The organism is Goodfellowiella coeruleoviolacea (genome assembly GCF_024171785.1).
Taxonomy (GTDB): Bacteria; Actinomycetota; Actinomycetes; order Mycobacteriales; family Pseudonocardiaceae; genus Goodfellowiella; species Goodfellowiella coeruleoviolacea.
Map to the genome: position 1 here is coordinate 113,277 of NZ_JAMTCK010000003.1, position 113,374 is coordinate 226,650.

The following is a 113,374-nucleotide window of genomic DNA, read 5'->3' on the forward strand; positions in this document are numbered from 1 at the left end:
GACGGCGTGAGCACCGCGAGGCAGCTCCGGGCGTGCGCCCTGGCGAGGCCGGGAACCACCAGCAACGCCACCAGCAGGCCGGCCAGTGCCTGGCCCAGCCCCAGTCCCACCGCCGAGGGCCAGTCGGTGACCGCGATGCCGAGCAGCCGCAGCGGGGCGTCGGCGGGCAGCAGCCACCACAGCGGGGCAGCCACCACCGAGCCGACCGCCGCCCCGCACGCGAACAGGGCGAGCAGCCCGACCGGCACCCCGACCGCCACGTGCACGGCCAGCCACCGGATGTCCCGCCAGGTCGCCGGCGCGGTCACCAGCTGACGCGGGCCCGTGCCCGGCAGCGGCGCGGCCGCCACGACCGGGGCGCCCACCAGCCGGCCGGCCCGCCGGTGGTGCCACGCCACCCACCGGCGCAGCCAGGCCAGTGCCGTGGGCAGCAGGAACACGCCGACGCCGAGCACGCACAGCAGCGCCAGCACCACGAGCAGCGGCAGCATCACCAGGCTGGCGAGCGCGGTCAGCAGTCCGACCAGCAGATACGTCGCGCCGCCACTCAGCTCCGTCCACCGTTTCCGCACCAGGATCCCTTTCTCAGGTGTTCAGTGCGGTTCACCCTGCCGGGCCGGAGCTGACCGGGCACTACAGCTGGCTGCCCTGTTCTCCCGCCAGCTGGCGGCAGTGCGCCGACCGGGCGGTGTCAGGTCAGCCGGCCTCGGCCAGTGCGGTGGTGCCGGCCAGCCCGGTGATCCGGCCACCGCGGGCGCCGAGGGCGCGCAGCGCGGCCAGGGCGTCCGGCGCGGTCAGGTCGATGCGGGCCGGGGTGTGCTCGGCGGACCGCTGAGCGTCCAGCCGCTGCCGGCCCAGGTGCCCGGCGGTGATGGTCTTGGCCAGTGAGCCGGTGGAGGCCAGTGATCCCCGGGCCGCGCCGAGCCGGCCCAGTGCCTCGTCCACGGCGGCGAGCAGCGCGCTCCGGTTGCCCTCGCACATGGCGGTCACCAGTTCCGGGTGGCTGCCGGCCACCCTGGTCCCGTCCTGGAACGACCCGGCGGCCAGGGCCAGGGCGAGCGGTCCGGCCTCGGCGCCGACCGCGGCCAGCACCGCGGCCAGCACGTGCGGCAGGTGCGACACGTGCGCGACGGCCCGGTCGTGCTCGTCGGCGGTGGTGGGCACCACGTGCGCCCCCGCGGCCAGGGCCAGCTCCACCACCTCGCGGAACACGTCCAGGTCAACAGCGGGGTCACCACCGGCGGCGCCGGCAGCCGGCTGGTCCGGCACGGTGACCACCCAGGCGGCGTCCTGGAACAGGGTGGCCGAACCGGCCGCCCAGCCCGAGGTGGCCACCCCCGCCATCGGGTGGCCGCCGACGTAGCGGGCCTCCGGCACCAGCCGGCGGACCGCCGCGGCCACCGGCGCCTTCACGCTGACCACGTCGGTGAGCCGGCAGGTCGGGGCGGTCGCGGCCACCTGGCGCAGCACCTCGGCCACGGCCGGCAGCGGCACGGCCAGCACCACCAGGGCGTCCTGGTCGGCGGCCCGGCGCAGCGCCCCGGCCAGATCGGTGGTGACCGGGTACCCCTCGGCCGACGCCGCTGCCGCGTCCTGCGCGGAGGCGGTCGCGCCCCACACCGTTCGACCGGCCGCCGCCGCGGCGCGCAGCACCGATCCACCTATCAAGCCCGACCCGAGCACACACACGTCACCCACCCGTCCCATCCTGCCCGGTGCCCGGTGGTGTGCCCGGTGGTGGTCCGCCTGCCCGGCGGCCACGGCGGGCGGTTGCTGGCACATCAGGACACCGCTGGCACCGCGCTGGTCTCCCAGGCGAACCCGTCCGGGTCGGTGCACGGCTCGGTGGCGCCGCCGAGCGCGATCCGGTGCGAGCCGGTGCCGTCGGGGGAGACGCCGACGTCCTTGGCCAGGGCCCGCCGCCGGTAGAGGGCCAGCTTGACCGCGCCCGACCCGGGGGCGAACTCGACGTACATGCGGCCGAAGCTCTTCGCCACGGTGAGGCCCCGGCTCAGGTAGAACTGCTTGCTCGCGGCCACGTCGGCGACGCCGAGCAGGAGCACCACGTCGTCGATCTGCCGGGACGCCGGGCGGGTGTCCTTCTTCGCCGAGGTCGCGACCTTCCAGATGGTCCCGTCCGGGGCCTGCACGACCGCGCCGTAGCCCCACAGCGACTTCGTGGCGGGCTTGAGCGAGGTCGCCCCGGCGTCGAGAGCCGCGTTGACCAGGGCGTTGACATCGGCCGGCTGGGCCACGGTCAGGGAGAGGACGAACCCGAGGAAGCCGCTGCTCGGTTCCTGCGCGGCCCGCAGGCGCAGCTGGGTGTCCAACCCGAAGGCGGTGGTGTAGAAGCGCTCGGCGGCGGTGGGGTCGGCGACTTCGAGGGTGATGGTGTCAACGGAGTTCATGGCGCTAACGCTATGTTCAGCCCGCTGACCTGCGCTTCTTGATTCCTGACCACGTTCGGGCGGGCCGTGCGCCGGTGTTGGCCGAGCCGACCACCGGTGCTCGGTCGGCGCGCGCTGAGCCCGCTGCGCACGCGGTGCTCACCCGGTGCGATCCCGGGCGGGGTGCGCGCGAACGGGCGCGGGCCCGGCGCCAGTCGGCACCGGGCCCGCGTTTCGCTGGCGACCGGGCCGGGGCCCGGTTCGCCCGTCCTACCGCAGCACCAGGCTGTGGTAGTAGGTCGAGGCGATCTGGGTGATACCGCCCGCCTTGACCTCGGCCGGCACGTCCATCTGGCCCTGTCCGTTGTAGTTCCAGACGATCACCTTGCCGTCCTTGAGCACGATGTTGTGGTACTGGCCGGTGGCGATGGCGGTGACCCCGGACTGCGCGATGGCCGGCACGTCCGTCTGGTAGTAGCCGTTCCAGCCCCAGGCGATGACCTTGCCGTCCTTGAGCGCCAGGTTGTGCTGGCCGGCCGTGGCAATGGCGTCCACTCCGGACAGTGCCTCCGCTGGCACGTCGGTCTGGCCGTGCTTGTTCCAGCCCCAGGCGATCACCTTGCCGTCCTTGAGGGCCAGGACGTGGCCGAGGCCGGCGGCGATGGCGTCCACCCCGGACTTGGCCTCCTCGGGCACGTCCAGCGCGCCCAGGTCGTTCCAGCCCCAGGCGATGACCTCACCGGTGTCCTTGAGCGCCACGCTGTAGTCCTGGTTGGCCGCGATCGCGACCACCCCGGACTTGGCCTCCTCCGGCACGGTGGTCAGGCCGCTGTACTCACCCCAGGCGATCACCTGGCCGTCCTTGAGCGCCAGGTTGTGGTAGGTGCCCGCGGCGATCGCGTCGACCCCGTCCCACGCGGCCACCGGCACCATGAGCAGCCGGCTGCTCAGCTCGGGGATGCCCCAGACGATGACCTGGCCGTCCTTGAGCGCGAGGTTGTGCTTGAAGCCGGCGGAGATCGCGTCCACCCCGGACTTGGCCTCCTCGGGCACGGGAACCCGCAGGGACACCTCGTCCTTGCCCCAGGTGAGCACCTCACCGACCGCGGCGGGGACCTCGGCTGCGGCGGGATCGGCGCTGGCCGGGCTCGCGCCGAACACGACGAGCGAACCGACCAGCGACGCCGCCAGGGCTGGCAAACCCGTGGCACGCAACACCTTCGTCAAGTGCTTACTCCCAACGATCGGACCGTGAACCAGGTGTGCGGGCCCCGTTGCCCGCACACCGGCGACGCTAGTGATCACCCCTGACAAAACCGGCACACGTGCCGAACCGTCCGGCGTCCCCGGCCGGTTCCGCGGCTACCCCGCCACGGCCTCGGCCGGCTGGAACCCGGCGACGCGCCCGTCGCGCAGCTCCAGGTGCGAACCCACGAACCGGGCCCGCATCCGGCGGTCGTGGGTGACCACCACCAGCGCACCCCGGTAGTGGGTCAGCGCCTCCTCCAGTTCCTCGACCAGCGCGGGGGAGAGGTGGTTGGTGGGCTCGTCCAGCACCAGCAGGTCCACCGGCTCGCTCACCAGCCGCGCCAGCTCGATCCGCCGCCGCTGCCCGTAGGAGAGTTCCCCCACGCGCAGCCGCAGCTCGGCCGGGCTGAACAGGCCGAGCGAGAGCAGCTCCGCGACGTGCTCGTCCGGGTGGCCCGGCCGCCCCAGCGCGAACGCCTGCGGCACGGTCAGCCCGGCCGGCCACGGCACCTGCTCCTGACGCAGGTGCCCGACCCGCCCGTTGACCCGCACCGAGCCGCTGTCCGGGGCCAGCTCACCGGTCAGCACCCGGACGAGCGTGGTCTTGCCGGCACCGTTGGGGCCGGTCACCAGCAGCCGCTGGCCACCGAGGACGCGCAGCGCCGGCACGTGCAGCCGGTCGCCGACCCGCACGTCCGCGAGTTCGGCCAGCACGTGCACCGTGTCCACAGTGGACTGTTGTTCCGCCGCCCCGGTCTCCGCCGTGGTGCGCGGCCGGGCGGTGAAGACGAGCGGGTCGGGCGGTGGCGCGACCGGGTTGTCGGTCAGCCGCTCGACCCGTTCCTTGGCGTTGCGGATCCGGCTCATCGCGCCGTGGCCGCGACCCCGGGCCCGGAACGGGCCGGCGGCGAACACGGCCAGCGGCAGCTTGCGCGGGATCGCGTCCAGCCGCGCCACGTTGGCCTGGACCAGTCGCTGGTTGCGGGCCAGGTCGGCGCGCCACTCCTCGTACTCCCGCAACCGCCGGCGGCGCTCGGCCGCCTTGGCCGCGAGGTAGCCGTCGTAGCCGTTGCCGTAACGGGTCACCGTGCCAGCGTCAACCTCCAGGATCGTGGTGGTGAGGTGTTCCAGGAACACCCGGTCGTGGGTCACGGCGATCACCGTGCCGGTGTGCTCGCGCAGGTGCGCCTCCAACCAGGCCACGGCCTGGTCGTCCAGGTCGTTGGTGGGCTCGTCCAGCAGCAGCAGTTCCGGGGCGGAGGCCAGCGTGGCGGCCAGCGCCAGCCGGGACCGCTCGCCACCGGACAGCGTGCCCAGGGCGCGGTCCCGCGCCAGCCCGGGCAGGCCGAGCCCGTGCAGTGCCGTGTCCACCCGGGCGTCGGCCTGGTAGCCGCCCCGGGCCTCGTAGCGTTCGACCAGTGCGGCGTAGTCGGCCAGCGCCCGGCCCAGCGCCGGGCCGGTGGCCGCGCGCAGGCCGGTTTCTGCTTGCCGCAGCTGGGTTTCCAGCTCCCGCAGGTCGGCGAGGGCGAGGTCGACGGCGTCCTGGACGGTGGCCTCGGGCGGCAGGTCCAGCGTCTGCGGCAGGTACCCGGTTCCGCCGGGCGCCACCACGGTCAGCTCGCCGTTGTCCGCGCGTTCGCGGCCAGCCAGCAGTCTGACCAAAGTGGACTTCCCGGAACCGTTGTCCCCGACGACGCCGACCTTCTCGCCCGGCTTGACCGTGAAGGAGACCTGGTTGAGCACGATGTGATCGTCGTAGCGCTTGGTGATGTCGTGGACGGCCAGTTGCGCGGTGGCGCGCACAGCGGTCCCCCTGTTCTCGGCCATCCGGCCGGTCGGAGCGACGGTGTGGACACGTCCAGCCGTGCGCGCGGCAGCCGGCGGCGAGCGCTGTGCACAGCAGGGCGCTGGGCACGGGAAAGCGCTGTCTCGGCTCAGGAAGGGGGGTGGCGCACGGATGGTGGCGGCGACGGCGGAGCGGGGCTCAACGCGGTCACGCGCCCGACGATCAACGGAACAATGTACCCATCGCCGATCACCGTAGCGGGCAAGTGGTTGTGTTGGCAAGTGCTTTGCCGGGTGCCGGGCGGCCTATCGTCGGTGCCATGGCTGACGAGTTGTTCGAGCACCCGCGGCTGGCCGCGGTCTACGACGCGCTGGACGGCGACCGCGACGACCTCGACGAGTACGCGGCGATCGCCGACGAGCTGGACGCGCGCCGCGTGCTGGACGTCGGCTGCGGCACCGGCGAGTTCGCGCTGCTGCTCGCCGGCCGCGGCCTTGAGGTGACCGGTGTCGACCCGGCCGGCGCCTCGCTCGACGTGGCCCGCGCCAAGCCGAACGCCGACCGGGTGCGGTGGATCCACGGCGACGCGACCGCGTTGCCCCCGCTGCGCGTCGACCTCGCCACGATGACCGGCAACGTGGCCCAGGCGATCGTGGACCCGGCGGACTGGGCGGCCACCCTGCACGGCGTGCACGACGCGCTGCGGCCGGGCGGACACCTGGTGTTCGAGACCCGCGACCCGGCCCGGCGCGCCTGGCAGGACTGGACCCGCGCGAAGACGTTCCGCACCGCCGAGGTTCCCGGCGTCGGCGTGGTCGAGGGCTGGGTCGACCTGCTCGACGTGCGCGGGCCGCTGGTGACGTTCCGGTCGACCCGGGTGTTCACCTCGGACGGTCAGGTGCTGACCTCGGACTCGACCCTGCGCTTCCGCGAGCGCGACGAGGTCGAGGCCGACCTGGCCGCGTGCGGGTTCGCCGTCGACGACATCCGCGACGCGCCCGACCGCCCCGGCCTGGAGTTCGTGTTCCTCGCGTCCCGGGTGGAGTGACCACGCCCGGTCGCGGGTGCTGGCCTGGTCAGGTGCCAGCGGGCGGCCAGAGCACGTCGGAGCTGCTGAGCCCGGTGGTGCCGGGGCTGCGCCACACCCCGGGCTGGGCGGCGACCCCGCGCACGGCGTCGGTGGCGGCCAGGTAGTGGTGGCCTGGCTCGGGGCGGGCGGTGGTGGGGCCGCACTCGGCGACCTGTCGCACCGCGGTGAACGCGGTCTGGCAGTGCAGCAGCGTGTCCCGCAGCCGCTCGCCGGTGGTGACGTCCAGGAGCCACACGTGCACGGCCAGCTCCGGCACGGGTTCGAGCGCGGTGACCCGCACCAGGAAGTGCAGGCCGTCCGGGGTCGAACTGATGCACGGATCGAGCAGGACCGGCCCCTTGGGCGCCGCGCTCCGGCACTGCTGCACCCCGGGCAGCACCGTGCCCTGGGCGGGGTCGGCGAGCGGCACCACCCGGCTGGCCGAGGACGGCGGCTGCTCGGGCGCTGGTCGCTGGGACGACGCAACGGGCTCCTGGCCGGCGGCGGCCGGCTCCGAGCCGGATGTCCACTGTGGACGGACGAGCAGTGCCGCGACCGCGATCACCACCGCCGCGGCCGCGCCCAGCAGCACGCCAACCCGTGCCGGGGTGCGCCCGCGCCGGGCCGGACCAACCGGTGCGGAACCGGCAACCGGCCGGACGTCGGCGACGGGTTCGGCAGGCGCGACCGGTTCGGCAGGCACGACGGGTTCGGCAGGCACGACGGGTTCGGCAGGCACGACCGGTTCGGCAGCGGCGGCTTCCCGGGCCGGGCCGGCGGACGTGGCACCACCAGCGGTTCCGGACGCGGTTTCGGCAGCGGTTCCGGGATCGGGTTCGGAAGTTCTGGACGTGGGTTCGGAAGCGGGTTCGCGCGGCGCCAGGGCACGGCTGTGCGCGGCTGACTGGTAGCGGTGCAGCATCTCCCGCACCAGTTCGCGGGCCTCCCACCGCCGGCTGGCCGGGCTGGCCTGCTCCGGATTGGCCTTGGCGTAGGACACGCAGGCCCGCACAAAGGCTTCCGCCACCTCCAGCGTGGGGAGTTTCCTGCCGGTGGCGGCGTTGCGCAGCGAGGTGTCGGAGTAGCGCCGAGCGGCCTGGGCGGTCTCGTGGGCCAGTGTCTCGTAGGACGGGTCGCCAGCCTGTTCCCGAAGCTCGCGCAGATAGCTGGCGAACCGGCCCTCCGGGCTGTCGGGTTCGGGAATCGGGTTCGACTGCCGTCCACTTCTGGGCCTGGTCACCATGCGTTCCCCGGTCGCGCTCGATCAGAAGATGATTGGTCAATCCGGCGTTTGCTGGCTCATTGTTCATCCACCGTCCCACTCTGGCCACGCCCTGTCATCGACATGACCAGAAAGGACCAGTCCAGATGGAGTGGGAAGTCAGCGACCTACCGGAGACGGCCATCGGCGTCGTCGGCGACTTCATGATGGGCGTGGCGCGGGATGCCGCGTCCAGCGTGCTGACCGAACTGGTCGCCCAGCGGCTGGGCGGCAGCGGCCAGGGGCGGGAAGCCCTGGAACTGCTGCGCCAGCAGCCGGACAGCCCGGACCGGCGCCAGTACGCGGCCAGCGTGCTCGCCTCGGCGCTGCAGGACGCCGAGTTCGCCGCGCGCCTGCGTCAACTCGTGTCCGGGTGGGGCGCGGCCGCCCCTCGGCAGGCGTACACGGCGTCCGCCGGGGTCAGGGGCGACCGCAACACCGTGGTCGGACGGGACATCACGCACCGGAAGAGCACCAGCTTCGGCGGTATCGGCGTGACCGTCGTCGCGGTGGTGGCGTTGTTGTTGGGCGTGGGCGGCGGCGCTGCCGTGACCAACTACTGGCTGGGCTCGTCGGAAGCGGCGCAGGGCGGTGGCAACGCGGGAACGCCGACCAGAGCGGGTTCCGGTAGCCCGGCGACGCACAGCCTGGCGCCCGCGTCCTCGGCCCGAGGCGTTCCGGTGGTGGCGGCGATCAGTCCGGACGCCGGCCCCGGCGGCACCGTGGCCACGTTCAGCGCCAACGGGTTCCAGCCCGGCGAGCAGGTGCGGGTGATCTGGAACCCGGGCAGCGGAGGAGAGGTGACGCTGCGGGACATCACCGCGGACCCGGCCGGTGCCGTCGCGGTCGAGGTGGCGATTCCCAAGGATCCGTACTACGTCAACCCCGACGATTCCGTCGAGGTGCGTGCCAACGGACTGACCAGTGAGAAAACCGTGAACACCTATTTCCGGTTCACCGAGCCGGTGCGCAACTGACCCGGAACGGTCGCCGACCGGCCATCGTGCGGAAAGCCGGGGAGCCGGCGGCGGACGGGCCTGGCCAGTTCCGCTGACCAGGGGTGTCGAGGCCGATGCGGTCGGTACATTGCGCTCGTGGCTGAGGGCGAGGGGCGGCTGATCGCGGGGCGCTACCAGTTGCGGCAATGGCTTGGTGGCGGCGGCATGGGCGTGGTGTGGAGGGCCGAGGACCAGCTGCTCAAGCGGGAGGTGGCGATCAAGGAGGTCCGGTCGCGCGGTGGCGGCGGCGCCCCGGACTGGGAACAGGTCACCCGCGCGAAGCGCGAGGCGCTGGCCTCGGCCCGGCTGCGGCACCCCGGCATCATCACCGTGCACGACGTGGTCACCCACGACGGGCTGCCCTGGATCGTGATGGAGCTGTTGGCGGGGCCGCCGCTGGCCGACGTGCTGTACGAGGACGGGCCGATGGCGGAGGACCGCGCCGCGCGGATCGGCCTCGCCGTGCTCGACGCGCTGGATGCCGCCCACCGGCAGGGCATCCTGCACCGCGACGTCAAACCCGGCAACATCATGTTCGACGGTGACCGGGTCGTGCTCACCGATTTCGGCATCGCCGTGATGGACGACGCCAGTGCCCTCACCGGAACCAACCAGCTGATCGGCGCGCCCGAGTACATCGCCCCGGAACGCATCTCCGGGCAGTCCGCCTCTCCGGCCTCCGACCTGTGGGCGCTCGGGGTGACGATCTACAAGATGCTGGTCGGGCGCTCCCCGTTCCAGCGCACCGACACGGCGGCCACGCTGGCCGCGGTGCTCGCGCACGATCCCGAGCCGCCGCCGAACGCCGACCGGTTGTGGCCGGTCATCAAGGGCCTGCTGGCCCGGGACCCGGCCGACCGGCTCACCGCCGAGGACGTCCGCGCCATGCTGACCGAGGCACTGACCGAGCTGCCGCCGAGCACCGCGGACCGCCTGGTGAGACCAGGTGAGCGCCTGGTCAGCGCGGAGCCGTCCGGGCTGGTCGGGCGTGCGGCGCCGCCCCCGGTCGCGCCGTCGGACCCCACCGACCCGAGCTACGAGCTGACCCGACCGGCGGGCCGGCGTGGGTTGCCCGTTGTGGTGGGCCTGGCCGCCGCCCTGGTCGTGGTCGCCGTGGTGGTGCTGTGGCTGACCGCACCGCTGCGGGGGGCGACGAACCAGGCCACCGACCAGAACCCCGGCCAGCGGACGTCAGGGGCACCGACCACGCCACCCAGCATGGCATCCAGCACGACATCCACCGGGGCATCGACCGGGGCGGAGCTGGCCGGGCCGCCCCTCACGCCGTACCGGGAACCCGGCTACGCCATCAGCGTGCCGGCGGACTGGACCCGCAGCGCGTCCGAACAGGGCACGCTCAGCGATGTGGTCTGGACGGCCAAGCCAACCGACCCGCGGGCCGCGGTGCTGACCGTGCAGGTCCAACGCGACGGGGGCCGGGCGGGCAGCACCGCGCTCGCCTACCTCGCCGACCGGGACCAGGGGGAGAGCGCGAATCGGGACAACGTCGACTACCAGCGCGTCGGTCTGCGCGAACTCGCGCCGACGGGCAGCGGGGGCAGCGCGGCCGAACTGGAGTACACCTACGCCGACCGCACCGGAGAACACCGGTTCCGCTACCAGATCCGGGCGGTGGTGACCGGCTCCGGAACCCTGTACGCGCTCACCTTCTCGCTCCACGTCCGCGACAACGCCCAGACCCTGGAGGCACAGTGGCAGGCGGCGCAACCGGTGCTGGCTCGGATCCGGGACAGCTTCCAGCTGACAGCCTGACCGTTTCCGCTGGCGGCGAGCTGCGCGGCGGGAACGGGGACCGGTCCCGGGGAGCGTCCCTAGCCTCGGGTGGCGTGAGGGACGGGAAGTCGTCGGCACCACCGGGGGGCGGGTCGAGGCGCGCCACCGACCCCAGCGGGACCGGGCAGCGGGCTGGCTGGCGCGGTGGTGTGCCGTTCGTGCTGTTCGCGCTGGTGACCGTGGCGGCGCTGGTTGGCGCGCTCACCGCGGCCACCAACCAGCTCGCCGCCGCCCAGTTCGCCACGACTGGCCACTGGGTGTTCAACTCCGCGCTCCAGACGGTGTTCCACGTCGACGGCGCGACCACCAACATCGACGCGCGCGCCGCCGTGCCCGGTGATCCCGGCAGCCAGGTGGTGCAGGGCGACAACAGCGGGTACGTGGTCGGCGGCAGCCAGATCACCGAGTTCGACAAAGCTGGCCTCGCGCCGCAGCGGACGATGACCCCGCCCGCGGCCGAGGTGCCGCTGGGCATCGAGGTCGTTGGCGGGCCGTACCTGGTGTACCGGAACGCGGGCAAGATCGTGCGGCTCGGCGACCCGCCGGCCACGGTGTCCGCGGGCGGCCCGGTCAGCGACCCGGTGGCCACCGAGGACGGCACGCTGTGGCTGCACCGCACCGGGGTGGGCGTGATCTGCACGCTGCCCAGGGACGCGGACAGCGTGTCGGCGTGCCCGGTGTCCGTGCCCGGCGACCACGCCGGGGCGCTGGCCCTGGTCGGCGACCGGCCCACCTTCGTGGACCTGTTCGCCGGCACGCTGCACCCGATCGCCGGGGACCAGCTGGGCGCGGGTGTGCCGATCGGCGTTCCGCTCTCGCCGAACTCGCGCCTCGCCGCCAACGACGTGGCCGGGCGGGTGGTCATCCTCGACCCGGCCCGGCACAGCATCGTGCTGGCCGACACCGCGAACCCGCCGGCCCCGCCGGTGACCGTGGCGCTGCCCGGCGGCGACTACGACGGCCCGCTGTCCACCGGTTCGGCGGTCGTCCTCGTCGACCGGCGGAACGGCAGCGTGCTGACGTTCGGCGCGGACGGCACCAGGAAGGACGAGAAGCCGATCCGGCGGCAGCCCGGAGAGCGGCAGCCCGGCCCACAGCGGCAGCCCGGACAGCAGCAGCCCGGACAACCCCGGCTCAGCCGCGGCGAGGACGACCGGGTGTACGTGGAGGACGCCGAGGGCACGCAGGTGTTGGTGGTGGCCGAGGACGGCAGCGTCCGGGACGTCCCGGTGCTCGGCACGCCCGAGGTGCCGGCCCCGCAACCCGACGAGCGGACCGACCAGCGCCAGGACCAGTCGGTCGCGCTGCCCGCCGACCAGCCCGGGGCTCAGCCGGGAAACCAGCGGGCAGGGCCGCCGCGCACCGACCAGCGTGCTCCGGTCACCCCGCCGCGCACCGCCGCCCAGCCGCCGCCCGCCCAGCCGCCACCCACACCGCGGCCACCCGCCCAGAAACCGCCGGAGCAGCCACCCACCCAGCCACCGAGTCCGCCGGGCGCGCCGACCGAGGTGTCGGCCTCGGCCGGGGACGGGTCGGCCACGGTGACCTGGGCGCCGGCCCCGAACAACCGGGCGCCGATCACCGCCTACCGGGTGTCCTGGCAGGCCAGCAACGGCCGGACCGGCGAGATCACCGTGGCCGGCACCGCGCGTCGGGCGACCGTCACCGGCCTGGCCAACGGCGTGCGCCACACGCTCACCGTGGCGGCGACCAACCGGGTCGGCACCGGCCCAGGCGCGTCGGCCGACCCGGTGACCCCGACCGCCCCGGTCTCCCCGGCCGACGCACCGACCAACCTGAAGGCCACGTACGACGTGGACGACCGGCCGACCCGCGACGTCCAGCTGAGCTGGCGGCAGCCCGCGCTCAACGGCGGCACGCTGGTGCACTACGAGGTCACCGGCACCGGCCTGGGCACCCGCCAGGTGACCGGAACGCAGACCGTGTACCCGCAGCTGGAGGCGGCTCGCGTGTACACCTTCACGGTGCGCGCGGTGACCAGGACGCCGGACGGGCAGCTCCGCACCGGCGAGTCCGCGTCGCTGACGGTCAAGGACGAGCAGCCGGCGACCCCCACCGCCACGGTCGCGATCAGCCGGGGGCGGGACGGCGAGACCGACAACTGCCATCCGCCGCAGTGCTCGTTCATCAACGCGGCCATCACCGGCCTGGAGCCCAACACCCGCTATGCCATCAGGCTCAGCTCCACCAGCAACACCAACGTCCGGACCGAGCACTTCACCACCAACGCGAGCGGTTCGGCCAACTACAACCAGCTCAACTACGACGTGCCAGGGGAAACCGTGTGGATCGCGGTGCGCACGCCCGACGGCTGGGTCGAGTCCAACAAGATCTACTGGGAGCGCCAATGAGCGGGGAAACCGCGTCCGTGTCCGCCAGCGAGGTCTACCAGCGGATCGCGGCCAACGTGCAGCGCGTGGTGCGGGGCAAGCCGCGGCTGGTGCGGCTGGCGGTGGCGGCGCTGCTCAGCGAGGGACACCTGCTGATCGAGGACGTGCCCGGGCTGGGCAAGACCACGCTGGCGCGCTGCCTGGCGCGCAGTGTCGGCGGCAGCTGGAGCCGCATCCAGTTCACCCCCGACCTGCTGCCCGGGGACATCACCGGGGTGCAGGTGTACCGGCAGTCGGAGGAGCGGTTCACCTTCCAGCCCGGTGGCATCTTCGCCAACGTCGTGGTCGCCGACGAGATCAACCGGGGCACCCCCAAGACGCAGTCGGCGCTGCTGGAGGTGATGTCCGAGCGGACCGTCACCGTTGACGCGGTCCGGCACGAGGTGCCCAGGCCGTTCCTGGTGATCGCCACGCAGAACCCGATCGAGATGGAGGGCACCTACCGGCTGCCCGAGGCCCAGCTCGACCGGTTCACCATGCGGCTGCGGGTCGGCTACCCGGACCTGGCCACCGAGGTCATGGTGATCATGGGGGACTGCGCCAACGTCAGCCCCGACGACCTGCCCGCGGTGGTGGACATCCCGACCCTGCAGGCCGCGGTGGCCCAGGTGCGCGCCATCCGGATCGTGCCGGCCGTGGTGGAGTACGCGGCCAGCCTGGCCCAGGCCACCCGCCAGCACGTGGACCTGCGCTACGGCGCCAGCCCGCGCGGCAGCATCGCGCTGGTGCGGGCGGCGCAGGCGGTGGCGGCCACGCACGGCCGGGACTACGTCACCCCCGACGACATCAAGGAGGTGGCGCACCCGGTGTTGGAGCACCGGGTGATCCTCACCCCGGACGCCGAGCTGAACCAGCGCCGTCCCGACGTGGTCATCGACCAGATCCTCGCCAAGGTCCCGGCGCCGGTGCTGAGCGCGGAAGGGCGCTGACCATGCGGTTGACCAGGCGCGGGTGCGCCGTGCTCGGCGCCTCGACCGTGCTGTGCGGGATCGGCCAGCTGGCCGGGTACCCGCTGTTCCTCGCCCTGGGGGCGGCCGGTGTCGGCGCGGTGGCCGCCGCGCTGGCGGTGACCGGCAGCCGGCCCCGGGTGAGCGTGGTCCGGGAGGTGTACCCGGACCGGGTCGAGCGGGGCCGACCGGCCTCGCTCACCCTGCGGGTGCGCAACCCGGGCACCCGCAGGCAGGCCGCGTTCACCGCGGTCGACCGGGTGGGCACCGGGCAGCTGGTGGTGGCGGTGCGCTCGCTCGCGCCCGGCGCCGAGGTCCCGTACCTCAACGAGCTGCCCACCGGGCGGCGGGGCCGGCACCAGATCGGTCCGCTCACCCTCAGCCGCACCGACGCGCTCGGTCTCGGCGAGAGCCGACTGTCCATTGGCGACACCGCCGTGCTGTGGGTGTACCCGCGCACCCACCCGGTGCGCGCGCTGGCCGGCGGCCGTCCCCGGCACCACCACGAGGGCGTGACCACCGTCGCGTCCCCGCGCGGCTCGCTGGACCTGCGGGAGGTGCGCGAGTACGTGCCCGGCGACGAGGTGCGGCACCTGCACTGGAAGGCCACGGCGCGGACCGGGACGCTGATGATCCGCGACTACGTCGACCCGAACCAGCCGCGGTTCACCGCGCTGCTGGACAACCGGCCGGACGGCCGAGGACCGGAGCGGTTCGAGGACGCCGTGGAGATCGCGGCGTCGCTGCTGGTCGCGGCGGCCAAGGCGGACCACCGCTGTCGCCTGGTCACCGCCAGCGGCGTGGACGTCGCCACCGCGCCCGGTGCTGTCTCGGCGCGGCTGCTGCTGGACGAGCTGTGCGTGCTGGACCGGGCGGACGACCAGGGGCTGCCCCTGGTGCCGGCGGCGCTGTCGCTGGCCGGCGGCGGCCAGCTGGTGGTGGTCACCTCGGCGGTGTCGGCGGCGGACAGCGCCGCGCTCGCGGCGACCCGAACCCGGTTCACCGATCTCGTGGTGGTCGTCCTCGGGGCGGACGCGGCGGCGCTGGCGGTGCCCGGGGCCAGGGTGCTGCCGGCCCGGGACGCGGCCGACGCCGCCCGGCGCTGGCACGAGGTGGTCACCGCATGAGGGAGCGCGTCCTCGTCGGCTGTGCGCTGCTCGCCGCGGCCATCCCGGGGCTGCTGTTCGCCCCGGTGTTCGGGTGGCGGGCACTGGTGGCGCCGATCGCGGTGGTGCTCGTCGGCTGCTACCTGGTGGTGGAGCTGTGCGTCCGGTTCCCGCCGCTGCGGCCGTGGCGCCCGCTGCTCGCGCTGGTGGTCGGCCTGCTCGGGGTGGCCGAGGTGGAACTGCGCGACACCACGCTGGGCGGGCTGCCGACCGGGGCCACGCTGCGGGCGCTCGGCGCGGGCGTGACCCAGTCCTGGCAGCTCGCGTTGCAGTCCACCTGGCCGGTGCGCCCCGACGCCGAGGTGCTGCTGTTCGTCCCGCTGGTCGTGCTGGTCACGGCCGTGCTGGGGATCGAGGCGCTGCGCTGGCCGGCGGTGGCCGCGCTGCCCGGGGTGGCGGCACTGGGGCTCAGCCAGGTGTTCACCGCCGTGACCGGACCGGTGGCGACCGCGGTCGGACTCGGCTGCGCGGTGGTCGTCGCCGGGCTGCTCGTGGCGTCCCGACCGCGACCGGGCCAGCCCCAACCGAACCAGCCCCAACCGAACCAGCCCCAACCGAACCAGCCCCAACCGTCCCGGCGGGCAGCGGCGGGTGCCCCGGCGGCACGCGGCCGGGGCGCGGCCGCGGTGCTGGCGCTGCCCACCGCGGTCGTGGCGGTGATCGCCGCGGTCGCCGTCACGACCGTCACCCAGGGGCGGCAGCCGGCGTACTCGGTGCACCAGGACTACGCGGCGCCGGCGCCGCTGCCCCGGGCGGTCAGCCCGCTGGCCGAGCTGGCGGCGCGGCTGGAGAACCCGGATGTCCCGGTGTTCAGCTACACCGGCGCCGGCCGGGCCGACCGCTGGCGCCTGGTCGTGCTCACCGACTTCACCGGGGTCACCTGGACGCCGCCCGACCGGTACCGCAGGCTCGGCGCCCAGGTCGGCCCGCAGCCGGTGGTCACCGTGCCGACCGCGCCGCGCTCGGCCCGGCTCACCCTGCTGCCCGGCCTCGGCGACGGGCCCTGGCTGCCCAGCCAGGCCATGCCGGCCTCGGTCACCGGTGCCGCGCCGCTGATCGAACCGGCGTCCGGCGTGCTGCTGCTGCCGGACCGGCCCGGCCCGGCGGACTACGGGCTGAGCTGGTGGGAACCCGAGGTCGACCAGGCCGCGCTGGCCGGGGCCGCGGTGGACCCGGGCGCGGTGTCCGAGGGCGGCCTCGGGGTGGTCCCGCCCGGCATCGCCGAGCTGGCGCGCACCGCCACCGGTGGGAAGCGCCCGTCGTTCGAGTCGGCGCTGGTGCTGGAGCAGTACCTGAGCCAGAACTACAAGGTGGCCACCGGCGCGAACCTGCCCACCGGCAGCGCCTGGCCGCAACTGCGCGAGTTCCTGCTGACCAGCAAGCGGGGCACCAGCGAGCAGTTCGCCGCCGCCTACGTGGCGCTGGCACGCGTCGTGGGCATCCCGGCCCGGCTCGCGGTCGGCTACCGCGCGCCGCGGAACTCGGCCGGCGACCCGGTGGTGGTGCACAACCGCGATGCCCTGGCCTGGCCGGAGGTGGCGGTCGCCGGGGTCGGCTGGGTTCCGCTCGACCCGACCGGCACGGCGGCCGGCGCCGGCGCGGCGGCCACCAGCCTCGGCGCGGTGACCGCGCAGCTGCGCGCCGCACTGCCGCCACCGGACCCGAGCAACCCGGCACCGCCCGAACCCGCCGTGCCCGACGAGGCGGCTCCCGTCCCCGGCCCGCCGTTCCCGGTGCTGCCGGTCCTGCTCGGCGGGCTCGCCGTGGTCGTGCTGGCGCTGGTGGGAATCCCGCTGCTGAAGGCGGTCCGCACGGTGCGCCGCCGTCGGCGGCCGGGCCCCCGGGGCGTGGTGGCGGCCTGGCTGGAGGCCAGGGACCTGCTGCGCGCGCACGGTGCCCGGATCACCCCCGGGATGACCGTGCGCGACCTGGCCACCGCGGTGGCCCCGACCGCCGGACAGTCCGTTGTGGACGGTCTGCTGCGACTGGCCGGCCGGGTGGACACCGCGCTGTGGTCGGGCGCGGGCGCGAGTGCCGCGACCGTGAACGAGGCGTGGGCGGCCGTCCGGGACATCCGGCGCGGTCTGGCCGCCCGCCCGAGGCTCGCCCGGCTGCGCGCGGTGTTCGACCCGAGGGGTCTGTTCCGGCGATGAGGCAGCTCGCTCGGGGACCGGTCGCCACCGTGCACGCCGCGGTGGTCGGCGGCCAACCCGTCGCGCTGAAGGTCTTTCCCGCCCGGTTCGACCGGCGGACCCTGGCCGCGGTCGAGCGGGACCGGGCCAGGCTGGCGGCGGTGGCGGCGTCCGCGCCGATCCTGCCGGTGGACGGCGTCGGCCTGTGCGAGGGGCGCCACGCCCTGCGGATGGAGCTGTGCCCGGAGTCGCTGTCGGCCCGGGTGCGGCGGACCGGCGCGCTCGCCGCGCCCGACGTGGTGGTGTTGGGCCACGCGCTGGCGCGAGCGCTGTGCGCCGCCCACCGGGTGGGCGTGCTGCACGGCGGCGTCAGCCCGGACAACGTGCTGTTCCGCGCCTCGGGCGAGCCGGTGCTCGCCGACTTCGGCGTGCCGCTGCGCGAGGCGTTCCCGCGTGACCCGCTGCACGCCATCGAGTGCGTGCCGCCGGAGACGTTGCGCACCGGTGTGGTGACCGCGCACACCGACCTGTACGGGCTGGGCGCGGTGCTGCACTTCGCGTTGACCGGTCAGTCCCCGCACCCCGGCCGGCTCGGCGAACAGCCGGGCGACCGGGTGCTGCGGGTGTTGGGCAGCCCGGTGCCCGCGATCAGCCGCGCCGACGTCCCAGTTGAACTGTCCACAGTGGTCGCCCGCCTGCTCGCCGCCGATCCGGACCACCGGCCGGGCGATGCCGCGTGGGTGGTGGACCGGCTGGCCGGCATGCTGCCGCGTCCCCGGATCGGCCCGCCGGCCGCTCCCGCGGCACCCGATGCCCCGGTGGCCGGTGCGGTGTCCGCTGAGTCCGACGCGCCCACCGGGCCGGTGCCCCGGCCCCGGCCCCGCCGCCTGCTGCTGGCTGGCGCGGTGGCACTGGCCGGTCTGCTGACCGCGGCGGTGTTCGGGGTCGCCCTGCGCGGCCGACCCCCGCTGCCGGGACCGCCACCGCCCTCCCCGGCCGCCACCGGGCCCGCACTGGAGTTGGCCGAGCCCAGTGACCTCGGCGACCACGTGGTGCTGAGCTGGACGGGCGGGGACGGCCTCGACTTCGTGGTGGTGGTCGTGGGCGACGGCGAGCCGAGCCGCTACCTGATCGCGCAGCGCAACCGCACCATGCGGGTTTCGGTCGAACCGGGCCGGAAGTACTGCTTCCAGGTTCGCGCCACGGACAGCGACCGGGTGTACCTGTCCCAGCCCAGGGGTGTGCGCGGCGCGGTCTGCCCGACCAGCCCGCGAACCGGTCCCGCCGACCAGGGAGGTTGATGTGCAGCCGGAGTTCAGGTACGAGGACGGGAAGTGGCTGCCCAAGGGCCACGGCAGCCTGGCCAACGGGGTGCCCCGGTCGGTTGCCGGCGCGGTGTCCGCGTTGGCGCTGAGTGGTGGCTACTCGGTCCGCCCGCGCGAGGGCCGCGTTGTCTACTTCGGACGGAACCGGCCCGAGGTGCACGTGTGCATCGGCGAGGACGACCGGCAGGTCAGCCGGCAGCAGGGAGTGCTGACCTACCAGCGGGGGCACTGGTGGCTCAGCAACACCGGGCGGCGCCCCATCCGGGTGCGCCGGTCCCAGTGGCTGTTCGCCAACGACGCGGCCATCCCCCTGGCCAACGGGTTCACCCCGCTGTTCGTCCCGGGTTCCGGTGACCGCGAGCACCTGCTGGAGGTGTACGTCACCGGGCCCGACGGCAGCCAGCCGCTGAGCCGGCACGACGCGGAGACCGAAGTGCCCCGGCCGCACCGGCTCACCCCCGAGGAGCGGCTGATCCTCATCGTGCTCGGCCAGCGCTACCTGCTGCACGAGCCCAACGCCAAACCACTGACCTGGCAGCAGGCAGCCGAACAGCTCGCCGAACTGCGACCGGCCGCCGGCTGGACCAAGCGCAAGGTCGAGCACCGGGTCGCCGCCGTCCGGGACCGGCTCTCCCGCTCGGGGGTGCCCGGCCTGACCCGCGAGGAGGTCGGCGAGCCGGTCGGCAACTCCCTCAACGACAACCTGATCAAGGAACTCGTCCGCTCGACCACCCTGGTGCCCCCGGACCTCGCCGCCCTCGACCCGCGCTGACGGGGAACGCCGGACCGGGATCGGCGTTCCCCGCGCGGGGTGGCGGGCGGCGCGTGGCCGTCGCGTCAGCCGCCGATGTCCGAGTGCTCGGCGGCGTCGACGATCGCGGTGGCGTCCTCGGGCAGCAGGTGGCCGGCGGCCACCGACTCCTGCGCCGCCGCGCGCACCTTGGTCACGTAGTCCGCGTGCGTCGGGTACAGCTGGCTGAGCACCGGTTCGGCCGTGCGCGGGATCGCCGGGTCGGACGGGTCACCCGAGTTGTGCCGGTCCCACGGGTCGGCGTCGCCGTTCCACGGGTCGCGCGCGCCGTACAGGCCGCAGAACACGCCACTGCCGCTGGTGCTGCGCGCGCCGGTGAGCGTGCGCGTGGGCACGGCCACGTCGGGCAGGCGGATGCCGCCGAGGGCCAGGCCGGTGCTCGGGTCGCGCAGGTCGGGGACCAGCACCCGCCCGCTCGCCGGCGCGGCCCCGCCCTGGGCCCACCTGGTCAGGTGGCGCAGTGCGGCGTTCATCGAGTGGTGGCCGGGACCGTCGTTGTACGGGGCCGAACCGGCGGCGCAGTCCGGTTGCGGCGCGGCGGCGCCGACCGACTTCTTCAGCGTGGGGTCACCGAGGTCGAAGGCCCACTGGTCGCCGTGCGCGGTGCCGGCCAGCTCCCAGTGCACGACCCGGTCGGTGTCCGGCTGCCTGGCGGCGGACGCGAGCGGCACGTCGGTCTCGGTGAGCACGACGAACGTGGGCGTGGACAGGTCGGTCCGGATCCGCGACGGGTTGGGCATCAGCAGCGTGTCCAGCAGGTCGCCGCTGATGGGCGCGCCCACGGCGCTGTTGCTGTGGATCAGGAAGCCGTCGTAGACGTTGGCCACCGGGTGGACGGCGTTGACGTAGGTCGTCATGAAGCCGGCCGACTGGGACTCGCCGTCGGCGAGCAGCGTCCTGACCCGCAGCCCGCCCAACGGGTCCGGCCCGTTCGGGCCGCGCAGTGCCTGCCCGGCCTGGGAGAAGATGTCGTAGGAGTAGGCGTCGCCGGGGTGGACCAACCGGTCGTAGCGCGCCGGGTCCCAGCCGCGCAGGCCGGCGATGTCACCGAGCCCGCCGTTGACGCCGACCTCCTGCGCGGACACGCCGACCCAGGCGTAGCCGCCGCGCAGCAGCTCCTCCCGGGTGAACCAGTAGTCCGGGGAGAGGTCGAGCTGCCCGCTGACGTTGAGCCACTCCACGACCACGGTGCCGTTGAACTTCGCGGGGTCGGTGGGCCGGCGCACCAGGAGCCGACTCCGGTAGTCGGCGCTGCCGAGCGCGCGCACGGCCCAGTGGCCGGACGAGGTCCAGATGCCGGCCTTGGCGTAGGAAGTGGCACTGCCCTCGAAGAAGTACTCGCTCTCGGTGTACCCGAACGAGGCGAGGTTCTCGGCGGCGGCCAGGAACGGGAAGCCGTGCGTGCCGGCGGGCGGGACGCTGGTCGTCGGACTCGCCGCGGCGGCCTGGGCGGCTGGTGGGGCACTGACCGCGGCGGCGGCGAGCACCGCCGCCAGCACCGCGGCGGCGACCGGCCGCCGGGGAGACCGGGTGGGTGTGCGCACGGGGTCACCTCCGGGAGAGGGGTTGGGTGACCCAGTGTCGCCGTTGGTGACCGCGGTGTGATCGGCGAAACCACGGGTGTCCGGGACGGTGGCCGGTGGGTGCCGCGCGACCGGCCGCCCCAGGGCCGCCACGCGGATCCTCGTCTCCTTCTCCCCGTCGACTCAGGTGAGGGCGAGGACCCAGCCCGGTTTGGACGATCGCGCAAAACGATCGGGTCAGACGTTCGCATGACTCGATCGAGCAACCGGGTCGGTAGGGTGCCGCGCATGGGAAATCGCGAGGACCTGTTCGAGGCCGCCAAGCAGTGCCTGCGCGAGAAGGGCTACGACCGCACCAGCGTGCGCGACATCGCCACCGCGGCGGACGTGAGCACGGCCGCGATCGGCTACCATTACGGCTCCCGGGAGGCCCTGCTCAGCCAGGCGCTGTTCGCGCTCCTCGACGAGTGGGGGGACAGCCTCGGCCGCGCCCTCGCCGCCAAGCCCGGCGACGACGAGGTGCGCGGCTTCGCGCGCATGTGGGACGGGCTCGTCGAGCAGTTCGCCGCGCACCCGGACCTGTGGCTGGCCACGGTGGAGCTGTTCCTGCAGGCCCAGCGGCAGCCCGAGCTGCGCGCCCGGCTGAGCGCCGGCACCGAGCAGGGGCGGCGCGGCATGGCCGCGATCCTGCGCGGCGTGCCCGAGGACGAGGTCGCCGAGCGGGACACCCGCACGCTCGGCATGGTGCAGATGGCGCTGATGTCCGGCGTGATGATCCAGAGCCTCAGCGATCCGGCGAACGCCCCCACCGCGGCCGAGGTCCTGACCGGACTGCGGGCGCTGACGAAGTACGTGCGACCCGACTGACCGGCCACTGTGACCGCGCGGCCGAGACCTCAGGCGGGCAGCCTCGTGTCGACGACGAAGCTGATCTCGACGACCTGGCCGGGCAGGGTCAGTTCGGTGACGCCCACGACCGTGCTGGTCGGGCGGTGGTCGCCGAAGTAGCGCAGGTTGCCCTCGGCCGTCGCCGCGGCGTGCCGCCCCAGGTCCACCACGTACAGGGTCTGTGCGACGACCTGGTTGCGGGTGGCACCGTAGTGGTCCAGCACCTTGTCCATGTTGGCGTGGGTCTGCGCGAGCTGGGCGGCGAAGTCGCCCGCGTGGCGGAACTCGCCCGCCTCGTCGAACGCGAGCTGTCCGGAGACGTGGATCAGCTCGCCGGACCTGATCGCCTGCGAGTAGCCGAAGTCGCTCTCGGCCGGCACGTCGTGGTTGAAGACATCAACGGTGGTCACGGTGTTCGCCCTTCCGGTCCGCTCTCTTGTGGTTACTCGGGAACTGTAGGAGAGTGATCGCTGACCTGGAAGAACGCACTTTTTGGTGACTGGGGAACCTGATGGTGACCAAACAACTGCTCAAGGGCCTGCCCGAGGACGCTGACCTGCGGCGTGCGGACTCCCTGGCGCGGGAGATCTTCTCGGACGTCGCCAACAAGTGGGCGCTGCTGATCATCGAGGCGCTCGGCGAGCACACCCTGCGCTTCAGCGAGCTGCGGACCGAGGTCGAGGGCATCAGCCACAAGATGCTCACCCAGAACCTGCGCATGCTGGAGCGCAACGGCCTGGTCGACCGGAAGGTGCACCCCACCGTGCCGCCGAGGGTCGAGTACACCCTCACCGAGCCGGGCCGGGCCCTGCGCGCCGCGGTCGACGTCATCTGCGACTGGACCCACCAGCACCTCGGACACATCGAGCGGGCACGCGGCCGTTTCGACGCCTGACGGGCCCGCCCGACACCCTCACGCGGTGCGGTCGTGCGGGCCTGGCCCTGACGGGTGAAACGCGCGTGATTCGTTCCGCCTTCGAAGTCGTGGACGACCAGGATTCTGTTCTGCTGCCACCAGGTCAGCGGAACAGGGGGCGTTTCGTGTCTGGCACATGCGAATTGCGCGCGCAACTGACGCTGCGGTTGGAAATCCTGCCGGCGGGCAGGTGGCGGCCGTGACGTCATTGGGTGAGGTCATCGCCAGGCTTCGCGCTGCCACAGACCTGTTGCGGCCCGGCGAGCTGACCGAGGTGGCCGAGCGACTCGGTGCCGACGTCCTACCGGTGCTCGGGCAGTTGGCGCAGGAGAGCAACCGTTCGGAACTGGCCGAGGCGTTCGCGCTGCTCGCGCCGGTGCCAGACCGGTTGAGCACGGTGGCCGCCCTGTTCGACGAGGTGATCAACCGCGTCGAGGGCTACATCCAACGCCAGGGCGGAACCGGCACAGTGGACCCGCCCGCCCCGCAGGGCACCGCCGATGGTTCTCTGACCAGTCCAGAGTCCATCCTTGCGGCTCAGCGGCGCAGCGCTGATCGAGAGTTGATAGCTGAGGCCCTTCGCAACGGGTTGAAGATCTCTCCCGAACGGGTCCTGTACATCGGACGAGATCAGACCGGGCGAATCATCTGGCTGGAGGAAGGAGATGACCGAGCAGGCGCCCAGCACATCCTGAGAGCGAAGCGGCGTGAAGAGTTTGCGGTAAACGGAATCGCACCCGAAGATGTCCTTGATCTGGTGTGGCGCGCGGTAACCGGGGGAAAGCCTGTTGGAATTGCGGGGCGAGGAGCCGTGGTCTTTGCGGTCAGCTATCGAGGGGAAGATAAGTTGATCGCTGTGGGTGTTGGCGGCAATGGCTTCATCACGACGGCATACCCTAAGACGGACAGAAGAAAGTTGAAACCACTATGAGGGATGTCAAGGCAGAACAACTTGTCCTCACTTTGGCGGTCGAATGGTATGAGGGCCCGTTTTGGGTGCTGGGTGGGGGGGATGAAGTCAGTGGCCCCTACGACACTGAAGACATTCGTGATTTTGTTGCACTGAGTCCCGAACTGCTCGCGGAAATTGGCGAGTGGAACGAGTTCTACCAGGCCACCTACAATGATGACGATCCAGCTAATTCCGGTATTACTGAGCCAGCAGAGGCGCGCAAGTTTGATGAACGCGGGCGTGTGCTGGCGCACAAGCTCAGGGCGGAGATTCCGGACGTCATCAAGGTGAGGTACCAGCCGGTTTCGGGACCTCTTGAGACGATTGTCAATTAGCTGGCCCAGGTTCACCTGAGGAGAGCGGTGCGGCCCCCAACCAGCACGACGTGGTTGGGGGCCACCGCGACGAACAGCGCTCAGCTCAGGATTTCGGTGACCGAGGCGGGGCCGGCCAGGCCGACGTCGGGGTTGATGGTGTCGTCGGCCTCGACCAGTTCCGGGCGGACCTCGTGGGGTTGGATCTTGCCGGAGCGGATGTCCTCGGCCCAGTGGCAGGCCACCCGGTGGCCGGGGATGATCTCGCGCAGCGCCGGCCGCTCGGTGTCGCAGCGCGTTTCCTGACGCCACGGGCAGCGGGTGCGGAAGCGGCAGCCGGCCGGCGGGGCCGCGGGTGAGGGCAGGTCGCCGGCCAGCAGGATGCGCTCCCGCCGGTCCTCCACCACCGGGTCGGGCACGGGGACGGCGGACAGCAGCGCCCTGGTGTACGGGTGCAGCGGCTCGGCGTACAGCTCGTCCGAGCCGGCCTCCTCGACCAGGCCGCCCAGGTACATCACGCCGACCCGGTCGGAGATGTGCCGGACCACGGCCAGGTCGTGGGCGATCACCAGGTAGGTGAGGCCGTACTCCTCCTGCAGGTCCTCCAGCAGGTTCACCACCTGCGCCTGCACGGACACGTCCAGCGCGGACACGGGTTCGTCGGCCACGATCAGGTCGGGCCGCAGCGCCAGGGCGCGGGCGATGCCGATGCGCTGGCGCTGACCGCCGGAGAACTCGTGCGGGTACTTGCGCAGCGCGCTGGTGGGCAGGCCCACCGAGGACAGCAGTTCGCGCAGGCGCTTTCCGGTGGCCTCGCGGCCCTTGTCCAGATCGTGCGCGCGCAACCCCTCGACCAGGATGGACTCCACGGACTGGCGCGGGTCCAAACTGGACATCGGGTCCTGGAAGACCATCTGCAGCCGGCGGCGCATCCGGCGCAGGTTCTCGCCGCGCAGGGTGGACAGGTCGGTGCCGTCGAAGACGACCCGGCCGGCGGTGGGCTCGACCAGGCGCAGCATGCCCCGGCCCAGGGTGGACTTGCCGCAGCCGGACTCGCCGACCAGGCCGTAGGTCTCGCCCCGGCGGATGCTGAGGTCGACGCCGTCCACGGCGTAGACGTAGCCGACGGTGCGGTCCAGGATCACGCCCCGCTTGATCGGGAAGTGGACCTTGACGCCCTCGACCGACACCAGGATGTCGTTGTCCACAGTGGACGTCTGGGTGGTTGGTTCGGTAGCCGCGGTCATACCCGCAGGTCCTCCTTTGCCGCCGCGTCGGCCGCCGGCTCGACCGGGTTGTGGCAGCGCAGCAGCCGGCCCTCGTGCCACTCCTCGGCCGGGGTCTGGCCGCGGCACACGTCCAGGGCGTTGGCGCAGCGCGGGGCGAACGCGCAGGCGTGGTCCCACGGGATGTTGTCGGCCACCGACCCGGGGATCGGCACCAGCTTCTGGCCCCTGGCCGCGTCCAGCCGGGGGATCGAGGCGAGCAGGCCGTGGGTGTAGGGGTGGCGCGGCTCGACGAACAGCTCGTGGCGCTGCGCGCGCTCCACGATCCGGCCGCCGTAGAGCACGTTCACCTGGTCGCACAGGCCGGCCACCACGCCGAGGTCGTGCGTGATCATGATCAGCGCGGTGCCGGTGTCCCGCACGAGTTCCTTGAGCAGGGCCAGGATCTGCGCCTGGATGGTCACGTCCAGCGCGGTGGTGGGCTCGTCGGCGATCAGCAGCCGCGGCCGGCAGGCCAACGCCATGGCGATCAGCGCGCGCTGGCGCATGCCGCCGGAGAGCTGGTGCGGGTACTCGGACAGCCGCCGGGTGGGGTCGGGGATGCCGACCTTGTTCAGCAGGTCGGTGGCCTCGGCCATGGCCTGCTTGCGCGGCATGCCCCGGTGCCGCTCCAGCACCTCGGTGACCTGCAGGCCGATCGAGATCACCGGGTTCAGCGAGGACAGCGGGTCCTGGAAGACCATGCCCAGGTCGCGGCCGCGCCGGTCGCGCATGTCCCGGTCGGACAGCCGCAGCAGCTCGGTGCCCTCGAAGGTCACCGACCCGCTCACCTTGGCGCCGCGCTTGGGCAGCAGCCCCATGATGGCCAGCGAGGTGACCGACTTGCCGCAGCCGGACTCGCCGACCAGGCCGACCGTCTGGCCGGGTTCCACCTCGAAACTCACCCCGTCCACCGCGGTGAACACGGGTTCGCCCCTGCGGTGGAAGCTGACGGTGAGGTCACGAACTTCGAGCAACGCCATAGCGGTTCACCGCCGGTTCTTGGGGTCGAGGGCGTCGCGCAGCGACTCGCCGATCAGGGTGAAGCCCAGGGCCACCACGATGATGCAGCCGGCCGGCCAGAACGACAGCGCCGGGTGGCTGTCGATGACCTGCTGCGAACCACCGAGCATCTGCCCCCACTCCGGCACGGAGTCGTCGGGGTTGCCCAGGCCGAGGAAGGACAGGGCCGCCGCGTCGATGATGGACGTGGCCAGCACCAGGGTGGCCTGCACGATCACCGGGCCCAGCGAGTTGGGCAGCATGTGCCGGAACACGATCGCGCCCGGCCTGACGCCCAGCGAGCGGGCGGCCAGCACGTGGTCGCTGCCGCGCTGGGCGAGCATGCTGCCGCGCAGCAGCCGGGCGAAGATCGGGATCTGCACGATCGCCACCGCGATGATCACGGTGAACTGGCTGGGCCGGGCGAACAGCGCGCTGATCGACACGGCCAGCAGCAGGCTGGGCACGGACAGCATCACGTCCACCGCCCGCATCACCACCGAGTCGACCCAGCCGCCCAGCGCGCCGGCCAGCGTGCCCAGCACCAGGCCGCCGGCCAGGCCGATCAGCGTGGCGAACACGCCGACCATCAGGGTCTGCTGCGAGCCGACCAGCAGCCGGGACAGGAAGTCCCGGCCCTGCGGGTCGCCGCCGAGCGGGTGGCCCGGCTGGGCCGGCGGGATCTCGTTGCGCGCCTTGACCACCTGGTCGGCCAAATCGCGCGCGGCCGGGTCGTGCGGGGCCAGCCACGGCGAGATCAGCGCGACCGCCACGAACAGCACGGTGATCACCGCGCCGACCAGGAACGCCGGGTTGCGCCGCAGCCGTCGCCACGCGCTGGCGGCCAGGCTCACCCCGCTGTCCTCGGGCTTGTCCACAGTGGACTCGGCGAGCGCGTCGATGCGCTGCTTCTTGGTTCCGGTCACCTCGACGCCCTCCTCACCGGGTCCGGATGCGCGGGTCGATCAGCGCGTAGGACACGTCGACGAGCAGGTTGACCAGCACGTAGACCATGGCCGCGATGATGATGAGCAGTTGCAGCACCGGGTAGTCCCGCCGTTCGAAGCCGATCGCCAGCGCCTCGCCGACGCCGGGGTAGCCGAAGACCCGCTCGGTGAGCACCGCGCCGGCCAGCAGCGCGCCGGTCTGCAGGCCGATGGTGGTGACCACCGGCAGCATGGCGTTGCGCAGCACGTGCCGACGCCGCACCACCGGCGTGGTCAGCCCCTTGGACTCGGCGGTGCGCACGTAGTCCTCGTCGAGCACGTCGAGCACGGCGGCGCGGGTGATCCGGAAGATCACCGCGAACGGGATGGTGGCCAGCGCCATGGCCGGCAGGATCAGGTGCAGCAACGCGTCCAGGGCCGCGTCCCACTCCTGGGTCATGATCCCGTCCAGCACGAAGAACCCGGTGACCCGGGTGGCGTCGATGCCGCTGGTCTGCCGGCCGGCCGAGGGCAGCCAGCCCAGCTGCACGGCGAACAGGTACTTCAGCAGGAAGGCCAGGAAGAACACGGGCACCGCGACGCCGATCAGCGACCCGATCACGCTGAGGTTGTCGAACCAGCCGCCCCGCCGCCTGGCCGCCAGGTAGCCCAGGGGGATGCCCAGCAGCACGGCGATGATGATGGCCAGCACGCTCAGTTCGATCGTGGCCGGGAAGCGCTGGGAGAACACCTCCATGGCGGTGCTGCCCGGCGCCACCCCGGTGGAGTTGCCGAAGTCGCCGGACAGCGCCCGACCGAGGAACCGGAAGTACTGCACGAAGATCGGCTGGTCCAGCCCGAGTTGCGCGGTGAGCGCGCGCCGCGACTCCTCGGTGGCGCGCTCGCCGAGGAGGGCCGAGACCGGCCCACCCGGCAGCGAGCGCAGCCACGCGAACAGCAGCAGCGACAGCACCAGGATCACCACGACGAGCTGGAGCAGCCGTCGTACCACGTAGCGGAGCACGTACTTGTCCCGTTGTCTTGGTTGTCGGCCTAGCCCTTGCTGACCGGCGCGAACTTCTCGTCGGTCAGCGGGCTGGGCACCACGCCCTTGACCTTGCTGTTGAACACCAGGGCCGGCGGGGAGTGCGAGATCGGCACGGCCGGCAGGTACTCGGACATGATCCGCTTGTTGATGTCCTTGTACATCTCGATGCGCCTGGCCTTGTCCGGCTCGATCGAGGCGGCGTGCAGGTCGTCGCTCAGCTGCTGGCCCCAGGGCGAGGCGCCGGTGTTGATCCGGTTGGTGGGGCTGCCGAAGAACTGGCCGAGGAAGTTGTCGGCCACGTTGTAGTCACCGGTCCAGCCGAACAGGAACAGGTCGGTCTTGCCCTGGTCGAGGTCCTCGATGTAGCCGCCGTTCCACGGCTTGGTGACGGCGTTGCACTTCACGCCGATCTTGTCCAGGTCGGCCGCGATCGCGCCGTAGAGGTCCTTGGGGTTGGGCATGTAGGGCCGGGTGACCTCGCTGGGCCAGTAGCAGTTCAGCTGGAGGTTGCTGACGCCCGCCTCGGCCAGCAGCGCCTTGGCCTTCTCGGGGTCGTAGGTGTACTTCTGCACGTCCGGGGTGTAACCGTCCACGGTGTCCGGCAGGAACTCGTCGGCGACCTTGGCGTTCTCCGGCAGCTGGGACTTGACCAGCTTCTCCCGGTCGATGCCGTACATGATCGCCTGGCGCACCCGCAGGTCGCGCAGGGCCGCGTTGTTGCGCTGGTTCAGGCCGACGTAGAACAGGTTGAACGCGGGCCGCACGGCCACGTTGAAGCCGTCCTTCTCCAGCTGGGCCCAGTCGGCCGGCGCCGGGAAGTCGTAGCCGTCGATGTCGCCGGACTGCAGCGCCTGCTTGCGCGCGGTCTCGTCCGGGATGATCTTGAAGATCAGCTTGTCCAGCTTGGCCTTCTCGCCCGCGTAGTCGTTGTAGCGCTCCAGCTCAACGGTGTTGTTCGCGGTGTCGTACTTGACGAACTTGAACGGGCCGGTGCCGGTCGGGTACTTGGTGGCGTACTCCGGGAAGGCGAAGCTGTCGCCCTGCGCCTGCACGTTGTTGGCGTCGTACTTCTGCAGCGCGGTCGGGCTCTGCATGGAGAACGACGGCAGGCCGAGCACGTCGGGGAACTTCGAGGTGGTGTCGGTCAGCTCGACCACCGCGGTCTTGGCGTCCTTGACCGTGCAGGACTTGAACAGCGAGGGCTTGGCCCCGTCGGAGAAGCCGCCGAAGTTGTCGGTCCAGTACTGGGAGACCGCCTCGGACTGGCCGGCGCCGGTCTGGCTGTACCAGCGGTTGAAGTTGAAGCACACGGCCTCGGCGTTGAAGTCGGTGCCGTCGTGGAACTTCACGCCCTCGCGCAGGCTGAACGTCCAGGTCTTGCCGTCGGGGCTCTGCTCCCACCTCTCGGCCAGCCTGGGCTCGGCCTCGGCCGTGCCCGGCTTGAACCCGACCAGGCCCTCGAAGATCTGCCGGGAGATCCGGAACGTCTCGCCGTCGGTGGCGTAGAAGGGGTCGAACAGCTTGGGCGCGCCGGCCGCGCCGAAGGTCAGCGTCCCGCCGACCGCGCCGGAACCGGAGTTGTCGGTGCCGCGCTGCGACTGGGCGCACGCCGACAGCGACAACGAGACCACGCCGACCAAGCCGAGTATGACGGCCCGTCGGCGCTGGGTCGTTCGGGAGTGGACCATCACGAACCCCTCAGTTGTCTGGATCTCACGTTGTGGTCAGCGACCATAACGGGTCGCCACTACCCCTACCGAGGTAAGCACCATCACAATCCGGCTACGCGCCGTACCGGTAACGGGTGAAAGGTACGCGGTCGTTAACCACGGGTGAAACCCCTGTCCGCCGAAAGTGCTACTTCTACGCTGTACGGACGACTACTCCAGTGCAACGAACTTGGTCCGCTGTCCAAGGGGGGAGCCGATGGACACAGGGCTTGAGTTCGGGATTCTCGGGCCGCTTCTGGTGCTGCGCAACGGAAAGCCGCTGCTCGTCCGGGCCGGGCGGCAGCGCGCGCTGCTCGCCTCACTGCTGCTGCGGCCGAATGGAGTCGTCTCGGTGGACGAATTGGTCCAACGGGTGTGGGACGATCAGCCGCCCGCCAAAGTGCGCAACACCGTGCAAACATATGTGATGCGACTGCGTCAGACTTTGGGGTCGACGTCTGTCATTCACACCGCGCCCGATGGTTATCGGTTGGCTGCCGAGCCGAACACGGTTGACCTGCTGCGATTTGAAAAACTCGTGGTGACCGGCAGCCGCGAGTTCGACACCGGCAACCTGGCCGCCGCCTCGACCGCGTTCGCCTCGGCCCTGGCGCTGTGGCGCGGTCCGGCACTGGCCGACATCCCCTCCGAGGTGCTGCACCGGGAGGAGGCGCCCCGGCTGGCCGAACGCCGGCTGCACGTGCTGGAGCGGCGGATCGACGCGGACCTGGCGCTGGGCCGGCACGCCGAGCTGATCGCCGAACTGACCGCGCTGACCGGCGAACACCCGCTGCGCGAGCGGTTCTGGGCGCAGCTGATGACCGCGCTGCACGGCGCCGGCCGGCAGGCCGACGCGCTGGCCGCCTACCACCGCATCGCCACCCGGCTGCGCGACGAGCTGGGCATCGACCCCGGCGAGGAACTGCGCGGGCTGCGCGACCGGCTGGCCCAGTCCGACCCGGTGCCGCCGGTCACGACACCGCGCCGGACCGGCTGGAACAACCAGGTCGTGCCGTCCCAGCTGCCGTCCGACATCGCCGACTTCGTCGGACGCGATGAGGTCGTCGACCTGATCGACGGGCTGTTGCGCGCCAAGGCCGGGGTGCCCGTGGTGACCGTGGCCGGGCCGCCCGGCGTGGGCAAGACCGCGCTGGCCGTGCACGTGGCCCGCGGCCTGCGCGAGGTGTTCCCGGACGGTCAGCTGTACGTGAACCTGCGCGGCTACGCCCTGGGCCCGCCGCTGAGCACCGCCGAGGTGCTGTCCCGGTTCCTGCGCGCGCTCGGCGTGCCACCCGAGGCCGTGCCGCTGGAGGCGGACGAGCAGGAGGCGCTGTACCGGTCGCTGCTGTCCGGGCACCGGGTGCTGGTGGTGCTGGACAACGCGGCCACCGCCGAGCAGATCCGGCCGCTGCTGCCCGGTGAACCCGGCTGCGCCGTGCTGGTGACCAGCCGGGACACCCTGCGCGGCCTGGCGGTCAGCCACACCGCGGCCAACGTGCGGCTGGGCGTGCTCAACCCGTGCGAGGCCTACCAGCTGCTGGCCAACATGCTGGACCCGAGGCTGGTCGCCGCCGAACAGGCCGCGCTCGACGAGCTGGCCGCGCTGTGCACCCACCTGCCGCTGGCCCTGCGCATCGCCGCGGCCAACCTGGCCGACCGCCAGGACGTCACCGCCGCCCAGTACGTGACCGAGCTGCGCGCCGGCAACCGACTGGCCGCGCTGTCCGTGGACGGCGACCCCAGGGCCGCGGTGCGCGCCGCGTTCGACCTGTCCTACGCGGCCCTGCACCCCGACCTGGCCCAGCTGTTCCGGCTGCTCAGCCTGATCCCGGGGGCCGAGTTCACCGCCGAGACCGCCGCCGCGCTGGACGCCCTGCCGGTGGCTGAGGCCCAGCGCCGGCTCACCCGGCTGGCCACCGCCAACCTGATCGACACGCCCGCGCCGGGCCGCTACGAGCTGCACGACCTGTTGCGGGAGTACGCCGCCGAGCGACTGGCCGCCGAGGACGACGCCGATCGGCCCACCCGCTCGTTCCGCCGGCTGGTCGACTTCAGCGTGCGCAGCGTGGACAACGCCGTGGTGGCCATGACCAGCACACTGCTGCGGCTGCCCCGGCCCGCGCCGCTGCCCGGCGTGACCGCGATGTCCTTCGCCACCAGCGGCGAGGCCCTGGACTGGCTGGACGCCGAGCGCAGCGGGCTGGTGGCCGTGGTGGAGCAGGCCGCGGACACCGACACGAACACCGGCACCGGCACCGACACGAACACGAACACCGACACCGGTCCCGGGTTGGGCGCGTGGCACCTGGCCGACGGGCTGCGCGGCTACTTCTACGCGCGCGGCACCACCGTGGAGTGGCTGGCCGCGGGCAACGCCGGACTGCGCGCGGCCACGGCCGCCGGTGACGTGGCCGGCCAGGCGGCCATGTGGAACACCCTGGGCACGCTGTTCTGGTGCATCGGCCGGCACCGCGAGGCGCTGGAGCACTACCGCACCGCCGTGCCCCTGCTGGAGCAGGGCACCGAGGCGGCGGAGCGCACCCCCACCCAGCCGGTCCGGCCCGCCGGCCAGGTCGCGGTGCCCGGCCAGGTCGAGCGCGACAGCCACTGGGAGGCGCTGGCCGCCACCCTGTCCAACATCGGCAGCGTGCACATCGACCTGGGCGAGCTGGAGCACGCCGTGCACCACCTGGAGCGCGCGCTGGCGATCACCAGGCGGATCGGCGCGGTGCAGCGGGAGGCCATCGCCCTGACCAACCTGGGCGGCGCCTACCTGCAGCTGGCCGAACTGGGGCAGGCGGTGTCGTGCTTCGAGCAGTCCATGGAGCTGGGCATGCGCAGCGGCGCGTGGATGACCCAGGCCAACGGCGTGCGCGGGCTGGCCGAGGCCTACGCCGAACTGGGCCAGCCGCACCGGGCGGCCGAGCACCAGCTGCGCGCCCGCCAGCTCTACCGGCTGGTCGGCGCGCGCAGCTTCGAGCACGCCACGTTCGAGGGCACCGCCGCGGTCAAGACCACCCTGCGCCGCTACGCCGAGGCGATCGCCGACGCGACCGAGGCCGTGGCCCAGTGCCAGGAGCTGGACAACCTCAAGGGCGAGTGCGACGGCCGCAACCAGCTCGGCTTCGCGCTGCGCGGCGCCGTCCGCTACGCCGAGGCCGCCGAGCACCACCGGACCGCGCTGCGCATCGGCGGCGAGACCAGCTACCCGTGGGGCGTGTGCATGGCCCTGCGCGGCCTGGCCGAGGTCAACCACGCGCTGGGCAACCGCGAGGACGCGTGGCGCGACGCCAAGCGCGCGCTGGGCGTGACCCGCGACTACGGCCTGCGGCTGGCCGAGGCGTCGGTGCTGCTGGTGCTGGGCCGGGTGCTGCTGGACTCCGGTGACGTGGCTGGCGCGCTGCACCACGCCGACCAGGTGATGCGGCTGACCGAGCGCACCGGGCAGCGCATCGCCAGGGCGCACGCCCTGGTGCTGCTCGCCGCGGCCCGGTCGGCCCGGGCCGGCGCCGGGGGCACCGGCACCGAACACTCCACAGTGGACGGTGCTGGCCCGGCAGAGGCGGACCTGCTGCGCCGGGCCCTGCGGATCTTCACCGAGGCGGGCCTGCCGGACGCGGCCGACGTGCGCGCCCTGCTCGGCCCGGACCGGTAGCGCGGCGGTGCGGCCCCGGCCGTGCTCAGCGGCGCGGCCCCGGCCAGGCCGCCAGGGCCAGCTCGGCGACCTCGGCCAGCTCCGCCGCTGACGCGCCGTCGCGGGCGCGCTGCGACATGCCCTGCACGACCGTGGCGACGTAGTGGGCCAGGGCGCGGGGGTTGACGTCGGCGGGCAGCTCGCCGTCCTGGCGCGCCCGCTCCAGGCGTTCCTGGAGCACGCCCAGGTTGGTGTTGCGCAGCTCGCGCAGGAAGTCCGCCACCTCGGCGTCCTGCGGGCCGGTGTTGGTGGCGGCGGTGATGATCAGGCAGCCGCCCGGGTGGGCGGGGTCGGCGTAGTTGGCGGCCGCCTCCCGCAGGATGCGGGCGATCGCCCGGTGGGCGGTGGGTTCCTCGGCCAGGGCGACACCGACGAACCCGGCGTTGGGGGAGCGCGCGTAGTCGGCCACCACTTCGCGGAACAGGGACCGCTTGTCGCCGAAGGCCGCGTACAGGCTGCCCGGCCGGATCCCCATCGCCTCGGTCAGCTCGCCGATGGAGGTGGCGGCGTAGCCGCGCTCCCAGAACAGCCGGGTGGCCGCCGCCAGCGCCGCGCCCCGGTCGAACGTGCGCGGCCGGCCGCGCCTGCCAGCTGTCTCGGTCACCCCGCAATTTTAGAGCGAACACTCAACAAGTTGTGCTACGGTCCTTTCTTGAGTGATCGACCAACAAATGGAGGGTGATCGACATGGGTGCACTGGACGGCAAGGTCGCGCTGGTGACCGGCGGCAGCCGGGGGATCGGCCGGGCCATCACCGAACGGCTGGCCCGGGACGGTGCCGTGGTCGCGGTCGCGTACGCCCGGGACCGGGCCGCGGCGGACGAGGTCGTCACGCGGGTGCGGGACACCGGCGGCCGGGCCTTCGCGATCCAGGCGGAGTTGGGCGTGCCCGGGGACGCCGCCCGGCTCTGGGCGGCCTTCGACGCGCAGGTCGAGGCGCACGCGCCCGGCGGCGGCGTCGACATCATCGTCAACAACGCGGGCATCGGCTGCGACCGCGACCTGGCCTCGCTCACCGAGGCCGAGTTCGACCAGGTCTTCGCGGTGAACGTGCGCGCGCCGTTCTTCATCGTCCAGCACGGGCTGAAGCGGCTGCGCGACGGCGGGCGGATCATCAACATCTCCAGCGGCGCCGCCCGCCTCGCCATGCCGAACGGCATCGCCTACGGCTCCACCAAGGGCGCGCTGGACACCTTCACCCTCAACCTCGCCAAGGAGCTGGGCGCGCGGGGCATCACCGCCAACTCGGTGGCCCCCGGGATCATCGACACCGACATCAACGCCGGGTGGCTGCGCGACAACCCGGAGGCGCAGGCCAACGCGGGCGCGCTGGCCGCGCTCGGCCGGGTCGGCCAGCCCGAGGACGTGGCCGACATCGTGGCGTTCCTCGCCTCGGACGACGCGCGCTGGGTGACCGGTCGGGTGGTCGACGCGACCGGTGGCTCGGGGCTGTGACCGCCCGGGCGGGGGCGTGGCTCGGGGGCGTTGCCGAGCCCGCCGCCGGCCACCGCTCGTGACCGGTCCCGGTGCGCGATCGCCGGCATCGACCGCTGAGCCGCCGGGCCCGGGACTGACCCCGGGTCACCCCGTGGACAGGTCTGTATACACGCGAATACAGTCGTGCGCGAAACGGGCGACCCGGGCGGTCCAGGGCAGTGGAGAAGGGGCAGACGTGACGGACTTCGACGTGATCGTGGTGGGTGGCGGCAACGCCGGGTTCTGCGCGGCCGAGTCGGCCGCCGAGCACGGCGCCCGGGTGCTGCTGTTGGAGAAGGCCCCCGAGGCGGAGGCCGGCGGCAACTCCTACTACACCGCCGGCGCGTTCCGCGTCGCGTTCGAGTCCGTCGCCGAGTTCCGCGACCTGCTCGACCCGGACACCACCGACCGGCTGGACCGCACCGTGGTGCCGGCCTACCCGGCGAGCGCGTTCGAGGCGGACATGCGGCGGGTCACCGACGACCGCTGCGACCCGGTGCTGACCCGGGTGCTCGTCTCCCGCTCCGCCGACACCGTGCGCTGGCTGGCCGGCAACGGCATCCGGTGGCGGCTGATGTACGAGCGGCAGGCCTACGAGTCCAACGGGTCGTGGGTGTTCTTCGGCGGCCTGTTCCTGGGCACCGTGGACGGCGGCAAGGGCCTGATCGCCCAGCACACCCGGGCCGCGCGGGACGCGGGCGTGCGGATCCGCTACGGCGCCGAGGTGGTCGGGCTGGAGCTGGCCGACCCGGCGGTGCGCGGCGTGCGCTACCGGACGGCCGACGGCACCGAACACGTGGTCACGGCCGGCGCGCTGGTGCTCACCGCCGGCGGCTTCGAGGCCGACCCGGACCGCCGCGAGCGCTACCTCGGCCCCGGCTGGGGCCAGGCCTACGTGCGCGGCTGCGCCACCAACACCGGTGAGGTGCTGGACCTGGCGCTGGCCGCGGGCGCGGCCCGGCACGGCGACTGGTCCTCGTGCCACAGCGTGGCCTGGGACGCCGGCGCGGACCGGGCGGCCGGCAACCGGGAGCTGACCAACCAGCTCACCCGGCAGAGCTACCCCATCGGCATCGTGGTCAACGAGAACGGCCAGCGGTTCCTGGACGAGGGCGCGGACTTCCGCAACTACACCTACGCCAAGTACGGCCGGGAGATCCTGCGCCAGCCGAACGGGCGGGCGTTCCAGCTGTTCGACGCCAAGACCCGGCCGCTGCTGCGCACCGAGGAGTACGACTCCCGGCCGATCAGCGAGGCCGTCGCGGACAGCCTGCCGGAGCTGGCCGCCAAGCTCGGCATCGACCCGGACGGTCTGGTTCGGACGGTCACCGAGTTCAACGGCTCCATTGTGGACGTTCCGTTCGACCCGGCGGTCAAGGACGGCCGCGCGGCCCGGGTGGACCCGCCCAAGTCCAACTGGGCGCAGGCCCTGGACACCCCGCCCTACTACGGCTACGCCGTGGGCTGCGGCATCACCTTCACCTTCGGCGGGGTGCGCATCGACGAGTCGGCCGCGGTGCTCGACGAGAGCGGTACGCGCATCGCCGGCCTGTACGCGGCCGGCGAGCTGGCCGGCGGGCTGTTCTCCGGCAACTACCCGGGTGGCACCGGGCTGACCGCGGGCGCGGTGTTCGGCCGGCTCGCCGGCGAGCACGCCGCCAGGCACGCGCGCGCGTCGGCGTGAGCGACAGCTAACCGCGCGCCGCGGGTGAACGGCGGTCACCGCGGGGCCTGATGCCCAGGGCGGTGACCGCGACGAGGGCGGTGGCACGTGCGACGAGTACGCGCTCACCGACATGGGCCGCGACCTGCTCCCGGTCGTCCTCGGCCTGGCGCCGGCCGCCGACCGCCACCTGATCCGCCACACCAGCCCCCGGCCCGGTTCCACCCGGGCGCGCGGCGCCGGGCGACTGGAGTGCATACGACGGTATGCTGAGGCGTTCGCACCTGACCCGGTCAGGTGAACGGCGCCGTTCGGCGGACCCTTGCCCGGCGGACGGTGGTTCGGCAGACCGTGGAGGCGGGGAATCGGTGCAGGCCGAGGTCTATGACCGGTTGCGGGCGGAGATCGTCGCCGGCGAGTTCGACGCGGGCGCGCCCCTGCTGGAGCTGGTGCTGGCCGAGCGCTACGGCACCAGCCGCACCCCGGTCCGGGAGGCGCTGCGCCGGCTGGAGCAGGACGGCCTGGTCGAGCGCGGGGAGCGGGGCATGCGGGTGCGCACCCGCAGCCCCGAGGAGATCCTGGAGATCTACGAGGTGCGCATCGCGCTGGAGGCCACGGCGGCCAGCGCCGCCGCCGAGCGGCGCACCGAGTTCGACCTGATCCGCATCCGCAGCGCCATGGCCACCATGGCGGCCACGCCCACCACCGACCCCCGGGCCATGGCCGCCACCAACCGCGCGGTGCACGAGGCCATCTGGGCGGCCAGCCACAACGGCACCGTCGTGGACCTGCTCACCCGGCTGAACAACCACCTCACCCGCTACCCCGCCACCACCCTGGCGGCCGAGGGCCGCTGGGTCGAGGCGCAGCGCGAGCACGCGGAGATCCTCGCCGCCATCGAGGCCCGCGACCGGGACCGGGCCGCCGAGCGCGCCCGCGCGCACATGACCAGGGCCAGGGACCTGCGCCTGGCCATCTACCGCGCCGAACTCGGCGGCTGACCCGGCCACCCGGGCGAGGCCGTGAACCCAGCCAGCGCACCACCCGATCGAGCCGCTGATCACCCTTCGTGGTCGCGTCGGTGGACTGAATCGCTCACCCGAGTGGTGGCATGGTCTCCATCGAGTGGATCAACACCAATGGGGTAGATCGGACCAACCGGGTGACGCCAGCCTGTGTGCCATGACGAGGAATACGAACACCAGGTCCACGCTGGCCCACCTCAGCCGCCTCGGCGGCGCACTGCTGATCGCCGCGGGCGCGCTGGTGGTGACCAGCACGGCCGCCCAGGCCGACCCGGAGGACTGCGTCGACTACGCGGTCGCGGCGGGCGCGGCCGAGGAGACCGCCGAGATCGCCTGCGGCGCGGAGATCCCCGGGATGTGCGAGCAGATCCTCGGCTGGGCCTACCCGGGCCAGGCGTGGGCGACCGAGGCGTGCGCGCTGGCCGTCGAGGACGGCATCGAGGACTGAGTCAGTCCACCCCGGTGGACGCGCCCCGGTCCCGGGGGACCAGCCGCAGGTCGGCCCGGTCCGGGGTGCGGTCCACCGCGAACCAGCCGCGTTCGAACTCCTGCCAGCGGCGCAGGTGCTCCCGCGAGTTCTCCCCATCCCTGGCCACGGCCCGGGCCAGCCGCAGGTCCGGATCGGCCAGCTCCACCCACACGCTGCGGCTCAGCAGCGCCGCACCGGCCGCCCGTGCCGCGGACACCCCCTCGATGACCAGCACCCGGGGCACGGGCACGGCCACCCACTCGCCCAGCCGGGGCAGGCCACCCGGCCACTCCACCCGCTGGTAGCGACCCGGCCGTCCGGCCGCGAGCGGGCGCAGCACCCCGTTCACCAGGCGCGGCCACCACGCCACGGGATCGTCCCAGGTGGCGAAGTGGTCGGTGGGCACCAGCACGGTCGCGACCGCCCGGCCGCGCAGTTCCGCGGCGACCAGGCCGGCCAGCGTCGACTTGCCCGACCCGGACGGCCCGTCCACGGCCAGCACCCGCACCCGACCGAGCCGGGCCGGCGCGGCCAGCACCGCGTCCGCCACCAACCCGACCACGTCAACCGGCACGGCCGCGTCACCCGACTCCGCCGGGGCAACCGATCCGGTCACGGCAACCGACCCGGCCGGCTCGCCGTGGCTGCCAGCCACCAGCCAGGCGTGCCGAGGACCCGGCGGGCAGTCGGCCGCGCCGGTGCGCACGCTCATCGGGTCCGGGTCCACCAGCACCGGGTGCTGCCGCCGCCCAGCCTCACACCGCGCGCCGGCCGGACAGCGCCCGACCCAGCGTCAGCTCGTCGGCGAACTCCAGGTCACCGCCCATGGGCAGGCCCGAGGCGAGCCGGGTGACGGTGAGACCGGGGAACTCCCGCAGCAGCCGGCCCAGGTAGGTCGCGGTGGCCTCGCCCTCGGTGTTCGGGTCGGTGGCCAGGATGACCTCGCTGATGTCCACCCCGTTGACCTGCTGGCCGATCCGGGACAGCAGCTCCCGCACGCGCAGCTGGTCGGGACCGATCCCGGACATCGGATCGAGCGAGCCGCCCAGCACGTGGTAGCGGCCCTTGAACTCCCTGGTCCGCTCGATGGCCAGGACGTCCTTGGGCTCCTCGACCACGCACACCACGCTGGCCTCGCGCCGGGGGTCGCGGCAGATCCGGCAGGTGTTCTGCTCGGACACGTTGCCGCAGACCTCGCAGAACATCACCCCTTCCTTGACCCGCTGCAGCGCCTCCTGCAGCCGCGACACGTCCGCCGGGTCGGCGGCGAGCAGGTGGAAGGCGATGCGCTGCGCGCTCTTCGGGCCGACTCCGGGAAGCCGCCCCAACTCGTCGATCAGATCCTGAACAGGTCCTTCGTACACCCGGTCCGTCCGTGCTCGTGCGTATCAGAAACCAGGGAGACCGAGGTTGCTCAGGTCTCCGCCGAGGCCGCCGGCCAGCGGCCCCATCTTGTCCGCGGCCAGCTTCTGCGCCTTGGCGTTGGCGTCCCGGACCGCGGCGACCACCAGGTCGGCCAGGGTCTCGGTGTCGTCGGGGTCCACCGCCTGGGGGTCGATCGACAGCGCCTTGAGTTCACCGCTGCCGGTGACCGTCGCGGTGACCAGGCCGCCACCAGACGTGCCGGTCACCTCGGCCTCGGCAAGCTCCTGCTGTGCGGCGACAAGCTGCTGCTGCATCTTCTGAGCCTGCTGAAGGATCTGTTGCATGTTGGGCTGGCCGGATTGCACCACGGGGTCCTCTCGTCGGTCCTACTGCCGAGGCTGTTCGCTTGATCTCGCGCTCGGTCCGCTCCTCGCTGTTCCAGCGTGCTCACCAGCGTAGCCACGTCGATCGGACACGCCGTGACGCGCGGGTATGTCGCGGGCGGCCGACGCCTCACCGGGTGGCCGGGCGCGTGCCGCCGGGCTGGCCGGCACTCACCTCTGGTTGAGCGGACGCGCCCCCAACTCGTCGGCCAGCAGCTGCAACATCACTTCCTCGGGGTCGCGGGTCACCACCTGCCGGCTGGGGTCCGCCGGCCGGGACGCCTCGGCGAGCAGCTCCTCCTCGTCGTCGGGCTCCGGCGGCAGGGGCTCGTCCGGGTCGAGCGGCTCGTCCGGCGGCGGGATGTCCGGCCCGGCGAACGAGCGGCGGCCCGGCCCACCGGCCACCTGGGCCGCTGTCCGCTGCTGGGATTGGTGCTGGTGGGCTGGCTGCTGACCGGGGCCGGCCGCCGTGGGCGGCTGGGCGGGCCGGTCGGCCTGCGGGGCCTGCTGGCTGGGTCGGGTCGGCGCGGCGGGCCGCTGCCGGGGCTGGCTGGCGGCCGGGCTCGGCGCCGCCCCCCGCTCCGCGTGCACGCAGCGCACCTGCCACTCACCGCCCAGCACGTCCCGCACGGCCTGGGCGATCGTGTCCAGGTTGCGCGCGTCGGACAGCCGGCGGGCCAGTGCCGCGGCCGGGTGGGCCAGCACCACGGTGTCCTCGGTGACCTCGTGCACGGTGGCGTTGGTGAGCATCGCCTCCAGGCTGCGGCTGCGGGTGCGCACCGCGGCCAGCAGGCTGGACCACATCCGCCGGATGCCCGCGGCGTCCACCACCCCGGGACCCGCCTGGCCGGCCGCCCCGGGGGCGGCGGCGACCGGAGCGGCGGCTGGCGCGGCCGAGGGGCGGGGCGCCTGCCTGGGCGGTTCCGCCGCCGGCTGGGCCACCCGGTGCCCGGCCGGCGCGCCTGCCGTCGGCTGGGCACTCGGCGCCTGGGCACCCGGGGCTGGAGCGGCAGCGGACGCGGCCTGGGCGGGCTGCGCCGCTGGGACGGTCTGGGCGGCCTGGGGAGTCTGGGGGGCCTGGGCGGCTCGCTGGGACGGGCGCTGGAACACGGGCCGACCAGCGGGAACAGCCGCCTCAGCCGGGGCGGGGCCACCTGCCGGGGCCGCGGTCCCCACCGCGCCCACCGGTGCCACGCCCGCCGGTGCCATGCCCGCCGGGGCGGCACCCGCCTGCACGGCCACGGCCCGGCGCTCCAGCTGTTCGACCCGCTGCAACACGGCCGACTCGGTGTCCGAGGCCGAGGGCAGCAGCATCCGCGCGCACATCAGCTCCAGCACCAGCCGGGCCGCCGTGGCCCCGCGCATCTCGGTCAGGCCGGTGTGCACGATCTCGGCGTAGCGGGACAGCGTGCCCGCCCCGATCTGCTCGGCCTGGGCGACCATCTTGGTCAGCTCGTCCTCGGGCGCGGACACCAGCCCGCGCTGGGGCGCGTCCGGCACGGCCTTGAGCAGCACCAGGTCGCGCAGCCGGTCGAGCAGGTCGGCGGCGAACCGGCGCGGGTCGTGGCCGGCCTCGACCAGCCGGTCGATCGTGGAGTACACGGCGGCGCCGTCGCCGGCGCCCAGTCCGTCCACCATGTCGTTGATCAGGGCGTTGTCCGTGACCCCGAGCAGCGCCATGGCCCGCTCGTAGGTGACGCCCTCGGGCCCGGCCCCGGACAGCAGCTGGTCCATCACCGACTGGGTGTCCCGGGCCGACCCGCCGCCGGCCCGGATGACCAGCGGGAACACCGCCGGGTCCACGGTCACGCCCTCGGCGGCGCAGTTGCGCTCCAGCAACCCGCGCATGGCGCCGGGCGGGATCAGCCGGAACGGGTAGTGGTGGGTGCGCGACCGGATGGTCGGCAGCACCTTGTCCGGCTCGGTGGTGGCGAAGATGAAGATCAGGTGTTCCGGCGGCTCCTCCACGATCTTCAGCAGGGCGTTGAAGCCCTGCGTGGTGACCATGTGCGCCTCGTCGATGATGAACACCCGGTAGCGGGACTCGGCCGGCGCGTAGAACGCCTTGTCGCGCAGCTCGCGGGCGTCGTCAACACCACCGTGGCTGGCCGCGTCCAGCTCGACCACGTCCACGCTGCCGGTGCCCTCGGGGGCCAGCCCCTGGCAGGAGTTGCACTCCCCGCAGGGGTCGGGCGTGGGGCCCTTGGCGCAGTTCAGCGAGCGGGCCAGGATCCGGGCGCTGGACGTCTTGCCGCAGCCGCGCGGCCCGGAGAACAGGTAGGCGTGGTTGACCCGACCGGCGGCCAGCGCGGTGCGCAGGGGCTCGGTGACGTGCTCCTGCCCCACGACCTCGGCAAACGAAGCCGGTCGGTACTTTCGGTAAAGGGCGAGCGCCACGGATGCGACCCTACCTGCTGGGTCCGACAACAAAAGGGGACCCCGCGCACCCGTCAGAGCTCGCTTATCCTTGCTGCCTTCCGGCCCTGGGGAGGTTCACGAGATGGACGCCGCGCGGGGTCCGGCTCCAGTGTAACTGACCCGACGGAGTGACCCGCCGACCGCCCCGCGACCCCACCCGCACCGGGGCCCTGGCGCGTCCGGCCCGGCGGTGCGCGCGGGCGCGGCGAGTGGGCGCGGAGCAATGGCGGGTTCGCCGGCCCGAACAGGAGCCGGAGCGCGCAATTCGCGATGGCCCCGCCGGTCATCGCGGCAGACCACCACCACCTGGCGTGCGCCATCCCGGGCAACACGGCGGTGCGGCACTGATTAGCCCGAGACCATTTCCCCTTTTCTCCGCCGGCCCGTCCCTTTTCTCGAATCTCTCGAATCCGATTCACCCGGTTTCCGCCGGGCCCGACCGGTGGCACCGCGTGCCCCCGTTCGGCCCAGTGCGCAGCGCGTCCGTCGACTCCTGGGCCGACCGGCCGAACCGCGGCGACGTGCTGTCGCGAACCCGGTGCACGTCACTTCTCGTAACCATTTGCGGCACGTCGGAAACGGGTCGTGCGGATTTGGGCAAAGTTCTTCTGGCCGCACCGGGTCACCGCTTACCATTCGCCTAATTCTCGGCCATCCGGTGTCCTCCCCGGCTCGTGGCACGAGTTCTCCCTTGTCATCACCTGACGGAGGCCCATCGGTGGCTCGTAGTTTTCGCAGTGCCCTGTCCACCCTGTTATCCGCCGCACTGACCCTCGGGGCGGTGACCGCGGCACTGGCCCCACCAGCCGCCGCGGCGCCCGCCACCACCGCCGACGAACCGGACGGCTGGGTGGCCAACGACGGCCGGAGCGGCGTGGCCACCCAGTCCACGGCCGAGAGCGGCGGCACCCCGTACAACGTGGGCACCGGCGCGCTGTCCGAGGTGGTGTCCGGGTTGAGACAGGCGGTCGGTGGGCTCGGCCCGGCTCCCCGCGCCGCCGAACCGCCGGCCATGACCCCCTTCTCGGTGATCGGCCCGGACGACCGCGTCCAGGTCACCGACACCACCCAGTTCCCGGCCAGGGCCACGGTGTACTTCACCTACCAGGGCATCTGGTGCACCGGGTGGATGTACGCGCCGAACATGGTCGGCACCGCCGCGCACTGCCTGCACACCGGCGGCGCCACCGGCGCCTGGCGCAGCGGGTTCCGCGCCTACCCGGCGCGCGCCGGCGCCGAGTCGCCGTTCGGCTCCTGCGACGTGACGGCCGCGTTCGTGCCGGCCGCCTGGGTGCGCGACGCCGCCGCCGAGCACGACTACGGCGCGCTGCGGCTGGACTGCGCGGTCGGCGTGGCCACCGGCTGGTACGGGCTGCACTACGGCCCCGAGTCGCTGACCGGCGCCGAGGTCACCATGAACGGCTACCCGCAGGACAAGCCCAGCGCCACCCAGTGGACCAGCCGGGGACAGGTGGTGTCCGACAACGGCCGCTCGCTGGCCTACACCGCCGACTCCACCGGCGGCCAGAGCGGTTCCCCGGTCCACGGCTCGGTCGCGGGCGCGGAGTGCTCCCCGCACTGCCTGCTGGCCGTGCACGCCTACGGCGGCTCGGACAGCAACAGCGGCCCCAAGCTCACCCGTGACGTCTTCGACAACCTGCTGGCCTGGCGCGACGCCTGAGTCCACAGTGGACTAACTGGGGGTGGACCTTCCGCCGGTGGCGCGACCGGCGGAAGGCGACACTCCGGACGAATTGACTGTGGATTCGCCCAGCCTCCACCCCATAAGCTCCGTGTGACCTGGATCATGGGGGTGTGGGGTGAACACTGGGGATACCGTCACCGAACTCGGCTCGGTGATCAGCAGACACCAGGTGGCCAACGACCGCCGGTGGCGGACCGCCGCCGTGGTGCTGGCGATCGGGGTGCTCCTGGCCATCGGCGGCGTGCTCCTGCTGGGGGCCGGGTCGGGACGGACCACCGGCTTTGTCATCGGACTCGCCGTCGTCAGCCTGGCCCTCGGCCTGGTGCAGGTGGGCAAGGCGATCCGGGGCGGCTCCGGCGAGTACCTGGAGGTGCGGGCGGACGGGCTGGTGCACGGCTCGGCCAAGCGGACCCGCTCCTGGGGCTGGGACCAGGTCGCCTACGTCGAGGTCAGGGAACGCCCGGCCACCGCTCCGCTGGCCAAGTACTTCGGGCTGAACTACCGCGCCTGGATCGGTCTGTCCGACGGCGCCAAGATCCGGGTGGACGGGTTCACCGACCGCCCCGACCTGTTCGTCCGCGAGCTGCACAACTGCTGCGCCTCGGCGTTCCGGCCGGAGGGCCCTGGTGGTTGGGTGCGCCTGGTGTGGGCCTACCCGGTGCTCTCGGCGGCGTGCGTCGGCGGGATCGTCTGGATCGTCAACTACATCAACCACCTCGACGACGTCGCCAGGCAGGCGGACGCCAACTCCGAGGCGGTCCAGGTGCCGGAAGCCAGTGACACCACGTTCATGTTCCTCGGGCTCGGTTCCGCGGCGCTGGGCTTTCTCGCGCTGGTGTTCGTGATCTTCTTCTTCATGGCGCTGGTGCTCCGCCGCCGTCGCTGACCGGCCAACCCGCCACGGTTCTCCACACCTGGGGAACAACCTGTGGATAACTCGAACTGATGTTCGATCTCGGCCGGGATCGGCCGGGCCGACCCACCGCCCGGTGCGCGCCTGGCCGAGGTCGCGGCCACACTCGACGCACGGCTCGCCGACGCCGACGAGCCACCTCAGCACTGCGGTAGCTCACCGAGGACTGGCGAGGTTGTGATGACCAGGGACACCAGGGTTCCGGGAGTGGATGCGGGGCAATCTCGACCGGGTCGCTGCTCACTTCAGGGCGACGATCACCGGCGGGCCGATGTTCGGTTGGCTTGACCGCTCGATCGGTGCGCCAGTGACCAGGGGTGAGGAACGGTACTGGCTTCGGGTGATGTCCGAGGGGCTCGGCTGTGCCGACGAGGACTTCTGGACCGGGAACGCCGACGCGGATGCTGTCACCGACATCGCCAAGCCCCGCGCGCTGGGGGTGTTCGAGTGGGCGGACTGACGGCAGCAGCGTGCCGAGTTGATGACTCGGATGCCGGGCCACCCCTGCTCGTCGGATGAGTTGTTGCGGACCGGGATCGACCTGCCCGACCAGTGGTGGGCGGACCTGCGTCGCGCCGCTGCACCGGCACGCGCACGCCATGCTGAGCGCTTGACGATCACTGGTGAGCGTTGTGCAAGCTCCCGCCACCCCGCGCGCACCCCCACCTACCAGCCGTTTTGGCTGGTCAGCGATCCATCCGGTACCCTCTTCGGCGGAGGATTCGCATAGTGGCCTAGTGCGCACGATTGGAAATCGTGTTGGGGTTGATAGCCCCTCGCGGGTTCAAATCCCGCATCCTCCGCAGGGCAGAGGCCCCGGACAGCAGCAACGTCCGGGGCCTCTGTCATTGGTGGGTCTCAGTTGACCACGCTAGCGGGGACGAGAGCGCCAGACTCCCCGTCGTCACCCTCGTCCGAAACACCTCAGCCTGACGGGGCCACCCCCGCGTGTGCGGGGACCACCATCACCTCGGCACGCTGGTCGCGCCAGCCCTGGGCCCACCCCCGCGTGTGCGGGGACCACGAGGGGCCCCCGTGGGCGAGGTTGTGCAGCTGGGACCACCCCCGCGTGTGCGGGGACCACCCGTAGACGGCCCGTGGGCGGACGGCAGGGAGGGGACCACCCCCGCGTGTGCGGGGACCACGACCAGCACCCCAGCGGTGCGCAGGAACGGCCGGGACCACCCCCGCGTGTGCGGGGGCCACCGGCGGCGGCACCATCGACCTGGAGGCGGGGGGGGGACCACCCCCGCGTGTGCGGGGACCACTGATGCGCCGCCTCGCCGGCGTCTTGGTCGCACGGACCACCCCCGCGTGTGCGGGGACCACTCTGCGGGGTACCGCTAACAACAGATGTCGAAAGGACCACCCCCGCGTGTGCGGGGACCACGATGCGCAGGCCGTAGACCGCGCGCCTGTTGCCGGACCACCTCCGCGTGTGCGGGGACCACACTTTCTGACCAGCAGGTTTCTTTACTGATCATGCCAGATTTGACCAGTCGGACGAAGCTGGAAACGCTGGCTCGGCGGATGTGCTGGTGAGTGACATGGCAGTGGTAGTCCGGACACTCCGAGGGTTGGTGCCAAACGGACGCGCCGGGTGGTGAGGTTTCCTTCCTGGGCCATCACGGCTATGCCTGACTTCGGAACCCCGAGCGTCGGGCGACACGCCGGGAGGTTCCGAAGTCGAATACGGCGTGTCGTCTCGCCCACTGGGATTTCGTGGCGGGTGCGCTGTGGTGGTGGAATGGTTGTCCCTGGCCAACCAGGGTGGCCAGCTCTCATCGGCCCCGCAGGGGATCGCAACCTTGGTGATTCGCTCGTACGGAGCTTGGGGCATCGGTGGCCAGCTCTCATCGGCCCCGCAGGGGATCGCAACGGCCCGTGGCGCCCATGCACGCCGTCATGCACGTGTGGCCAGCTCTCATCGGCCCCGCAGGGGATCGCAACGGGTACTGCTCGATGCGGTCAGTGCGCTGGTGGACCGTGGCCAGCTCTCATCGGCCCCGCAGGGGATCGCAACAAGGCTCGAACTTCCGGGGCCGTCGGCGTTCTCGGGGCTGGTCAGGGGTGCTGGCCAGGTCGTAGCGCGCCTGGGCGGTGGTCACGTCGTCGCCGTGGTCGGCGGCCCATTCGGCCAGTGCGGACAGGGGGACCAGCAGGGTGCGGCCGAGGTCGGTGAGCGCGTACTCCACGCTGGGGGGCACGGTGGGGTGAACGGTGCGGCTGACCAGCCCGTCGCGTTCCAGGTTGCGCAGGGTCAGGGTGAGCATGCGCTGGCTGACCCCCTCGATGGACCGGTGCAGTTCGTTGAACCGGTGGTTGCGCCTGCCCAGGAGCACCACGACCAGCACGCTCCACCGGTCGCCCACCCGTCGCAGGATGCCGGTGACCGGGCATGCCTGGTGCTGCGCCACCTCGATGGGCACCGGCAGGTCGAAGCTGGGCACAACAGCCTCACCAACTGACATGAATGTGCCTTCTTTCGGCGTGGCCGGGACTTTCCAGCAATTACCGGCAGCACGCCTGGTCGGCCACGGTCCCGCCGGGCGGTTCGGTGGGCATCGCCCGTACCAGTCAGGGGAGCAGATGATGATCGCGGTGACCGGCGCGTCCGGACAGCTCGGCAGGGCCACCATCGGGCATCTTGTCGAACGGGTGGACGCGGCCCGGGTGGTGGCGGTCACCCGCACGCCGGCGCGCGCCGCCGACCTGGGGGGTGCGGACCAGGGCGGCCGACTTCGACGACCCGGACTCGATGGTGCGCGCCGGTGATCCCGTCAACCCGATGGCGCTGCTCGACGAGTACCGGGAGACCGAGCAGGTGCTGGCCGCCGAGGGCGTGCCGGTCACCGTGCTGCGCAACAACATCTACGCGGAGATGCTCGATCTGACCATGCCGCTGGCCCAGGCCGTGGCCACGGGCGTGCTCCCCGCGGTCGACCAGGGCCACGTCGGCTACGTCACCAGGGACGACTGCGCCGCCGCGGCCGCCGCCGTGTTGGCCGGGGGCGGTCACCAGGGCCAGTACCTGGACATCACCGGACCGGCGGCGGTGGACGTCGCCGGCATCGCCGAGGCGCTGGGCCAGGCCACCGGCCGGGCCGTGCACCACCAGTCGCGGACCGAGGCGGAGGCCGAGGCCGCCCTGCGCGCACGCCTGCCGGAGCAGGTGCGCGCCGCGCCGACGGCCCTGGAGTCGGCTTTCGCGTTCTCCAGGGCCGGGCGGGCTGGCTGGTTCGACGTCACCACGCACGCGGTGGAGCGGTTGACCGGCACGCCGGCCACCTCGCTCGTCGACCACTTCGCCAGCCGGCGGGACGTGCTACTCGGGGCGTGACACGGCGTCGCCGGGGGTGCTGGCGGGATCGCCGGACCTGATCGTGCCGCCGGGGCCGACCGGGGCGCCGGGGGTGGCCGCGCTGTTGGCCGAGGTCGAGCGGTTGGTCTGGATGGGGATCTGCGGGTCGGGGGACCGGGTGGACTGGGTCAGGTCGGGGTTGGCCCGCTCGCCGCGGGGCCGGGGGAGCTTGCGGTCGGGGCGCTGGCCGGGGTGGCCGGGCCGCCGTGGTTCCGGGCGTTTGCCGGGTGGGGCTGGTCTGCCCGGTTCCACGGCGGCGTCGGATCGGGTGGTGGGTCGGACCCGGCTGAGCATCCGGCGGCCGATGAACACGAGCAGCAGTGCCGGGACGATCAGGGTCGCCGTGCGCAGGCTGATCGTGTCGGCGAGGGCGCCGAGCGCGAGGGTGGCCGAGCTGATCGCCACGCCGGAGGCCAGCGCGCACCTGGCCGCGGCCCGCGCGGTCTGGTGCGGCCAGGTGGCCAGTGCCTGGGCCAGGGTGATCGGGTACAGCAGCGCGACCCCGAGGCCGGCCAGCACCAGGCCGGCCACAGCCACCACCGCGGACAGCGCCAGCCAGAACAGCCCGAACCCGATCAGCGCCAGGGTGGCCATGCTGATGAGCAGGCTGCGCGGGTCCGGGATGAGCCGGGTGGCCACGCCGGTCAGCACCCGGGCGACGGCCATGCCCAGCACGAATCCCGTGGCCAGGGTGACCGCGGTGTCGGTGGCCATGCCCAGTTGGTTGTGCAGGTAGTCGCCGGCCCAGAAGATCAGGCAGAACTCCACGGCGACGGCCAGCACCAGGTCGGTCCACCAGGTGCGGAACGCCCGGGGCATCCGCCCGACGGCGCGGGCGGCGGCCGGGGGCTGCTGGTCCAGGTGCGGTGCTGGTGCCCTGGTGCGGGCCAGCATGATCAGCAGGACGCTGACGGCCACCACGGGTGGGCCGGCGAACCCGAGCCGCCAGCCGAAGCCGAGGGCCAGTGCGGCGCCGATCACCAGTGGGGCGATCACCGAGGAGGTGCTGCTGGTGGCGTTGGCCTCGCCGATCGGAACGGCCGCCTGGTCGCGGTGTTCGGCCCGGAGGTTGGCCGGGGCCAGGTACACGATCGCGGCGGCGCCCAGGCCCATCAGCAGGGCGCCCGCGCTGCTGGGCGCCCGGTCGACCGCCAGGGCGAGGATGGTCATGCCGGTGGCCAGGGTGCCGAGGGCGACGGGCAGTGCCCGGCGGCCCAGCAGGCGGGCCACCCGGTCGCCGGCGAGGCCGATGACGATCAGGCCGATGGCGAACGTGGCCGGGTAGAGCGCCACCTCCACCCGGCTGAGGTCTCGTTCCACGCGCAACTCGGGCAGGATCGCGCCGAGCGCGGTGAACAGGTAGCCGGCGCAGCCCTGTGCGCCGTAGTTGATCAGGGTGTTCTTGCTGCGTTTCATGGGGGACCTGACCTCATTGCAGCGTCAAGAGTGATGTTGAACACGTCTGAGTCGTACCCGAGTCGGTCGAAGTTGGCGAGATGCAAGAACTCTTTGTGGGTACTTTTCCGCCCTAAAACAACCTGAGTAGGTGACTAGTCCACCAACAGGCCGCCACCCCGCCCACACCCGCGCGCCGGGGCGGCGAGCAGCGGCCGTTCGGGGCTTGCCCGGGCCGCCAGCGCCGGAAGATGATCGGAGCCCGCCAGCGGATGGCCGGTCAGCTCGCCGGCGGCATCGGGTGACGACGCGGGGGGCGCGGAGGACGACGTGACTGGCGCGGCACAGCGGTGGTTGTGGCTGCTGGCGTTCCGCTACGCCGGCATCGGCCGCACCGTGATCGCCGCACTGGCCGGCGCGCTGGGCATCGTGGTGGCACCGCGGTCGTGGCTCGCGGTCGCGGTGGTCGGCGCGGTGGTGTGCTGGAGCGCCGGCTACACCTGGCTGCTCGCCAGGGGCCGCCAGCCCGGCTGGCTGGTGCCGTTCGACGCGCTGGTCGTCGCCGGCGCCTGCCTGACCCAGCGGTGGACCGTGCCGGCGGACGCGCTCGCCACCAACCAGGGCTGGGTGCTGGCCCTGGCCTCGATCACCGTGGTGGCCTGCCAGTGGCACACCGATGGGTGGCGCGGTGCCGGGGTGGTGGTCGCGGTGGACGCCGCCTACCTGGGCGGGGTGCTGCTCGCCGCGCCCGAGCGGCTGGCCGGTCCACTGGAGATGGTCGTCTGGTTGCCGGTGGAGGCCGTGCTGGGCCGGCTGCTGTGGCGGCTGGTGCGGCGCGGCGGGCAACGCGCCGACGAACTGGCCGCGCGCGCCGAGGCCACCCGCCGGGCCGAGGCCGTTGCCGAGGCGGTGCGCGCCGACGAGCGGGCCCACGCCGCGACCCTGCACGACACCGCGGCCAGCACCCTGCTGATGGTGGGGCTGGGCCAGGTCGGCCCGGCCGACACCTGGCTGCGCGACCAGGCCCGGCGGGACCTGGACTCGCTGGGCGAGTGGTCCACCCCGCCCGGCCGGGACCAGGACGTGGTGCCCGGACTGCGCGAGGTGATCCAGGCCAGCCGGGTCGCGGTCACCCCGGAGCTGCCGGCCGAGCTGACCGTGCCGGCCCGGGTCGCGGCGGCGCTGTGCGGCGCGGTCGGGGAGGCGCTGACCAACGTCGGCAGGCACGCGGGCGTGTCCACCGCGACCGTCACGGCCGGCGTGGTGGCCGGCCGGGTGGTGGTCGAGGTGGCCGACCAGGGGCGGGGATTCACCCCGGACGAGGTGTCGGCCGGCCACTACGGCGTGTCCCGGTCCATCCGGGCGCGGATGGCCGGCGTGGGCGGGCGCGCCGAACTGACCTCCGCGCCCGGTCGCGGCACGACCGTGCGGCTGGCGTGGCCAGGGGAGACGGCATGAGTGACCACCTCGCGCGGTTCACCGTCAGCTTCCTGCGCAGCCTGCGGATCGCGGTGCTCACCGTGGTGGCCGTCATCCTGTTCTTCCTGGTGCTGCCCAACCTGCTGGCCCGGGTGAGCGCCCAGCCGGGGCCGGCCGTCCAGCTCGGCGGGTACCTGCTGCTGGTGGCGGCCCTGGTCGCGGACGCCGTGCTGGTGGCGCGCGACCGGTCCTGGGGCCGGTGGCGCTGGCCGGTGCTGCTCACCCTGCTCGCCGCGTACCTGGGGTTCACCCTGCTGCTGCCGCCCGGCGCGGTGTTCACCATCGACAACTGGTTCTTCAGCGCGATCGGCTGGTTCGGCGTGCTGGTGCTGTTCGACCGGCCGCTGGTGTCGGTGGTGGCGTTCGTGGCCGGTTGCCTCGCGGTGACCGCCGTGCCGGTCGTGCTGCTCGGCCCCGCCGACCGGCCGGCACTGGTGGGCCTGGGCATCACCGCCGTGTCGGTCGGCGGCTTCCAGGTGCTGACCGCCACCGCGGCCGGCGCGCTGCGCCGGATCGCCGGTGCGGCCGCCTCGGACGCGGCCACCGCCGAGCGGGCCCGCACCCGGCGGGAGGTGGCCAGGCAGGTGCACCTGGACCGGCGGCGCCGCTACCACGAGATCGCGGACACGGCCCGCCCGCTGCTGGCCGGCCTGGCCGACGGCACGCTCGACCCGGCCGACGAGACCGTGGTCCGGCGGTGCGCGATCGAGGCCGCCCGGATGCGCCGGCTGTTCGCGGAGAGCGACGACATCGGCGACAGGCTGCTCAACGAGCTGCGCGCGTGCGTGGCCGTGGCGGAGCGCAGGGGAGTCCTGGTCAACCTGATCGTGCAGGGCGGCTGGCCGGAGCTGCCGCGCGAGGTGCGGCGGGCGCTGACCGACGCGCCCATGCACGTGTTGAGCACGGCCGTGGGCGCGGCGCGGGTCACCGTGGTCGGCAGCACCGAGGTGGATCAGCGGGGGAACGCCGTGCGCACCGTCGCGGTCAGCGTGCTCGCCGACCAGCCGGGCACCCCGGCGGTCAGCGGCGTCGAACCGACCGAAACCAGCGGGGTGCGCACCACGTCCATCCTTGACGGAACCCGGGTGTGGGTGGAGGCGACATGGCGAGCGGACCGCGGATCACCGGGCGCAGTCCGGTGAGAGCTGAGTCATCACGGATCACGGCGGTGATCCTCGACGACCACCCGGCGATCGTCGCCGGGGTGCGGGCCTGGTGCGGCCAGGCCGATCCGCCGATCGAGCTGGTCGACGCCGGCGACCAGATCAGTCGCTTGTGGACGGAGCCGGGCGCGTCCGCGGACGTGGTCGTGTTCGACCTGCACCTGGGGCGCCAGCCGCTGTTCCGGGAGCTGGCGCGGCTGGTGGACGCCGGCCGGCAGGTCGTCGTGTACTCGCAGCGCGCGGACGGGCCCACCGCGCGGGAGTGCGTCCGGCTCGGCGCGTTCACCTACCTCACCAAGGCCGAGGGCCACCAGCACCTGGTGCCGGCCATCCAGGCGGCGGCCCGGAACGTGCCCTACACCCCGCCCGCGCTGTCCGGCGCGTTCTACGCGGACGACGGCCCGGACCGGCCCGCGCTGAGCAACGCCGAGCGGGAAACCCTGCGCGCCTGGTTCGAGAGCGACTCCAAGCGCCTGGCCGCGCACAAGCTGCACCTGTCGGTGAAGACCGTGGAGACCTACATCGAGCGGGTGCGCATCAAGTACGCCAACGCCGGCCGCCCCGCCCGCACCAAGGCCGCCCTGCTGGAACGCGCCATCCAGGACGGCCTGGTGCACCCGGACGAGCTGGCCGGCTGACCGGCGCCGGCGGCCGTCCGGTCACCGGCGGCGGCGCAGGATCGGGCCGTCGTCGTAGCCGCCCTCGTCGTGGATTCCGCTGTCGTGGCTGCTGCCGTGGGCGCCGCGGGTGGCCGCGTCCAGCACCGGGGCCCGACGCACCGGCGGCCCCGACCGGGCCGCGGCCTGCCAGGCCGGCAGTGCTGGCTGCCCCGGCTGCCCCGGCTGCCCGGGTTGCGCCGGTGGGGGCGTGAGCGGGGGCGGCGGTGGTTCGGGCTGCCGGGTGAACCGCACGGCCGCGCTGTCCTCCCCGGCCAGCGCGGCCAGCACGGCGGGCAGCTGCTCGGTGGCCCTGTTGTGCGCGAACCGGGCGGTGGCCAGCACCGCCGCGGCCAGCGCCTGCCGCGGCATGCGCTCGGCGGCGTGGCCGAACTCGATGTCGCGCAGTGCCCCGCTGGCGTCCACGGTCACCGTGACCGCGCCGTCCGGGGTGCTGGCCGTGCCGGCCAGCGCCCTGATCTTCGCCCGGATCTCCTCCGCCCTGGCCACCAGGTCGCCGGTGGCCGGCGGGATCGGACTGGTCATCGTGTTTCCTCCGCTCGGGGCGGACCGCCAGGACCACGTCCCGTCGGTCACCGGCCGCTACCAGGTGCGGCGCGTGACCGCCTGGTAGTCGCCGGCGATGATCGCGCCCATGTTGGCCATGGCGGCCGAGTTCGGGTCCCAGTAGTAGTTGTGCGCCTCGACCGGGTTGCCCGGCCCTGGGCCGCTGTCGAACACGGTGGCGCCGAAGTCCTGGTTGTCCGGGTTGTTGTTGTGGCCGATGACCGTGGTCCTGATCATGTCCCACTGCGTGGTGGACGCCCACACGTGCGGGTGGCCCGGGTCGCGCGCGGGGTCGCCGGGTGGCACGTGCAGGTCGGCCGCCTTGCCCACGTCCATGCCGGGGCTGCCGATCGCCACGATGTCGTCGACGAACGGCACCCCGCCGGCACCGCGGGCCGCGTTGCCCACCACCACCGACCCGTAGCTGTGTCCGATGAGGACGTTGTGGGCGTCGCTGCCGGGGTTGCGGGTGGCCTGCAACCCCTGCTCGAACTGGTTCAGCTTGGGCGCGCCCTGCTCCGCCGAGCCGGACGTGGCGGCGTCGACGCTGGCCGCCGAGTCGGGCGCGTCGTAGTTGTCCCACCAGATGACCGCTGTCGGGCCGGCGCCCTTGGCGGCGGCGGCCTTGAGGAAGTTCTCCGAGTAGTTCATGGAGAAGGTGGCGTTGCCCTCGTCCAGTTTGGAGGTGACGCCGGGAACGACGGTCGCCACGTTCTGCGCGGCGTCCGGGTTGTTGCTGGCCACGATCATGTGGCCGGTGCCGGCGGTGTCGATCTGGAGCAGGAACTTCGGGGCGTTGGTCGTGCGGAAGTCGGCGGCCGTCTGCGGGATGTCCGTGGTGGGGAAGCCGTCCGCGTACCCGGGCCCGCCGTTGGCCGGCCCCAGGTTCTGCCGCAACCGCTCCATCCCGGCGGTTTTCGTCTCCAGGTCCTCGACCTGCCGCAGCCACTGCTGTTGGCGCGCCTGGAACGACGCGGGTGGCTCGCCGAAGAACGGTGTCGGCTGGTTCTTCCTGAGGTCGTCGAGGTCCTGCCTGGTCCGCTGGATCAGGGTGGCCAGGTTGCGGCGGTTGGCGTAGTCCCGGACGGCCGAGGGAATGCCGTCGGTCGAGCCGACGTAGCCGGGGAACTTCTGCGCGTACTCCTTCTTCCGCTCCTGGGGCAGGCCGTCCCACCACTGCTTGACCCCGGCCGGGTCGGCGCCGGCCGGTGCGTCCGGCGGGACGGCGTTCCTGGCCACCTGCGCGGCGGTGCGGCCGAGGCCGGCCGCGGCCGGTGCGGTCGAGGCGGGGTGCGTGGCGGCGGTGTCGCGGGCGCTGGCCGGGCCGCCGCCGGTGGGTGCCAGCGCGTCCAGTGCGGCGGCGGCGCGCTGGTCGGCGTCGTTGGCCGACCGGACCGCGCCGGTGATCTCCCGGCTGAGCAGTTCGGCCGAGGCCATCACCACCGGCAGGTCGGCGGTGTTGCCGGTGATCCGGGTGGGGTCGATGGTCACCGCGCCGCCGGGGCCCACCACCAGGCCCAGCGCGCCCGCCTGCTGGCGGGCCTGGGTGAGCCGGGCCTGCGCGCCGGCCACGTCCTGGGCGGCCTGGCGCAGGGTGGCCGACACCTGGCGCAGCGGTTGCTCGTGCCCGGCCAGGCCCTGGGTGAGCTGGCTGATGTGGGTGCGGGCGGCGGCGCTGGCCTGCCCGGTCCACGCGTCCGGGGGCAGGCCGGCGTCCACCTGGGACCGCCACTGGTCGTGGTGCCCGGCCAGGGTGGTGGCCAACCGCTCCCACTGGTCGGCCAGTCCGGTGAACACCGCCGGCTGGGCGTTCACCACGTCGTCGTATCCGAGCACGTCCGCTCACCCCTGCCCGTTCTGGCTGCGGATTGCCTTGAACCGCAAGCCATTTCCACTGTCCACATCGGAGTAGTGCGCGACCGTCTCGGCGAGCCCGCCGCCCACGGCGCGCACCCGCCGCGCGGTGTCGCCGAGGTGCCGTTCCCACGCCCCCGTGCAGCGCTCCAGCGCGCCGCCGAGCGCCCAGCCCGCGTGCTGGCCGGACGCGGTGAGCGAGCCGGCGAACCGGCTCACGGTGTCCGCGATGTCGTCACCGATCCGGGTGGCGTGCCCGCTGACCGCCCGCAGCTGGCCAGGGTCTACGTGGAAACCGGTGCCGGAGCCAGCACCAGCGCCGCCGGGCGCGGCCGGCTGGCGGACGGGTGGCGGGCCGTCCACGGGCAGCCGGCCGGTGATGGTGATCGGTGGGACCAGCTCGTCCGAGCCGGGGGAGATCGGCCGGATGTCGCCCGGCGGGTCGGTGGTGATCGGGAACCGGTCGGTCGGCGCCGGTCTGATCTCGTGGGGTGGCCGCAGGATCGGGAGTTCGTCGTCCGGGGCGGGCAGCGGGTGGCGGGGCGGGCCGATGACCCGGCCGGTGCGCTGGTCGATGGTGGCGTGCGCGCGCACGGTGTCGGCCGGGTCCACTGGTGTCGTCATGCCGTGCAGCATCGCGGAATCCGGTCGCGAGGTGTGTCAGGTGAACAGCCCACACCGCGCGAACACCCAGGCCGAAACCCGCTCAGAGCACGAAACCCGTGGGGAACGGGTCGGTCGGGTCGAGCAGGTACTGGCCCATGCCGGTGATCCACGCCCGGCCCGTCACCGTCGGCACCACGGCCGGCCGGTCGCCCACGGTGGTGGCCTCGACCAGCCGGCCGGTGAACCGGGTGCCGATGAACGACTCGTTGACGAAGTCCTCGCCCAGGGCGAGTTCGCCGCGCGTGTGCAGGGCGGCCATCCGCGCGCACGTGCCGGTGCCGCACGGCGACCGGTCGAACCAGCCGGGGTGGATGGTCATGGCGTTGCGCGAGTGGCTGCCGGTTTCCCGAGTGCCCGGCGCGGTGAACTGCACGTGCTTGCAGCCGGCGATGTCCGGGTCGGTCGCGTGCACCGGCCGGCGCCGCGCGTTGATGGCGTCCATGATGGACAGACCGGCGGCGAGGATGCGGTCCTTCTCCCTGCGGTCGAAGGGAATGCCCAACTGGTCCAGCGGCAGGATCGCGTAGAAGTTGCCGCCGAAGGCCATGTCGTAGCGCACCTCGCCCAGGCCGGGCACGTCCACCACCGCGTCCAACTCGTCGGTGTAGGCCGGCACGTTCTGGATGGTCACGTGCTTGGCGTGCCCGTCGGCCACGGCCACCTCGGCCACCACCAGCCCGGCCGGCGTGTCCAGCCGCACCCGGGTGACCGGCTCGACCACCTCGACCATGCCGGTCTCCACCAGCACCGTGGCCACGCCGATGGTGCCGTGCCCGCACATCGGCAGGCAGCCGGACACCTCGATGTAGAGCACGCCCCAGTCCGCGTCCGGCCGGGTCGGCGGCTGCAGGATCGCGCCGCTCATGGCCGAGTGCCCGCGCGGCTCGTTCATCAGCAGGTGCCTGAGGTGGTCCAGGTGCGCCATGAAGTGCGTGCGCCGCTGCGCCATGGTCGCGCCGGGGATCACCCCGACCCCACCGGTGACCACCCGGGTGGGCATGCCCTCGGTGTGCGAGTCGACCGCGCTGAAGTACCTGCTGGCGCGCATGTCAGGCGGCCACCGGGTGGGCGCGCAGGTAGTCGACGGCCCGGCGCACGTCCGCGTCCAGCTGGGCCCGCTGGTGCTCGGGCAGCGGCCCGCGCGGCGGCCGGCACGGGCCGCCGTACCGGCCGACCAGGTCCATGCCGTACTTGATGGCCTGCACGAACTCGGTGCGCGAGTCCCAGCGGAACGCGGCGACCAGCGGCTCGTACAGCTCCCGCGCCTCGGCCAGCCGGCCGGCCAGGGCCAGCTCGTAGAGCCGCACCGACTCGGCCGGGAACACGTTGGGGAACCCGGCGAACCAGCCGGTCGCGCCCATCAGCAGCGCCTCGACGGTCACGTCGTCCGCGCCGGCCACCACGTTCAGCCCGGGCGCGCGCTCGCGGATCGCCAGCACCCGGCGCACGTCCCCGGAGAACTCCTTGACCGCGACCACGTTGTCGATCTGGGCGATCTCGGCGAGCAGTTCGGGGGTGAGGTCCACCTTGGTGTCGATCGGGTTGTTGTAGACCATCACCGGCAGGCCCACGCTGGCCACCTGCTCGAAGTGGTGCACCACCTCGCCGGCGTTGGCCCGGTACATGGTCGGCGGCAGGCAGAGCAGGCCGTGCGCGCCGTCCTCGGCGGCCAGTTCCGCCCAGTGCCTGGCCAGGTGCGCGCCGGGCGCGTGCACGCCGACCACCACGATCCCGTCCGCGCCGACCGCGTCGATCGCGGTGCGGGCCACGGCCCGGCGCTCGTCGTCGGTCAGCGACGAGTACTCACCCAGCGACCCGTTCGGCCCGACGCCCCGGCACCCGCTGTCCACCAGCCACCGGCAGTGCTCGGCGTAGCGGTCCAGGTCGACGCGCAGCCCGGCGGGCGCGGTCGGGTCCTCGGCATAGGGCAGGGCGGTGGCCACGATGACCCCGCCCAGCCGCTCCGGCTGCTGCGTCATGCCTCACTCCTGTCCGTCGGATCCGTGCTCGCAAATCCGTGCTCGCTCGGTTCGGTCGGGGTGGTGGCCAGCTCGCCCAGCCGGATCGGCGCGGCGATCGGCCGGCGGGCCGAGGCGGCCGGGGTGAGCGGCGGGCGCTGGTCGGCCCGGCACAGCAGGGCCTCGGCCAGTTCGGCGGCGTTGCGGCCGCAGATCCGGCCCTGGCACGGGCCGAGGCCGACGCGGCTGGTCAGCCTGAGCACCCGCCCGCCCAGTGCGGCCCGCTGCCGCACCGCCTGGCACAGCGCGCCGTAGCTGACCTCCTCGCAGCGGCAGACCAGGGTGTCCTCGGTCAGCCAGGACCGCCAGCCGGGCCGCACCGGGTAGGCCCCGGCCAGGGCGGCGGCGAACCCGCGGCCGGCCCGGACCTGGCGCAGCGCGGCCCGCGGCACCGGCACGGCCAGCCCCAGGTGGCGGGCGGCGGACGCACCGGCCACCCGACCCTCGGCCGCGGCCAGGTCGGCCCCGCCGACGCCGGTCAGCTCGCCGGCCGCGAACACCCCGGGCGTTGACGTGGCCTGGGCGATGTCCACCCGGACGCACGTGCCCGTGGCGTCGAGGTCGCAACCGGCGGCCACGGCCAGCTCCAGCTGCGGCGTGAAGCCGAAGCCCACGCACACCGCGTCCACCGCGATCCGCCGCGCACTGCCCGGCACCACCCGCCAGTCCCGGGTCAGCCGGGCCGTGGTCACCGCCTCGACGCGATCGGTGCCGTGCGCGGCGAGGACCGCGTGGCCGGTCCGGTAGGCGATCCGGTGCCGGGCGAGCAGGCCCAGGTAGCCGGCCAGCTCCGGCAGCTTGGCCCGGCCGGCGAGCAGGGCGGCGGGCCGGGCCAGCCAGCCGGCCGCGGTGGCGCCCACCCGGTTGGCCTCCAGCACGCCCACCAGGTGCGCGCCCACCTCGATCAGGGACTGGGCCACCGGGAACAGGAACGGGCCGGTGCCGGCCAGCAGCACCCGCCGGCCCACCGCCACCCGCTGGCCCTTGGCCAGTGCCTGGGCCGCGCCCGCGGTGACCACCCCGGGCAGGTCCCAGCCGGGAAACGGCAGGGCCCGGTCGTGCGCGCCGGTGGCCAGCACCAACGCGGCCGGGTCCAGCACCCGAGCTGTCCGATGTGGACTGTCGGCCGGGCCGGTGCGCAGGTGCAGCCGGTGCCCGCCCGGCCGGGGTTCCAGCGCCCACACCACGGTCTCGGCCAGGTGCCGGACCCGCGGGTGGCCGGCCAGCTCGGCCTCCAGCCGGGCGAACCCGGGACCGGCGTGCTGGTCGGCCAGGCCGGGCGGCGGCTGCCGGTGGTACTGCCCGCCGACCCGGGGCGCCGCGTCGACCAGCACCACCTCGGCCCCGGCGTCGGCCGCCGCCAGCGCGGCCGCCATCCCCGCCGGCCCGGCGCCCACCACCGCGATGAGTCGTGCCATCACGCCTCCCCGGTCCGCGTGCCGTCGCCGGCCGGACCACCTGGTGCGGCCGGGCGGGGGCGGGGCGCGGTGCGGATGTCGTCGCCGTCGGCCACCAGCCGCTGGCAGGCCCGCACGTCCGGCACGCCGTTCACCTCCACCAGGCAGTCGAAGCACACGCCGATGCCGCAGAACAGCCCGCGCGGCCGGCCACCGCCCCGGGTGCTGCGCCAACTGGTGCGGCCGGCGCTGACCAGCAGGCCGGCCACGGTCTGCCCGGTGCGCGCGGTCACGGCCACCCCGTCCACGGTCACCTGCGGCGCGCCGGCGTCCCCGGTGCTCGGCCCTGGCCGCCCCCGGTGGTCGGCTTCCGGCGTCACGCCCGCACCTCCGCCCCGGTGAGCACCGCCGGGCGGTCCACCCGGAACGGGGTCGGGTCCACGTGCGGTTCGGCGCCGGTGAGCAGTTCGGCCAGCAACTGGCCGGTGGCCGCGGCCAGGCCGATGCCGGCGCCCTCGTGCCCGGTCACGTGCCACAGCCCGGCGACCCGGGGGTCGGGGCCGATCACCGGTAGGTGGTCCGGCGCGTACGGGCGGAACCCGCCGTAGGCGCGCTGCACCGGCACGTCGGCCAGCACGGGGAACAGGGCCACCGCCTTGCGGGCCAGTTCCCGCAGCACCGCGACCCGGATGGTGTCGTCGAACCCGACCCGCTGCCGGCTGGACCCGACCAGCACGGTGCCGGCCCTGGTCGACTCGACCACGGCGGATGTCTGCAGGTCGGCGTCGCCGCTGGCCACCGCGCCCACGTAGTCGGCGTCGTAGACCTTGTGCCGCACCGTGCCCGGCGGCAGCGGACCGGTCACCAGCACCACGCCGCGCCGGGGCAGCACGGTGATCGGCGCGCCGGCCGCCGTGGCGAACGCGCCAGCCCACGGGCCGCACGCGTTGACCACCGCGGCGGTGGGCAGGTCACCGGCGCTGGTGACGACCGCGCTGACCGCCCCGCCGGCGGCGCGCCGCAGGCCCAGCGCGGCCACCCCGGCCCGCACCGCCCCACCGCGTGCGCGCACCGCGGCCAGCAGGGTGGTGGCGGCGAGCACCGGGTGCAGCTGGGCGTCCTCCGGGTAGTGCACGGCGGCGGTGATCCCGGGCGTCAGCAGCGGTTCGAGTTCACCGACGCGGTCCGGGGCGAGCTGCTCGGCCCGCACGCCGGCCTGCCGCTGGGCGGCGGCGAACGCGGTGAGCGAGCCGGCGCCGGCCGCGGTGGTGGCGACCACCAGGCCGCCCTTGGCGTCCCACTCCACCTCGGCCAACTCGGGGCCGAGTTCCTCGCGCAGCGCGGGCAGCAGCACCCGCCAGCGGCGCAGCGAGTGCTGGGCCAGCACGAGTTCCGGACCGGGTTCCTTGTCGGAGACCAGCACGTTGCCCTCACCGGCCGCGGTGGTGCCGCTGGCCGGCGCGCCCCGGTCCAGCACGGTGACGCGCAACCCGGCCGCGGTCAGCGCCTCGGCGCAGGCCGCGCCCACCACGCCCGCGCCGACCACCACCACGTCCGGATGTGCTGCCACGCCATCCTCATTTCGTTCAACTCGTTCAACGAAATGAACGATCGGCACGTTAAGCGGGTGGTGGTGCCCCGTCAACCCCGCTGTCCTGCTCGGCCGCCTGGTTCACCGGGACGCCGCAGGAGCCGGCCAGCACCGGCGGTCCGGCGTCAGCCGGGTACTGCAGCAGCAGCACCGAGGTGACCGGGCCGCCGACGGTTTCGTAGATGTGCGGCCGGCGCGCTGGGAAGCACAGGTAGTCGCCCGGCCCGAGCTGGTGCGGCGAGTCCGGTGGACCCACCCTGAGCTGGCCGGAGGTCACCACGATGTGCTCGATGCCGGGGTGGCCGGCCGAGTGCTGCACCTCGCCTGGCCGGACCCGCTGGTCGTAGACCTCGAACACGGTCTCGGTGAGGTCCAGCCGGCGCAGCATGCGCAGGTCGACCGCGTTGCTGCTGAGCACCTCCAGGCCGGCGGAGCGGACCAGCACGACGTCGGGATCGGTGCGCTCGGTGAGCAAGGTGGACACCGGCACGTCCAGGGCGTTCGACAAACTGAACACGGTTTCGATGGTGGGGTTACCGCTGCCCGACTCCAACTGGGACAGCGTGCCCTTGGCGATGCCGGACCGGCGGGCCAGCTCGGACAGGGACAGGCCCTGCCGCGCGCGCAGCACCCGGAGATTGGCGGCCAACACCTGGCCGGCCCGTTCCCGCGCCACAGCCCCTCCCGTGGTCCGAACCCTCGCGACCCGCCCGATCGTCACATCCGGGTGCCGGTGGGACAAGCAGGCTGGTGGCTGGCGGTCGGGGTGGCTAGAGGTCGGTGATGGGGAAGAGCAGCTCGGTGGGCGGGTCGGCGGCGGGGCTGTCCAGCGGAGAGACGCCGTGCCGGGAGCGGTGCGGGTCGAACCGGTCCAGCAGCGTTTCCACCGGGATAGCCGCGTCACCTAACGTGTCGAGGTGGTGTTTGCCGAAGTCGATCACTCGCCTACGATACCCCCACTAGTTGCCGGTTAATCCGGCAATACTGCGCCGTGCCCGGATGACCGAAGTCGTGTTGCCGCGGACCGGTTTGATTCGGCGCACCGGGAGTAGCGTGTCGTGCCGTCTGCGTCAGCGGAATTGTGATCACCACGACGGTGTGCGGAATCGTCTCAGCACTTGCCCGGCTACCCCGGGTTTTGCCCGCCGGCTCCCGCTCGGGCCCGTGCTGACCGCGATGACCTGCGACAACGGCGTGCGGGCCCGGGGCGGATCGATTACCGCCGCCACGGACGGTGTCGCATCGTGGCGGGTGTGCTGACCGTGCGTATTCCCGCCGTCCGCAGTGGACCGGGGGCGGCCAATTCCTACTCCGCAGGCAACAACGGAGGCAGTGCTGATCGGTATCCCGTTTGGTGCCACGCAGCGTCACCGCGCTCACTCGCGCTCCGCCACGACACCGGAGAAAAACGTCAGCGCGAATTCACGACAAAGGCCTGGACAGCTGTTGTCAACCCCCGAGTGGCCCACCGGCCGCCACCGGAGCCGACCGGCGGGTGACGGAGGGGCACCCGCGGGCGGCCGGCAATTGAGGTCAGGAAGTGGCCGGAATGCGGCATAGCGTGCTGTCCCGAGGGGCGAACCAGCCCCGTGAGCATCGTGAGAGCGAACCGGAGGACGTCATGCTGCGAGGAATGGCCCACGCCGGGTACTGGGCGGACGACGTGACCGCCGCCAAGGAGTGGTACACCAGGCTGCTGGGGACCGCCCCCTACTTCGAGCGCGGCGGGCCGGACGGCCGACCCGCCTACGTGGAGTTCCGCATCGGTGACCACCAGGTGGAACTGGGCATCACCGACCGCCGCTTCGCACCCCCGGGCACGCCCACCGGGCCGGGCGGTGTGGTCCTCAGCTGGCACGTTGACGACCTGGCCGCGGCAGTCGACGCGGCGCTGGCCCTGGGGGCGGTGGCGCACGAGCCGATCACCGAGCGCGGCGGGGGCTTTGTCACGGCCTCGGTGATCGACCCGTTCGGCAACGTTCTCGGACTCATGTACAACCCGCAGTACCTCGCCGTGCTGGCCGAGCAGCGCGGCTGACCGGACTGCCTCGGCTCACAGGGTGGACAGGTCGATGGTGTCGGCCATCAGGCGGTAGCCGGCGTCGTTGGGGTGCTTGTGGTCGCCGCTGTCGTAGGCCGGGTTGATCCGGGTCGGGTCGGCGGGGTCGGCCAGGGCGGCGTTGAAGTCCACCACCGCGTCGTACTCGCCCGAGGTGCGGATCCACTGGTTGAGCTGGTCGATCTTGGCCTGGGCGGTGGCCGTGTAGTAGTCGGCGCCGCGCAGCGGGAGCAGGGTGGCGCCGATGACGCGGACGCCGTGCTCGTGGGCGCGGCGGATCAGCTCGCGGTGTCCGGCGATCAGCTCGTCCACCGAGCGGTTCGGGTTGGGCTTGAAGGTGGGCACGTCCACCTCGCTGAAGCCGATGTCGTTCAGGCCGGCCAGCACGATCATGGTGCGCACCCGGGGGTTGGCCAGCACGTCGCGGTCCAGCCTGGTGCGGGCGCTGTCGCCGAACCACGCCGAGTCGGACAGCACCATGCCGCCGCCGATGCCGGCGTTGAGCACCGGGCGCGGGGTGCCCGCCGCGACCAGGCGGTTGGCCAGGTGGTCGGGGTAGCGGCTGTTCGCGTCGTTGGTGGAGCCGAAGCCGTCGGTGATGGAGTCACCGAGGGCCACGATCGTGTCCCGGGTGGCGGCGTGCTGGGACGCGTTCGGGTCGAGCACCTCGATGCCGCTGAGGTAGTACCAGGAGTGGGTGGTGTCGGTGAACGCGGCCGGGTCCGGGTCGGTGCTGTGGTCGCCGGCGGCGCGGTAGCTGGTGGCGTAGCCCTGCAGGTGGGTGGTGGCCGGGCCGGTGGTGTGCGGCAGGTAGAGCGTGGTGGTCAGCGAGGCCAGCGGTTGGACCGGCAGGTCGACGGGGTCGCTGATCAGTTCGCCGCCGGCGGGGACGGCCGCGGACTCGGCACCGTTGAAGGTCAGCCGGCGCACGCTGTCGGCTGCCACGGCCGCGCCCTGGGTGGTGCGGGCCAGGCTGGCCGCGCCGACCTCCAGCGGTGAGCTGCCGTAGCGGTTGGACAGTCGCACGCGGACCGCGCTGCCGGCGGTGGTGACCCGCACGACCTGGCGGACGGTCTGGTCGCTGAACCCCTGCTCGGACCAGTTCGGCTCGAAGCCGATGCTGGGCCGCTGCATCGGGACCGACCAGGCCGTTGTCCACGCCTGCTCGGTCTGCTGCTGGGCGTTCTGCTCCTGGGCGTTCTGCTGCTGGGCGGACGCCGAGTTGGCGGCGGCCGGGTCGGTCGCGCACGCGGTGAGGGGCGCGGTGAGCGCGAGCGCGGTGAGGGTGGCCAGGGCGGTGGTGCGGCGCGGGCTGGTCGCGGTCATGGTGACTCCAAGAACCAGTTAATGGGTCTACAGTTCCGTTAAGTGCGGCTGGGACACTAGCACGCGACTGGTTGTTAAGGGAACTGGAGACCCGTTATGACGTCGAAGGGCGCTGAGGTGGGGACTGTCCGGCCCGGTGGGCGCACCGCGCGGGTGCGCGCCGCGGTGCTGCGTGCGACCGAGGACGCCCTGGTGGAACAGGGGTTCGACGGGCTGGACCTGGGTGCGGTCGCGCAGCGCGCCGGCGTCGGCAAGACCACGGTCTACCGCCGCTGGGGCAGCGCCACCGCACTCGTGGCCGACCTGCTGGTGGACATGGCCGAGCAGTCACTGCCGCGCGCCGACACCGGCTCGCTCACCGAGGACCTGCTGGCCAACGCCCGGCTGGTGCGCCGCACCCTGGCCGACCCGCGCCAGGGCACCCTGTTCCGCGCGGTGATCGCCGCCGCCAGCTGCGACGAGCGGACCGCCGAGGCGTTGCGGCGCTTCTACCAGGTGCGGGTGCGGGAGTGGGCGGTCTGCGTCGAGCAGGCGATCCAGCGGGGTGAACTGCCCGAGGACACCGATCCCGACGAGGTGGTGCGCGCGGTGTCCGCGCCGCTGTACTACCGGCTGCTGGCCAGTCAGCAGCCGCTGGACGAGGCCAGCGCGGACCGGGCCGCGCACGCCGCCGTGGCCGCCGCCAAGGCCGGCGTCTACGCCAGGACCCGGTGAGAGTCGCTGGTCAGAGGCCCTCAAGGGTGCTGTCGACCACGGCGAGCAGGGTGTCGCGGTCCGCCTCGACGCGGCCCAGCACCCGCAGCCCGTAGTAGGTGCTCAGCACCTGGCGGGCCAGCACGGCCGCGTCCCGGGTGGGGTCGATCTCGCCGTCGCGCTGGCCCCGCGCCACGGTCTCCCGCAGGGCCTGCTCCACCTCGGCGAACTGCCGGCGCACCTCGGCGCGGACGTCCGGGTCGGAGCTGGCCGTCTCCATGGCCGCGTTGATCGCGAAGCACCCGACGGGGCCGTCGGTGCCACCGAGGTCGAGGTCGATCGCCGCGACCATCAGTGCGCGCAGCCGCTCCTTGGCCGGCCCGGGCCGGCGCAGCAGCGCGACCTGCTCGGTGGTGCCGGTCTCGCGGTACTTGCGCAGCGCCCGCAGGTAGAGCTGGCGCTTGTCGCCGAAGGTGTTGTAGAGGCTGGACGGCCCGATTCCGGTGCGATCACTGAGGTCCCGGGTCGAGGTCGCCTCGTAGCCTCGGCGCCAGAACGCGTCCAGCGCCGCGTCCAACACGCTGGTCTCGTCGAACTTCCTCGGCCTCGCCACAGCCCCCACGGTAGTCCGGTTTTGGAGCGATCGCCCAGAACCGAGGCGGGCGGCGGGTGCGGGGTGTGCGGCGGGTCACCGGACGAGTTTTGAAGCGTGTGCTTCATAACGTGTTAGCGTCGGGTCCGACCGAGGCGCCCCAGGTCTGCTCCACGCACCCCGACCCGTCAACACCGTGGCGGGCCGGTACCGACACACGCACCGGAACCACTGGAAGGGCCACCCGTGCCACTCGCCGTGTACGTTCTCGCGCTGGGCATCTTCACCCAGGGGACCTCGGAGTTCATGCTCTCCGGCCTGCTGCCGGACCTGGCCGCCGACCTGCACGTGTCCATCCCGGACGCCGGCCTGCTCGTCTCGGCCTTCGCCGTCGGCATGGTGATCGGCGCGCCGGTGCTGGCCGTGGTCACCCTGAGTTGGCCGCGACGCACCACCCTGGTCGCGCTGCAGGTGGTCTTCGTCGGCGCGCACGTGCTCGGCGCGCTGGCCACCGGCTACCCGATGCTGTTCGCCACCAGGGTGATCAGCGCGGTGGCCTACGCCGGGTTCTGGGGCGTGGCCGTGGCCACCGCCGTGAGCCTGGTGCCGGCCGAGGCCAGGGCCAGGACCGTCGCCCTGGTGGCCAGCGGACTCACCCTCGCCACCATCGTGGGCGTGCCGGCCGGCACGGTGCTGAGCCAGTCCGCCGGCTGGCGGGCGGCGTTCTGGGCCGTCGCCCTGCTCACCGCGGTGAGCGCGGTCGGCGCGCTGGTCGTGGTCCCGGCCGGCCCGGCCCGCCGGGACGGCGCGCCCGGCCGGGAGGACGCGCGCACGGTCCGGGCGGAACTGCGCGGCATGGCCCGTCCGCAGCTGTGGCTGTCCTACGCGGTCACCGCGTTCGCCTTCGGCGCGGTCATCGTCACCTTCAGCTACCTGGCGTCCCTGCTGACCGAGGTGAGCGGGCTGCCGGCGGCCTGGGTGCCGGCCGTGCTGGCGCTGTTCGGCGTCGGCGGGCTGCTCGGCATGACCGCGGGCGGGCGCCTGGGTGGCACCTACCCGATCCGCACCCTGGTGGTGGGCCTGGGCCTGCTGGTGCTCGCCTCCGCGCTGCTCGCGGTCACCGCGCCGCACCCGGTCATCGCCGTCGTGCTGATCTTCCTGCTCGGCGTGGCCGGCTACGTCACCAACCCCGTGTTGCAGTCCCGGGTGTTCGTGCTCGCACCGGACGCGCCGACCCTGGTGGGCGCGGTCAACACCGCCGCGTTCAACGTCGGCAACACGCTCGCGCCGATGCTGGGCGGCATGGCGATCAGCGCCGGTCTCGGCTTCGCGTCCGTGGCCTGGGTCGGCGCCGGCCTCGGTGCACTCGGGCTGCTGGCCGCGGCGTGGGCCGGCCACCTCCAGTACCGCGCCCCGGCCCGGGACGCCCGGGACACCGCCGAGCCGCGGTCCTCGGCCCGGGCCGAGGCCAGCCGGGTGGACGCGGCTCGGTGAGGTGCCCGGCGGCCGTCTGCTGTGGACGGATCAGGCCGCCGGATCGGTCGAGCACAGGGCGGCCACGCCCAGCCGGTTGGCCGCGGCGCCCAGCTTCGCCGCGGTCTTCGGGTCCAAAGTGGAGTCCAGCGTGTAGGTGAAGGTGATCTGGCGGCTGGCGTCCGGGGAGCTGAACGAGTAGGTGGTGTACCCGAGCCCGCCGCCGGTGTGGCCGTAGACCACGTGGCCGGGCACGGCCGCGCAGTCGTCCGGCAGGGGCAGCCCCAGCACGCCCAGCCCGTACATGCCCTGCCACACGTCGTTGAAGTGCCTGGCCTCGGCCAGCAGCTCCGGCGACAGCAGGGTTCCGTCGAACATCGCGCGGTAGAAGTTGTTGATGTCGTGCGGCGTGGAGATCACCGCGCCGGCCGTGAAGAACTGGGTGGGGGACAGGTCGGTGGAGTCCACCAGCGGGTCGTTCGGGTCACCGGTCGCGTAGTTGCCGCTGGGGTGCGGACCCAGGATGAACGGGAGCGAGTGCGGCATGTACGAGTCGTGCATGCCCACCGGCCGGAGCACCCGGTTGGTCACCTCGGACTCGGCGCTGTGGCCGGTCAGCTTCTCGATGAGCAGGCCGATGATCACGTAGTTCGCGTTGGAGTAGCTGAAACCCGTGCCGGGCGCGAACAGCAGCGGTCGGCTGGTGGCCATCGCGACGAGCTGCCGAGGGGTGTAGGCGCGGTACCGGTTGGTGCGCACGTCCTCGGCGGAGCCGGCGTTCACCGACGGGTAGAGGTCGTCGAGGATGTACTCGGAGATACCGCTGGTGTGGCCGAGCAACTGCCGGACGGTGATGGTCTCCGGGTAGGGCAGCAGGCCGGGCAGGTGCCGCGCGATCGGGTCGTCCAGCCCCACCCTGCCCTCCCGCACCAGTTGGAGCAGCACGGTGGCCACCATGCTCTTGGTCAGGCTGGCGACCCGCACCCGGTCGGTGGGCCTGGTCTGGACGGGCGAACCCGGGCTGCGCGCGCCGCGCGCGCCCGACCAGGTCTGCTCGCCCACCCTGGCCTCGGCGAGCACGGCCGGCGCCCCGGCCGCCGCGACCTCGTCCAGCATGCGGTTCAACAGCTCCGGGTCCAAACCGCTGGGCCGCACGGCCGACATCGGTGGCGGGGTGGTGTCCGGCGCGGCGGCGCTCGCCGCGACCGGGGTGGACAGGGACAGCAGGCCGGCGGCCACCGCCACCGGGAGGATCAGGGATTTGCGCACGCCGGAAACGGTAGGGAGGCCGGGCCGGCCGGGCATCACGCCAACGACAGCCACCTACCCCGACGAAAGTCAGATCCATCCCCGACCGGTTCTCCGGGCCGGCGGCCCGGGGCCGGGCACGCGGTGCGCGGCCCGCCCGGCCTGCCGGCCCGCCGGCACTACCGGCCCGCCGGCGCTACCGGCTGGGCGGGCGTTGGCCGTAGCTGGACAGGCGGGCCACGACCTCGTCGAGCTGGGCGGTGGACAGCTCACGGGGGCGCTGCCCCGAGGACAGCACGCGCAACCCCACCTCGCACAGCCACTCCAGGTAGGTGGCCCGCTCGTAGGCCTGGGCCAGGCTGTCCCCGGTGGTGACGGCCCCGTGGTTGCCGAGCAGGCAGCCGGTGCGGTCGGCCAGCGCGGCCAGCATGGCCTCGGCCAGCTCGTCGGTCCCGTAGGGCGCGTACCGCGTCACCCGCACGCTGCCACCGAAGATCGCCAGGTAGTAGTGCACCGGCGGAACCTCGTCGACCAGGCAGGACAGCGCGGTCGCCGCCACCGAGTGGGTGTGCACCACGGCCGTGGCGTCGGTGGCCCGGTACACGGCCAGGTGCATGGGCAGCTCACTGGTCGGCTTGAGCGGCGCGTCCACCGGGCTGCCGTCCAGCCGGTGCACACCGACCAGCTCCGGGGTCAGCCGGCCGTAGTCCAGCCCGCTCGGCGTGACCGCGACCAGGTCGCCCACGCGCACGCTCACGTTGCCCGCGGTGCCCACCACCAGCCGGTCGGCCACCAGCCGCCGGCAGGTCTCCACCACGGCGGCCCGTTCGTTCGCCAACTCCATCGGCTCAGGCCTTCCCCGCCAGCTTCTGCCGGCGCAGCACCTCGTCGGGTCGCTTGTCCAACACGTCCACCGACCGCTGCGGCAGGAACGTCGGCCGGCCCACCGACAGCACGCCGGTGGCGATCCGGGCGAGCTTGACCGCCATCTCGGTCACCTGCAACACCTCGCGCGCGGACTCGCCCAGTGCGAACAGGCCGTGGTTGGCCAGCCACACCACCTTGGGGGCGACCCCGTGGGTCTCCAGGTGCCGGCGCAGCGCCTCGCGGGTGGCCAGCGCCAGCGGTCGACCCGGGTCGGCGTAGGGCACGAGCACGCTCTGCGCGCCGAGCACCACCACCTGGTCGGGGAACAGCGCGCCGTCCACCAGCACCGACGCCTGGTCGCTGCACAGCAGGGCGTTGGCCGCGACCGGGTGGGTGTGGCCGACCACGGACGCACCGGCCTCCTCGATGCACAGCGCGTGCAGCATCGCCTCGATGGACGGGCGCGGCCCGCCGTTCACCCTGGCGCCCATCAGCGCCTCGCCGAGCCGGTGCTCGTCCAGCTCCGGCCCGTCCAGCACGGACAGCAGCGCGGCCGTGTCGACCTCGACGAAGTCGCCCTCCTCGGCGCTGCCCATCATCGAGCCGCTGGCCTTGACCAGCATCCGGCCGTCCTGGGTGCGCACCGAGGTGTTGCCCTCGGCCAGGATCACCAGGTCCCGGTCCGGGTCGCCCAGGGTGCGGGTCAGGCTGAGCAGGTCGGCGGCCGCGCCGGACACCGGTGCGGCCGGGCCCGGCCTGCTGCTGTTGTTCTCGGTTGGGGTCACGCTGTTCCTCCCGCTGCTTGCTCGGCTGACGGCGCCTCCGTGGTCGCCGCCAGCTCGCGTTCCAGGTCGGCGAGTTGCCCGGTCCAGGCGTCGAACAGGGCACGCCGCTGGGCGTAGCGCCGGTGCCGCACCGGATCCGGCTCGACCCGGGTGGCCACCTGGGCGCCGAGCTGGCGCAGCGCGGCCACGTCGAAGTGGCCCGCGGCCAACCCGGCGAGGTAGGCCGCGCCCTGCGCGGCGCCGTGCCCGGCCACCGGCACCTCAACGGGCACGCCCAGCACGTCGGCCTTGACCTGCAACCACGCCCGGCTGCGCGCGCCACCACCGGCCGCCCGCACCGAGGGCACGGCGATGCCGGCGGCGCGCACCGCGTCCAGGTCGGCGGCGAGCTGGAACGCGGTGCCCTCGAACACGGCGAGCAGCAGGTCCCGGCTGTCCGTGCGCAGGTCGAGGCCGAGGACCGCGCCCCGGGCGGACGCGTCCCAGCTGGGGGTGCGCTCGCCGGCCAGCGAGGGCCGCACCAGCAGCCTGGTCGGCCGGGGCCGGGCGAGCAGCGGGTCGGCGTCCAGCAGGTCGTCGGAGCCGCCGGTGAGCCCGCGCAGCCAGTCGACCACCGAGCCCGTGGTCACCTGGGCGGTGAGCAGCAGGTCCACCCCGGGCAGGCCGTGCCGGGAGTGGATCAGCCCGGGCACGGCGGCGTTCCGGTCGATCGCGGCGATGCCGACCGTGGAGAAGCCGGTCATCTCCACGAACGGGTCGCCGGGCGCGAGCACCCCGGCCTCCAGGGCGGCGCCCACCGCGTCGATCCCCCCGGCCGCCACCGGCGTGCCCGCGGGAATGCCGGTGGCCGCCGCTGCCGTCGGCGTGACCTGGCCGACCAGCTCGGCGCACGGGCAGGGGTCGGGCAGCAGGCCGGTGGGCACGCCGTGCTCGGCGAGCACCGGGTCGTAGTGGCCGTCCCAGGCCTGGGTGAGCGCGGCCGTGGAGTCGTCGAAACTGGCCGCGCCGGTGAGCCGCCGGACGATGAACCCGTTGGCGGACAGAATGGTGCTGGTCCGGTCGAGCTGCTGGCGGCGGTGCGCGGCCAGCCAGGCGAGCTTGGCCGTGCCGAAGTACGGGTCGGGCCCGTTGCGGCCCAGGCTGGTCAGGTCGGCGATCCAGCGCGCCTCCGCGCTCGCCCTGCGGTCCACCCAGGTCAGCGCGGGCCCGGTGGGGTCGCCGTCGGCGTCGACACCGACCAGCGTGGGCGCCTGCGCGGTGACCGCGACGGCCAGCACGCGCCGGCCGGCCACCACGGCGGGCACGGCAGCACACAGCGCGGCCCACCAGTCCTCGGCGTTCTGCTCGGCCGCCGCTCCCGCCACGGCCGTGGCGTAGCGCACCGCCCGGTCCGCGACCAGCCGGCCGGCCAGGTCGACCGCGACCGCCTTGAGCCCGGTGGTGCCGACGTCGATGCCGAGCAGGACCGGGCCGGGCTGCCCCGTGGCGCTGGTGGTGCGGCTGGCACTGGTGGTGCTGGTGGTGTGGCTGGCACTGGTGGTGTGGCTGGCACTGGTGGTGTGGCTTGTGCTGGTGGTGCTGCTTGTGCTGGTGGTGCTGTTGCTGCTTGTGCTGGTGGCGTTGGTGGTGTGGCTCGTGCCGTTGGCGCTGCTCGTGCCGTTGGCGCTGCTCGTGCCGTTGGCGCTGCTCGTGCCGTTGGCGCTGCTGGCGCTGCTGGCGCTGCTGGTGTCGTTGGCATTGCTGGCGCCGCTGGCACTGTTGGCGCCGTTGGTGCGGCGCGAGGCGTCGTCGCCGTTGCCTGGCGGCGCGGGGTGGTCGCTCATAGCACCTCTCCGGGGGAGCGCACCAGGTGGTGTTGTCGGCCTGTGGACAACTGCCGGCCAGCGCCGCGGTTGTCCACAGATTTGTCGCGGCCGGTCAGATCAGCGGGATGCGCGGATAGGCTGGAGCCGGGGTCGCCCCCCTGGGAGGGCGGGGGTGTGGGTGTTGGGTGGGACGAGTGCGCCGGGCGTGCGGTGCTGGTGGGTCTCATGCCGCACCCCACAGCGGGCGGGCCGCGGCCAACTGGTCCAGGTAGCGCTGGTAGCCGCGCTCGTAGTGGTCTGCGGCAGCGCCCGGCTCGACCACCCGCGCCGACCCGGTCCACCCGGCCTCGTCCACCGGCCGGCCCAGCGCGGCCAGGCCGGCGACCACCGCACCCCTGGCGCCCACCTGCGTGCCCTGGGCGATGTGCAGCGGCCGGCGCAGCACGTCCGCGAACACCCGCAGCCACGCGTCACTGCGCGCGCCACCGCCGGACACGGCCAGCGCGCCGGACAGGCCGGCCGCCTCCAGGCAGTGCCTGGCCGCGTAGGCGATGCCCTCGCACACCGCGCGCACCACGTCGGCCGCGTCGTGCTGCAGGGTGAGACCGCTGAACTGGCCGCGCGCGAACGGGTCCACGAACGGGGCGCGTTCCCCCGAGGGCGCGAAGTAGGGCAGCACGGACACGCCGCGCGCCCCGGGCGGCGCCGCGGCCAGCAGCCGCGGCAGATCGTCCACTGTGGACTTCGTCAGGCGCAGCACCCAGTCCACCGACGCGGTCCCCACCATGGCCGGCATGGCCCGCAGGAACCGGCCGGGTGTGCCGGTGGCCAGGTTCATCCCGGCCGGCGCCCCTGATGTGTCCACAGTGGAGGACGCGACCTGGCAGGCCAGCGTGGTGCCGATGATGAGCATGCCGTCACCCGGGTGGACCACGCCGGCGCCCCGTGCGCACGCGGGCAGGTCGAACGGCCCCGAGGTGACCGGTGTGCCCACGGGCAGGCCGGTGGCCGCCGCCCCGGCCGCGTGCAGCTCACCCACGGGCAGCGGGGTGCGCACCGGGGCGAGCAGGTCGGCGCGGTGGGTCAGGCCGGTGGCCTTGAGCACGGCCTCGCTGTAGCCGCCGGCCGGGTCGCCAAAGGGCAGCGAGGCGTCCGAGGCGTCCGTCGCCCGCACCCCGGTCAGTCGCTGGAACACCACGTCCTTGCAGTAGGCGGCCGTGGTCGCCCGGTCGAGCGCGGCCGGCTCGTGCGCGTCCAGGTGGGCGAGCAGCGCGGCGGCGCAGCCGGGGAACAGGGTGTTGCCGTTGGCCTGGAACACCGCATCGGCCACGCCGCTGTCGGTCCACTCCCGGATGGTCCCGGCGGCCCGACCGTCCATCCAGGACACCGCGGGGCGCACTGGCCGGCCCTGGTCGTCCACCAGCCACAGGCCGTCGCCCTGGCCGGTCAGGGCGAGCAGTTCCACCGGCTCGCGCACCCGGTCGAGCAGGCCCCGGATCACCGCCCCGACCGAGTCGACCACCTCGTCGGTGTCCTGCTCGACCAGGCCCGGGGACGGGTGGCTCAGCCTGGTGTCGACCACCTCGCAGTCGAGCTGCTCGCCCGACTCGGCGAAGGCGACCGCCTTGGTGACTGATGTGCCCACGTCAACGCCGACGTACACGTGCACCTCCATCCCGGCGGCCTGACCACCGGCACAGAACTCAACGGGGAACCAACGGGAAGGAACAACTGACAGGGGAACAGCGGGACAGCGGGACAGCGGACAGCGCGCCGGGCCGGGCCGGGCCGCCACCCGACGTGCCCGGGCGGCCGGCCAGGAGACCAGCCGCACCGGGGCGCCGGGCGGGGTGTTCAGCTGGACAGGACCTCCGGGTTCGAGCAGTTGGCCAGCGGCTCGCCGCGCACCCAGCGGCCGACCTCGGCGGCCACGATGCGGGCGGCCTTCTCCGCGACCGCCTTGGACGCGCCCGCGATGTGCGGGGTCATCACCACGTTGGGTGCGCTCAGCAGCCGGTCGCCGGCCGGGATCGGCTCGGTCTCGAACGTGTCGAACGCGGCGCCGGCCAGATGCCCCGACTCCAGCGCGTCACACGTGGCCGCGTAGTCCAGCAGCGGGCCCCTGGCCGCGTTGACCAGGTAGGACCCGGCCGGCATGGCCGCCAGTTCGGCCCGGCCGATCAGGCCCCTGGTCTCCTCGGTGACCCGGGCGTGCAGGGTGACGATCTTGGACTGGCGCAGCAGCTCGTGCAGGTCGGACACGGGCTCGCCGTAGGCGGCCAGCGCCTCCTGGTCGGCGTACGGGTCGTACACCCGCACCTTGGCGCCGAACGCGTTGAGCACCTTGGCCACCCGGCTGCCCACCGCGCCGAACCCGACCAGGCCGACCGGGGTGCCCTCCAGTTCCAGGCCGCAACGCTCGTAGCGGTAGTAGTCGCCGCGCCACTCGCCGGCCGCCGTGTGCGCGTGTGTCTCCGGAATCCGCCGCAGCACGGCCAGCAGCAGGCCGACCGACATCTCTGCGGTGGCCGTGGCGTTGCGGCCGGGCGCGTAGCAGACCGCCACGCCCGCCTCGGTGGCCGCCGGGATGTTCACGTTGACCGGGCCGCCCCGGCTGACCGCGATCAGCCGCAGATCCGGGCTGGACCTGAGCACGCGCTCGGTCACCGGAGCCATCTGGGTGACCAGCACCTGCCGGCCGGCCAGCGCCTCGATCAGGTCGTCCTCGGTGCCGGACGCCTCGTCCACCTCAGCGACCTGGCCGAACGCCACGTCCGGCCAGGGCAGGTCCAGGCTGGTCACGTCGGCCGAGGGCACCTCGGCCAGGACCGCGTCGGTGAGCAGGCTGCTGAGCACGAAGTTGTCGCCGGCGGCCAGTACTGGGGGTGTCATCGGATGCGTTCTCCTGTGCCTCGCTGGAAAACAAGGGTGCGGTCGATGTTCGGCCGCAGGCCGACGGCCTGGCCCGGGCTGATCCCCGGTCCCGCCTCGGTCTGCACCACCACGTGTTGCTCGGTGCCCGGCAGCCGCACGGTGATCAGGGCGAACTCCAGCACGTCCTCGACCACCAGCACCTCGCCGGTGAACACCGCGTCCGGGTCGCCCGCGGGCAGTGGGCGCAGCGTCTCGGGCCGCACCCCGACCACCACCTCGGTGCCGTTGCCGGCGTCACCGGTGACCCGGACCGGCAGGGCCACCTCGGCGGACACCCGCACCAGCGACCCGTCCGCGTCCCGCTCCAGCACGCCGTCGAGCAGGTTCATCGGCGGCTCGCCCACGAAGTCGGCCACGAACAGGTTCGCCGGGTCGTCGTAGACCTCCTCGGGTGTGCCGACCTGCTGGATCAGGCCGTCGCGCATCACCACCACCCGGTCGGCCAGGCTGATCGCCTCCTCCTGGTCGTGGGTGACCAGGATCGTGGTGTAGCCGAGGTCCTGCTGCAGCCGGCGCAACTCCCGGCGGGTGGTGTCCCGCTGTGCGGCGTCCAGGTGGGACAGCGGCTCGTCCAGCAGCAGCACCTCGGGCTGCCTGGCGATCGCCCTGGCCAGGGCCACCCGCTGCTTCTGGCCCGAGGACAGCCCACCCGGCTTGTCGTCGAGGATGTCCACCAGGTCCAGCCGCTCGGTGATCTCGGTCAGCCGCTGCTGCCAGCCCTGCCGCTTGCGGGCCCGCAGCCCGAAGGTGATGTTCTGGGCCACGCTCAGCGGCGGGTACAGCGCGTAGTTCTCGAACGCCACACCGATGTTGCGCCGCTGCGGCGGCAGCCCGACCATGGACCGGCCGCCGATCAGGATGTCGCCGCTGGTCAGCTCCTCCAGTCCGGCGATCATGCGCAGCGTGGTGCTCTTGCCGCAGCCGGACGGGCCGAGCAGGGCCACCAGTTCGCCGCTGCCCACCTCCAGGGACACCCCGCGCACGGCGGTGACGTCCTCGCCGCCCCGCGTCTGGTAGACCTTGCGCACGTCGGCAAGGCGCAGCTCGCTCATGACGCCAGCCCCTGTTCCCGCTGCTCGTAGTCGCTGATCACGGCGACCTTGCGCTGCGAGGGCGACGCCTCGTCGAAGACGTGCCCCAGCCACTCGTCCAGCAGGGTGGCGGCCAGCTCCGGGCCGATCACCCGGGCGCCGAAGCACAGCACCTGGCAGTTGTTGGACAGCACCGAACGCTGCACCGAGTAGCTGTCCGCCGCCACACTCGCCCGCACCCCGGGCACCTTGTTGGCCGAGATCGACATGCCGATCCCGGTGCCGCACACCAGCACCGCCCGGTCGACCTCGCCCCGGGCCACGGCCTCGGCCGCGCGCAGCCCCACGTGCGGGTAGGCGGTGCTGTCGTGTTCGTCGGGCACGCCGTAGTCGACGACCTCCACCACGCGGTGGTCGTCGGCCATGCGCTGGGCGAGCAGCTGTTTGAGGGCGAAACCCAGGTTGTCCGAGCCCACCCCGATCCGCCAACGGACCTGGTCGGTCGTCATTCGCGGTCACCTCCATCCGCAGCGGGAGAACGCTGCCCGGTCTCGGCGAGCACCTCGGCCACCGACGCCAGGCAGTAGGTCAGGGACGTGGCACCCGGGTCGGGGGTGCCCAGGCTGCGCTCGGCCAGCGCGGCCGAGCGGCCCCGGCGGGCGGCCAGGTCGGCCGTGGCCGCGGTGCCCCGCTCAGCGGCGGGCAGCGCCGCCGCCCACGCCTCGGCCAGGGCGACACCGGCCTGGGCCTGCTCACCCAGGGCCGTCACGAACGGCGCCAGCGCGTCCAGCATGGTCTTGTCGCCCGGCTTGGCCCGGCCCAGCCGCATCACCGCGTCCAGTGCCTCGGCCAACCCCCGGTGCAGGGTGGCCGTGTCCAGGTGGTCGGCCGCGGCCACGGTCTGCCCGACGGTGCGCAGCATCGCGCCCCACAGCGCGCCCGACGCGCCGCCCGCGGTGTCGTCGAAGCCCTTGCCCGCCGCGGCCAGCACCGCGCCGGCGCCGCCACCGGCCTGGTGCGCCTCGGCCGCGGCCAGGCTGGCCGCGGTCAGCCCGCGCACCATGCCCCGACCGTGGTCACCGTCGCCGGCCACCGCGTCCAGCCGGCCGAGTTCGTCCTCGCGGGCGCTGATCACCGCGCGCATCCGCTCGACGACCGCCGCGGCGACCCGCCCGCCCCGGCCGACCAACTCGTCCGGGTGCGCCGGGGGAGGTGTGCTGGCTGTGCCGGTGCCGGTCGCAGCTGTGCCGGTCGCAACTGTGCCGGTCGCAACTGTGCCGGTGGGAGCTGGGGCGGTGGGTGTGGTCGGTGGGCGGGTGGTGGCGGCGGTGCCGGTGCTCGGCCGGGCACCGGTGGCGCCGGTCGGGTGGGGTGCGGGCTTGCGGTAGCCGGGGGTGTCCGCGCCGGCCACCCACAGCTCGGTCAGCTCCTCGTCCAACCAGTGCAGCGTCAGCGACGCGCCAGCCATGTCCAGCGAGGTGACCAGCTCGCCCACCTCGGGCTCGACGATCTCCACGCCGGCCGAGGCCAGTGCCCTGGCCACCGTGGACCACACCACGAACAGTTCCTCGTACTTGGTGGTGCCCAGGCCGTTGAGCAGCACCGCGGCCCGGCTGCCCGCCCCGGCCGGCCGCTCCGCCAGCAGCGGCTCCACCAGCAGGGTGGCCAGTTCGGCTGCGCTGACCCGGTCGACCGTGCGGATGCCCGGCTCACCGTGGATGCCCAGCCCGATGTCCATCTTGGTCGGATCGACCGTGAACAGCGGCTCGGCACTGCCCGGCATGGTGCAGCCGGCGAAGGCCACCCCCAGCGTCCTGGTGGCGTCGTTGGCCTTGCGCGCCAGACGCTCCACTTCGGACAGTGGCTCGCCGCGCTCGGCCGCCGCGCCGGCCGCCTTGAACACCACGAAGTCACCGGCGATGCCGCGCCGGTCGGCGGCCCGCTCCGGCGGTGCCGAGGCCACGTCGTCGGTGACCAGCACGGTGGCGGCGGCGATGCCCTCCTCGCGCAGCCGCTGCTCGGCCGCGCCGAAGTGCATCACGTCGCCGCTGTAGTTGCCGTAGCTGAACAGCACGCCCGCGCCGGCGTCCGCGGCCCGAGCCACCCGGTAGGCGTGCTCGGCCGAGGGGCTGGTGAAGATGTTGCCGATCACCGCGGCCGTGGCCATGCCCTCACCAACCAGGCCGCAGAAGGCCGGGTAGTGCCCGCTGCCGCCGCCGATGACCACACCGACCCTGCCGGGCACCGGGCCGGCCGCCCGGATCACCCCGGCGGCGTCCGGCACCTGGCGGACGTAGCGCTGGTAGGCCGAGACGAACCCGGCGGTCATGTCCTCGCTGAACGCGGCCGGGTCGTTGAACAGGATCGTCACCGCCGTGCCCCCTCGCTGAGCCTGCCCACCAGGAAGTCGCGCGCCTTGGCGTGGTCGTCGGCCACGAACTCGGCCAGCGCCAGCGCGTCCGGCTTGGGCGGGTAGACGCGGTTGGGCAGCGCCACCAGGGTCAGGCCGGCCGCGTGCGCCGCGCGCATGCCGTTGCTGGAGTCCTCGATGCCGAAGCCGCGCGCCGGGTCCAGTCCGAGCCGGCGCGCCGCCTCCAGGTAGACGTCCGGGGCGGGCTTGCCCCTGGGCACCTCCTCGCTGGAGCACAGCGCGCTGAACCGGTCGGCCAGGCCGTGCTCGGCGAGCACGGCGCTGATCAGCCGGCGCGGCGCGGACGAGGCCACCGCGATCGGGACCAGTTCGGCCACGGTCGTGACCAGCTCCCGCGCGCCGTCCAGCAGCGGGCCCTCACCACCCAGCACCTTGTCGATCATGAACTGGACGCACTCGTCCTCGACCTCGTCGGCGCGCTCCGGCGCACCCACGCGTTCGGCCAGGTAGCGGGCCCACTCCGGGGCGCTCATGCCCTGCACCGTGGTGGTGTCCTCGGCGGTCCAGGCGTAGCCGCGGCCCTTGGCGCTGGCCGTCCAGCTCTGCTCCCACAGGTGCTCGGTGTCGACGATCACCCCGTCCAGGTCGAAAATCACGCCGGCGTAGCCGCTCGGGCTCGTGGTCATGTCTTGGCCACCTCGTATCGCACTCGGTTCTCGTCCAGTTCGGCGAGACGTTCCTCGGACACCCCGTCGTCCACGATCACCAGGTCGAAGGTGTCCAGTGGCACCAGGCGGTGCAGCGCGACCTTGCCGAGCTTGCTGTGGTCCAGCAGCAGGTACCGCTTCTCGGCCACGTTGAGCATGGCCCGCTTCACCGCCACGATGTGCTGTTCCTGGTGGTAGGCGAGTCCGCCGGACACCGCCGAGGTGGACACGAACACCGCGTCCACCCGCAGCGCCTCGATGGCCTCCACGCAGGAGACCCCGAGGAACGAGTCGTGGTTGGGGTCGTAGTCGCCGCCGAGCGCGGTCAGCCCGATGTCGGGCAGTCCACTGAGGACCTTCATGCCCTCCAGGTAGTTGGTGACCACGCGCAGCGGCGTGATCCCCCCGAGCATCCTGGCCAGCTCCAGCACCGAGGTGGAGTCGTCGAACATGAGCGACATGCCCGGCTCGATCAACCCCAGCGCGTGCCGGGCGATGACCTGCTTCTGCGCGAACATGGCCCGCTGCCGGTAGACCACGTTGCTCTCGAACACGCCGGACGGCTGCGCCGAAACCCCACCGCGGAACTTGCGCACCAGCCCGCGTCTGGCCAGTTCGTCGAGGTCGCGGTGCATGGTCATCAGGCTCACGCCGAACTGGTCGGCGAGTTCCTGCGCCGTGGCCGACCCGCGCCCGAGCAGGTGGGTGGTCAGCTCGTCGAGGCGGTTCTCCCGGCGCCGGGACAGGTTCTGATCCGTGCTCATGGCCCGATCCTGGCGCCTTCCGGGCCGTGCTCGAACATCAGGACCCGGCCGGCGGGAACCACCACGGTCACCCGGTCGCCCTCGGCCACCTGACCCAGCCGCGCCCGGTCGCCGACCACGGCCAGCAGCGTCCCGTCGACCTCGACCGACACCTCGATCTGCGCGCCGATCAGCTCGGTCACCGCCACCCGACCACGCACGGCCACGTGTCCGTCCGGCACGGCCGCGTCCGGTCCGAGCACGCGCGCGTCCCTGGGGCGGAACCCGGCCTGGAGCTGGGTGCCCACCGCGACGTCGGCGCCCTCGGGCAGCGGCGCCCGCAGCGAGCCCGACACGTCCCGGAAGAACCGGCCACCGGCCGGGTCGTCCACCACCGCGCCGGGCAGCAGCACCATCCTGGGCTTGCCGAACGCCTGCGCCACGAACACGGTGGCCGGCTGCTCCCAGATCTCCTGCGGGGTGCCCACCTGGATCACCCGGCCCTCGTTGAGCACCCCGATCCGCTCACCGAGCGAGAGCGCTTCCACGTAGTCGTGGGTGACGTACACCGTGGTGGTGCCGTCCTGCCTGGCGATCAGCTTGAGTTCGGCGCGCATGCTGGCGCGCAGCTTGGCGTCCAGGTGCGTCAGCGGCTCGTCGAGCAGGTAGGCGTCGGCCGGCCGCACCAGCACCCGGCCCAGGGCCACGCGCTGGCGCTGCCCGTTGGACAGCGCCCCCACCTTGCGGTCCAGCAGGTGGTCGATGCCCAGGGTGGTGGCCACCTCGGTGACCCGCTTGACCACCTCGGCCTCGGGCCGGCGGTGCCGGGGCGAACGCAGCGGCGAGGCCAGGTTGTCCCGCACGTTGTGCTGCGGGTAGAGCGCGTAGCTCTCGAAGCACATGGCCACGTTGCGGTGGGTGGGCTCCACGTCGCCGACGTCCACGCCGTCGAACAGCACCGTGCCCTGGTCGGGTTCGGCCAGCCCGGCGATGGTCTTCAGGGTGGTGGTCTTGCCCGCGCCGGACGGACCGAGCAGGCAGAAGAACGACCCGTCGGCGACGGTGAAGCTGACGTCCGCCAGCGCGGTGGTCCTGCCGAAGCTCTTGGCGATGCCGCGCAGCTCAACCGATGCCATCAGTCCTTCACCGACCCGAACGACAGGCCCCGCACCAGGAACCGTTGGATGGACAACGCCAGCACCAGCGGCGGCACGGCGGCGATCAGCGCCGCGGCCGCGGTGAAGTTGAACTTGGCCTCGTTGCCGCCGATGAACGACAGCGAGCCCACCGTGACCGTCTGCGCGTTGCTGGAGGTCAGGGTCAGCGGGAACACGAAGTTGTTCCACGCGAAGATGAACGCCAGCAGGCTCACCGCGGCGATGCCCGGTTTGACCAACGGCAGCACCGTGCGCAGGAACGCCTGGGTGCGGCTGTAGCCGTCCAGCAGCGCGGCCTGCTCGATCTCCGGGGACAGGTCCTCGAAGTAGGAGCGCAGGATCCACACGATCAGCGGCAGGGTGACCAGTTGCAGCACCCAGATCATGCCGGTGTAGCTGTCGAACAGCCCGATCTGCGGGTAGATCACGGACAGCGGGATGATCACCACCAGCTCCGGGGCGAACCGGAACGACAACAGGGTGAACATCAGGTTCTCCTTGCCGCGGAAGGAGAACCGGGCCGCCGCGTAGGCCGCTGGCACGCCGATCAGCAGCGACACCAGCACCGCGCCGATCGAGGTCACCAGGCTGGAGACGAAGAACCGCAGGAACGGCACGCCCGCGTCGGCGTCGCCGAGACCCAGCACCGCGCGGTAGGAGTCCAGCGTGGGGCTGAACGCGAAGTAGGTGGTCAGCTGGTCCTGCTTGTCCTTGAGCGACAGCAGGATCATCCACACCACCGGGAACAGCGAGAACGCGAAGTACGCGAGCAGCCCGACGGTGGTGAGCACCCGGCCCAGCCGGCGCCGGGCCACGCCGGTGGCGTGCTGGGTGGTGACGTGGGAAGCGGTGTCGGTCATGCGGGCCTCACTTTCCCGCCGAGCGGTTCTGCACCCGGCCGAGGTAGCGCACCAGCACCATCGAGACCACGTAGACGATCGCCCAGAGCACGATCATGAACGTGGTGCCGAAGCTGTACCGCTGGTAGGTGATCGCCTGCAGGTAGGCGCTGATCTGCAGGGTGGTGGTGGCGTTGCCCGGCCCGCCCTGGGTGAACGCGTAGATCACGTCGAACACCTTGAGCGAGTCCATGAACCGGAAGATCACCGCGACCAGCACGTACGGCCACAGCATCGGCAGGGTGAGTGTGCGGAAGGTGAACCACGGGCTGGCCCCGTCCACGGCGGCGGCCTCGAACGGCGAGCGCGGCATGGACCGCAGCGCGGCCAGCGCCAGGATCGCCACGAACGGGGTGAAGATCCAGGTGTCGATGACGACGCACCAGAACATCGCCTTGCCCGCGGTGTCGATCGCGGTGAGGTCGCCCAGCCCGATCATCGACAGGTAGTGGCTGAGCACGCCGACGCTCGGCCACAGCATCAGCTTCCAGATGATCGCGGCGATGATCGGCGCGATCATCAGCGGCACGATCAGCACCTTCTCCAGCAGCCGGCCCAGCAGGGAACTGCGGTTGAGCAGCAGTGCCACGCCGACCCCGAGCACGGTCTCCACCACCGTGGCCAGCACCGCGAACAGGCCGGTCACCCACGCCGAGTGCCAGAACTCGCCCTGGGTGAGCACGGTGACGTAGTTGTCCACCCCGACGAAGTCCGGCACCGGCTTGGTCGCCGAGTAGTTGAACAGCGTGTAGAAGACACCGAGCAGGAACGGGTACAGGATGCCCACGCACAGCGCCACGGCCGGCACGATCAGCAGGTAGGGCCGCAGCCGGCGGCGCCAGCGGGGAACCCGCACCCGACCGGCGGCCGACGAGGGGGGCACGCCGCCGGTCGAGGCGGGGGACTGGGTGGAGGAGAGCACGGACATCAGCTGTTGACCTTCGTCTTCAGGTCAGCGGCCAGCGCGTCGAGCACGGACTGGGCGTTCTCCCCGCCGTAGATCTTCTGCAGCGCCTCGGCCCACGAGGTGGTCGCGTCGAAGAACTGGGTCTGCGGGGTGAACTGGATCTTGGTGTCGTTGACCACCGCGTCGAAGGTGTCCAGGAAGCCCGGGGTGTTGCTGAGCCGCTGCTTGTACTCGGCGTTGTCCGCCACCGACTTGCGCACCGGGTCGATGTGGGACTGCTGGGTGGCCGCGTAGGTCAGGTGGTCCTTGCCGGTGGCCCACTGGAGGAACCACCAGGTGGCCGCCTTCTTCTTGCTGGCCGAGTTCATGCCGAGCGACCAGATCCACATGTTGGTGGCCAGCGAGCCGTCCGGCCCCTTGGGACCGGGGTGGAAGGCGAGCTTGCCGGCGGCCTGGCTGGCACCGGGCACGCTCTGGAAGTAGGCGGCGGTGTCGGCGTCGAACATCATGCCGGCCTTCTGCGCGCCCAGGTCGCCCGAGCAGTTGTACCAGGAGTAGGTCGGCCAGGACGCCGGACCGGACGCCTTGACCATGCTGGCCCACCGGGTGGTGAAGTCCACGGCCGCCGCGCTGTTCATGGCCGGCTCCAGCTTGCCGTCGGCCACGGTGAAGTCCTTGAGGCCGAACCGGCTGTACATGGTCATGAAGCCGGGGTGCATGGTGGCCCAGGACTTGGAGCCGCGCACCGCGATCCCGTACATGTCGGGGTAGCCGGCGCCGGGCGCCTTCTGCTTGATGGCCGCGGCCAGTTCCACCAGCTCGTCAAAGGTCTCGGCCGGCTTCAGGCCCAGCTTGGTGAACAGTTCGGAGTTGTAGGCGACGACGTTGGTCTCCCAGCCCCAGGGCAGCATCCACTGCTTGCCGCCGCCGAGCGGGTCGCCGTTCTTGAAGCTCCACTGGCCCGCCTGCAGCAGGTTGGGGAAGAAGTCGTCGGGCGCGAAGTCGGCGTTGGTGGCCGCGGTGTTGTCGATCCACGGCTTGAGGTCCTCCAGGTACCCGGGCGGGCCGTACTGCCAGACCATGTACGCGCCGAGCATGAAGGCGTCGTAGTTGCCGGCCTTGCTGCGCAGCTCCAGGGTGACCTTGTCGAAGTAGTTGTCCTCGGGGAAGACGTCGTAGTTGACCTTGATCCCGGTCTGCTCGGTGAACTTGCCCAGGTTGGCGACCAGGGCTTCCTGGTAGGGGTGCTTGTTGAGCAGCAGCTTGATCTCCTGGCCGGAGTGCTTCTTCCAGTCGAACGAGCCGCTGATGTCGTTGGCCGCCGAGCCGGCCGAGTCGCTGGCGCCGCCGAAGCCGCAGGCCGAGAGCACCGGCAGGCTCGCGGCCAGTCCGGCGGTGGCGCCGATGCCGCGCAGCAGGGACCGGCGGCTCAGCCGCCCGGAGCCCAGACCGGCGCCCAGGAACTTGTCGTGACCACTCGCAGCCATGCTTCCTCCAGCCACTGCCACATCGCAGAGGGCAGAACCGAGCAACTTGAGATGTTGACTTAACACGTCATGATGTGATTGCGCTCTATCTTCACGGCTGGCGCTGTGATGTCAAGCACGAGTTTTCATCAGGTTTCACTGAATCGAGCGAGGTGTGCCGCCGTGGGCGTGCGCGCCCGCGCCACCCGGTGCTCCCGGGCGGCTGAGCTGGTCACCGGTTGGATGTGCTGGTCAACGGCTCGTTGAGGGCCAGCAGCCCGAACTCGCCGTCCCGGTACCGCAACCGCGCGCCCCGGCAGTTGCCCACCGACGGGAACGCCCGGCGGTACCGGCTGAGCGGGATGCCCAGCACCTCGCACAGCACCAGCCGGAGCAGCGTGTTGTGCGCGACCACCAGCACCCGTCCGCCCGGTGCGGTCTCGGCCGCGGCCACCAGGCCGGCCAGCCCCCGGCGCGCCGCCAGCACCGGGTCCTCACCGCCCGGTAAGTGGTGTGCCACCGGGTCGGCGACGAACCGGTCGCGCGCCGCCCCCAGCTGCTGCGCCATCTCGGCCGAGGTCAGCCCCTCACCGGCGCCGAAGTCCAGTTCGGTGAGGCGCTCGTCGACCACGGGCTGGATGCCGGTTCGCTCGGTGACCGCGAGGGCGGTGCGCCGGGACCGCCGCAGCGGCGAGCAGAACAGCCCGACCAGGTCCGCTGTGCTGGCCCAGGCGCCCAGCTCAGCAGCTTGCGCGAGGCCGGTGTCGGTGAGTTCGACGTCGCTGCGGCCGGCATAGCGGTTCTCCGCGTGCCACACGGTCTCGCCGTGCCGGACCACCACGAGTTCGGTGCTCATCGCGTTGTTCCCTTCCGTTGGCATGGGCCGCCTGGGCGCCCGTTGGCTGTCGGTCGTTGTCGGTCCCTTGTTGGACCCGTTGGTGATGGCTGTCGGGCCGCTGCCGGTTGGCGTCGGGCCGCTGTCGGTTGGGTGCGGGTTGGCTGTCGGGCCGCCGGTGGGGCGGCTGTCGGTCCACTGGTGGTGACTGGGGTGTCGGTGCCGCGAGCCAGTCGCGGCGCGTACCGCAAGTCCTACCGGCGGGCGCGGACCCGCCCTCCCGATTCACCCGATCGAGAGGGCAGTTATCCACAACCCGCGAGTTATCCACAGGCTCGGCTCGTGGTGCTGGCTGTCCGGGGGTGGGGTGGGTAGGCTGAGCAGGGGTCGCCCCCCTGGGAGGGCGGGGGTGTGACCTGGGGGTTTAAGCCGTCCACTGAGGACTGTGCCGGTGCGTGGTCCGGGTGTGGTCGGTGGCCGGGGTGGGCTGGCTGTCGTGGCCGGCGGGTGGGCTGCCGGGGCTGGTCGCGGTGCCGGGAGCCCGGGCCACCGCCGCCACTGCCGCCATCACCGCCACTGCCGCCACCACCGCCACCACCGCCGCTCTGCCGCCAACGCCATTCCGCCGGCACCACCGCTCCGCCGGCGCCACCGCTACTCCGCTGACGTCCCACGCTGCTGACGTCCCACTTCGTCGACGCCGGCACCGGCATTCCGCCCGTGCCCCTTATCCCGCGGTGGCCTCGGCCAGCAGGGTTGGGGGCAGCCAGCCGCGTTGTGCCAGCGCGTCGGCCAGGCGGTGGTAGCCGGCGGCGAGGCGGTCGCCGACCTCCGGGCGGGGCAGGAACTCCCGGTCGACGCGCACCATCCGCTCAGCCGAGGCGGCCAGCCCGTACTCGCTGCTCGCGGCCAGCACGGCCATGCCGAACGCCGGCTCGGTCACCGCCGGGACCTCCAACCGCCGGCCCAGCACGTCGGCGCGCAGCTGGGTCCACGGCGCGCTGCGCACCCCGCCGCCGGTCACCCTGATCGACTCGCCGACCGGCGCGCCCAGGCTGCCCAGGTGCGCCACGCACAGCCGCTCCAGGTAGGCCACACCCTGCAGGACCGACACGTAGCGGTCCAGCTCGCCGCGCGGCTGGCCCAGGGTGAACCCCTCGGCGTCGGCGGCCACGAACGGGAACCGCTCGCCCCGCCCGGCCAGCGGGTAGCTCACGCAGCCGGCGGGCTCGTCCAGGGGCGCGTCCCGGTCCAGCGCGGCCAGGTCGGCGCCGGGGAACGCGGTGGTCAGCACGCCGGCCCCGGTGCTGGACGCGCCCCCGGGCCACCACCGGCCGTCCGGCCCGAGGTGGCTGTACACGCTGGTGTCGAACACCTGCCGCTCGGCAACGCCCTTGAACACCAGGGTGGTGCCCAGCACCGAGTTCCAGCTGCCCACCGTGAGCGCGCCGGTGGCCAGTTGGGACGCGCAGCCGTCGGTCATCCCGGCCACGATGGCCGCGCCGGCCGGCAGCCCGGTCACCTCGGCCGCGGCCCTGCTGACCTCGCCGATCACCCCGCCCGGGCGGACCAGGCGCGGCAGCGCGTGCTCGGGCAGGCCGAGCACGGCCCGGATCTCATCCGGCCAGGTCGCGGACACCGGGTCGGCCCCGGACTTGAGCGCGTGGCTGGTGTCGCTGGGCAGCAGCTCGCCCGCCAGCCGACTGGTCACGAAGTCGGCCTGGTGCAGCACCACACCCCGGGCCAGCTCGCCGCGGGCGTTGCGGCCGAGCCAGGCGAGCTTGGCCACCGCCCAGGACGGCTGCGGCCGCACGCCCAGCCGCCGCCACACCGACTCGTCCACCCGGTCGAGCAGGTCGGCACCGTCGTCGGCGGCGCGCAGGTCGTCGTACATCAGCGCGGGCAGCAGTGGACGCAGGTCGTGGTCGGCGACCACCAGGGTGCCCGAGGTGGCGCAGACCGCGACCCGGCGCACGGCCGCGGCCGGCACCTCGGCCAGGGCGGTCCGGCACGCCGTGACCAGGGCGGTCCACCACTGTTCCGGGTCCTGCTCGTGCCGTGGCCCGGCCCGGTGGTCGTCCAGCGGCGCGGAACCCCGGCCCAGCACCCGCCCGGTGCCGGTGGCGGCCAGCACCTTGACCCCCTGCGTGCCCAGATCGACCCCGACCCAGACGTCGTCGTCCCCCGCCTGTGCGGCGGCAGCGTTGTCGCGCACCCGAACTCCCAACCCAAGTTGTGAACTAGGTGATAACTTCACAGCAGAATGTCACAACATGGGCCGGTACGGGAACGGTTGAAGTCGTTAACGGCTGCCTGACGGTGTGCGGCTCCTGGTCGCGGGCAACCGGGCAGGACGCCGGGGCGAGCCCGACCTCGACCTCGACCCCGACCTCGGTCCCGGGCAGCCAACAGCAGGGCGCGGCGGTGCGCGAGAGCTGGCTGTCGGTGGACGGCGTGCACGACGGCGAGCGTTGCGACACCGAGGCCGGCCGCACCACGTCGGCCCCGCTGCCCGGCCACCGCGCCGGGGTCGACGTCCCCGGCCATCCCGAACTCCACCCCGCCGCCCACCCGGGTGCCGGCGGCCAACCTGACCGGGAAGCTGGTGTTCGACCCGACCACCTACGACTTCCTCGGCTTCGCCACCAGCAGCGCGCTGCTGGAGGTCGGCATCGTCGACCGGGTGGGCCAGCGCCCCCGACCGCGGCGAACCCGGCCACGGCAGGGCGGGCCCGGGAAGGAGTACCGGCTGGGCCGGCCGGGTAGCCGGGCGGTGTCAGCCGCTCGGCCACGAGCGGGGGCCGCACGACCAGGAGGTGACAACCCATGACAACCGTCGCGAGCATGCTCCGCACCTACCCCAGTGACCTGGGCAGGGTCGACCGGGAAGCGATGACCCGGTGCATCGAGGAGTGCATGACGTGCGCGCAGACGTGTACCGCGTGCGCGGACGCCTGCATGTCCGAGCACGACGACATGCTGCCCATGCTGCGCAAGTGCATTCGCTCGTGCGTGGACTGCGCGGATGTCTGCGACACCACCGGGCGCGTCCTGTCCCGGCACACCGGCTACGACGCCAACATCACCCGCGCGGTGCTGCAGGCGTGCGCCACGGTGTGCCGGTCCTGCGCGGACGAGTGCAACCAGCACGCCAACCGGCACGAGCACTGCCGGATCTGCGCGGAGGCGTGCAGCGCGTGCGAGCAGGCCTGCCAGGACCTGCTGATGTCACTGGGCTGACCAGCGCTTCCCCGCGCGCACCAGGCGGCGGGAGGGGGGATCGGCCAGTGCGCCGCGCCGGCCCCTCCCGCCGGCCCCTCCCGCCGGCCGTGCCCGTTGCCCCGTCCGCCGCTACCGCAGCGCGTCCAGGGCGAAGGCCGCGTAGAGCGCCACCCCGTGCTCCATGGCGGCCTCGTCGAACAGCACCCGGTTGGAGTGGTTGGGCGGTGCTGAGCCCACGTCAACCCCGCGCGGGCAGGCGCCGAGGAACGCGATCGCGCCCGGCACCTCGCGCAGCACGTAGGCGAAGTCCTCGGCCCCGGTGATCGGGTTGGCCGAGTGCTCACCGCAGCGCGCGCCGAGCACCTGCTTGGCCAGCTCCACCACGTGCGCGCCCACGGTGTCGTCGTTCACGCTGACCGGGTAGCCGCGGACGATCTCCACGTGCGCGGTGCAGCCGAACGCGATCGCCACGTGCTGGCAGATCCGCTTGACCTCGCGGTGCACGAACGTGCGGGTGGTCTCCGCCAGCGTGCGGATGGTGCCGACCAGCTCCGCGGTCTCCGGGATGATGTTGGTGCTGGTACCGGCCCTGATGCTGGCCACGGTCAGCACGACCGGGTCGAACACGTTCACCCGCCGGCTGACCACGGTCTGCAGCGCGCCCACCATGGCCGCGGCGGCCGGCACCGGGTCGATGGCGTCGTGCGGGATGCCGCCGTGCCCGCCCTTGCCGCTCACCCGGATGCGCAGCTCGTCGGCGGAGGCCATCATCGGCCCAGGGCGGCTGCGCACCACCCCGGACCGCCAGCCCGAGGTGATGTGCAGGGACAGCGCCTTGCTCGGTTTGGTCCCGGTCGCCTCCAGCACGCCCTCCTTGATCATCAGACGGGCGCCGTGGTCGCGCTCCTCCCCGGGCTGGAACATGAACACCACCTGCCCGGCCAGCGCGTCCCGCCGGGAGCACAGCAGCCGGGCCGCCGAGGCGAGCATGGCCGTGTGCGTGTCGTGGCCGCAGGCGTGCATCGCGCCCTTGGTCTCCGACGCGTAGGCCAGCCCGGTCTCCTCGGTCAGCGGCAGGGCGTCCATGTCCGCCCGCAGCAGCACGGTCGGCCCCGGGTTGGCGCCGTCGAGCACGGCGACCACCGAGGTGCACTCGGTGCCTGTGCTGATCCGCAGCGGCAGCCCCTCCAGCGCGTGCAGCACCGCCGTCTGGGTGGCCGGTAGCTGTAGGCCCACCTCGGGGTGGCGGTGTAGCTGCCGGCGCAGGGCCACGGTGCGTGGCTGGAGGGCGCGGGCCGCCTCGATCAGACCGGTGAAACGGGCGTCGGCTGCGTTCATGATCCGATGGTGGCACCGCGCGGCAGGCCTGGCCGGTCATCCGCGTGCCGAGTCAACCAGTCCGACTAATTCCCGGTCGGCCAGACTCCCGTCCGGTTGATTCCAGCCAACCGCGACTTCAACCGGGCCACGACCGGCGACAACGCGCTGAGCAGCAGCGGACCCGGCGCGTGGGCGAGGACACCACCCGGGCGGGGCGGGTTCGGACGGGTTGGTGCTACCAGGGGGCGCCCGGGCCCCCTACGGTGTGTACATGGCGGAGCACGAGCCGGTCTCCGGCTTGGCCGTCGCCGTCGTCCGGGAGGACGGCCGGTGGCGGTGCGGCAGCATGGACACCTCGGCACTGACCGAACTGGACGCGGCGATCACGGAACTGCGGCGAATGCGGTCCACGGGGGCGGTGTTCGGGATGCTCGCCGTCGACGACGAGTTCTTCATCCTGCTGCGCCCGGCACCGGGCGGGGTGGCCCTGATGCTGTCCGACGCGGCCGCCGCGCTGGACTACGACATCGCCGCGGACGTGCTCGACCTGCTGCGGGTCGACCCGCCCGACGAGGACGACGACGAGCTGTGGCCAGCCGGTGACCTGGGCGTCCTCGCCGACCTCGGGTTGCCAGCGGCCGAGTTGCAGGTGATCGTCGACGACGTGGACCTCTACCCGGACGAGCAGTTGCAGATGATCGCCAGCCGGTGCGGGTTCGGCGACGAGTTCGCCAGGCTGCTCGACCAGCTGCAGCAGTGAGGTGGGGTGGGGCTGACCGGCGGGGCATCGGCCCGGCCGGGGTGCGCGAACGGCTGATGCGGGCCGCGATCGAGGTCGCCGGCCAGGCCCCGCGCACCGGTGACGTGCCCATCGGCGCGGTGGTGTTCGGCCCGGACGGCGCGGAACTGGCCAGGGCGTGCAACGCCAGGGAGGCGCTGGGCGATCCCACCGCCCACGCCGAGCTGCTGGCCATCCGCGCGGCGGCCCGCCGGCACGGCGACGGCTGGCGGCTGGGCGGCTGCACCCTGGTGGTCACCGTGGAGCCGTGCACGATGTGCGCGGGCGCGCTGGTCGCGGCCCGGATCGACCGGGTGGTGTTCGGCGCGTGGGAACCGCGCACCGGCGCGGTGGGCTCGCTGTGGGACGTGGTCCGGGACCGCCGGCTCAACCACCGGCCCGAGGTGGTCGGCGGCGTGCTGGCCGAGGAGTGCGCCGCGCTGCTGGACGACTTCTTCGCCGGGCACCGCGCCGAGAATCACCCGTTCGGGTGAGTTGGATCACGCCCACGTGAGCTGATCGAATTTCGGGTACTCCCTGCGTAGACGGTCGGCGCCAGAGCCGTCCGAACAAACCATGGAGGGAAGTCGGCATGGGCGTGTTCGACAAGGCCAAGGACAAGGCGCAGCAGTTCATCGGCCACGCGAAGGAGCGGACCGGCGAAGCCACCGACAACGAGGAGCTGGAGAACGCGGGCAAGCGCGACCAGGTCACCGGCAAGATCAAGGAGACCGGCCACGACGTGCGGGACCGCGCGGCCGGGGCGGTCGAGGACGCCAAGGACCGGTTGACCGACGACGACAAGTGACCACCGGTAGCGCGCCGGGGCGCCCGCCGAGCGGCGCACGCGGTGGACCACGCCGTGGAGCACCGTGCCGATAACACGCGTGGGGGACGTACTACCAGCGGGTTTCCGTTCTCACTGCCACGATGAGGCCGTCAGTGACGCACTGCCGGGCGGTCTTGTTGCGCGGTCTTTCGTGAGTACGGGGGTGCTGGTGGCGGATTTTGTTGGCGAGCCCGTCTCGGATGCGGAGATCGACGACGCCACCTTGGCCACCAGAGCCGCGGAGGGCGATGTCGCCGCCTTCGAGATGCTCCTGCGGCGCTACCAGGACCGCGTGTTCGGCATGTCGCTGCGCATGCTCGCCGACCGGGCCGAGGCCGAGGACGTCGCCCAGGAGGTGTTCGTCACCGCGTGGCGCCGCCTGGGCGAACTCGCCGACCCCGGCGCGGTGCGCACCTGGCTGTTCCGCATCGCCCACCGCCAGTGCCTCGGTGTGATCCGCAAGCGCAGGGACCGGCGCACCGAGCCGACCGATACGCTTCCCGACTCGACGGGCACGGCGGTGGGCACCGCCGGGGTGGACGGATCGATCGACCCGCAGCGGGCCACCGAGGCCGGGGCCGGGGTGCGCGCGCTGTACCGGGCGTTGCGCCAGCTCCCGCCCCCGCAGCGGGCCGTGTGGTTGCTCGCCGAGGTCGACGGGTTGTCCTACGCGGAGATCGCGCAGGTGGTGGGTGCCACCGAACAGGCGGTGCGTGGCAGGTTGTCCAGAGCCAGGGCGAGGTTGGCGGAGGTGATGCGGGCGTGGCGCTGAACAGGAGCCGGCTTGCGCGTGCTGACCGGCTGCCCTGTGGCCGTTCCGTTGACCAGCTGTGGCGGCTGGTGGTCACCACCGCGGATCAGCGGGCTCGGCCCGCTGGGAGCCCTGATGACGCGGATCAGCGGGCTTGGCCCGCTGGGAGCCCTGATGACGCGGATCAGCGGGCTCGGCCCGCTGGGAGCCCTGATGACGCGGATCAGCGGGCTCGGCCCGCTGGGAGCCCTGATGACACCGCGTTGGATCAGCACACCGCGACCTGCGCGCACTGCCAGACCGCGTTGGAGGGGCTGGCCGCGTTGCACGCCGCCGCCAGGGAACTGGCCGCCGAACCCGTTCGCGCCCCGGCCAGTCTGCTGGACCGGGTGATGCGGGTGGTGCGGACCGAGGCTCGTGACGACGCCACCGTCTCCCTGGTGACCGGTCCGGACGCGGTGACCGGGCCCGATTCCGGGCGGGTCTCGACCAAGGCGGTCGCCTCGGTGATCCGGTTCGCCATCGACACCGTGCCCGGCCTGCGCCTGCACGCCAGGCACTGCCAGGTGGTCGAGCCGGAGGACGCGGTGGACGTCCTGGACGTCACCGTCGAGGTGCTGGTGCCGGCCGAACACCACCTGGACGACCGCGGCCTGCGCGACCGCATCGAAACCGTGGTCAACGCGCACGTCGGTCTCGGCCTGCGCACGCTGAAGCTGGTCGCCGTCCCGGTGGACGTGGCCGGCCAGTCCCCGGCCGACGCTGACCACCCCGTCGACCGCCCCAGTGCCGCCGGCCCCGAGCGCGGCGACCGGCCGGAGCGGTCGGGACCGGCCTGAACCGGGCCGAGGAGCAGGGCCCGGGGAACGAGGAGCAGGGCCCACGAACACGGAGGTGGCGCGATGACGCTGCCCAGCGCCCACCGGACCGCACTGATCACCACCGCCACGGTCGAGGTCGGCGAGGGCGTGCTGGTCGACACCCGCGCGGTGGCCAGGCTGGCGGCCATCGCCGCCCGCGAGGTGCGCGGCGTGCTCGGCCTGGCACCCTCCCCGGGCGGGTTGGTCACCAGCGCCGGGCGGCGGCTGCGCGAGCCGACCGCCGGCCGCGGCGCCGGTGAACCCGCGGACGGGGTGCGCGTGGCGTTGGCGCAACCGGGCTCGGTGGTGGTCGACGTGGCCCTGTCGGTCGGCGGCCGGCCAGCGCGGGACGTGGCCACCGACGTGGCCAGGCACATCAGGCAGACCCTGGAGCGACAGCTGGGCGTGCGCACCCGGAGCGTGCGGGTGAACGTGGTGGACATCGCCCTGAGCCCGGTGCGGGGCGTGCCGCTGAGCGACACCGGGTGGTGAAGCAGGGCTGGCCCGGCCGACCAACGTCCGCGCGCCTGGCGGCCTGACCGACCAACTACCCGATGACCAGCCCCGTGACCTGCCCTGATGACCAGTGCGACGGGTGAACCGGACCCCCGCGTGAGCAGCGTGCGGCGTCCGGTATTCTCTTCGGCGGTAGCGTGTCCGAGCGGCCGAAGGAGCGCGCCTCGAAAGCGCGTGAGGGTTAACGCCCTCCGTGGGTTCAAATCCCACCGCTACCGCCAGCTTCCAGCGAACGCCGGATCAGTCACCTCGACTGGTCCGGCGTTCGTCGTGTCCGCTGTCCCGCGAGCGTGTTGTTCAGTCGTTGGTGGCGTCGTCGGCGAGCGCCAGGTCTGGCAGGCCATTTTCCGCTCGCCCCAGCCGCCGTTGTAGGCCCCGTGGTGGAGTTCGGCCACCGTCACGAAGGAAACCGTTGGAATCCTGCCAATGAGATGTGGCCTGAAATGCTCGGCCTGGGGGCCGTTCTTCATCAGGTAGGACACCACATCGGTGTCCACCAGGACGTAACGCACTTCGTTCATGACCTCGCTGACATCGCATCCGCGACAAAGCGCTTGAAATCTTCGTCGTCGATCTCCGGGAAAGTGGCGAATTCCGAGATGACCCGGACGGGCTCGACGCCCTGCGCGTGTGCCAACTGCCCAACGGTGTGTCGCTGGCTCTCATCGACGACCGTGATGTCGTCGAGAGCGAGGCTGCGCACGCGGCCGTCCGGTTGGAGTTCCGCCACACCCGACGCGACGACCATCGCGTCCATCGCGGCGAGCACGGGCTCCCGCATGTCCTCCGTGAACGAGCAGGGCACGCTCGCGTCGAGCGTGTCGACCCGACAGCGCAGCGCCAGTGGGTCGAAGTCGCCCTCGTGCAGTCGGCCCACCACGGTGACCAGGTCGCGGCGCCGCTGGCGGCGCAGCCAGCGCGCGTGTTCCCGGAACCCGCGGTCCAGCCGCAGGCTGACCGTGTCGCGCCAGTCGAGGTCGAAGTACTCGATCGTCCGTGGCGACAGGCCCCCGGTGAAGCGGATGAGGCCGTCCAGAACCTGGAGGGTGAACTCTGGCGGCAGACTTTCTGCCCGTTCGACGATTCTGGTCGATCCGTTCATGAAAATGCTCATCGCCTCGGTGAACAGGGCGTGTTCGAAAATCGCGCCCCCGGACGCGTCCATCTCCAGGACGGCGGAACCGGCGCGGAATCCGACCAGTTCGAGCCGGACAGCCATCATGGCGCTGAGCTGGCATGGACACAGTGGATGGCATCGATCGTGATTGGGGATCACCCGGACTGGCGAGTGCGGCGACACCGGCTGTCGATATCAGGGCCGGGAGACGGGCTACTGACCGCTCATCGGGTGATCGGTCGGTGCGGAGCAGGGCCGGGGCGTGTGTCAGGGTGGGCGGGTGGAGCGTGTGGTGCTGGCGGGTGGTGCGGTGTTCGACGCGCGGTCCGGTGCGGTGAGCCGGGCGGATGTGGTGCTGGCGGGTGACCGGATCGTGGCCGTGGGCGTGGGGCTGTCCGGTGACGTGGTCGTGGACTGCGCGGGCGGGTTGCTGGTGCCCGGGTTCATCGACTGCCACACGCACGTGAGCCTGACGCAGACCCTGGGCTCGGCCACCGCGGTGACCCTGCCCCGGTCGGCCCGGCAGCTGTCGGCCGTGCCGGTGTTGGCCACGCTGCTGCGCAACGGCGTCACCACGGTCCGGGACGCGTGGGGTGCCGACGCCGGGTTGCGGCTGGCCGTGCGGCAGGGCTGGGTCGCCGGGCCGGACATCCTGGTCAGCCTGCGCCAGGTGGGCACGACGGGCGGGCTCGGCGATCACTGGGTCGCCAGCCAGGGCACGGTCGACGCGTTCGGCGATCCGTCCATGCCCGACCCGGTGTTCGACGGACCGGAGGCGGCGCGGGCGGTGGTGCGCCGGATGGTGCGGGCCGGCGCGGACTGGATCAAGGTGACCGCGACCGGGTCGATGGCGCGCGGGGTCGGCGTGCACGACGTGCAGCTCACCCGCGCGGAGATGAGCGCGCTGGTGGACGAGGCGGTCAACCGGGGGCGGCGGGTGATGGTGCACGCGCACGGCGCCCGCGCCGCGGAGCTGGCCGCCAGGGCCGGGGCGCACAGCATCGAGCACGGCGTGTTCCTGGACGAGGCCGCGGTGGCGGCCATGGCCGAGGCCGGGACGTGGTTCGTGCCCACGCTGTCGGTCACCCAGGCCGATCCGGAGCACGCGCCCGAGGGCACGCCGGAGGCGCACCGCCACGCCGTGCGGCTGGCCGTGCGGGCCGGGGTGCCGATCGCCATGGGCACGGACAACCCGGTGCGCCCGCACACCGAGGTGCTGCGCGAGATCGAGTACCTGGCGCTGGCCGGGCTCGGCCCGGTCGAGGCGTTGCGGGCCGCCACCTGGCAGGCGGCCCGGCTGCTGGGCGTGGCCGACGACCGGGGGGAGATCGCCGAGGGCAAGCGGGCCGACCTGGTGCTGCTGGACGGGACCTCGGTGGAGCCGGCCGGCCTGGCCGACCGGATCCGCGCGGTGTGGCACAACGGCCGCGTCGTTGCCGGCCGGGACTGAGCATGGGTGGGGCACCGCGCGTTCCTGGGTGCACTTCTTGTAACTGACGGCACGATGTGTGACCATCGGGCGGCAGTAAGGAGGCCGCTCATGTCCCACTCGTCCGCGCGCCTGGCCACGCAGGTCGTCGAGGAGGGCTGCCCGATCGTCGAGGTGCTCGACCACGTGGCGGGCAAGTGGAGCATCGGGATCATCGTGGCCGCGGCCCAGGGGCCGATCCGGTTCACCGAGCTGGAACGCGCCATCGAGGGGATCAGCCGGCGCATGCTCACGCTGACCCTGCGCCGGCTGGAGCGGGACGGCCTGCTGGTCCGGACGGTCTACCCGACGGTGCCGCCCAAGGTGGAGTACACGCTCACCGACATGGCCCGGGAGCTGCACGAGTCCTTTGCCGCGCTGGTCTCCTGGGCGGAACGGCACCGAGGCGCCATCGCCACCTCGCGCGCCGCCTACGACCAGGAGCACGGTGGCGCCCAGGCGTCCTGATCGTCTCCTGCCGTGCGTCCCCGGCCACCCACTCCGGCTGAATCCGGCACGTCCTGCCTGGTGGGGACGTGTCGTTGCGCTGGCAATTCCTCCCTCCCCGGCACCCTGGCAAGCGCGAGGAATGGCAGGTCAACCGTTGTCAGGCCGTCGCCGCAAATTCACCCGAAAGGGGGATGATCTGCTGACACTTCGCCACCGGATCTCGCCCCCAGGAGGACGAGTTGGCCAGATCAGCGCCTCGCCCCAGGCGTGCGGCCACAGCCGCGCTCGGCGCGCTCGCCGCGACCCTGACCGCGGTTTCCCCACCGGCTGCATGGGCTGACCCGAGCCTGCCCGGTGATCCACTCGCCAGCACGGACGCACTGATCGCCGAGGTCTACGGCGGCGGTGGCAACTCCGGCGCCACGCTGACCACGGACTTCGTCGAGCTGGCCAACACCGGTGCCGCCGAGGTGGCGCTGGACGGGCTGAGCGTGCAGTACCTGCCGGCCAGCCCCAAGCCGACCAGCCAGTGGCAGGTGACCAGGCTCGCCGGTGCGATCGCCCCGGGCGGCCGCTACCTGGTCGCCGAGGCCAGCGGCAGCGGGGGCAGCACACCGCTGCCCACCGCGGACGCCACCGGGTCGATCAACATGTCCGGCACGGCCGGCACGGTCGCGCTGGTTACCGGCACGGACGCGCTGACCTGCCTGACCGCCGAGGACTGCGCGGTCGACCCGAGGGTGCGGGACCTGGTCGGCTACGGCGCGGCCGCGGTGCGCGAGGGCAACCCGGCGCCCGCGACCAGCAACACCACCTCGGTGGCCAGGACGGTGGACGCGGCCAGCGGCGCGCTGCGGCCCGACACCGACGACAACGCCGCGGACTTCACCGCCGGTGCGCCCACCCCGACCAACGCGGCCGGCCAGACCCCGGGCGACGGCGGGCCCGAACCGGGCCCCGACCCGGAGCCCGAGCCCGAGCCGGTCACCGTGCGGGTGCACGACATCCAGGGCACCACCCGGATCTCGCCGCTCAACGGCAAGCCGGTGGCCGGCGTGCCCGGGATCGTGACCGGGGTGCGCTCGCACGGTTCGGCGCGCGGCTTCTGGCTGCAGGACCCCGAGCCGGACGCGGACCCGCGCACCAGCGAGGGCCTGTTCGTGTTCACCGGCTCGACCACGCCCAGCGCGCGCGTCGGTGACCAGGTGCGGGTCAGCGGCGTGGTCAGCGAGTACCGGCCGGGCGGCGAGGAGAGCGCCAACCAGACCGTCACCGAGCTGAAGAATCCACAGTGGACTGTGCTGTCCTCGGGCAACGCCCTGCCCCCGGCCGAGGTGCTCGGCGCGGACACCGTGCCGGAGGCCTACGCGCCCGAGGCGGGCGGCGAGAGCATCGAGAAGGCCGTGCTGGCGCCGGCCGACTACGCGCTGGACTTCTACGAGTCGCGCGAGGGCATGCTGCTGCGGGTGGACGACGCCCGCGTGGTCGGCCCGACCGACGGGTACGCGGCGCTGTGGGTGACCACCAAGCCGGAGCAGCACCCCAGCGCCCGCGGCGGCACCGTCTACCTGGGCTACGACCAGCCCAACGCCGGCCGGCTGAAGGTGGAGTCGCCGACCGGCGAGGGCTTCCCCACCGCCAACGTGGGTGACCGGCTGGCCGGCACCACGGCCGGGCCGCTGGACTACAGCCAGTACGGCGGATACGTGCTGGAGGCCAGCACCCTGGGCAAGCACGTCTCGGGCGGGCTGACCGCGGAGACCACCCGCGGGCAGCGCCCTGGCGAGCTGGCCGTGGCCACCTACAACGTGGAGAACCTGTCCCCGGCCGATGACCAGGCCAAGTTCGACCGGCTGGCCAGGGCCGTGGTGACCAACCTGGCCAGCCCGGACGTGCTGGCCCTGGAGGAGATCCAGGACAACAGCGGGCCGACCAACGACGGGGTGGTCGCCGCCGACGTCACGCTGACCAAGTTCACCAACGCCATCAGGGCCGCCGGCGGCCCCGCCTACCAGTGGCGGCAGATCGACCCGGTGAACCTGGCCGACGGCGGCCAGCCGGGCGGCAACATCCGGGTGGCCTTCCTGTTCAACCCCAAGCGGGTGTCCTTTGTGGACCGTCCGGGCGGCGACGCCGGCACCCCGGTCTCGGTGGTGCGCACCGGACACCGCGCGGCCCTGTCGATCTCGCCCGGTCGGATCGACCCGGCCAACGCGGCCTGGCAGGACAGCCGCAAGCCCCTGGCCGGCGAGTTCGTCTTCCGCGGGCGCACCGTGTTCGTGGTGGCCAACCACTTCGCGTCCAAGGGCGGCGACCAGCCCATGCACGGCCGCTACCAGCCGCCCACCCGCGGCTCGGAGGTGCAGCGCCAGCAGCAGGCCACGGTGCTGCGCGGCTTCGTCGACCAGCTGCGCGAGGTGGACCCCGGGGCCACGGTGGTGCTGGCCGGCGACCTGAACGACTACCAGTTCTCCCAGGCGCTGCACACGCTCACCCGGGGCGGGGTCGTGCGCGACCTGATCGACACGCTGCCCGCCGCCGAGCGGTACAGCTACGTCTACGAGGGCAACTCCCAGGTCCTGGACCACATCCTGGTGGGCGGGCGGCGCGGCGCGACCGACTACGACGTGGTGCACGTCAACGCCGAGTTCGCCGACCAGGCCAGCGACCACGACCCGCAGGTGCTGCGGATGCGGCTGACCCCGCAGACCGGGTTGCCGTGGCTGGACGACTTCTGCGACCAGCTGGACGACCTGCTGGACCGGCTCGGCCGGTTCCGGTGACCCCGACCCCGACCCCGGTGACTCCAGCTCCAGCGGTGCTGGCTCACCCGCGCGGGGGAACCCGCTGACCCGGGCGGTCCGGACGGCCCCGGCTGTCCGGACCGCCGCTCGCACGCTGTTCCCGCCGGTCGTCCCGGTGGCTGGCGCGCACGGCCGGTCACCCAGGGTCAGCGTGCTGACCGCCAGTCAGCGCGGGTGACCGACGGTCAACGAACACGGGAACTTTCCCCGTCCCGCCGCCGTCGCAGTTGTCCATCTGGTGCCGACAGGCCCCGTCGTGCTGGCACCATGGACCTCAGGTGACGACAGATCGGGTTGTGGCGTGCACATTGCTGAGTTGTTGGACGCGGTACCCCCGCTGGTGATCTACCTGATCGTGGGGTGCGTGATCGGGATCGAGAGCCTGGGCATTCCCCTCCCCGGGGAGATCGTCCTGGTCAGCGCGTCCCTGATGGCCGCACAACACCTGGTCGACCCGGTGGCGGTCGGCGTGGCCGCCAGTGCGGGCGCGATCATCGGCGACTCGATCGGCTACGTCATCGGCAAACGCGGCGGCCGGCCACTGCTGGCCTGGCTGGGCCGCAAGTTCCCCAAGCACTTCGGCCCGCCCCACCTGGCCAAGGCCGAGCACCTGTTCGCCCGCTACGGCGTGTGGGCGGTGTTCTTCGGCCGGTTCGTGGCCCTGCTGCGCATCCTGGCCGGCCCGCTGGCCGGGGCGCTGCGGATGCGCTACGGCCGGTTCCTGGTGGCCAACGCGCTCGGCGGGATCGTCTGGGCCGGTGGCACCACCGCGGTCATCTACTACCTGGGCATGGTGGCCGAGAAGTGGCTGCAGCGGTTCTCCTGGGTGGGCCTGGTCGTCGCCGTGCTGATCGGCCTGGGCACCACCATGCTGATCCGGCGGCGCGCCGCCCGCCACCACACCCCGGACGACCCCACCGACACCGACGGGGCCGACGCGGAGCGGGCCAAGCAGCACGCCGCCTGACTGACCCGGACCCGACCCGGCCTGACCTGAACCGCCCTGGTCAGGCCGGTCTGGTCAGGCCGGTCTGGTCGGAGCGGTCAGCGGGACGCCCGGTTGACCGCGGACACCAGCGCGCGCAGCGACGCGGTCACGGTGGAGCCGCTGACCCCCACCCCCCACAGCACCTTGTCGCCGACCGCGCACTCCACGTAGGAGGCGGCCTGGGCGTCGTCGCCGGCGGTCAGGGCGTGCTCGGCGTAGTCGAGCACCCGGACGTCGTAGCCGACCGTGGCCAGCGCGTCGACGAAGGCCGCGATCGGCCCGTTGCCCGAGCCGGTGATCTCGTGCTCCTCGCCGTCCACCAGCACTACCGCGGTGATCTCGTGCCGGCCGTCGCCCGGGTCGGCCACGGTGTGCCGGCGCAGCGCCACCGGGCTGGCCGGGTCCAGGTACTCGGTGGCGAACGCGTCCCAGATGCCCTTGGGGCTGATCTCGCCGCCCTCGGTGTCGGTGACCTCCTGGATCACCCGGGAGAACTCGATCTGCAGCCGGCGCGGCAGGTCCAGCTGGTACTCGGTCTTCATCAGGTAGGCCACGCCGCCCTTGCCGGACTGCGAGTTGACCCGGATGACCGCCTCGTAGCTGCGGCCCACGTCCTTGGGGTCGATCGGCAGGTAGGGGACCTCCCACGGGTAGTCGTCCACGTGCTGCCCGTTGGCCTTGGCCTCGTCCTCCAGCGCCTCGAAGCCCTTCTTGATGGCGTCCTGGTGGCTGCCGGAGAACGCGGTGTAGACCAGGTCACCGCCGTAGGGGTGGCGCTCGGGCACGGGCAGCTGGTTGCAGTACTCGACCGTGCGGCGGACGGCGTCGATGTCGGAGAAGTCGATCTGCGGGTCGATGCCCTGGCTGAACATGTTCAGGCCCAGCGTGACCAGGCAGACGTTGCCGGTGCGCTCGCCGTTGCCGAACAGGCAGCCCTCGATCCGGTCGGCGCCGGCCTGGTAGCCCAGTTCCGCCGCGGCCACGCCGGTGCCCCGGTCGTTGTGCGGGTGCAGGCTGAGGATCACCGCGTCGCGCCGCTCCAGGTTGCGGTGCATCCACTCGATGGAGTCCGCGTACACGTTGGGCGTGGCCATCTCCACGGTGGCCGGCAGGTTCACGATGGCCGGCCGGTCCGGGGTGGGCTGCCAGATCTCGGTGACCGCGTTGCACACCTCGACCGCGTAGGACAGCTCGGTGCCGGTGTAGGACTCGGGGGAGTACTGGAACCGGAAGTCGGTCTCGGCGTACTTGGCCGCGTAGTCCAGCACCAGGTGGGCCGCGTCCGTGGCGATCTTCTTGATGCCGTCCCGGTCGGACCGGAACACCACCCGGCGCTGCAGCACCGAGGTGGAGTTGTAGATGTGCACGATCGCGCGGGGCGCGCCCTCCAACGCCTGGAAGGTCCGCTCGATCAGCTCCGGCCGGCACTGGGTCAGCACCTGGATGTGCACGTCGTCGGGGATGGCCCCGTCCTCGATGATCTCCCGGACGAAGTCGTAGTCGGTCTGGCTGGCCGCGGGGAAGCCGACCTCGATCTCCTTGTAGCCCATGCGCACCAGCAGGTCGAACATGGTGCGCTTGCGCGCCGGCGACATCGGCTCGATCAGCGCCTGGTTGCCGTCCCGCAGGTCGACCGCGCACCACAGCGGCGCGGTGGTGATCCGCCGGTCCGGCCAGGTCCGGTCGGGCAGCTCAACGGCCTCGACCAGCTCGTGGAACGGGCGGTAGCGGTGGACCGGCATGCTGCTGCCGCGCTGCGGGTTCCAGCTGGGCTGCCCGGCGGGGATCGGGCGGGCGGGCTGCCGGATGCCGCCGTGGCCGGAGCGGAACGCGTCCGGGTCGAAGCTGTCCTGCACGATGCTCATGGGAAGAAACTCCTGCTGGCCGGTGGTGTCGACACGAGAGCGACCGGCGGCAACGCTGAACTCCGCGGCGGGGAGCCGGTCAGTCAGGCCCCGTCGCGGCAGCGAAGCAGGAGGGCGAACGCCACGGCCCGAGACTAACCACAGCGCGACCCGCAGCGGAAGTTGACCGTCCACATGGTGGAACCCGCCGCGCGCGCCGACCCGCCTGGCCGGGTGTGGTCGCCGGCCGGGGCGGGTATTGACCATCCCGTCCCCGACCAGGTGCTCCGCGGAAGGCGCGAAAGGAAGCAGGCCATGGCCGCCAGAGTGATCAGACTGATCGGCACGGTGTTCGCCGCTTTCGAAGTGCTCTACATCCTGCTCGTGCTGTTCAACGCCAATCCGGACAACCCGTTCTTCGTGCTCGTCCGGCAGTTGGCCGAGCCGCTCGCGCTGTGGTTCCCCGGCCTGTTCCAACTCGGCAGCCAGCCGTTGGACGTGCTGGTCAACTACGGCTTGGCCGCGGTGTTCTGGCTGCTGGTGGCCGGCCTGCTGGCCCGGGTGGTGAGCCGGCGCCACTAGCCGGGAACGGGTGGGGGAAAGGGTGGCCGGACCGTTGTTACTGGCGCGTAGCCAAGCGGGGTCGCGCGTGCCACACTCGCCTCATGGCCGAGCACGAGGATTACCCCTCGCCCCGCGCGGGCGCGGGTGTGCGCGTGCGGCTCGTCGCCGCGGTGGCGAGCGTGCTGAGCTGGGTTGGCGTGATCTGCGCGGCGGTCCTGGTCGCGCACGTGGTCCTCACCCTGGGCGGGGCCAACCCGGACAACGGGATCACCCGGTTCGTCGCGGGCTGGGCCGATCCACTGGCCCTGGGCTTCCACGACCTGTTCCTGCCCGCCGACCCCGACCTGGCGGTCCTGGTCAACTACGGGATCGCCGCGCTGTTCTGGCTGGTGCTGCGGGCGATCGTGCTGCGCGTGGTGCGCCGGCTGGGGTGAGCACCCAGGTCAACGCGGGTGCTTGCCGGCTCAATACGCTCCCCGGATGGGGATCTTCCGCCGGAGGGCGAAGCAGCCGCCGGTCGCGCGGCCGGTGATCAGGAACCACACCTACGAGGACGTCGCACTCGACGCGGCCGTGCAGGCGGTGGCCGACGGCCACATCACCGCGGCCACCACCGTCCTGGCCGAGTGCCGGGACGAGCCGGAACTGCGCGCGCTGCGGCTGGGCGTGCTGCGCGACGGCCTGGTCGGCGGCGCCGACGAACTCGTGGAGCTGGCCAGGCGGCACCAGGACCCGGAGCTGTGGCTGCTGGCCGGGACCGCGTTCATCGGTGAGGCGTGGGCCATCCGGGGCGGTGGCCGGGCCAAGCACGTGGGCGAGGACCGGTTCAAGATGTTCTTCGCCACCCTGCGCAAGGCGGTCGGCCCGCTGCACCAGGCCGCCGAGCTGCTGCCCGCCGACGCCGTGCCCTGGGCCCAGCTGCTGCCCGTGGGCATGGGCCTGCAGGTGGACCGGGACCAGAAGGACGAGGTGTGGCGGGAGGTGATCACCCGCTGCCCCACCCTGTTCCCCGCGCACTGGCACCGGTTGCAGATCCTGGCCGCCAAGTGGGGCGGCTCGCACGAGGAGATGCTCAGCTTCGCCAGGGCCACGGCCGAACTGGCGCCGGTGGGCGACCCGGTCACCGCCATGCTGGCGCTGGCCCACTTCGAGGTGTTCCTCGACCGGCACACCGAGGCGCTGGAGCGGCGCGACGCGCACGAGATGGTGCGGGTCAAGTGGCGCTACTTCGCCGAGGTGCGGCCGGAACTGCAGGCCGCGGCCGACCGGTGGATGGCCAACCCCGCCCCGCACCCGCGCACCCTGGAGGCGCACAACCTGTTCGGCGCGGCCTTCGCCCTGGCCGAGGACGCGGTCCGGGCCCGGACCCACCTCACCGGCATGCGCGACCACGTGCACGACATCCCCTGGGGCTACCTGGCGGTGCTCGCCGAGGACATCGAGAAGGAGTACCAGACGCTGGCCGGCCCGTACCTGGGCGACGTCCCGCTGAACCCGCTGGGCGTGCACGGGCGCTGGATCTGACCCGGGCCCGGGCGGCGGGCGTCAGATCGCGTACGGCCAGGCGGTGATCGAGTAGGCGCCGAACCAGGCGCTGAACAGGGCCACGAACGCGGCCAGGGTCAGCGCGGTGGTCGGCCGCCGCCTGGCCAGGCCCACGGCCACCGGGATGAGCAGGGTGAACGCCGGCAGCAGCAGCCGCGCCTTGGAGTTCATCAGGCCGTTGGACCCCACGTCCATCACCAGCACGCCCAGCCCGTAGACCACCAGCGGCCACTGGATCCGCCGCCGCAGGCTGACCACCACCAGGGCGACCGCGCCGATCAGCAGCCACACCGTGGTCAGCTCCAGCACCGAGCGCGGCGCGGTCAGGATGTCCAGGCCGAACTTCCAGGTGGCCGCGCCCAGGTCGAACCGGGACGCCCAGCCCCGCCGCTGCACCGCGAACCAGCCGTCCAGCTGCCCGGTCTGGCTAGCCACGTAGCCCAGGTAGCCGAGCAGGCCCAGCGGGGCGAGGGCGCCACCCACCCACGGCCGCCAGCCGTCCCGGCCCCTGATCACCGCGACCAGCGCGGCCAGCCCCACGGCGACCACCAGCGCGGCGGCCGTCGGCCGGACCAGGCCGGCGGCCAGGCAGCACAGCCCGGCCAGCAGCCAGCGCCGCTCCACCACCCCCACCAGCGCCCACGCGGCCAGCGCGCAGAACGTGGCCTCCGAGTAGGTCATGGACAGCACGATCGCCATCGGCGAGGCCGCGAACAGCGCGACCAGCAGCAGGCCGGCCCGGCGCGAGCCGCCGGTCACCCGCTGGCCCAGCCGGTGCAGCCCGTAGGCGCACACCACGCCGCTGACCAGGCTCACCACGAACGCCGCGCCGACCAGGGACAGCCCGGGCAGCTCGGCCACCCAGCGCACCAGCGTGGGGTAGCCGGGGAAGAAGGCCATCGGCGTCTCGTCGCTGCGCCGGCCGAACGCGTCCACCAGCCCGCTGGGCACGCCCTGGTAGCCGCCCTGGGCGATGCCCAGGAACCACTGGCCGTCCCACGAGGTCAGCGCCGAGACCACGGACACCTTGTTGCCGTCGGCCATCCAGCCGAGCACGAGCAGGCCGATCTGCCGGATCACCAGGTACAGCAGGGCGGGCGCGGCCAGCAGGGCGACCCGGTACTGGTTCCACCGGCCGGTGCGCTCGGTGAACCACTCGCGCAGGCCCGGCCGGGAAGTGGGTGCGGTGAGCGCGGTGGGTGCGGTGGGTGCGGTGGCCGGCGCCGGCGCCGGCGCGGTTCTGGCGGCTCTGGGCGCTGGTCCGCCCGTGGTCGGCGGCACGTGGGCGGTGCCCGTCCTGGCCCGCTCCGGTTCTCCTGCGCTGGCCCCGGTCACTGGTGGCCCAGCGCCGTCGGCAGCCTCGGTCGCTCCTGTCGCCGACACCCCGATCCTTCCTACTGCCGGCTGTGCTTGCTTTCTTGAGAGTAGTGCCCGTCACGAGCGGCCTACGGGGTTCGCTGACGCGGGTACGCTGCGTGTGAAATGCGCCAACGCTGTTAACGGCTGGTAACCGGCCGGTGAGGAGGTCTGGACAGTGGCGCTCGTCGTCCAGAAGTACGGCGGTTCCTCGGTGGAGAGCGCCGAGCGGATCAAACGAGTAGCCGAGCGGATTGTTCAGACCAAGAAAGCCGGCCACGACGTGGTTGTCGCGGTGTCCGCGATGGGCGACACCACCGACGAACTGCTCGACCTGGCCCGCCAGGTCGCGCCGGTGCCGCCGGCCCGTGAGATGGACATGCTGCTCACCTCCGGGGAGCGGATCTCCATGGCGCTGCTGGCCATGGCCATCCACTCGCTCGGCGCGCAGGCCCGCTCCTACACCGGCTCGCAGGCCGGCGTGATCACCACGGCCGTGCACGGCAAGGCCCGGATCATCGACGTGACCCCGAGCCGCATCCAGGACGCGTTGGACAGCGGGGCGATCGCCATCGTTGCCGGCTTCCAGGGCGTGAGCCAGGAGAGCCACGAGATCACCACGCTCGGCCGGGGCGGCACCGACACCACGGCCGTGGCCCTGGCCGCCGCGCTCAAGGCCGACGTGTGCGAGATCTACACCGACGTCGACGGCGTGTTCACCGCGGACCCCCGGATCGTGCCCAACGCCAGGCGGCTGGAGACGATCACCTACGAGGAAATGCTGGAGATGGCGGCCTGCGGCGCCAAGGTGCTGATGCTGCGCTGCGTGGAGTACGCCCGCCGCTACGGCGTCCCCGTCCATGTCCGCTCGTCGTTCAGCAACAAGCCCGGCACGCTGGTGTCCGGCTCAGTGGAGGACCTTCCCGTGGAACAAGCCCTGATCACCGGGGTGGCGCACGACCGCTCCGAGGCCAAGGTCACCGTGACCGCGGTGCCCGACCACCCAGGCGTGGCCGCCAAGATCTTCCGGACCGTGGCCGACGCCGAGATCGACATCGACATGGTGGTGCAGAACATCTCGCAGGCGGTCAGCGGTCGCACCGACATCACCTTCACCCTGCCCAAGGACGACGGCCCCAAGGCCGTGGCCAGCCTGGAGAAGGCCAAGGGCGAGATCGGCTTCGACCAGGTGCTCTACGACGACCACGTGGGCAAGGTGTCGCTGATCGGCGCGGGCATGCGCTCGCACCCCGGGGTCACCGCCACCTTCTGCGCGGCGCTGGCCGACGCCGGGGTGAACATCGAGATCATCTCCACCTCGGAGATCCGCATCTCGGTGATCTGCCGGGACACCCAGCTCGACGACGCGGTGCGCGCGCTGCACGACGCGTTCGAGCTGGGCGGCGACGAGGAGGCCGTGGTGTACGCGGGGAGTGGTCGCTGATGGGCGGGACCGGACCCGTGCTCGCGCTGGTCGGGGCGACCGGCGCGGTGGGCAGCGTGATGGTGGACATCATCAACGGCCGGCCCGAGGTGCCCTGGGGCGAGATCCGGCTGATCGCCTCGGCCCGCTCCGCCGGCAAGCGGATCACCGTGCGCGGCCAGGAGCTGACCGTCCAGGCGTTGGCCCCCGAGGTGTTCGACGGCGTGGACGTGGCCATGTTCGACGTGCCCGACGAGGTGTCCGCGCAGTGGGCGCCGATCGCCGCGGCCAGGGGCGCGGTGGCCGTGGACAACTCCGGCGCGTTCCGGATGGACCCGGACGTGCCGCTGGTGGTGCCCGAGGTGAACGCCGACGCCGTGGCCGACCGGCCGCGCGGGATCATCGCCAACCCCAACTGCACCACCCTGTCGATGATGGCCGCACTCGGCGCGCTGCACCGCGAGTTCGGGCTGCGCGAGCTGGTGGTCGCCTCCTACCAGGCGGCCTCCGGCGCCGGCCAGTCCGGCATCGACCGGCTCTACGCGGAGCTGGCCGCGGTGGCCGGCAAGGACCTCGGGGTGCGCGGCGGTGACGTGCGCGAGGCACTGGCCGCGGCCGGGCTGGGCCAGGCGGACTCGCCGTTCCCGGCGCCGCTGGCCCTGAACGTGGTGCCGTGGGCCGGGTCGGTCAAGGACGACGGCTGGTCCAGCGAGGAGCTGAAGGTCCGCAACGAGTCCCGCAAGATCCTGGGCATCCCGGACCTGAAGGTCTCGGCGACCTGCGTGCGCGTGCCCGTGGTGACCACGCACTCGCTGTCCGTGCACGCGGTGTTCGACCGGGAGGTCACCGTGGCCCAGGCGCACGCGGTGTTCGCGGCGCAGCCGTCGGTGGTGCTGGTGGACGACCCGGCCCAGGGCCGCTTCCCCACCCCGGCCGACGTGGTCGGCGGTGACCCCACCTACGTGGGCCGGGTGCGCCAGGCGCTGGACTTCCCCAACACGCTCGACTTCTTCGTGTGCGGCGACAACCTGCGCAAGGGTGCCGCGCTGAACACCTACGAGATCGCCGAGCAGGTCGTGGCAGCCCGCTGACCTGGGCTGTTCCCCTGTTCGACCGGTGGGTCGGGCGCCGCTGACCCCGGCGTCCGGCCCATCGGTGCTTTTCCCGACAGGTGGTGGCCGGCGCGGCCGCGCGCCCGCTCCGCTCCTCGCCCGCTGTCGCTCGTTGCGATGCTCGCTCGCTGTCGCCTCACGAGATGGGTAACGTCCGGCGCATGACAGACGTCGTACTCGCGGTCGACCTCGGAACCACGGCGACAAAGGTCGTCGCCGTCAGCCGGCAGGCCGAGGTACTGACGTTGACCGAGCACGGCTACCAGCTGCGCACCGATCGGCCCGGCCAGGCCGTGCACGACCCCGAGCAGGTCCTGGCCGTGGCCCTGCGCGCGCTGGCCGAGGCCGTGACCACCTGCGCGGCCCGCAACGCCCGGGTCGTCGGCCTGGTGCTCACCGGCGCCATGCACACGCTGCTCCCGCTGGACGCCGAGGACAACCCGCTGGGTGGCTCGCTGAGCTGGGCCGACAACCGCGCCACCGCCCAGGCCGCCCGGCTGCGCGCCAGCGACCAGGGCACGCGGCTGCACCGGGCCACCGGCACGCCCGTGCACCCGTTCGCGCCGCTGCCCAAGCTGATGTGGTTCGCCGAGCAGGAACCGGAGTTCACCCGCCGGGTCGGCCACTGGGTCGGGTTGAAGGACTTCGTGCTGCACCGGCTGACCGGCCGGCTGGTCACCGAGCACTCCAACGCCTCGGGCATCGGCCTGATGGACATCCACCGGCTGGCCTGGCACCCCGACGCGCTGGCCGTCGCCGGCATCACCGAGGACCGGTTACCCGAGCTGGTCGCGCCCACCACCGTGCTCGCCCTGGCCGCGCCCGTCGCCGCTGCCCTCGGCCTGCCCGCTGGCCTGCCGGTGGTGGCCGGTGGCGGTGACGGCCCCCTGGCCAACCTGGGCGTCGGCGCGGTGCTGCCTGGCATGGCCGCGCTGTCGATGGGCACCAGCGGTGCGCTGCGCGTGGTCCGCGACCACCCCGGCGTTGACGAGCGCGGCCGGACCTTCTGCTACGCCGTGGGCGACGGCCTGTGGGTGGTGGGCGGCGCGGTCAGCAACGGCGGCGTGGTCGCCCAGTGGGCCGCGGACACCTTCGGCGTGCCCGTGGCCGACCTGCTGGCCGAGGCCGACCGGGTGCCGACCGGCGCCGGCGGCCTGTTCGCCCTGCCCTACCTGCTGGGCGAGCGCGCCCCGTGGTGGGACCCCGACCCCAGGGCCGTGCTGGTCGGCCTGCGCCGGGAACAGGGCCGCGCGCAGATCACCCGCGCGCTGATCGAGGGCGTCGGCCAGCAGATCGCCCTGGTCCTGGACGCCGTCCGGGCCACCGGCCTGGACGTGCGCAGCGTCCGCGCCACCGGCGGCGCGTTCCGCAGCCCGGTGTGGGCCAAGGTGCTGGCCGCCGCCCTGGACCAGCGGCTCGAACTGGCCGAGGACAGCGAGGGCTCCGGCGTGGGCGCGGCCCTGCTGGCCTGGCGCGCCCTCGGCGAGCTGTCCTCCCTGCGCCAGGCCGCCGACCTGGTCGTGCCCACCGAGGTGATCACCCCCGACGCCGAGGCCGCCGCCCACCTGGCCAAGACCCGCCCCCTGGTCGAACGCGCCTACCACGCCCTGTCCGACCTGGCCGTCCACACCGGTTGACTCCGCACACAGATCGTGACCGATCTTGACCAGTACGCTGTGTCGGTGCCCGGGCCAAACCAGACCTTCGCGCTGGCGGCGCGCCGCCACCACGCCGATGCGGTGTTCCTGCACGACGCGGGCCGACTCGCCAACGCCGACCACCTGGCCGGCTTCGCCGCCGAATGCGCACTGAAAGCAATTCTGGTCGAGTACCTGGGAGGCGAGGTGAACCCCAACGGGCCTCCCACGCACCGCGACCTGCCCAACAGGGAATTCCGGCACCTACCCGGGGTGTGGAACCTCATCGGCATGGTTGCCCAGGGTCGCGGGGGCGCGCAATTCCTACCCCTGATCCAGGCGTCGAACCCGTTCAGCCTGCACCGGTGGAACGTTAATGAACGTTACAGTGACGGTAGGCATATATCAGCCGCGCGGGTGCGGGAATTACTGGAAGTCGCCAGGAACATCATCGCGATTTATGCGCAGGCGCAGATCAATGGACAGGTGCCATGACGGTTCACTTTGACAGGGCCTGGTCGCAGGGGTGTGGATTGGCCAGGGAAACGGCCGAACAGGGTTTCGACGTGGTGCTGGTGCGGGACATGCTGGGCCGGCTCAGCCTGGTGGTTGACGCACCGGACGCCACCCAACTGCCGTCCGACCTGGCGGATCGACTTCGTGGCGCGGCCGGTGCGTTCGCCGGTGCGGTGCACACCGCCGACGACCTGTTCGACGTCGACCTGGTGCTGAAGTCTCCTGACCGCGTCGCGCTCTGGCAGAACCCGGACGGCCCTGGTCGCTTGTGGACACTGGAACGCGGGGTGGTCGGCGCCGACTGGACCCGCCCCGACCGCCTCGACGAAGCAGTGGAACGCCGCGTCACCCTGTACGGCTTCAAGGGCGGTGTTGGTCGGTCCACCGCCACCGCCATGCTCGCCCAGCACCTGGCGGCCACCGGCAGGTGCGTGCTGGTCGTGGACCTGGATCTGGAATCACCGGGTGTCGGCGCCCTGCTGCGCGAAACCGAGCAGCTTCCCCTGTACGGCATCGTGGACCACCTGGTGGAAGCGGCCGTGGGCAACGCGGACTCGCTGGACCTGGTGACCCGCGTCCAGGTGCCGCATGTCCGGGGAAACGGCGAGGTGTGGCTGGCGCCGGCGAGCGGGAAGCCAAGGCCGGAGTACGACTACCTGGCCAAGCTCAACCGCGTCTACACCGATCTTCCCGGTCAGCGGTTCGGGGATCGACTGCGCGCGGCCATCAACGCGTGTGAGAACCAGGTCGAGCGCCTCAGTCGAAAACCAGACGTGGTGTTGCTGGACAGCCGAGCGGGCATTCACGACATCGCCGCGGTGGCGATCACTCAGCTGAGCGGCCTCAGTCTGCTGTTCGCCGTGGACAATCCGCAGACCTGGGCCGGATATCGCTCCCTGTTCGCGCAGTGGCTGCGCAGTGGAACCGCACCGGACATCCGGAAGAGGTTGCAGATGGTTGCCGCGCTGGTGCCGGCCAGCGACAAGAACTATCTGTCGAACTTTATTGATCACGCGCAGGAGTGTTTCGCCGACACGCTCTATGATGACGTCGGGGGCGGCGACACCGGTGCTTTCAACTTCGCCCCTGACGATCAGGATGGCCCGCATTGGCCGCTGCCGATCCTCTTCCACGGCGATCTGGTTGGTCTGAATCCCGTTGCCCGGCCGAACTGGTACGCGGAGCCGCTCATTTTCGCTGCGTACGAGAAGTTTCTTGAGTTGGCGGCGCAGCTTGTTGTCGGTGAGGAACTGTGATGCCACTACGTCCCCACGAGTACCGCGAACTGTTGCGTGACGCGCTGCCGATCGCGCAGGACGCGGACACCTCTTTCGAGCCGAAACCGGAGTCGTTGTTCACCCCGGAGGGACACCGGATCGCGCTCGACCCGGACGTAACAGTGGTGCGTGGTGCTCGTGGCGTCGGCAAGACGGTCTGGTTCAAGGCACTCCAGGACGAGACCCTGCGTCGGCTCGCCGCCGACGAATACCAGTTCAAGAGGCTGAACAAGATCAAGGCGCTGCCCGGTTACGGGCTCAACCTGAATCCCGAGTCCTACCCCAGTCAGCGTGTCCTCAACTCGTTGCTGGCCGCGTCGTGCCAGCCGGAGGACATCTGGACCACGGTGGTGCTCAACGCGTTGGGTGCCGAACCGGTGCGGTCGATGGGGAGTTGGGACGCGCGCGTCGCATGGCTTCGGGACAACCCCGAAGCGGTTGACCAAGCGCTGTCCAGGGCAAACCAGCAAGCGGCCGAGGAGGGCGTGACCAAGTTGCTCCTCTTCGACGCCCTGGAACGCCTGCATCCTGAGCGGCGGCAGGCCGACCGCCTCGTCGTGGGAATCCTGAAGCTCGCCCTGGAACTGCGGACCACCACATCGCACCTGCGCGCCAAGGTGTTCATCAGGCACGACATGTTCGACGACGCCTTGCTCAACTTCCCGGACGCGTCGAAGCTCTCCGCCAACGCAACCAGTCTGACCTGGTCGCCGACAAACCTCTACGGCTTGCTGTTCAACGTCCTGGGTAACTCGGCACATCCCAGTGCGGAGCACTTCCGAAGCTCGACCGGGCGGTGGCGACATGACCTGGGGCGGTACGTGCCGCCCCGGGAGATCGTCGGGGACCAGGACGAGCAGAAGAAGCTGATCAGTCAGATCGCTGGTCCGTACATGGGAAAGGACCACCGCAAGGGACACACCTACACCTGGTTGCCGAACCACTTGGCAGACGGCCAAGGCCAGGTCAGCCCGCGGAGTTTCCTCATCGCGCTGAGTGCCGCCACCGAGGAGACCGGAGACCGGTTCGCACACCACGAGTTCGCGCTGCACTGGGACGCGATCCGAAAGGGTGTGCAACTGGCGTCGCAGACCCGGGTGAACGAGATCAGCGAGGACATCCCCTGGGTGCGGACCGCGATCCACCCGCTGCGCGATTGCCAGGTGCCCATCGAGAAGGACGAGGTCGTCGCCAAGTGGACGGCAGAGGGCCTGAGTGCTCGCCTGGTCGAGGCAGCGCACGAGATCAGCGACGAGAAACAGCTGCCCACCGGGCCCCGGCACGAGGACTACGCAGGGCTGATCCAGGAACTCATGGACCTCGGCGTCATGACGCAGCGGGCCAACGGCAAGCTCGACCTGCCTGACGTGTACCGGATCGCCTTCGGCATCGGTCGCAAGGGCGGGGTGCCCCGACTGCGGCCACAGCGGTCCGGGTCACCCTGAGTCGCCTGGCGTTCACGAGATCAACTCTGGACCGCTGGGCGGTCGGCGCTGATACTGCGCTGATGTTGCGATCAGAGCGGACGCGGTGGCGTGCTCGCGCCCTCGCGGTGCTGGCGGCGGTGGTGCTGCCCGCGGCGGTCGGTGGGACGGCGGACGCGGCGCCGCCGGCCTTCGTGCTCGGTGGTGGGGTGACCCAGCCGGTGTTCTCCTACGCGGGCGCGGTCCGGGAGTCGGTGTGGGTGGACATCGGCATGGACCTCGACCGGGACGGGGTGGGGGACCGGGTGGCCGCGGACATCATCCGCCCGGCCGAGCCGGCCGCGCGGGGGCAGCGGGTGCCGGTGATCATGGATGTCAGTCCGTACTACGCCTGCTGCGGGCGGGGCAACGAGGCACAGCGCAAGACCTACGCGCCGGACGGGACACCCACCGGGTTCCCCCTGTTCCTGGACAACTACTTCGTGCCGCGCGGGTACGCCGTCGTGCTGGTCGACGAGGTGGGCAGCAACCGGTCGACC

Annotated in this window: 104 protein-coding genes, 2 tRNA genes, 1 other RNA gene and 1 CRISPR repeat array (2 of these 108 only partly in view); of the genes, 52 read left to right on the forward strand and 55 right to left on the reverse strand. The window is 72.8% G+C overall.

The window, feature by feature from the left end:
• The 5 genes from LX83_RS06545 to LX83_RS06565 form a co-directional block, all read right to left on the reverse strand.
• Positions 1-572 carry the beginning of a sensor histidine kinase gene (locus LX83_RS06545; protein WP_253768143.1) on the reverse strand. 652 nt of this gene lie to the left of the window's left edge, so the window shows 572 of its 1,224 coding nt (coding positions 1-572); it begins with the start codon at positions 570-572; its stop codon lies beyond the left edge, outside the window.
• A 124-nt stretch (positions 573-696) separates the two neighbouring features.
• On the reverse strand, positions 697-1,707 hold the full coding sequence (locus LX83_RS06550) for a prephenate dehydrogenase (RefSeq protein ID WP_301327803.1): 1,011 nt from the start codon (positions 1,705-1,707) through the stop codon (positions 697-699).
• A gap of 74 nt (positions 1,708-1,781) precedes the next feature.
• Positions 1,782-2,408 (reverse strand): VOC family protein, encoded by a 627-nt coding sequence (locus tag LX83_RS06555; protein ID WP_253768145.1) that lies wholly within the window; start codon positions 2,406-2,408, stop codon positions 1,782-1,784.
• A 249-nt stretch (positions 2,409-2,657) separates the two neighbouring features.
• Positions 2,658-3,605, reverse strand: coding sequence for an RCC1 domain-containing protein (locus LX83_RS06560; protein ID WP_308203934.1), 948 nt, complete (start codon positions 3,603-3,605; stop codon positions 2,658-2,660).
• 144 nt (positions 3,606-3,749) lie between these two features.
• A complete protein-coding gene (locus LX83_RS06565; protein WP_253768149.1) occupies positions 3,750-5,462 on the reverse strand; it encodes a TlrC/CarA/OleB/SrmB family ABC-F type ribosomal protection protein in 1,713 nt (570 codons plus the stop codon).
• Between the two features lie 278 nt (positions 5,463-5,740).
• Here LX83_RS06565 and LX83_RS06570 point away from each other — a divergent pair, with 278 nt between their 5' ends.
• Entirely contained in the window at positions 5,741-6,469 is a 729-nt protein-coding gene (locus tag LX83_RS06570; RefSeq protein ID WP_253768151.1) for a class I SAM-dependent methyltransferase, read from the forward strand.
• 28 nt (positions 6,470-6,497) lie between these two features.
• Here LX83_RS06570 and LX83_RS06575 read toward each other — a convergent pair whose 3' ends face one another.
• Positions 6,498-7,730: a hypothetical protein gene (locus LX83_RS06575; RefSeq protein WP_253768153.1), complete on the reverse strand. Its 1,233-nt coding sequence runs from the start codon at positions 7,728-7,730 to the stop codon at positions 6,498-6,500.
• 128 nt (positions 7,731-7,858) lie between these two features.
• Between LX83_RS06575 and LX83_RS06580 the strand changes: the two genes are divergently transcribed.
• The 8 genes from LX83_RS06580 (at position 7,859) to LX83_RS06615 (ending at position 19,296) form a co-directional block, all read left to right on the forward strand.
• Complete coding sequence (locus tag LX83_RS06580; protein WP_253768155.1) at positions 7,859-8,728, forward strand: hypothetical protein; 870 nt, start codon at positions 7,859-7,861, stop codon at positions 8,726-8,728.
• Positions 8,729-8,845: 117 nt separating this feature from the next.
• Positions 8,846-10,522 (forward strand): serine/threonine-protein kinase, encoded by a 1,677-nt coding sequence (locus LX83_RS06585; protein WP_253768157.1) that lies wholly within the window; start codon positions 8,846-8,848, stop codon positions 10,520-10,522.
• Positions 10,523-10,596: 74 nt separating this feature from the next.
• On the forward strand, positions 10,597-12,915 hold the full coding sequence (locus tag LX83_RS06590) for a fibronectin type III domain-containing protein (protein ID WP_253768159.1): 2,319 nt from the start codon (positions 10,597-10,599) through the stop codon (positions 12,913-12,915).
• Complete coding sequence (locus tag LX83_RS06595; RefSeq protein WP_253768161.1) at positions 12,912-13,883, forward strand: AAA family ATPase; 972 nt, start codon at positions 12,912-12,914, stop codon at positions 13,881-13,883. The genes LX83_RS06590 and LX83_RS06595 overlap by 4 nt, the downstream gene beginning before the upstream one ends.
• Positions 13,884-13,885: 2 nt before the next feature.
• Positions 13,886-15,028 (forward strand): DUF58 domain-containing protein, encoded by a 1,143-nt coding sequence (locus LX83_RS06600; RefSeq protein WP_253768163.1) that lies wholly within the window; start codon positions 13,886-13,888, stop codon positions 15,026-15,028.
• Complete coding sequence (locus LX83_RS06605; protein ID WP_253768165.1) at positions 15,025-17,220, forward strand: transglutaminase family protein; 2,196 nt, start codon at positions 15,025-15,027, stop codon at positions 17,218-17,220. Before LX83_RS06600 ends, LX83_RS06605 begins: the two co-directional genes overlap by 4 nt.
• Positions 17,217-18,500, forward strand: coding sequence for a protein kinase domain-containing protein (locus LX83_RS06610; RefSeq protein WP_253768167.1), 1,284 nt, complete (start codon positions 17,217-17,219; stop codon positions 18,498-18,500). Before LX83_RS06605 ends, LX83_RS06610 begins: the two co-directional genes overlap by 4 nt.
• Position 18,501: 1 nt before the next feature.
• Positions 18,502-19,296, forward strand: coding sequence for an FHA domain-containing protein (locus tag LX83_RS06615; RefSeq protein ID WP_253768170.1), 795 nt, complete (start codon positions 18,502-18,504; stop codon positions 19,294-19,296).
• A 65-nt stretch (positions 19,297-19,361) separates the two neighbouring features.
• Here LX83_RS06615 and LX83_RS06620 read toward each other — a convergent pair whose 3' ends face one another.
• Complete coding sequence (locus tag LX83_RS06620) at positions 19,362-20,879, reverse strand: alpha/beta hydrolase domain-containing protein (RefSeq protein WP_253768172.1); 1,518 nt, start codon at positions 20,877-20,879, stop codon at positions 19,362-19,364.
• A 267-nt stretch (positions 20,880-21,146) separates the two neighbouring features.
• Between LX83_RS06620 and LX83_RS06625 the strand changes: the two genes are divergently transcribed.
• Positions 21,147-21,725 (forward strand): TetR/AcrR family transcriptional regulator, encoded by a 579-nt coding sequence (locus tag LX83_RS06625; protein ID WP_253768174.1) that lies wholly within the window; start codon positions 21,147-21,149, stop codon positions 21,723-21,725.
• Positions 21,726-21,754: 29 nt separating this feature from the next.
• Here the strand turns inward: LX83_RS06625 and LX83_RS06630 are convergent, their stop codons facing one another.
• Positions 21,755-22,156: a RidA family protein gene (locus LX83_RS06630; RefSeq protein ID WP_253768176.1), complete on the reverse strand. Its 402-nt coding sequence runs from the start codon at positions 22,154-22,156 to the stop codon at positions 21,755-21,757.
• Between the two features lie 101 nt (positions 22,157-22,257).
• Here LX83_RS06630 and LX83_RS06635 point away from each other — a divergent pair, with 101 nt between their 5' ends.
• The 3 genes from LX83_RS06635 (at position 22,258) to LX83_RS06645 (ending at position 23,949) form a co-directional block, all read left to right on the forward strand.
• A complete protein-coding gene (locus LX83_RS06635; protein ID WP_253768178.1) occupies positions 22,258-22,641 on the forward strand; it encodes a winged helix-turn-helix transcriptional regulator in 384 nt (127 codons plus the stop codon).
• A gap of 220 nt (positions 22,642-22,861) precedes the next feature.
• Positions 22,862-23,593, forward strand: a complete 732-nt coding sequence (locus LX83_RS06640) for a hypothetical protein (RefSeq protein WP_253768180.1) — start codon at positions 22,862-22,864, stop codon at positions 23,591-23,593.
• Positions 23,590-23,949 carry a hypothetical protein gene (locus LX83_RS06645; RefSeq protein ID WP_253768182.1) on the forward strand — a complete coding sequence of 120 codons (360 nt, stop codon included), beginning with the start codon at positions 23,590-23,592 and terminating at the stop codon, positions 23,947-23,949. Before LX83_RS06640 ends, LX83_RS06645 begins: the two co-directional genes overlap by 4 nt.
• Positions 23,950-24,029: 80 nt before the next feature.
• On the opposite strand, the gene LX83_RS06650 is transcribed toward LX83_RS06645, so the two are convergent.
• The 5 genes from LX83_RS06650 to LX83_RS06670 are packed head-to-tail and all read right to left on the reverse strand — an operon-like array spanning position 24,030 to position 29,857.
• A complete protein-coding gene (locus LX83_RS06650) occupies positions 24,030-25,175 on the reverse strand; it encodes an ABC transporter ATP-binding protein (protein ID WP_253768184.1) in 1,146 nt (381 codons plus the stop codon).
• The gene (locus LX83_RS06655) at positions 25,172-26,176 is read right to left on the reverse strand and encodes an ABC transporter ATP-binding protein (protein WP_253768186.1); all 1,005 of its coding nucleotides are present in this window, start codon (positions 26,174-26,176) and stop codon (positions 25,172-25,174) included. Before LX83_RS06655 ends, LX83_RS06650 begins: the two co-directional genes overlap by 4 nt.
• Before the next feature lie 6 nt (positions 26,177-26,182).
• Entirely contained in the window at positions 26,183-27,097 is a 915-nt protein-coding gene (locus tag LX83_RS06660) for an ABC transporter permease (protein WP_253769102.1), read from the reverse strand.
• Positions 27,098-27,134: 37 nt separating this feature from the next.
• Positions 27,135-28,145, reverse strand: coding sequence for an ABC transporter permease (locus LX83_RS06665; RefSeq protein ID WP_253768188.1), 1,011 nt, complete (start codon positions 28,143-28,145; stop codon positions 27,135-27,137).
• A 29-nt stretch (positions 28,146-28,174) separates the two neighbouring features.
• Complete coding sequence (locus tag LX83_RS06670) at positions 28,175-29,857, reverse strand: ABC transporter substrate-binding protein (RefSeq protein WP_253768190.1); 1,683 nt, start codon at positions 29,855-29,857, stop codon at positions 28,175-28,177.
• A gap of 238 nt (positions 29,858-30,095) precedes the next feature.
• Between LX83_RS06670 and LX83_RS06675 the strand changes: the two genes are divergently transcribed.
• Positions 30,096-33,533 (forward strand): AfsR/SARP family transcriptional regulator, encoded by a 3,438-nt coding sequence (locus LX83_RS06675; protein ID WP_253768191.1) that lies wholly within the window; start codon positions 30,096-30,098, stop codon positions 33,531-33,533.
• A 25-nt stretch (positions 33,534-33,558) separates the two neighbouring features.
• On the opposite strand, the gene LX83_RS06680 is transcribed toward LX83_RS06675, so the two are convergent.
• Positions 33,559-34,176 (reverse strand): TetR/AcrR family transcriptional regulator, encoded by a 618-nt coding sequence (locus LX83_RS06680; protein WP_253768193.1) that lies wholly within the window; start codon positions 34,174-34,176, stop codon positions 33,559-33,561.
• An 83-nt stretch (positions 34,177-34,259) separates the two neighbouring features.
• On the opposite strand from LX83_RS06680, the gene LX83_RS06685 reads away from it, so the two are divergent.
• The 4 genes from LX83_RS06685 to LX83_RS06700 all read left to right on the forward strand — a co-directional run bounded on the left by LX83_RS06685 (position 34,260) and on the right by LX83_RS06700 (position 38,184).
• The gene (locus LX83_RS06685; RefSeq protein WP_253768195.1) at positions 34,260-35,027 is read left to right on the forward strand and encodes an SDR family oxidoreductase; all 768 of its coding nucleotides are present in this window, start codon (positions 34,260-34,262) and stop codon (positions 35,025-35,027) included.
• Positions 35,028-35,244: 217 nt separating this feature from the next.
• Positions 35,245-36,732, forward strand: a complete 1,488-nt coding sequence (tcuA, locus tag LX83_RS06690; RefSeq protein WP_253768197.1) for an FAD-dependent tricarballylate dehydrogenase TcuA — start codon at positions 35,245-35,247, stop codon at positions 36,730-36,732.
• Positions 36,733-37,079: 347 nt separating this feature from the next.
• Positions 37,080-37,712, forward strand: a complete 633-nt coding sequence (locus LX83_RS06695; protein WP_253768199.1) for a GntR family transcriptional regulator — start codon at positions 37,080-37,082, stop codon at positions 37,710-37,712.
• A 181-nt stretch (positions 37,713-37,893) separates the two neighbouring features.
• Entirely contained in the window at positions 37,894-38,184 is a 291-nt protein-coding gene (locus tag LX83_RS06700) for a hypothetical protein (RefSeq protein WP_253768201.1), read from the forward strand.
• A 1-nt stretch (position 38,185) separates the two neighbouring features.
• Here the strand turns inward: LX83_RS06700 and LX83_RS06705 are convergent, their stop codons facing one another.
• The 5 genes from LX83_RS06705 to ffs form a co-directional block, all read right to left on the reverse strand.
• Positions 38,186-38,917, reverse strand: coding sequence for a uridine kinase family protein (locus tag LX83_RS06705; protein ID WP_407649495.1), 732 nt, complete (start codon positions 38,915-38,917; stop codon positions 38,186-38,188).
• Between the two features lie 43 nt (positions 38,918-38,960).
• On the reverse strand, positions 38,961-39,569 hold the full coding sequence (gene recR, locus LX83_RS06710) for a recombination mediator RecR (RefSeq protein ID WP_253768203.1): 609 nt from the start codon (positions 39,567-39,569) through the stop codon (positions 38,961-38,963).
• A gap of 24 nt (positions 39,570-39,593) precedes the next feature.
• Positions 39,594-39,914 (reverse strand): YbaB/EbfC family nucleoid-associated protein, encoded by a 321-nt coding sequence (locus LX83_RS06715; RefSeq protein ID WP_301327763.1) that lies wholly within the window; start codon positions 39,912-39,914, stop codon positions 39,594-39,596.
• A gap of 210 nt (positions 39,915-40,124) precedes the next feature.
• On the reverse strand, positions 40,125-42,350 hold the full coding sequence (locus LX83_RS06720) for a DNA polymerase III subunit gamma and tau (RefSeq protein WP_253768207.1): 2,226 nt from the start codon (positions 42,348-42,350) through the stop codon (positions 40,125-40,127).
• Between the two features lie 31 nt (positions 42,351-42,381).
• Positions 42,382-42,476, reverse strand: an RNA gene (gene ffs / locus LX83_RS06725) — signal recognition particle sRNA small type.
• Positions 42,477-43,089: 613 nt separating this feature from the next.
• On the opposite strand from ffs, the gene LX83_RS06730 reads away from it, so the two are divergent.
• The 3 genes from LX83_RS06730 (at position 43,090) to LX83_RS06740 (ending at position 45,792) form a co-directional block, all read left to right on the forward strand.
• On the forward strand, positions 43,090-44,052 hold the full coding sequence (locus LX83_RS06730) for a trypsin-like serine peptidase (RefSeq protein ID WP_253768209.1): 963 nt from the start codon (positions 43,090-43,092) through the stop codon (positions 44,050-44,052).
• A gap of 139 nt (positions 44,053-44,191) precedes the next feature.
• Positions 44,192-44,962, forward strand: a complete 771-nt coding sequence (locus tag LX83_RS06735) for a hypothetical protein (protein ID WP_253768211.1) — start codon at positions 44,192-44,194, stop codon at positions 44,960-44,962.
• 742 nt (positions 44,963-45,704) lie between these two features.
• Positions 45,705-45,792 (forward strand) — tRNA-Ser (locus LX83_RS06740).
• 135 nt (positions 45,793-45,927) lie between these two features.
• A CRISPR array of direct repeats spans positions 45,928-46,440; the repeat unit is 25 nt; unit sequence CCACCCCCGCGTGTGCGGGGACCAC.
• 546 nt (positions 46,441-46,986) lie between these two features.
• Here the strand turns inward: LX83_RS06740 and LX83_RS38635 are convergent.
• A complete protein-coding gene (locus tag LX83_RS38635; RefSeq protein ID WP_407649496.1) occupies positions 46,987-47,460 on the reverse strand; it encodes a winged helix-turn-helix transcriptional regulator in 474 nt (157 codons plus the stop codon).
• A 121-nt stretch (positions 47,461-47,581) separates the two neighbouring features.
• On the opposite strand from LX83_RS38635, the gene LX83_RS06750 reads away from it, so the two are divergent.
• Both LX83_RS06750 and LX83_RS06755 read left to right on the forward strand, forming a co-directional pair.
• The gene (locus LX83_RS06750) at positions 47,582-47,764 is read left to right on the forward strand and encodes a hypothetical protein (protein WP_253768213.1); all 183 of its coding nucleotides are present in this window, start codon (positions 47,582-47,584) and stop codon (positions 47,762-47,764) included.
• Positions 47,709-48,329: a Rossmann-fold NAD(P)-binding domain-containing protein gene (locus tag LX83_RS06755; RefSeq protein ID WP_253768215.1), complete on the forward strand. Its 621-nt coding sequence runs from the start codon at positions 47,709-47,711 to the stop codon at positions 48,327-48,329. The genes LX83_RS06750 and LX83_RS06755 overlap by 56 nt, the downstream gene beginning before the upstream one ends.
• On the opposite strand, the gene LX83_RS06760 is transcribed toward LX83_RS06755, so the two are convergent.
• On the reverse strand, positions 48,315-49,766 hold the full coding sequence (locus LX83_RS06760; RefSeq protein WP_253768217.1) for an MFS transporter: 1,452 nt from the start codon (positions 49,764-49,766) through the stop codon (positions 48,315-48,317). The genes LX83_RS06755 and LX83_RS06760 overlap by 15 nt on opposite strands.
• Before the next feature lie 309 nt (positions 49,767-50,075).
• Here LX83_RS06760 and LX83_RS06765 point away from each other — a divergent pair, with 309 nt between their 5' ends.
• From LX83_RS06765 to LX83_RS06775, 3 genes are read left to right on the forward strand one after another with little or no spacing between them, the layout of a single operon-like run.
• Positions 50,076-51,203 (forward strand): sensor histidine kinase, encoded by a 1,128-nt coding sequence (locus LX83_RS06765; protein WP_253768219.1) that lies wholly within the window; start codon positions 50,076-50,078, stop codon positions 51,201-51,203.
• Positions 51,200-52,366, forward strand: a complete 1,167-nt coding sequence (locus tag LX83_RS06770; RefSeq protein WP_253768221.1) for a hypothetical protein — start codon at positions 51,200-51,202, stop codon at positions 52,364-52,366. Before LX83_RS06765 ends, LX83_RS06770 begins: the two co-directional genes overlap by 4 nt.
• A gap of 26 nt (positions 52,367-52,392) precedes the next feature.
• Positions 52,393-53,025, forward strand: a complete 633-nt coding sequence (locus LX83_RS06775; protein WP_308203924.1) for a response regulator — start codon at positions 52,393-52,395, stop codon at positions 53,023-53,025.
• A gap of 21 nt (positions 53,026-53,046) precedes the next feature.
• On the opposite strand, the gene LX83_RS06780 is transcribed toward LX83_RS06775, so the two are convergent.
• From LX83_RS06780 to LX83_RS06825, 10 genes are all read right to left on the reverse strand, one after another.
• A complete protein-coding gene (locus tag LX83_RS06780; RefSeq protein WP_253768223.1) occupies positions 53,047-53,589 on the reverse strand; it encodes a YbaB/EbfC family nucleoid-associated protein in 543 nt (180 codons plus the stop codon).
• 57 nt (positions 53,590-53,646) lie between these two features.
• Positions 53,647-55,446 (reverse strand): alpha/beta hydrolase, encoded by a 1,800-nt coding sequence (locus tag LX83_RS38340; RefSeq protein WP_253768225.1) that lies wholly within the window; start codon positions 55,444-55,446, stop codon positions 53,647-53,649.
• 6 nt (positions 55,447-55,452) lie between these two features.
• The gene (locus tag LX83_RS06790; protein ID WP_253768227.1) at positions 55,453-56,088 is read right to left on the reverse strand and encodes a WXG100 family type VII secretion target; all 636 of its coding nucleotides are present in this window, start codon (positions 56,086-56,088) and stop codon (positions 55,453-55,455) included.
• Between the two features lie 82 nt (positions 56,089-56,170).
• A complete protein-coding gene (locus LX83_RS06795; protein WP_253768228.1) occupies positions 56,171-57,178 on the reverse strand; it encodes a proline racemase family protein in 1,008 nt (335 codons plus the stop codon).
• A gap of 1 nt (position 57,179) precedes the next feature.
• Positions 57,180-58,109: a dihydrodipicolinate synthase family protein gene (locus LX83_RS06800; RefSeq protein ID WP_253768230.1), complete on the reverse strand. Its 930-nt coding sequence runs from the start codon at positions 58,107-58,109 to the stop codon at positions 57,180-57,182.
• Positions 58,106-59,566 carry an NAD(P)/FAD-dependent oxidoreductase gene (locus LX83_RS06805; protein WP_253768232.1) on the reverse strand — a complete coding sequence of 487 codons (1,461 nt, stop codon included), beginning with the start codon at positions 59,564-59,566 and terminating at the stop codon, positions 58,106-58,108. The genes LX83_RS06800 and LX83_RS06805 overlap by 4 nt, the downstream gene beginning before the upstream one ends.
• Positions 59,566-59,859, reverse strand: a complete 294-nt coding sequence (locus LX83_RS06810; RefSeq protein WP_253769108.1) for a (2Fe-2S)-binding protein — start codon at positions 59,857-59,859, stop codon at positions 59,566-59,568. Before LX83_RS06810 ends, LX83_RS06805 begins: the two co-directional genes overlap by 1 nt.
• 62 nt (positions 59,860-59,921) lie before the next feature.
• Positions 59,922-61,115: an NAD(P)/FAD-dependent oxidoreductase gene (locus LX83_RS06815; RefSeq protein WP_253768234.1), complete on the reverse strand. Its 1,194-nt coding sequence runs from the start codon at positions 61,113-61,115 to the stop codon at positions 59,922-59,924.
• Between the two features lie 49 nt (positions 61,116-61,164).
• On the reverse strand, positions 61,165-61,812 hold the full coding sequence (locus LX83_RS06820; RefSeq protein WP_253768236.1) for a helix-turn-helix domain-containing protein: 648 nt from the start codon (positions 61,810-61,812) through the stop codon (positions 61,165-61,167).
• A gap of 94 nt (positions 61,813-61,906) precedes the next feature.
• Positions 61,907-62,077: a hypothetical protein gene (locus LX83_RS06825; RefSeq protein WP_253768238.1), complete on the reverse strand. Its 171-nt coding sequence runs from the start codon at positions 62,075-62,077 to the stop codon at positions 61,907-61,909.
• 680 nt (positions 62,078-62,757) lie between these two features.
• Between LX83_RS06825 and LX83_RS06830 the strand changes: the two genes are divergently transcribed.
• Positions 62,758-63,174, forward strand: a complete 417-nt coding sequence (locus LX83_RS06830) for a VOC family protein (RefSeq protein ID WP_253768240.1) — start codon at positions 62,758-62,760, stop codon at positions 63,172-63,174.
• A 15-nt stretch (positions 63,175-63,189) separates the two neighbouring features.
• On the opposite strand, the gene LX83_RS06835 is transcribed toward LX83_RS06830, so the two are convergent.
• Entirely contained in the window at positions 63,190-64,521 is a 1,332-nt protein-coding gene (locus LX83_RS06835; protein WP_253768242.1) for an SGNH/GDSL hydrolase family protein, read from the reverse strand.
• A gap of 96 nt (positions 64,522-64,617) precedes the next feature.
• Between LX83_RS06835 and LX83_RS06840 the strand changes: the two genes are divergently transcribed.
• Positions 64,618-65,235 carry a TetR/AcrR family transcriptional regulator gene (locus tag LX83_RS06840; protein ID WP_253768244.1) on the forward strand — a complete coding sequence of 206 codons (618 nt, stop codon included), beginning with the start codon at positions 64,618-64,620 and terminating at the stop codon, positions 65,233-65,235.
• 10 nt (positions 65,236-65,245) lie between these two features.
• Here LX83_RS06840 and LX83_RS06845 read toward each other — a convergent pair whose 3' ends face one another.
• Positions 65,246-65,827: a TetR/AcrR family transcriptional regulator gene (locus LX83_RS06845; RefSeq protein WP_253768246.1), complete on the reverse strand. Its 582-nt coding sequence runs from the start codon at positions 65,825-65,827 to the stop codon at positions 65,246-65,248.
• A gap of 225 nt (positions 65,828-66,052) precedes the next feature.
• Here LX83_RS06845 and LX83_RS06850 point away from each other — a divergent pair, with 225 nt between their 5' ends.
• A complete protein-coding gene (locus tag LX83_RS06850) occupies positions 66,053-67,300 on the forward strand; it encodes a Cmx/CmrA family chloramphenicol efflux MFS transporter (protein ID WP_253768249.1) in 1,248 nt (415 codons plus the stop codon).
• Between the two features lie 30 nt (positions 67,301-67,330).
• Here the strand turns inward: LX83_RS06850 and LX83_RS06855 are convergent, their stop codons facing one another.
• The 17 genes from LX83_RS06855 to LX83_RS06935 form a co-directional block, all read right to left on the reverse strand.
• Complete coding sequence (locus LX83_RS06855) at positions 67,331-68,548, reverse strand: serine hydrolase domain-containing protein (protein WP_253768251.1); 1,218 nt, start codon at positions 68,546-68,548, stop codon at positions 67,331-67,333.
• Between the two features lie 175 nt (positions 68,549-68,723).
• On the reverse strand, positions 68,724-69,371 hold the full coding sequence (locus LX83_RS06860) for a class II aldolase/adducin family protein (protein ID WP_253768254.1): 648 nt from the start codon (positions 69,369-69,371) through the stop codon (positions 68,724-68,726).
• 4 nt (positions 69,372-69,375) lie between these two features.
• Entirely contained in the window at positions 69,376-70,179 is an 804-nt protein-coding gene (locus LX83_RS06865) for a class II aldolase/adducin family protein (RefSeq protein WP_253768256.1), read from the reverse strand.
• On the reverse strand, positions 70,176-72,002 hold the full coding sequence (locus LX83_RS06870) for a xylulokinase (RefSeq protein WP_253768259.1): 1,827 nt from the start codon (positions 72,000-72,002) through the stop codon (positions 70,176-70,178). Before LX83_RS06870 ends, LX83_RS06865 begins: the two co-directional genes overlap by 4 nt.
• 205 nt (positions 72,003-72,207) lie before the next feature.
• A complete protein-coding gene (locus LX83_RS06875; protein ID WP_253768260.1) occupies positions 72,208-73,659 on the reverse strand; it encodes an FGGY-family carbohydrate kinase in 1,452 nt (483 codons plus the stop codon).
• A gap of 179 nt (positions 73,660-73,838) precedes the next feature.
• A complete protein-coding gene (locus LX83_RS06880) occupies positions 73,839-74,876 on the reverse strand; it encodes a 2-hydroxyacid dehydrogenase (protein ID WP_253768262.1) in 1,038 nt (345 codons plus the stop codon).
• Positions 74,873-75,970: an ABC transporter ATP-binding protein gene (locus tag LX83_RS06885; protein WP_253768264.1), complete on the reverse strand. Its 1,098-nt coding sequence runs from the start codon at positions 75,968-75,970 to the stop codon at positions 74,873-74,875. Before LX83_RS06885 ends, LX83_RS06880 begins: the two co-directional genes overlap by 4 nt.
• Positions 75,967-76,458: a ribose-5-phosphate isomerase gene (locus tag LX83_RS06890; protein WP_253768266.1), complete on the reverse strand. Its 492-nt coding sequence runs from the start codon at positions 76,456-76,458 to the stop codon at positions 75,967-75,969. Before LX83_RS06890 ends, LX83_RS06885 begins: the two co-directional genes overlap by 4 nt.
• Complete coding sequence (locus LX83_RS06895; protein WP_253768268.1) at positions 76,455-78,320, reverse strand: dihydroxyacetone kinase family protein; 1,866 nt, start codon at positions 78,318-78,320, stop codon at positions 76,455-76,457. The genes LX83_RS06890 and LX83_RS06895 overlap by 4 nt, the downstream gene beginning before the upstream one ends.
• Positions 78,317-79,006 (reverse strand): HAD family hydrolase, encoded by a 690-nt coding sequence (locus tag LX83_RS06900; RefSeq protein WP_253768270.1) that lies wholly within the window; start codon positions 79,004-79,006, stop codon positions 78,317-78,319. The genes LX83_RS06895 and LX83_RS06900 overlap by 4 nt, the downstream gene beginning before the upstream one ends.
• Positions 79,003-79,791, reverse strand: coding sequence for a DeoR/GlpR family DNA-binding transcription regulator (locus LX83_RS06905; protein WP_253768273.1), 789 nt, complete (start codon positions 79,789-79,791; stop codon positions 79,003-79,005). The genes LX83_RS06900 and LX83_RS06905 overlap by 4 nt, the downstream gene beginning before the upstream one ends.
• Positions 79,788-80,906: an ABC transporter ATP-binding protein gene (locus tag LX83_RS06910; protein ID WP_253768275.1), complete on the reverse strand. Its 1,119-nt coding sequence runs from the start codon at positions 80,904-80,906 to the stop codon at positions 79,788-79,790. The genes LX83_RS06905 and LX83_RS06910 overlap by 4 nt, the downstream gene beginning before the upstream one ends.
• The gene (locus LX83_RS06915) at positions 80,906-81,787 is read right to left on the reverse strand and encodes a carbohydrate ABC transporter permease (RefSeq protein ID WP_253768278.1); all 882 of its coding nucleotides are present in this window, start codon (positions 81,785-81,787) and stop codon (positions 80,906-80,908) included. The genes LX83_RS06910 and LX83_RS06915 overlap by 1 nt, the downstream gene beginning before the upstream one ends.
• A gap of 7 nt (positions 81,788-81,794) precedes the next feature.
• Entirely contained in the window at positions 81,795-82,754 is a 960-nt protein-coding gene (locus LX83_RS06920; RefSeq protein ID WP_253768280.1) for a carbohydrate ABC transporter permease, read from the reverse strand.
• Entirely contained in the window at positions 82,754-84,220 is a 1,467-nt protein-coding gene (locus LX83_RS06925; RefSeq protein ID WP_253768282.1) for an extracellular solute-binding protein, read from the reverse strand. Before LX83_RS06925 ends, LX83_RS06920 begins: the two co-directional genes overlap by 1 nt.
• A gap of 211 nt (positions 84,221-84,431) precedes the next feature.
• Positions 84,432-85,055, reverse strand: a complete 624-nt coding sequence (locus tag LX83_RS06930; RefSeq protein WP_253768284.1) for a histidine phosphatase family protein — start codon at positions 85,053-85,055, stop codon at positions 84,432-84,434.
• Between the two features lie 706 nt (positions 85,056-85,761).
• A complete protein-coding gene (locus LX83_RS06935) occupies positions 85,762-87,249 on the reverse strand; it encodes an FGGY-family carbohydrate kinase (RefSeq protein WP_253768286.1) in 1,488 nt (495 codons plus the stop codon).
• A 360-nt stretch (positions 87,250-87,609) separates the two neighbouring features.
• On the opposite strand from LX83_RS06935, the gene LX83_RS06940 reads away from it, so the two are divergent.
• Both LX83_RS06940 and LX83_RS06945 read left to right on the forward strand, forming a co-directional pair.
• The gene (locus LX83_RS06940; RefSeq protein ID WP_253768288.1) at positions 87,610-87,864 is read left to right on the forward strand and encodes a hypothetical protein; all 255 of its coding nucleotides are present in this window, start codon (positions 87,610-87,612) and stop codon (positions 87,862-87,864) included.
• Positions 87,861-88,274: a four-helix bundle copper-binding protein gene (locus LX83_RS06945; protein WP_253768291.1), complete on the forward strand. Its 414-nt coding sequence runs from the start codon at positions 87,861-87,863 to the stop codon at positions 88,272-88,274. The genes LX83_RS06940 and LX83_RS06945 overlap by 4 nt, the downstream gene beginning before the upstream one ends.
• Before the next feature lie 111 nt (positions 88,275-88,385).
• Here the strand turns inward: LX83_RS06945 and LX83_RS06950 are convergent, their stop codons facing one another.
• The gene (locus LX83_RS06950) at positions 88,386-89,594 is read right to left on the reverse strand and encodes a M20 metallopeptidase family protein (RefSeq protein ID WP_253768293.1); all 1,209 of its coding nucleotides are present in this window, start codon (positions 89,592-89,594) and stop codon (positions 88,386-88,388) included.
• A gap of 253 nt (positions 89,595-89,847) precedes the next feature.
• Here LX83_RS06950 and LX83_RS06955 point away from each other — a divergent pair, with 253 nt between their 5' ends.
• The 7 genes from LX83_RS06955 to LX83_RS06985 all read left to right on the forward strand — a co-directional run bounded on the left by LX83_RS06955 (position 89,848) and on the right by LX83_RS06985 (position 93,531).
• Positions 89,848-90,336 (forward strand): tRNA adenosine deaminase-associated protein, encoded by a 489-nt coding sequence (locus tag LX83_RS06955; RefSeq protein ID WP_253768295.1) that lies wholly within the window; start codon positions 89,848-89,850, stop codon positions 90,334-90,336.
• Positions 90,337-90,392: 56 nt separating this feature from the next.
• Positions 90,393-90,848 (forward strand): nucleoside deaminase, encoded by a 456-nt coding sequence (locus LX83_RS06960; protein ID WP_253769110.1) that lies wholly within the window; start codon positions 90,393-90,395, stop codon positions 90,846-90,848.
• A gap of 98 nt (positions 90,849-90,946) precedes the next feature.
• The gene (locus LX83_RS06965; RefSeq protein ID WP_253768297.1) at positions 90,947-91,162 is read left to right on the forward strand and encodes a CsbD family protein; all 216 of its coding nucleotides are present in this window, start codon (positions 90,947-90,949) and stop codon (positions 91,160-91,162) included.
• A 190-nt stretch (positions 91,163-91,352) separates the two neighbouring features.
• The gene (locus LX83_RS06970; RefSeq protein WP_308203925.1) at positions 91,353-91,955 is read left to right on the forward strand and encodes an RNA polymerase sigma factor; all 603 of its coding nucleotides are present in this window, start codon (positions 91,353-91,355) and stop codon (positions 91,953-91,955) included.
• A 242-nt stretch (positions 91,956-92,197) separates the two neighbouring features.
• Positions 92,198-92,773, forward strand: a complete 576-nt coding sequence (locus tag LX83_RS06975; RefSeq protein ID WP_253768299.1) for an anti-sigma factor — start codon at positions 92,198-92,200, stop codon at positions 92,771-92,773.
• 63 nt (positions 92,774-92,836) lie between these two features.
• Positions 92,837-93,286: an Asp23/Gls24 family envelope stress response protein gene (locus LX83_RS06980; RefSeq protein WP_253768301.1), complete on the forward strand. Its 450-nt coding sequence runs from the start codon at positions 92,837-92,839 to the stop codon at positions 93,284-93,286.
• Positions 93,287-93,441: 155 nt separating this feature from the next.
• A tRNA-Ser gene (locus LX83_RS06985) sits at positions 93,442-93,531 on the forward strand.
• Here the strand turns inward: LX83_RS06985 and LX83_RS06990 are convergent.
• Both LX83_RS06990 and LX83_RS06995 read right to left on the reverse strand, forming a co-directional pair.
• Positions 93,523-93,831 (reverse strand): PIN domain-containing protein, encoded by a 309-nt coding sequence (locus tag LX83_RS06990; RefSeq protein ID WP_253768303.1) that lies wholly within the window; start codon positions 93,829-93,831, stop codon positions 93,523-93,525. The two genes, LX83_RS06985 and LX83_RS06990, sit on opposite strands and share 9 nt — an antisense overlap.
• Entirely contained in the window at positions 93,828-94,532 is a 705-nt protein-coding gene (locus LX83_RS06995) for a hypothetical protein (protein WP_253768305.1), read from the reverse strand. The genes LX83_RS06990 and LX83_RS06995 overlap by 4 nt, the downstream gene beginning before the upstream one ends.
• 175 nt (positions 94,533-94,707) lie before the next feature.
• Here LX83_RS06995 and LX83_RS07000 point away from each other — a divergent pair, with 175 nt between their 5' ends.
• The 4 genes from LX83_RS07000 to LX83_RS07015 all read left to right on the forward strand — a co-directional run bounded on the left by LX83_RS07000 (position 94,708) and on the right by LX83_RS07015 (position 100,116).
• Positions 94,708-95,877, forward strand: a complete 1,170-nt coding sequence (locus tag LX83_RS07000) for an amidohydrolase family protein (protein ID WP_253768307.1) — start codon at positions 94,708-94,710, stop codon at positions 95,875-95,877.
• 90 nt (positions 95,878-95,967) lie between these two features.
• On the forward strand, positions 95,968-96,363 hold the full coding sequence (locus LX83_RS07005; protein ID WP_253768309.1) for a winged helix-turn-helix transcriptional regulator: 396 nt from the start codon (positions 95,968-95,970) through the stop codon (positions 96,361-96,363).
• A gap of 221 nt (positions 96,364-96,584) precedes the next feature.
• A complete protein-coding gene (locus LX83_RS07010; RefSeq protein ID WP_308203926.1) occupies positions 96,585-99,128 on the forward strand; it encodes an endonuclease/exonuclease/phosphatase family protein in 2,544 nt (847 codons plus the stop codon).
• A 322-nt stretch (positions 99,129-99,450) separates the two neighbouring features.
• Positions 99,451-100,116, forward strand: coding sequence for a DedA family protein (locus LX83_RS07015; protein ID WP_253768311.1), 666 nt, complete (start codon positions 99,451-99,453; stop codon positions 100,114-100,116).
• 77 nt (positions 100,117-100,193) lie between these two features.
• Here the strand turns inward: LX83_RS07015 and leuA are convergent, their stop codons facing one another.
• A complete protein-coding gene (gene leuA / locus LX83_RS07020; protein WP_253768313.1) occupies positions 100,194-102,002 on the reverse strand; it encodes a 2-isopropylmalate synthase in 1,809 nt (602 codons plus the stop codon).
• Between the two features lie 294 nt (positions 102,003-102,296).
• Here leuA and LX83_RS07025 point away from each other — a divergent pair, with 294 nt between their 5' ends.
• From LX83_RS07025 to LX83_RS07035, 3 genes are all read left to right on the forward strand, one after another.
• Entirely contained in the window at positions 102,297-102,563 is a 267-nt protein-coding gene (locus LX83_RS07025) for a hypothetical protein (RefSeq protein ID WP_253768315.1), read from the forward strand.
• 83 nt (positions 102,564-102,646) lie between these two features.
• Positions 102,647-102,979: a hypothetical protein gene (locus tag LX83_RS07030; protein ID WP_253768317.1), complete on the forward strand. Its 333-nt coding sequence runs from the start codon at positions 102,647-102,649 to the stop codon at positions 102,977-102,979.
• A gap of 46 nt (positions 102,980-103,025) precedes the next feature.
• On the forward strand, positions 103,026-104,069 hold the full coding sequence (locus LX83_RS07035; RefSeq protein WP_253768319.1) for a hypothetical protein: 1,044 nt from the start codon (positions 103,026-103,028) through the stop codon (positions 104,067-104,069).
• Positions 104,070-104,090: 21 nt separating this feature from the next.
• Here the strand turns inward: LX83_RS07035 and LX83_RS07040 are convergent, their stop codons facing one another.
• Positions 104,091-105,425 (reverse strand): glycosyltransferase family 39 protein, encoded by a 1,335-nt coding sequence (locus LX83_RS07040; RefSeq protein ID WP_253768321.1) that lies wholly within the window; start codon positions 105,423-105,425, stop codon positions 104,091-104,093.
• Between the two features lie 199 nt (positions 105,426-105,624).
• Between LX83_RS07040 and LX83_RS07045 the strand changes: the two genes are divergently transcribed.
• From LX83_RS07045 to LX83_RS07075, 7 genes are all read left to right on the forward strand, one after another.
• Entirely contained in the window at positions 105,625-106,890 is a 1,266-nt protein-coding gene (locus LX83_RS07045; RefSeq protein WP_253768323.1) for an aspartate kinase, read from the forward strand.
• Complete coding sequence (locus LX83_RS07050) at positions 106,890-107,960, forward strand: aspartate-semialdehyde dehydrogenase (protein ID WP_253768325.1); 1,071 nt, start codon at positions 106,890-106,892, stop codon at positions 107,958-107,960. The genes LX83_RS07045 and LX83_RS07050 overlap by 1 nt, the downstream gene beginning before the upstream one ends.
• Before the next feature lie 182 nt (positions 107,961-108,142).
• Positions 108,143-109,618, forward strand: coding sequence for a gluconokinase (locus LX83_RS07055; protein ID WP_253768327.1), 1,476 nt, complete (start codon positions 108,143-108,145; stop codon positions 109,616-109,618).
• Positions 109,619-109,633: 15 nt separating this feature from the next.
• The gene (locus LX83_RS07060; protein WP_253768329.1) at positions 109,634-110,113 is read left to right on the forward strand and encodes a HEPN domain-containing protein; all 480 of its coding nucleotides are present in this window, start codon (positions 109,634-109,636) and stop codon (positions 110,111-110,113) included.
• Positions 110,110-111,390 carry a KGGVGR-motif variant AAA ATPase gene (locus LX83_RS07065; protein WP_253768331.1) on the forward strand — a complete coding sequence of 427 codons (1,281 nt, stop codon included), beginning with the start codon at positions 110,110-110,112 and terminating at the stop codon, positions 111,388-111,390. The genes LX83_RS07060 and LX83_RS07065 overlap by 4 nt, the downstream gene beginning before the upstream one ends.
• The gene (locus LX83_RS07070) at positions 111,390-112,856 is read left to right on the forward strand and encodes a hypothetical protein (RefSeq protein WP_253768333.1); all 1,467 of its coding nucleotides are present in this window, start codon (positions 111,390-111,392) and stop codon (positions 112,854-112,856) included. The genes LX83_RS07065 and LX83_RS07070 overlap by 1 nt, the downstream gene beginning before the upstream one ends.
• Positions 112,857-112,918: 62 nt before the next feature.
• Positions 112,919-113,374, forward strand: the 5' portion of a protein-coding gene (locus tag LX83_RS07075) for a Xaa-Pro dipeptidyl-peptidase (protein WP_253768335.1). Its footprint extends 1,428 nt past the window's final position; the window shows 456 of its 1,884 coding nt (coding positions 1-456); its start codon is at positions 112,919-112,921; the stop codon falls past the right edge of the window.

What these genes read in the sequence shown, in the direction of transcription:
- LX83_RS06550 (WP_301327803.1), bottom strand. Translation starts at nt 1,707, where the DNA reads ATGGGACGGGTGGGTGACGTGTGTGTGCTCGGGTCGGGCTTGATAGGT.
- LX83_RS06555 (WP_253768145.1), bottom strand. Translation starts at nt 2,408, where the DNA reads ATGAACTCCGTTGACACCATCACCCTCGAAGTCGCCGACCCCACCGCC.
- LX83_RS06565 (WP_253768149.1), bottom strand. Translation starts at nt 5,462, where the DNA reads ATGGCCGAGAACAGGGGGACCGCTGTGCGCGCCACCGCGCAACTGGCC.
- LX83_RS06570 (WP_253768151.1), top strand. Translation starts at nt 5,741, where the DNA reads ATGGCTGACGAGTTGTTCGAGCACCCGCGGCTGGCCGCGGTCTACGAC.
- LX83_RS06580 (WP_253768155.1), top strand. Translation starts at nt 7,859, where the DNA reads ATGGAGTGGGAAGTCAGCGACCTACCGGAGACGGCCATCGGCGTCGTC.
- LX83_RS06595 (WP_253768161.1), top strand. Translation starts at nt 12,912, where the DNA reads ATGAGCGGGGAAACCGCGTCCGTGTCCGCCAGCGAGGTCTACCAGCGG.
- LX83_RS06600 (WP_253768163.1), top strand. Translation starts at nt 13,886, where the DNA reads ATGCGGTTGACCAGGCGCGGGTGCGCCGTGCTCGGCGCCTCGACCGTG.
- LX83_RS06605 (WP_253768165.1), top strand. Translation starts at nt 15,025, where the DNA reads ATGAGGGAGCGCGTCCTCGTCGGCTGTGCGCTGCTCGCCGCGGCCATC.
- LX83_RS06610 (WP_253768167.1), top strand. Translation starts at nt 17,217, where the DNA reads ATGAGGCAGCTCGCTCGGGGACCGGTCGCCACCGTGCACGCCGCGGTG.
- LX83_RS06625 (WP_253768174.1), top strand. Translation starts at nt 21,147, where the DNA reads ATGGGAAATCGCGAGGACCTGTTCGAGGCCGCCAAGCAGTGCCTGCGC.
- LX83_RS06635 (WP_253768178.1), top strand. Translation starts at nt 22,258, where the DNA reads ATGGTGACCAAACAACTGCTCAAGGGCCTGCCCGAGGACGCTGACCTG.
- LX83_RS06645 (WP_253768182.1), top strand. Translation starts at nt 23,590, where the DNA reads ATGAGGGATGTCAAGGCAGAACAACTTGTCCTCACTTTGGCGGTCGAA.
- LX83_RS06650 (WP_253768184.1), bottom strand. Translation starts at nt 25,175, where the DNA reads ATGACCGCGGCTACCGAACCAACCACCCAGACGTCCACTGTGGACAAC.
- LX83_RS06655 (WP_253768186.1), bottom strand. Translation starts at nt 26,176, where the DNA reads ATGGCGTTGCTCGAAGTTCGTGACCTCACCGTCAGCTTCCACCGCAGG.
- LX83_RS06670 (WP_253768190.1), bottom strand. Translation starts at nt 29,857, where the DNA reads ATGGTCCACTCCCGAACGACCCAGCGCCGACGGGCCGTCATACTCGGC.
- LX83_RS06675 (WP_253768191.1), top strand. Translation starts at nt 30,096, where the DNA reads ATGGACACAGGGCTTGAGTTCGGGATTCTCGGGCCGCTTCTGGTGCTG.
- LX83_RS06685 (WP_253768195.1), top strand. Translation starts at nt 34,260, where the DNA reads ATGGGTGCACTGGACGGCAAGGTCGCGCTGGTGACCGGCGGCAGCCGG.
- LX83_RS06700 (WP_253768201.1), top strand. Translation starts at nt 37,894, where the DNA reads ATGACGAGGAATACGAACACCAGGTCCACGCTGGCCCACCTCAGCCGC.
- LX83_RS06705 (WP_407649495.1), bottom strand. Translation starts at nt 38,917, where the DNA reads ATGAGCGTGCGCACCGGCGCGGCCGACTGCCCGCCGGGTCCTCGGCAC.
- LX83_RS06715 (WP_301327763.1), bottom strand. Translation starts at nt 39,914, where the DNA reads ATGCAACAGATCCTTCAGCAGGCTCAGAAGATGCAGCAGCAGCTTGTC.
- LX83_RS38635 (WP_407649496.1), bottom strand. Translation starts at nt 47,460, where the DNA reads ATGTCAGTTGGTGAGGCTGTTGTGCCCAGCTTCGACCTGCCGGTGCCC.
- LX83_RS06750 (WP_253768213.1), top strand. Translation starts at nt 47,582, where the DNA reads ATGATCGCGGTGACCGGCGCGTCCGGACAGCTCGGCAGGGCCACCATC.
- LX83_RS06760 (WP_253768217.1), bottom strand. Translation starts at nt 49,766, where the DNA reads ATGAAACGCAGCAAGAACACCCTGATCAACTACGGCGCACAGGGCTGC.
- LX83_RS06770 (WP_253768221.1), top strand. Translation starts at nt 51,200, where the DNA reads ATGAGTGACCACCTCGCGCGGTTCACCGTCAGCTTCCTGCGCAGCCTG.
- LX83_RS06780 (WP_253768223.1), bottom strand. Translation starts at nt 53,589, where the DNA reads ATGACCAGTCCGATCCCGCCGGCCACCGGCGACCTGGTGGCCAGGGCG.
- LX83_RS06790 (WP_253768227.1), bottom strand. Translation starts at nt 56,088, where the DNA reads ATGACGACACCAGTGGACCCGGCCGACACCGTGCGCGCGCACGCCACC.
- LX83_RS06795 (WP_253768228.1), bottom strand. Translation starts at nt 57,178, where the DNA reads ATGCGCGCCAGCAGGTACTTCAGCGCGGTCGACTCGCACACCGAGGGC.
- LX83_RS06800 (WP_253768230.1), bottom strand. Translation starts at nt 58,109, where the DNA reads ATGACGCAGCAGCCGGAGCGGCTGGGCGGGGTCATCGTGGCCACCGCC.
- LX83_RS06805 (WP_253768232.1), bottom strand. Translation starts at nt 59,566, where the DNA reads ATGGCACGACTCATCGCGGTGGTGGGCGCCGGGCCGGCGGGGATGGCG.
- LX83_RS06830 (WP_253768240.1), top strand. Translation starts at nt 62,758, where the DNA reads ATGCTGCGAGGAATGGCCCACGCCGGGTACTGGGCGGACGACGTGACC.
- LX83_RS06835 (WP_253768242.1), bottom strand. Translation starts at nt 64,521, where the DNA reads ATGACCGCGACCAGCCCGCGCCGCACCACCGCCCTGGCCACCCTCACC.
- LX83_RS06840 (WP_253768244.1), top strand. Translation starts at nt 64,618, where the DNA reads ATGACGTCGAAGGGCGCTGAGGTGGGGACTGTCCGGCCCGGTGGGCGC.
- LX83_RS06860 (WP_253768254.1), bottom strand. Translation starts at nt 69,371, where the DNA reads ATGGAGTTGGCGAACGAACGGGCCGCCGTGGTGGAGACCTGCCGGCGG.
- LX83_RS06870 (WP_253768259.1), bottom strand. Translation starts at nt 72,002, where the DNA reads ATGAGCGACCACCCCGCGCCGCCAGGCAACGGCGACGACGCCTCGCGC.
- LX83_RS06875 (WP_253768260.1), bottom strand. Translation starts at nt 73,659, where the DNA reads ATGGAGGTGCACGTGTACGTCGGCGTTGACGTGGGCACATCAGTCACC.
- LX83_RS06880 (WP_253768262.1), bottom strand. Translation starts at nt 74,876, where the DNA reads ATGACACCCCCAGTACTGGCCGCCGGCGACAACTTCGTGCTCAGCAGC.
- LX83_RS06885 (WP_253768264.1), bottom strand. Translation starts at nt 75,970, where the DNA reads ATGAGCGAGCTGCGCCTTGCCGACGTGCGCAAGGTCTACCAGACGCGG.
- LX83_RS06890 (WP_253768266.1), bottom strand. Translation starts at nt 76,458, where the DNA reads ATGACGACCGACCAGGTCCGTTGGCGGATCGGGGTGGGCTCGGACAAC.
- LX83_RS06900 (WP_253768270.1), bottom strand. Translation starts at nt 79,006, where the DNA reads ATGACCACGAGCCCGAGCGGCTACGCCGGCGTGATTTTCGACCTGGAC.
- LX83_RS06905 (WP_253768273.1), bottom strand. Translation starts at nt 79,791, where the DNA reads ATGAGCACGGATCAGAACCTGTCCCGGCGCCGGGAGAACCGCCTCGAC.
- LX83_RS06910 (WP_253768275.1), bottom strand. Translation starts at nt 80,906, where the DNA reads ATGGCATCGGTTGAGCTGCGCGGCATCGCCAAGAGCTTCGGCAGGACC.
- LX83_RS06915 (WP_253768278.1), bottom strand. Translation starts at nt 81,787, where the DNA reads ATGACCGACACCGCTTCCCACGTCACCACCCAGCACGCCACCGGCGTG.
- LX83_RS06920 (WP_253768280.1), bottom strand. Translation starts at nt 82,754, where the DNA reads ATGTCCGTGCTCTCCTCCACCCAGTCCCCCGCCTCGACCGGCGGCGTG.
- LX83_RS06925 (WP_253768282.1), bottom strand. Translation starts at nt 84,220, where the DNA reads ATGGCTGCGAGTGGTCACGACAAGTTCCTGGGCGCCGGTCTGGGCTCC.
- LX83_RS06930 (WP_253768284.1), bottom strand. Translation starts at nt 85,055, where the DNA reads ATGAGCACCGAACTCGTGGTGGTCCGGCACGGCGAGACCGTGTGGCAC.
- LX83_RS06945 (WP_253768291.1), top strand. Translation starts at nt 87,861, where the DNA reads ATGACAACCGTCGCGAGCATGCTCCGCACCTACCCCAGTGACCTGGGC.
- LX83_RS06950 (WP_253768293.1), bottom strand. Translation starts at nt 89,594, where the DNA reads ATGAACGCAGCCGACGCCCGTTTCACCGGTCTGATCGAGGCGGCCCGC.
- LX83_RS06955 (WP_253768295.1), top strand. Translation starts at nt 89,848, where the DNA reads ATGGCGGAGCACGAGCCGGTCTCCGGCTTGGCCGTCGCCGTCGTCCGG.
- LX83_RS06960 (WP_253769110.1), top strand. Translation starts at nt 90,393, where the DNA reads ATGCGGGCCGCGATCGAGGTCGCCGGCCAGGCCCCGCGCACCGGTGAC.
- LX83_RS06965 (WP_253768297.1), top strand. Translation starts at nt 90,947, where the DNA reads ATGGGCGTGTTCGACAAGGCCAAGGACAAGGCGCAGCAGTTCATCGGC.
- LX83_RS06980 (WP_253768301.1), top strand. Translation starts at nt 92,837, where the DNA reads ATGACGCTGCCCAGCGCCCACCGGACCGCACTGATCACCACCGCCACG.
- LX83_RS06990 (WP_253768303.1), bottom strand. Translation starts at nt 93,831, where the DNA reads ATGAACGAAGTGCGTTACGTCCTGGTGGACACCGATGTGGTGTCCTAC.
- LX83_RS06995 (WP_253768305.1), bottom strand. Translation starts at nt 94,532, where the DNA reads ATGATGGCTGTCCGGCTCGAACTGGTCGGATTCCGCGCCGGTTCCGCC.
- LX83_RS07005 (WP_253768309.1), top strand. Translation starts at nt 95,968, where the DNA reads ATGTCCCACTCGTCCGCGCGCCTGGCCACGCAGGTCGTCGAGGAGGGC.
- leuA (WP_253768313.1), bottom strand. Translation starts at nt 102,002, where the DNA reads ATGAGCATCGTGCAGGACAGCTTCGACCCGGACGCGTTCCGCTCCGGC.
- LX83_RS07025 (WP_253768315.1), top strand. Translation starts at nt 102,297, where the DNA reads ATGGCCGCCAGAGTGATCAGACTGATCGGCACGGTGTTCGCCGCTTTC.
- LX83_RS07030 (WP_253768317.1), top strand. Translation starts at nt 102,647, where the DNA reads ATGGCCGAGCACGAGGATTACCCCTCGCCCCGCGCGGGCGCGGGTGTG.
- LX83_RS07035 (WP_253768319.1), top strand. Translation starts at nt 103,026, where the DNA reads ATGGGGATCTTCCGCCGGAGGGCGAAGCAGCCGCCGGTCGCGCGGCCG.
- LX83_RS07050 (WP_253768325.1), top strand. Translation starts at nt 106,890, where the DNA reads ATGGGCGGGACCGGACCCGTGCTCGCGCTGGTCGGGGCGACCGGCGCG.
- LX83_RS07055 (WP_253768327.1), top strand. Translation starts at nt 108,143, where the DNA reads ATGACAGACGTCGTACTCGCGGTCGACCTCGGAACCACGGCGACAAAG.
- LX83_RS07065 (WP_253768331.1), top strand. Translation starts at nt 110,110, where the DNA reads ATGACGGTTCACTTTGACAGGGCCTGGTCGCAGGGGTGTGGATTGGCC.
- LX83_RS07070 (WP_253768333.1), top strand. Translation starts at nt 111,390, where the DNA reads ATGCCACTACGTCCCCACGAGTACCGCGAACTGTTGCGTGACGCGCTG.